This is a genomic window from Pseudomonas sp. CC6-YY-74, assembly GCF_002025205.1.
GTDB classification, from domain to species: Bacteria; Pseudomonadota; Gammaproteobacteria; order Pseudomonadales; family Pseudomonadaceae; genus Aquipseudomonas; species Aquipseudomonas paeninsulae.
The window spans coordinates 4,292,510-4,407,852 of record NZ_CP019947.1 but is presented as its reverse complement, the minus strand read 5'-3'; the positions used below and the strand labels follow the sequence as shown (position 1 = coordinate 4,407,852).

The 115,343-nt window shown below is 62.8% G+C and carries 77 protein-coding genes, 3 tRNA genes, 3 rRNA genes and 7 pseudogenes (1 of these 90 cut by a window edge); 46 read left to right on the top strand and 44 right to left on the bottom strand.

Annotated elements, in window-relative coordinates:
- Window positions 1-225: 225 nt before the first annotated feature.
- The 4 genes from B2D37_RS19950 to B2D37_RS19935 form a co-directional block, all read right to left on the bottom strand.
- Window positions 226-1,320, bottom strand: coding sequence for an extracellular solute-binding protein (locus B2D37_RS19950; RefSeq protein ID WP_079204341.1), 1,095 nt, complete (start codon window positions 1,318-1,320; stop codon window positions 226-228).
- A 162-nt stretch (window positions 1,321-1,482) separates the two neighbouring features.
- On the bottom strand, window positions 1,483-2,856 hold the full coding sequence (locus B2D37_RS19945; RefSeq protein ID WP_079204340.1) for an aspartate aminotransferase family protein: 1,374 nt from the start codon (window positions 2,854-2,856) through the stop codon (window positions 1,483-1,485).
- Between the two features lie 64 nt (window positions 2,857-2,920).
- The gene (locus B2D37_RS19940) at window positions 2,921-4,279 is read right to left on the bottom strand and encodes a glutamine synthetase family protein (protein WP_079204339.1); all 1,359 of its coding nucleotides are present in this window, start codon (window positions 4,277-4,279) and stop codon (window positions 2,921-2,923) included.
- A 43-nt stretch (window positions 4,280-4,322) separates the two neighbouring features.
- The gene (locus B2D37_RS19935) at window positions 4,323-5,075 is read right to left on the bottom strand and encodes a gamma-glutamyl-gamma-aminobutyrate hydrolase family protein (RefSeq protein WP_079204338.1); all 753 of its coding nucleotides are present in this window, start codon (window positions 5,073-5,075) and stop codon (window positions 4,323-4,325) included.
- Window positions 5,076-5,352: 277 nt separating this feature from the next.
- Here B2D37_RS19935 and B2D37_RS19930 point away from each other — a divergent pair, with 277 nt between their 5' ends.
- The 6 genes from B2D37_RS19930 (at window position 5,353) to mgtE (ending at window position 12,886) form a co-directional block, all read left to right on the top strand.
- The gene (locus B2D37_RS19930; protein WP_079204337.1) at window positions 5,353-6,729 is read left to right on the top strand and encodes a glutamine synthetase family protein; all 1,377 of its coding nucleotides are present in this window, start codon (window positions 5,353-5,355) and stop codon (window positions 6,727-6,729) included.
- A gap of 183 nt (window positions 6,730-6,912) precedes the next feature.
- Window positions 6,913-8,007, top strand: coding sequence for an extracellular solute-binding protein (locus tag B2D37_RS19925; protein WP_079204336.1), 1,095 nt, complete (start codon window positions 6,913-6,915; stop codon window positions 8,005-8,007).
- A gap of 160 nt (window positions 8,008-8,167) precedes the next feature.
- Window positions 8,168-8,806, top strand: coding sequence for a TetR/AcrR family transcriptional regulator (locus B2D37_RS19920; RefSeq protein WP_079205050.1), 639 nt, complete (start codon window positions 8,168-8,170; stop codon window positions 8,804-8,806).
- A 186-nt stretch (window positions 8,807-8,992) separates the two neighbouring features.
- Entirely contained in the window at window positions 8,993-9,874 is an 882-nt protein-coding gene (aguB, locus tag B2D37_RS19915; RefSeq protein ID WP_079204335.1) for an N-carbamoylputrescine amidase, read from the top strand.
- A 158-nt stretch (window positions 9,875-10,032) separates the two neighbouring features.
- Window positions 10,033-11,139, top strand: coding sequence for an agmatine deiminase (gene aguA / locus B2D37_RS19910; RefSeq protein WP_079204334.1), 1,107 nt, complete (start codon window positions 10,033-10,035; stop codon window positions 11,137-11,139).
- Between the two features lie 223 nt (window positions 11,140-11,362).
- Window positions 11,363-12,886, top strand: a complete 1,524-nt coding sequence (gene mgtE, locus B2D37_RS19905) for a magnesium transporter (RefSeq protein ID WP_079204333.1) — start codon at window positions 11,363-11,365, stop codon at window positions 12,884-12,886.
- Between the two features lie 222 nt (window positions 12,887-13,108).
- Here mgtE and B2D37_RS19900 read toward each other — a convergent pair whose 3' ends face one another.
- From B2D37_RS19900 to desA, 9 genes are all read right to left on the bottom strand, one after another.
- On the bottom strand, window positions 13,109-14,845 hold the full coding sequence (locus B2D37_RS19900) for a SulP family inorganic anion transporter (protein ID WP_079204332.1): 1,737 nt from the start codon (window positions 14,843-14,845) through the stop codon (window positions 13,109-13,111).
- Between the two features lie 93 nt (window positions 14,846-14,938).
- Window positions 14,939-15,802, bottom strand: a complete 864-nt coding sequence (locus B2D37_RS19895; protein WP_079204331.1) for an MBL fold metallo-hydrolase — start codon at window positions 15,800-15,802, stop codon at window positions 14,939-14,941.
- 82 nt (window positions 15,803-15,884) lie between these two features.
- Window positions 15,885-16,073 (bottom strand): DUF2892 domain-containing protein, encoded by a 189-nt coding sequence (locus tag B2D37_RS19890; protein WP_079204330.1) that lies wholly within the window; start codon window positions 16,071-16,073, stop codon window positions 15,885-15,887.
- Between the two features lie 14 nt (window positions 16,074-16,087).
- Complete coding sequence (locus B2D37_RS19885; RefSeq protein ID WP_079204329.1) at window positions 16,088-16,507, bottom strand: DUF6691 family protein; 420 nt, start codon at window positions 16,505-16,507, stop codon at window positions 16,088-16,090.
- Window positions 16,508-16,509: 2 nt separating this feature from the next.
- Window positions 16,510-16,971 carry a YeeE/YedE family protein gene (locus tag B2D37_RS19880; protein WP_079204328.1) on the bottom strand — a complete coding sequence of 154 codons (462 nt, stop codon included), beginning with the start codon at window positions 16,969-16,971 and terminating at the stop codon, window positions 16,510-16,512.
- Window positions 16,968-17,294: a helix-turn-helix transcriptional regulator gene (locus B2D37_RS19875; protein WP_079204327.1), complete on the bottom strand. Its 327-nt coding sequence runs from the start codon at window positions 17,292-17,294 to the stop codon at window positions 16,968-16,970. Before B2D37_RS19875 ends, B2D37_RS19880 begins: the two co-directional genes overlap by 4 nt.
- Before the next feature lie 362 nt (window positions 17,295-17,656).
- A complete protein-coding gene (locus B2D37_RS19870; protein ID WP_079204326.1) occupies window positions 17,657-18,913 on the bottom strand; it encodes an OprD family porin in 1,257 nt (418 codons plus the stop codon).
- A gap of 475 nt (window positions 18,914-19,388) precedes the next feature.
- Complete coding sequence (locus tag B2D37_RS19865) at window positions 19,389-20,360, bottom strand: sensor domain-containing diguanylate cyclase (protein WP_079204325.1); 972 nt, start codon at window positions 20,358-20,360, stop codon at window positions 19,389-19,391.
- A 112-nt stretch (window positions 20,361-20,472) separates the two neighbouring features.
- Complete coding sequence (gene desA, locus B2D37_RS19860; protein ID WP_079204324.1) at window positions 20,473-21,660, bottom strand: delta-9 fatty acid desaturase DesA; 1,188 nt, start codon at window positions 21,658-21,660, stop codon at window positions 20,473-20,475.
- Between the two features lie 167 nt (window positions 21,661-21,827).
- Here desA and B2D37_RS19855 point away from each other — a divergent pair, with 167 nt between their 5' ends.
- From B2D37_RS19855 to B2D37_RS19805, 11 genes are all read left to right on the top strand, one after another.
- Window positions 21,828-24,101 (top strand): bifunctional diguanylate cyclase/phosphodiesterase, encoded by a 2,274-nt coding sequence (locus tag B2D37_RS19855; protein ID WP_079204323.1) that lies wholly within the window; start codon window positions 21,828-21,830, stop codon window positions 24,099-24,101.
- 46 nt (window positions 24,102-24,147) lie between these two features.
- Window positions 24,148-25,281, top strand: coding sequence for an HDOD domain-containing protein (locus tag B2D37_RS19850; RefSeq protein ID WP_079204322.1), 1,134 nt, complete (start codon window positions 24,148-24,150; stop codon window positions 25,279-25,281).
- Window positions 25,282-25,310: 29 nt separating this feature from the next.
- A complete protein-coding gene (locus B2D37_RS19845) occupies window positions 25,311-30,131 on the top strand; it encodes a PAS domain S-box protein (protein ID WP_218190339.1) in 4,821 nt (1,606 codons plus the stop codon).
- Window positions 30,128-32,071, top strand: coding sequence for an ATP-binding protein (locus B2D37_RS19840; RefSeq protein ID WP_256573102.1), 1,944 nt, complete (start codon window positions 30,128-30,130; stop codon window positions 32,069-32,071). The genes B2D37_RS19845 and B2D37_RS19840 overlap by 4 nt, the downstream gene beginning before the upstream one ends.
- A 97-nt stretch (window positions 32,072-32,168) precedes the next feature.
- Window positions 32,169-32,363: a hypothetical protein gene (locus B2D37_RS19835; protein WP_079204320.1), complete on the top strand. Its 195-nt coding sequence runs from the start codon at window positions 32,169-32,171 to the stop codon at window positions 32,361-32,363.
- A gap of 96 nt (window positions 32,364-32,459) precedes the next feature.
- Complete coding sequence (locus tag B2D37_RS19830; protein ID WP_079204319.1) at window positions 32,460-35,612, top strand: response regulator; 3,153 nt, start codon at window positions 32,460-32,462, stop codon at window positions 35,610-35,612.
- Window positions 35,605-35,991, top strand: coding sequence for a response regulator (locus B2D37_RS19825; RefSeq protein ID WP_079204318.1), 387 nt, complete (start codon window positions 35,605-35,607; stop codon window positions 35,989-35,991). The genes B2D37_RS19830 and B2D37_RS19825 overlap by 8 nt, the downstream gene beginning before the upstream one ends.
- Window positions 35,984-37,639, top strand: a complete 1,656-nt coding sequence (locus tag B2D37_RS19820) for a diguanylate cyclase (protein WP_079204317.1) — start codon at window positions 35,984-35,986, stop codon at window positions 37,637-37,639. The genes B2D37_RS19825 and B2D37_RS19820 overlap by 8 nt, the downstream gene beginning before the upstream one ends.
- Window positions 37,640-37,833: 194 nt before the next feature.
- Window positions 37,834-39,123, top strand: a complete 1,290-nt coding sequence (locus B2D37_RS19815; protein ID WP_079204316.1) for an FAD-binding oxidoreductase — start codon at window positions 37,834-37,836, stop codon at window positions 39,121-39,123.
- Window positions 39,124-39,218: 95 nt separating this feature from the next.
- Complete coding sequence (locus tag B2D37_RS19810) at window positions 39,219-39,776, top strand: helix-turn-helix domain-containing protein (protein WP_079204315.1); 558 nt, start codon at window positions 39,219-39,221, stop codon at window positions 39,774-39,776.
- A gap of 58 nt (window positions 39,777-39,834) precedes the next feature.
- Window positions 39,835-41,187 carry a glutamine synthetase family protein gene (locus B2D37_RS19805; protein WP_079204314.1) on the top strand — a complete coding sequence of 451 codons (1,353 nt, stop codon included), beginning with the start codon at window positions 39,835-39,837 and terminating at the stop codon, window positions 41,185-41,187.
- Window positions 41,188-41,191: 4 nt separating this feature from the next.
- Here the strand turns inward: B2D37_RS19805 and B2D37_RS19800 are convergent, their stop codons facing one another.
- Complete coding sequence (locus B2D37_RS19800) at window positions 41,192-41,533, bottom strand: rhodanese-like domain-containing protein (RefSeq protein ID WP_079204313.1); 342 nt, start codon at window positions 41,531-41,533, stop codon at window positions 41,192-41,194.
- Between the two features lie 18 nt (window positions 41,534-41,551).
- Window positions 41,552-42,901 carry a chromate efflux transporter gene (gene chrA / locus B2D37_RS19795; RefSeq protein ID WP_079204312.1) on the bottom strand — a complete coding sequence of 450 codons (1,350 nt, stop codon included), beginning with the start codon at window positions 42,899-42,901 and terminating at the stop codon, window positions 41,552-41,554.
- Between the two features lie 247 nt (window positions 42,902-43,148).
- Between chrA and B2D37_RS19790 the strand changes: the two genes are divergently transcribed.
- The 4 genes from B2D37_RS19790 (at window position 43,149) to modC (ending at window position 46,594) form a co-directional block, all read left to right on the top strand.
- Entirely contained in the window at window positions 43,149-43,775 is a 627-nt protein-coding gene (locus tag B2D37_RS19790) for a bifunctional 2-polyprenyl-6-hydroxyphenol methylase/3-demethylubiquinol 3-O-methyltransferase UbiG (RefSeq protein ID WP_079204311.1), read from the top strand.
- Window positions 43,776-44,003: 228 nt separating this feature from the next.
- Window positions 44,004-44,762 carry a molybdate ABC transporter substrate-binding protein gene (gene modA, locus B2D37_RS19785; protein WP_079204310.1) on the top strand — a complete coding sequence of 253 codons (759 nt, stop codon included), beginning with the start codon at window positions 44,004-44,006 and terminating at the stop codon, window positions 44,760-44,762.
- A gap of 12 nt (window positions 44,763-44,774) precedes the next feature.
- A complete protein-coding gene (gene modB / locus B2D37_RS19780) occupies window positions 44,775-45,452 on the top strand; it encodes a molybdate ABC transporter permease subunit (RefSeq protein ID WP_079204309.1) in 678 nt (225 codons plus the stop codon).
- A complete protein-coding gene (gene modC / locus B2D37_RS19775; protein ID WP_079204308.1) occupies window positions 45,452-46,594 on the top strand; it encodes a molybdenum ABC transporter ATP-binding protein in 1,143 nt (380 codons plus the stop codon). Before modB ends, modC begins: the two co-directional genes overlap by 1 nt.
- 267 nt (window positions 46,595-46,861) lie before the next feature.
- Here the strand turns inward: modC and B2D37_RS24260 are convergent.
- Both B2D37_RS24260 and B2D37_RS19770 read right to left on the bottom strand, forming a co-directional pair.
- Window positions 46,862-46,951, bottom strand: a pseudogene (locus B2D37_RS24260) (sigma 54-interacting transcriptional regulator); the annotation flags it as partial.
- Window positions 46,952-47,002: 51 nt separating this feature from the next.
- The gene (locus B2D37_RS19770; RefSeq protein WP_079204307.1) at window positions 47,003-47,584 is read right to left on the bottom strand and encodes an alpha/beta hydrolase; all 582 of its coding nucleotides are present in this window, start codon (window positions 47,582-47,584) and stop codon (window positions 47,003-47,005) included.
- A 261-nt stretch (window positions 47,585-47,845) separates the two neighbouring features.
- Here B2D37_RS19770 and oscA point away from each other — a divergent pair, with 261 nt between their 5' ends.
- The 6 genes from oscA (at window position 47,846) to B2D37_RS19740 (ending at window position 53,010) form a co-directional block, all read left to right on the top strand.
- A complete protein-coding gene (gene oscA / locus B2D37_RS19765; RefSeq protein ID WP_079204306.1) occupies window positions 47,846-48,037 on the top strand; it encodes a sulfur starvation response protein OscA in 192 nt (63 codons plus the stop codon).
- 162 nt (window positions 48,038-48,199) lie between these two features.
- Window positions 48,200-49,210, top strand: a complete 1,011-nt coding sequence (locus tag B2D37_RS19760; RefSeq protein WP_079204305.1) for a sulfate ABC transporter substrate-binding protein — start codon at window positions 48,200-48,202, stop codon at window positions 49,208-49,210.
- A gap of 161 nt (window positions 49,211-49,371) precedes the next feature.
- Window positions 49,372-50,190, top strand: coding sequence for a sulfate ABC transporter permease subunit CysT (gene cysT, locus B2D37_RS19755; RefSeq protein ID WP_079204304.1), 819 nt, complete (start codon window positions 49,372-49,374; stop codon window positions 50,188-50,190).
- 10 nt (window positions 50,191-50,200) lie between these two features.
- On the top strand, window positions 50,201-51,073 hold the full coding sequence (gene cysW / locus B2D37_RS19750) for a sulfate ABC transporter permease subunit CysW (RefSeq protein ID WP_079204303.1): 873 nt from the start codon (window positions 50,201-50,203) through the stop codon (window positions 51,071-51,073).
- A 3-nt stretch (window positions 51,074-51,076) separates the two neighbouring features.
- Window positions 51,077-52,048, top strand: a complete 972-nt coding sequence (locus B2D37_RS19745; RefSeq protein ID WP_079204302.1) for a sulfate/molybdate ABC transporter ATP-binding protein — start codon at window positions 51,077-51,079, stop codon at window positions 52,046-52,048.
- 230 nt (window positions 52,049-52,278) lie between these two features.
- Complete coding sequence (locus B2D37_RS19740; protein ID WP_079204301.1) at window positions 52,279-53,010, top strand: hypothetical protein; 732 nt, start codon at window positions 52,279-52,281, stop codon at window positions 53,008-53,010.
- 186 nt (window positions 53,011-53,196) lie between these two features.
- On the opposite strand, the gene B2D37_RS19735 is transcribed toward B2D37_RS19740, so the two are convergent.
- The 5 genes from B2D37_RS19735 to B2D37_RS19715 all read right to left on the bottom strand — a co-directional run bounded on the left by B2D37_RS19735 (window position 53,197) and on the right by B2D37_RS19715 (window position 59,711).
- On the bottom strand, window positions 53,197-54,498 hold the full coding sequence (locus B2D37_RS19735; RefSeq protein WP_371915462.1) for an NAD(P)/FAD-dependent oxidoreductase: 1,302 nt from the start codon (window positions 54,496-54,498) through the stop codon (window positions 53,197-53,199).
- A 212-nt stretch (window positions 54,499-54,710) separates the two neighbouring features.
- Window positions 54,711-56,075, bottom strand: coding sequence for a glutamine synthetase family protein (locus tag B2D37_RS19730; protein ID WP_079204299.1), 1,365 nt, complete (start codon window positions 56,073-56,075; stop codon window positions 54,711-54,713).
- Window positions 56,076-56,581: 506 nt separating this feature from the next.
- The gene (locus B2D37_RS19725; RefSeq protein ID WP_371915461.1) at window positions 56,582-58,111 is read right to left on the bottom strand and encodes a methyl-accepting chemotaxis protein; all 1,530 of its coding nucleotides are present in this window, start codon (window positions 58,109-58,111) and stop codon (window positions 56,582-56,584) included.
- A gap of 248 nt (window positions 58,112-58,359) precedes the next feature.
- Complete coding sequence (locus B2D37_RS19720) at window positions 58,360-59,436, bottom strand: FAD-dependent oxidoreductase (protein ID WP_079204297.1); 1,077 nt, start codon at window positions 59,434-59,436, stop codon at window positions 58,360-58,362.
- Window positions 59,433-59,711, bottom strand: a complete 279-nt coding sequence (locus tag B2D37_RS19715; RefSeq protein ID WP_079204296.1) for a helix-turn-helix domain-containing protein — start codon at window positions 59,709-59,711, stop codon at window positions 59,433-59,435. The genes B2D37_RS19720 and B2D37_RS19715 overlap by 4 nt, the downstream gene beginning before the upstream one ends.
- A gap of 403 nt (window positions 59,712-60,114) precedes the next feature.
- On the opposite strand from B2D37_RS19715, the pseudogene B2D37_RS19710 reads away from it, so the two are divergent.
- Window positions 60,115-60,249, top strand: a pseudogene (locus B2D37_RS19710) (rubredoxin); the annotation flags it as partial.
- 39 nt (window positions 60,250-60,288) lie between these two features.
- On the opposite strand, the gene B2D37_RS19705 reads toward B2D37_RS19710, so the two are convergent.
- The 6 genes from B2D37_RS19705 to arsS are packed head-to-tail and all read right to left on the bottom strand — an operon-like array spanning window position 60,289 to window position 67,041.
- Window positions 60,289-61,002, bottom strand: coding sequence for a DUF3047 domain-containing protein (locus tag B2D37_RS19705; protein WP_177345250.1), 714 nt, complete (start codon window positions 61,000-61,002; stop codon window positions 60,289-60,291).
- On the bottom strand, window positions 61,002-63,143 hold the full coding sequence (locus B2D37_RS19700) for an FAD-dependent oxidoreductase (protein ID WP_079204294.1): 2,142 nt from the start codon (window positions 63,141-63,143) through the stop codon (window positions 61,002-61,004). The genes B2D37_RS19705 and B2D37_RS19700 overlap by 1 nt, the downstream gene beginning before the upstream one ends.
- On the bottom strand, window positions 63,140-64,111 hold the full coding sequence (locus tag B2D37_RS19695) for a hypothetical protein (RefSeq protein WP_079204293.1): 972 nt from the start codon (window positions 64,109-64,111) through the stop codon (window positions 63,140-63,142). Before B2D37_RS19695 ends, B2D37_RS19700 begins: the two co-directional genes overlap by 4 nt.
- Window positions 64,112-64,113: 2 nt before the next feature.
- Window positions 64,114-64,632 (bottom strand): redoxin domain-containing protein, encoded by a 519-nt coding sequence (locus tag B2D37_RS19690; RefSeq protein ID WP_079204292.1) that lies wholly within the window; start codon window positions 64,630-64,632, stop codon window positions 64,114-64,116.
- A gap of 9 nt (window positions 64,633-64,641) precedes the next feature.
- On the bottom strand, window positions 64,642-66,027 hold the full coding sequence (locus B2D37_RS19685; RefSeq protein WP_079204291.1) for a sodium:solute symporter: 1,386 nt from the start codon (window positions 66,025-66,027) through the stop codon (window positions 64,642-64,644).
- Between the two features lie 36 nt (window positions 66,028-66,063).
- On the bottom strand, window positions 66,064-67,041 hold the full coding sequence (gene arsS / locus B2D37_RS19680; protein ID WP_218190399.1) for an arsenosugar biosynthesis radical SAM (seleno)protein ArsS: 978 nt from the start codon (window positions 67,039-67,041) through the stop codon (window positions 66,064-66,066).
- 231 nt (window positions 67,042-67,272) lie between these two features.
- Between arsS and B2D37_RS19675 the strand changes: the two genes are divergently transcribed.
- Window positions 67,273-67,689 carry a hypothetical protein gene (locus B2D37_RS19675; RefSeq protein WP_079204289.1) on the top strand — a complete coding sequence of 139 codons (417 nt, stop codon included), beginning with the start codon at window positions 67,273-67,275 and terminating at the stop codon, window positions 67,687-67,689.
- Window positions 67,690-67,822: 133 nt separating this feature from the next.
- Here the strand turns inward: B2D37_RS19675 and gabT are convergent, their stop codons facing one another.
- Together gabT and gabD are read right to left on the bottom strand one after the other, a co-directional pair.
- Window positions 67,823-69,103: a 4-aminobutyrate--2-oxoglutarate transaminase gene (gene gabT / locus B2D37_RS19670; RefSeq protein ID WP_079204288.1), complete on the bottom strand. Its 1,281-nt coding sequence runs from the start codon at window positions 69,101-69,103 to the stop codon at window positions 67,823-67,825.
- Between the two features lie 262 nt (window positions 69,104-69,365).
- On the bottom strand, window positions 69,366-70,814 hold the full coding sequence (gabD, locus tag B2D37_RS19665) for an NADP-dependent succinate-semialdehyde dehydrogenase (RefSeq protein WP_079204287.1): 1,449 nt from the start codon (window positions 70,812-70,814) through the stop codon (window positions 69,366-69,368).
- A gap of 372 nt (window positions 70,815-71,186) precedes the next feature.
- On the opposite strand from gabD, the gene B2D37_RS19660 reads away from it, so the two are divergent.
- From B2D37_RS19660 to B2D37_RS19640, 5 genes and pseudogenes are all read left to right on the top strand, one after another.
- Window positions 71,187-71,263: transfer RNA gene (locus B2D37_RS19660), tRNA-Arg, on the top strand.
- A 392-nt stretch (window positions 71,264-71,655) separates the two neighbouring features.
- Window positions 71,656-72,007 (top strand): annotated as a pseudogene (locus B2D37_RS23865) (IS3 family transposase); the annotation flags it as partial.
- A 197-nt stretch (window positions 72,008-72,204) separates the two neighbouring features.
- The gene (locus B2D37_RS19650; protein WP_079204285.1) at window positions 72,205-73,926 is read left to right on the top strand and encodes a type I secretion system permease/ATPase; all 1,722 of its coding nucleotides are present in this window, start codon (window positions 72,205-72,207) and stop codon (window positions 73,924-73,926) included.
- Window positions 73,919-75,288, top strand: a pseudogene (locus B2D37_RS19645) (HlyD family type I secretion periplasmic adaptor subunit). The gene B2D37_RS19650 and the pseudogene B2D37_RS19645 overlap by 8 nt, the downstream one beginning before the upstream one ends.
- 2 nt (window positions 75,289-75,290) lie before the next feature.
- Window positions 75,291-76,452: pseudogene (locus B2D37_RS19640) on the top strand (TolC family protein).
- 255 nt (window positions 76,453-76,707) lie between these two features.
- Here B2D37_RS19640 and B2D37_RS19635 read toward each other — a convergent pair.
- Window positions 76,708-82,322: pseudogene (locus B2D37_RS19635) on the bottom strand (putative Ig domain-containing protein).
- A gap of 232 nt (window positions 82,323-82,554) precedes the next feature.
- On the opposite strand from B2D37_RS19635, the pseudogene B2D37_RS19630 reads away from it, so the two are divergent.
- Window positions 82,555-82,850: pseudogene (locus B2D37_RS19630) on the top strand (transposase); the annotation flags it as partial.
- A gap of 417 nt (window positions 82,851-83,267) precedes the next feature.
- On the top strand, window positions 83,268-84,641 hold the full coding sequence (locus B2D37_RS19625) for an IS1182 family transposase (protein WP_079204284.1): 1,374 nt from the start codon (window positions 83,268-83,270) through the stop codon (window positions 84,639-84,641).
- A 183-nt stretch (window positions 84,642-84,824) separates the two neighbouring features.
- Here B2D37_RS19625 and B2D37_RS19620 read toward each other — a convergent pair whose 3' ends face one another.
- From B2D37_RS19620 to gbcA, 7 genes are all read right to left on the bottom strand, one after another.
- Window positions 84,825-88,931, bottom strand: a complete 4,107-nt coding sequence (locus tag B2D37_RS19620) for a DEAD/DEAH box helicase (protein WP_079204283.1) — start codon at window positions 88,929-88,931, stop codon at window positions 84,825-84,827.
- 148 nt (window positions 88,932-89,079) lie between these two features.
- Window positions 89,080-89,195: ribosomal RNA gene (rrf, locus tag B2D37_RS19615) — 5S ribosomal RNA — on the bottom strand.
- A 152-nt stretch (window positions 89,196-89,347) separates the two neighbouring features.
- Window positions 89,348-92,238: ribosomal RNA gene (locus B2D37_RS19610) — 23S ribosomal RNA — on the bottom strand.
- Between the two features lie 248 nt (window positions 92,239-92,486).
- Window positions 92,487-92,562: transfer RNA gene (locus B2D37_RS19605), tRNA-Ala, on the bottom strand.
- Between the two features lie 37 nt (window positions 92,563-92,599).
- A tRNA-Ile gene (locus B2D37_RS19600) sits at window positions 92,600-92,676 on the bottom strand.
- A gap of 84 nt (window positions 92,677-92,760) precedes the next feature.
- Window positions 92,761-94,297, bottom strand: a 16S ribosomal RNA gene (locus tag B2D37_RS19595).
- Together the 16S, 23S and 5S rRNA genes with 2 tRNA genes alongside form the textbook arrangement of a ribosomal RNA operon.
- Before the next feature lie 896 nt (window positions 94,298-95,193).
- Window positions 95,194-96,483 carry a glycine-betaine demethylase subunit GbcA gene (gene gbcA, locus B2D37_RS19585; RefSeq protein ID WP_079204282.1) on the bottom strand — a complete coding sequence of 430 codons (1,290 nt, stop codon included), beginning with the start codon at window positions 96,481-96,483 and terminating at the stop codon, window positions 95,194-95,196.
- Window positions 96,484-96,848: 365 nt separating this feature from the next.
- Between gbcA and gbcB the strand changes: the two genes are divergently transcribed.
- Complete coding sequence (gbcB, locus tag B2D37_RS19580) at window positions 96,849-97,949, top strand: glycine-betaine demethylase subunit GbcB (RefSeq protein ID WP_079204281.1); 1,101 nt, start codon at window positions 96,849-96,851, stop codon at window positions 97,947-97,949.
- A gap of 105 nt (window positions 97,950-98,054) precedes the next feature.
- On the opposite strand, the gene B2D37_RS19575 is transcribed toward gbcB, so the two are convergent.
- From B2D37_RS19575 to B2D37_RS19555, 5 genes are all read right to left on the bottom strand, one after another.
- Window positions 98,055-98,654, bottom strand: coding sequence for a pyridoxal 5'-phosphate synthase (locus tag B2D37_RS19575; protein ID WP_079204280.1), 600 nt, complete (start codon window positions 98,652-98,654; stop codon window positions 98,055-98,057).
- Window positions 98,655-98,725: 71 nt separating this feature from the next.
- Window positions 98,726-99,070, bottom strand: a complete 345-nt coding sequence (locus tag B2D37_RS19570; RefSeq protein ID WP_218190338.1) for a cytochrome c — start codon at window positions 99,068-99,070, stop codon at window positions 98,726-98,728.
- Complete coding sequence (locus B2D37_RS19565; RefSeq protein WP_079204278.1) at window positions 99,057-100,244, bottom strand: sulfite oxidase; 1,188 nt, start codon at window positions 100,242-100,244, stop codon at window positions 99,057-99,059. Before B2D37_RS19565 ends, B2D37_RS19570 begins: the two co-directional genes overlap by 14 nt.
- Window positions 100,245-100,539: 295 nt before the next feature.
- Window positions 100,540-100,944, bottom strand: a complete 405-nt coding sequence (locus B2D37_RS19560) for a hypothetical protein (protein WP_154067128.1) — start codon at window positions 100,942-100,944, stop codon at window positions 100,540-100,542.
- A gap of 426 nt (window positions 100,945-101,370) precedes the next feature.
- Window positions 101,371-102,414, bottom strand: coding sequence for a low specificity L-threonine aldolase (locus B2D37_RS19555; protein ID WP_079204276.1), 1,044 nt, complete (start codon window positions 102,412-102,414; stop codon window positions 101,371-101,373).
- 230 nt (window positions 102,415-102,644) lie between these two features.
- Here B2D37_RS19555 and B2D37_RS19550 point away from each other — a divergent pair, with 230 nt between their 5' ends.
- From B2D37_RS19550 to fdhA, 9 genes are all read left to right on the top strand, one after another.
- A complete protein-coding gene (locus B2D37_RS19550; protein ID WP_079204275.1) occupies window positions 102,645-102,944 on the top strand; it encodes a hypothetical protein in 300 nt (99 codons plus the stop codon).
- Between the two features lie 107 nt (window positions 102,945-103,051).
- Window positions 103,052-103,795, top strand: coding sequence for a TraX family protein (locus tag B2D37_RS19545; protein WP_079204274.1), 744 nt, complete (start codon window positions 103,052-103,054; stop codon window positions 103,793-103,795).
- Window positions 103,796-104,001: 206 nt separating this feature from the next.
- Window positions 104,002-105,255 carry a serine hydroxymethyltransferase gene (gene glyA / locus B2D37_RS19540; protein WP_079204273.1) on the top strand — a complete coding sequence of 418 codons (1,254 nt, stop codon included), beginning with the start codon at window positions 104,002-104,004 and terminating at the stop codon, window positions 105,253-105,255.
- A gap of 94 nt (window positions 105,256-105,349) precedes the next feature.
- Complete coding sequence (locus B2D37_RS19535) at window positions 105,350-106,600, top strand: sarcosine oxidase subunit beta family protein (RefSeq protein ID WP_079204272.1); 1,251 nt, start codon at window positions 105,350-105,352, stop codon at window positions 106,598-106,600.
- A 15-nt stretch (window positions 106,601-106,615) separates the two neighbouring features.
- On the top strand, window positions 106,616-106,945 hold the full coding sequence (locus B2D37_RS19530) for a sarcosine oxidase subunit delta (RefSeq protein ID WP_025163301.1): 330 nt from the start codon (window positions 106,616-106,618) through the stop codon (window positions 106,943-106,945).
- Window positions 106,942-109,959 (top strand): sarcosine oxidase subunit alpha, encoded by a 3,018-nt coding sequence (locus tag B2D37_RS19525; RefSeq protein WP_079202631.1) that lies wholly within the window; start codon window positions 106,942-106,944, stop codon window positions 109,957-109,959. The genes B2D37_RS19530 and B2D37_RS19525 overlap by 4 nt, the downstream gene beginning before the upstream one ends.
- Before the next feature lie 86 nt (window positions 109,960-110,045).
- A complete protein-coding gene (locus tag B2D37_RS19520; protein WP_079204271.1) occupies window positions 110,046-110,675 on the top strand; it encodes a sarcosine oxidase subunit gamma in 630 nt (209 codons plus the stop codon).
- 119 nt (window positions 110,676-110,794) lie between these two features.
- Entirely contained in the window at window positions 110,795-111,658 is an 864-nt protein-coding gene (purU, locus tag B2D37_RS19515; protein ID WP_079204270.1) for a formyltetrahydrofolate deformylase, read from the top strand.
- A 133-nt stretch (window positions 111,659-111,791) separates the two neighbouring features.
- Window positions 111,792-112,991 carry a formaldehyde dehydrogenase, glutathione-independent gene (fdhA, locus tag B2D37_RS19510; protein ID WP_079204269.1) on the top strand — a complete coding sequence of 400 codons (1,200 nt, stop codon included), beginning with the start codon at window positions 111,792-111,794 and terminating at the stop codon, window positions 112,989-112,991.
- Between the two features lie 897 nt (window positions 112,992-113,888).
- On the opposite strand, the gene B2D37_RS19505 is transcribed toward fdhA, so the two are convergent.
- On the bottom strand, window positions 113,889-115,343 hold the 3' portion of the coding sequence (locus tag B2D37_RS19505) for a CoA transferase (RefSeq protein ID WP_079204268.1). Its footprint extends 1,071 nt past the window's final position; the window shows 1,455 of its 2,526 coding nt (coding positions 1,072-2,526); its start codon lies beyond the right edge, outside the window — the gene reads right to left on this strand; its stop codon occupies window positions 113,889-113,891.

Sequence of the window (115,343 nt, the reverse complement as noted above, 5' to 3'; positions counted from 1 at the left end):
CCAGCTCTCTATCGGAAAAGTCTTTTTCTGCTCAGCGTGCCGCTACCGGCCACCCCGGGCGGCACGGCAGGCCCGCGCTCCGCAGCCATAGGGCAGATGGTCGTGACTCGCGAAGAGGCACGCACGCGGAGGCGGCCAGAAAAGGTGTGAAACGCATGCAAGCTTCCTTCTTATTGTTAGGGTTTCTGGCGGGCCTCCCGCCAGAAACTGGGTGCTACCTATGGCTTAACGCCCCGATTTCACCTTGGTCCAGCTACGCGTCATCGCGCGCTGCACTTTCGGGCTCAGTAGGCTGAAGGCATACAGCTTCTTCATCACGTCTTCGGATGGGTAAATACCCGGGTTGTTGCGAATGTCCTCCGACACCAACGGTTTGGCGGCGCTGTTGGCGTTGGGGTAGGCCACGTAGTCGGAGATCGGTGCGATCACTTCCGGGGTGAGGATGTAGTTGAGGAAGGTATAGGCCTCCTCGGAGTTCTTGGCATCGGCCGGAATGGCCATCATGTCGAAGAAGGTGGCGGCGCCTTCTTTCGGAATCGCATAGGCCACCGGTACGCCGTTCTTCGCTTCCTCGGCGCGGGCCTGGGCCTGGAACACGTCGCCGGACCAGCCAACCGCCACGCAGATGTTGCCGTTGGCCAAATCGGAGATGTACTTGGAGGAATGGAAGTAGGTGATGTACGGACGGACTGTCAGCAGCAATTCTTCAGCCGCCTTCACATCTGCCGGGCTTTTCGCGATCGGATCCTTGCCCAGGTAGTGCAGCGCGGCGGCGTAAATTTCCTCCGGCGCATCGAGCATGGAAACGCCACACGCCTTGAGCTTCTCCATGTTCTCCGGTTTGAACACCGCGTCCCAGGAGTCGATCTTGTCGACACCCAGTGCAGCCTTGACCTTGGCCGGGTTGTAGCCAATGCCGGTGGTGCCCCACAGGTAGGGGAAGGCGTACTGGTTACCCGGATCAGACTTTTGCAGAGCGTTTAGCAGGTCCGGGTTGAGGTTTTTCCAGTTCGGCAACTTGGCCCTGTCGAGCTTCTGGAACACGCCAGCCTTGATCTGCTTGGCGAGGAACTGGTTGGACGGCACCACCACGTCGTAGCCCGAGCGGCCGGAAAGCAGCTTGGCTTCCAGGGTTTCGTTGCTGTCGAAGACGTCGTAGACCACCTTGATGCCGGTTTCCTTCTCGAAGTTGGCGATGGTGTCTTCGGCGATGTAATCCGACCAGTTGTAGACGTGCAGTACTTTGTCCTCGGCCTGCGCGGCACCCGCCACCGCCCCGGCGAGGGACAACGCGAGAAGGGTTTTGCCGAATATATTCATGCGTACAGCTCCTGTTGTTGTAAAAATTTTCCGGAACATGCGCAGCCTGGCGGCACCACCTTCCGGTGAGCCAAACCAACGCACTGGCCCAGTCTGGCAAGGTCGCGACCCGCTTTACAACGTTCAGCGTAGCCCGCTGAACGTGATAAAGAGCGACGTGTTTCAGCCAGCAAGTTGCGCGGCGGTCAAGTCGAGACACTGACGCGCCTTGTCTACCAGTTCGTCGATCTCGGCCTTGCTGATGACCAGCGGTGGCGACATGATCATGGTGTCACCCACGGCGCGCATGATCAGACCGTTGTCGAAGCAGTGACCACGACAAATCATCCCGGCACCCGCCTCGCTCGGATAGCGCTCACGGGTGGCCTTGTTCTTCACAAGTTCGATCGCCCCGAGCATGCCGACACCGCGCACTTCACCCACCAACGGATGGTCGGCCAGTTCACGTAGACGCTGTTGCAAATAGGGTGCCGTTTCGGCCTTGACCCGCTCGATGATGTTCTCTTCGCGCAGGATGCGGATATTTTCCAGCGCCACCGCCGCCGCCACCGGATGCCCGGAGTAGGTGAAACCGTGGTTGAAGTCGCCGCCCTGGTTGAGCACTTCGACGATTTCGTCGCGCACGATCAGGCCGCCCATGGGGATGTAACCGGAGGTCAGGCCCTTGGCGATGGTCATCATGTCCGGCTTGAGGCCGTAGAAGTCGCTGCCGAACCATTCGCCGGTGCGACCGAACCCGCAGATCACCTCGTCGGCGACGAACAGAATGTCGTACTTGGCGAGAATCTCGCGGATGCGCGGCCAGTAGCTGTCCGGCGGGATGATCACCCCGCCAGCGCCCTGGATTGGTTCGGCGATAAAGGCGCCGACATTGTCCTCGCCGACTTCGAGAATCTTTTTCTCCAGCTGCTCGGCAGCCCAGATACCGAACTGGTCCGGGCTCATGTCGCCGCCTTCGCCGAACCAGTAGGGTTGAGCAATGTGCTCGATGCCCGGAATCGGCAGATCACCTTGCTCGTGCATGAACTTCATGCCGCCGAGGCTGGCGCCGGCCACGGTCGAGCCGTGATAACCGTTGATGCGGCTGATGATGACCTTCTTCGCCGGCTGGCCCTTGATCGCCCAGTAATGGCGCACCATGCGCAGCATGGTGTCGTTGCCTTCGGAACCGGAGCCGGTGAAGAACACATGGTTCATGCCGGCGGGGGCGATCTCGGCGAGGGTCTTGGCCAACTCCAGCACGGGCGGGTGAGCGGTCTGGAAGAACAGGTTATAGAAGGGCAGTTCTTTCATCTGCTTGCTGGCGGCATCGGCCAGCTCGTCACGGCCATAACCGATGGCCACGCACCAGAGACCGGCCATGCCGTCGAGGATCTTGTTGCCTTCGCTGTCCCATAGGTAGACGCCATCGGCCTTGGTGATGATGCGCGGGCCGCTCTCCGCCAGCTGCTTGAAGTCGCTGAACGGCGCCAGGTGGTGGTCACGGCTCATGGCCTGCCACTCAAGAGTTTGCGGGTTGCTTGCTTGCTTCGTCATATCCACCTCAAAAATGTATGCCATCAGCGGGTGCCGCGGGCCTCGCGCCCTGGCCCCCGTTCGCTCAAACCGAGAGCAGCAGGAACTCGCGCTCCCAGGAACTGATCACTCGCTTGAAGTTTTCGTGCTCGGCACGCTTGACCGCCACGTAACCACGGATGAATTTTTCGCCCAGGTATTCTGCCGCCGCCTTGCAGGCCTCCATCCGCTCCAGTGCGTGCTCGATGGTGATCGGCAGGCGCAGATTGCGCCGCTCGTAACCCCGGCCCTGGACCGGCGCACCCGGTTCAAGCTGTTCCACCATGCCCATGTAACCGCACAGCAGCGAGGCGGCCAGCACCAGATAGGGGTTGGCATCGGCGCCGGGCAGACGGTTTTCCACTCGCCGGTTCTGCGGCGTGGCTTCCGGTACGCGCAGGCCGACCGTGCGGTTCTCTTCGCCCCACTCGACGTTCACCGGCGCCGAGGTATCCGGCAGGAAGCGGCGGAAGGAATTGACGTTGGGGGCGAACAGCGGCAGCAGTTCGGGGATGTATTTCTGCAAGCCGCCAATGTGCTGCATAAACAGTTCGCTCATGCTGCCATCGGCATTGGAAAACAGGTTTTGCCCGGTTTTGATATCCACCACACTCTGGTGAATATGCATGGCGCTGCCCGGCTGGTCGGTGATCGGCTTGGCCATGAAGGTCGCCGCCACGTCATGCTTGAGCGCCGCCTCGCGCATGGTGCGCTTGAACACGGTGATCTGGTCGGCCAGGTGCAAGGCCTCGCCATGGCGGAAGTTGATTTCCATCTGCGCCGGGCCGTCTTCGTGGATCAGGGTATCGAGATCCAGCCCCTGGATTTCACACCAGTCATAAACATCTTCAAACAGCGGGTCGAATTCGTTGGCCGCATCGATGGAGAACGACTGGCGACCGACTTCCGGACGACCGGAGCGGCCCATCGGCGCTTCCAGCGGGAAGTCCGGGTCGCTGCAACGCTTGGTCAGGTAGAACTCCATCTCCGGCGCAACGATGGGCTTCCAGCCTTGGTCGGCATAAAGCTTGAGCACGTTCTTGAGAATGTTGCGCGGCGACAACTCGATCGGATTGCCCTGCTTGTCGAACGTATCGTGGATCACCATGGCGGTCGGCTCGATGGCCCACGGCACCAGAAACACGGCATCGGCATCGGGACGGCAGAACATGTCGATGTCCGCTTCGTCGAGCAGGTCGTAATAGATGTCGTCCTCGACGTAGTCGCCGGTGACGGTCTGCAGCAGCACACTCTCTGGGAGGCGCATGCCCTTCTCGTCGAGGAACTTGTTGGTCGGCGAAATCTTGCCCCGGGCAATGCCGGTGAGATCGCTGATCATGCATTCAACTTCGGTGATTTTGCGTTCTTTAAGCCAGCTCGAAAGCTGGTCCAATTTGCTGCTCATAGAGACCTCGGGGTTGGTTAGAGCCGACTTATATATAGTCGGCTCAGCACAGTCCCGCCCTCTTCCTGCAAGCCTCACCAAAGGCCTGGAAGATGGCGAGATAATTCGGGTTGGATTGCACCTGCCACTCGGGATGCCATTGCACCCCCAGGGCGAAGCTTGGCGCACCTTCGACGGAGAAGGACTCGATCAACCCGTCAGGCGCCAGTGCTTCGACTCGAAGGCCCGGCGCCAGACGCTCAACACCCTGACCATGAATGGAGTTGACGGCAATTTCGCTCGGCAAGCCAAGCCCCGCGAGAATGCCACCCGGCTGCACCCGCAACAGGTGGCGTGGGGTATATTGCACATCGAGGGGCTCATCTGGCAGCTCGCGGTGATCGAGCATGCCTGCCACTTCATGCACCTTTTGCTGCAGGGTGCCGCCGAAGGCCACGTTCATCTCCTGAAAGCCGCGACAGATGCCGAGCACGGGGACGCCTGCCTCGATGGCCTTGCGGATCAGTGGCAACGTGGTGCGGTCGCGTTCGGGATCGTGCGCAGTACCGGCCTCGCTGACCGAGCCGCTATAATGATGCGGCTCGATATTCGACGGTGAGCCGGTGAACAGCAGACCGTGCAGATTTTCCAGCAGGGTTGGCTGATCAATCAGTTCGCCCAGCGCCGGAATAATCAGCGGCAAGCCGCCAGCTCCGATCGCGATGGCACGAACGTATTTGTCACCTGTTATATGGTGAAGATGCAGACCCACCTGCTTGGAGCAGGCGGTAACGCCGATCAACGGCAGGCGCGACATGAGACACCCGTTTTATTGCTGTTAGTGGGTTGAAACGGAGCTTAGCCTTGTTCATTTTTTTACACAATAGCCATGTAAAAAATTGTACACACCCCAATGAGCACCGCGCCAGCCATGGCTCCGCGGGAGGTGGCACTGCCCTGAAACGCCCTAAAAACGGCCTCAATGCGCTTTTTTAGCGCAAAACAAACCACCCTTGACAGGGCTCTAGGTTTAAGATTGACTCAGCTCATCGCAGTTCAATGATTGATATTTTTAACAATAAAGGTGTTGCATCATGTCGGTACCCCCGCGTGCCGTTCAGCTTAACGAAGCGAACGCGTTCCTTAAGAAACATCCTGAGGTCCTGTTCGTCGACCTTCTCATTGCAGATATGAATGGAGTGGTGCGCGGCAAGCGCATCGAGCGTGCGAGCCTGCACAAGGTTTACGAACGCGGCATCAACCTCCCGGCGTCTTTGTTCGCTCTGGATATCAATGGCTCGACAGTGGAAAGCACTGGCCTGGGCCTGGATATCGGCGATGCCGACCGTGTCTGCTACCCCATCCCCAACACCCTGTGCAATGAACCCTGGCAGAAGCGCCCTACCGCGCAACTGTTAATGACCATGCACGAAATGGAAGGCGAGCCGTTCTTTGCCGACCCACGGGAAGTGTTGCGTCAGGTGGTTGCGAAGTTCGACGAACTGGGCCTCACTATTTGTGCCGCTTTCGAACTTGAGTTCTACCTGATCGATCAGGCTAATGTGAACGGTCGACCGCAGCCGCCGCTCTCGCCGCTGTCAGGCAAGCGGCCGCACTCGACCCAGGTCTACCTGATCGACGACCTCGACGAGTACGCCGAATGCCTGCAAGACATTCTTGAAGGCGCGAAAGAGCAAGGCATCCCGGCCGACGCCATCGTCAAGGAAAGTGCCCCGGCGCAGTTCGAGGTCAACCTGCACCACGTCGCCGACCCGATCAAGGCCTGCGACTATGCGCTGCTGCTCAAGCGCCTGGTGAAGAACATTGCCTACGACCATGAGATGGACACCACCTTCATGGCCAAGCCGTACCCGAACCAGGCGGGCAACGGTTTGCATGTGCACATCTCGATTCTCGATAAGGACGGCAAGAATATTTTTGCCTGCGAAGATCCCGAACAGAACGATGCACTGCGTCACGCCATTGGCGGCGTGCTGGAAACCATGCCGGCTTCGATGGCCTTCCTCTGCCCGAACGTCAACTCGTACCGCCGTTTCGGCGCTCAGTACTACGTGCCCAACTCGCCATGCTGGGGTATCGATAACCGCACCGTCGCCCTGCGGGTGCCGAATGACACCGCCGATGCCGTGCGCATCGAACACCGGGTCGCGGGCGCGGATGCCAACCCCTACCTGCTACTGGCGGCAGTGCTGGCGGGTGTACACCACGGCCTGACCAACAAGGTCGAGCCAACGGCACCGGTGGAAGGCAACTCCTACGAGCAGAACGAGCAAAGCCTGCCGAACAACCTGCGTGATGCCCTGCGCGAGCTGGACGACAGCGAGATCCTGGCGCGTTATATCGACCCGAAATACATCGATATCTTCGTCGCCTGCAAGGAAAGCGAGCTGGCCGAGTTCGAGAACTCGATCTCCGACCTCGAGTACAACTGGTACCTGCACACCGTGTAAGCACTACCCGACGCCGGCCTTGAGCCGGCGTCGTTTTATCCAGCTGCAACTGCCAACGACCTTATCAGCCGCGCGCGCAAGCCTGCGGCGGGATAGTGCTGCGCAGAATTCAGCTGAGGACGCTCGCCGCACTCATCCAACGGCCGCGCCGGCTGGCGTGGACGCACCGTCAAGGAGAAACCCATGCTGCGCCTCTGCACTGCGCTACTGCTCGCCCTGCTGCCGATACTGGCCCACTCCGCGCCAGCGGACCCGCGGGAGAAGGCCGAGGACAGCCTGCGCGTATACAACTGGAACGACTACATCGCCCCGCAAGTGCTGAAAGACTTCGAGGCCAAAACCGCTATCCGCGTCGAATACCACACCTTCAGCAGTGCCGAGGAAATGCATGCGGCGCTCAATGGGAGCGAGGCCATCGACATCATCGTGCCCTCGCACAATGACCTGCCACGCCTGATCAAGGGCGACCAACTGCAACCCCTGGATTTCAGCCTGCTGGCCAACCGTAAACACCTGGACAAACAACTGCTGAGCAAGCTCGCGGCGGTCGACCCGGGTAACCGTTACGCGGTCCCTTACTTGTGGGGCGCGGTTGGCCTGGCCATCAACACCCCGCAGGCCGAAGCCGCGTTCGGTGGCCCGCTACCCGATAGCTGGAGCCTGTTGTTCGACGCCGAACAGAGCACGCGTCTGGCCAGTTGTGGCATCAGCGTGCTGGATGCGCCGGACGAAACCCTGTCGTTGCTGCTCAACTATCAAGGTCGCAGCCTGACTCGCAGCGCACCGAGCCGCATCGAGCGCGCCAGCCGTGTGCTCGACGGCCTGCGCCCCAACCTGCGCTACGTCGACAGCGAGCGTTATATCGATGACCTCAACAATGGCCGCCTGTGCGTAGCCATGGCCTGGGTCGGCGACGCCCTGGCTGCCGCCGATGCCGGCCAGCCGGTGCGTTTTCTGGTCCCGGATGAGGGTTCGGTACTGTTCATCGACAACCTGGTGATCCCGCGCAACGCCCGCCGCGCCGACCTTGCCCATCGTTTCATCGACTACCTGATGCAGCCCGAGGTCGCTGCGCTGATCACCACGGAAACCCTCTACCCCAGTGGCAACGCCGATTCCAAGGCGTTCCTCGACGTGGCGCTGCGCACCCAGCCCGGCCTCTACCCGAATGCCGAGACCAAGCGCCGCCTGCATGCCCAGGAGGCGTTACCAAAAAAGCACAGGCAGGCCCGCGATCGGGTGTGGCCGCGCTTTCGCGACGGCGCCCCGTCGCTGTAGGGCCGGCCGGCGCATCGCTGCAGCCCTCCGCGGGAAGTGCTGGGCTTGAAGCGGAACGCCGCCCGGTCCAGCCTACGCGGCGGCCATAGGCGACGCAGCCGACTTGCCTGCACCCCACCGGCTGGCGTCCAATAGCACGTCCCTTGCCGAGATGATCGCCATGCAGCGTAGCGCCACCGCCCGCAAACCCCGCGCCAGCAGCCAGGCACGAATTACCGTGATCCTCGCCGCCGCCCGCGCGCTGCTCGCCGAGCAGGGCGCGGCCAACCTGTCGATCTACAGCGTGGCCGAGCGCGCGGCCATTCCCGCGTCCTCGGTCTACCACTTCTTCGCCAGTGTGCCGGCGCTGCTCGAAGGCCTGACCGCCGACATCCACGCCGCCTTTCGCGCCAGCCTGCAGGCGCCCATCGCGCATGCCGAACTGCGCGACTGGCGCGATCTGTCACGCATCGTCGAGCAGCGCATGCTGGCGATCTACGCCGCCGACCCCGCGGCGCGGCAACTGATCCTCGCCCAGCACGGTCTGAGCGAGGTGACTCAGGCCGACCGCCAGCACGACATCGAACTGGGCCGGTTGATGCACGTGCTGTTCGAACGGCACTTCGCCCTGCCGGCACTGCCGGACGATGTCGATGTGTTCGCCCTGGCCATGGAACTGGGCGACCGCGTCTATGCCCGCTCGGTACAACTACACGCCAGCATTACCCCGCGCCTGGCCGAAGAAGGCATGCGCGTGTTCGACGCCTACCTGGGCCTGTACCTGCCGCCTTATCTGCCGAAACGCGGGGCAGCGTTGTAGTCGAAGCCAATTAACCGATATTTATCTGCATAAAAAACGAGATAAATCCAAAAAAACACAAAATACACTTTTAAAACGGATTTTTATCGATTATAAAGTCACCCAACCGCCCACCGACACGGCATCGTCATCGGTCGTCTGCTAGCGTGTAACGACCACCGTTCATTGCCCCTACGAGGTGTTTCCATGTCCCGCATCGTCACCGTCGCCGCGACCCAGATGGCTTGTTCCTGGGATCGCGCCGCCAACATCGCCAACGCCGAGAAACTGGTGCGCCAAGCGGCGGCCAAGGGCGCACAGATCATCCTGATTCAGGAATTGTTCGAAACCCCGTACTTCTGCCAGAAGCCCAACCCGGACTACCTGCAGCTGGCGACCACGGTGGCAGCCAACGAGGCCATCGCGCACTTCCAGAAGGTCGCCAAGGAACTGCAGGTGGTGCTGCCGATCAGCTTCTTCGAGCTGGCCGGACGCGCGCGTTTCAATAGCATCGTGATCATCGATGCCGACGGCAGCAACCTGGGGATTTATCGCAAGAGCCACATCCCGGATGGCCCTGGCTACCACGAGAAGTACTACTTCAACCCGGGCGACACCGGTTTCAAGGTGTGGAACACCCGCTACGCCAAGATCGGCGTGGGCATCTGCTGGGACCAGTGGTTCCCCGAGTGCGCGCGCAGCATGGCCCTGCTCGGCGCCGAGATTCTGTTCTACCCGACCGCTATCGGCACCGAGCCGCATGACCCGACCATCACCTCGCGCGAGCATTGGCAGCGCGTGCAGCAGGGCCATGCCGGCGCCAACCTGATGCCGCTGGTGGCGAGCAACCGCATTGGCCGCGAAGACCAGGGCGATTACCACATCAACTTCTATGGCTCCTCGTTCATCGCCGACCAGTTCGGCGCCAAGGTCGAAGAGCTGAACCAGACCGAAGAAGGCGTGCTGGTGCACAACTTCGACCTCGATCAGCTGGAGCATACACGCAGCGCCTGGGGCAGCTTCCGCGACCGCCGGCCGAACCTCTATGGGTCGATCAATACCCTGGACGGCGAAATGCCGTCGGCATAATTTGCTGCCGCGTAGGATGGGTTGAGCCGCGCAGCGTCGATACCCATTGATGGGTATCGCTACGCTCACCCCATCCTACGGCCTGTGCGTAGCCCGGATGCAATCCGGGAGTCCTCTGGAACGATCACCCCGGATTGCATCCGGGCTACAGGTGAATCATGACCATCCTCAATAGCACCCCGCGCGCCGACGGCTTCCGCATGCCGGCCGAGTGGGAAGCCCACAGCCAGACCTGGATGGTCTGGCCCGAGCGTTCGGACAACTGGCGCCTCGGCGGCAAGCCGGCGCAGAGCGCCTTTACCGCGGTGGCCAAGGCCATCGCCGAGTTCGAGCCGGTGACCGTCTGCGTCTCGGCGGGGCAATACGAAAACGCCCGCGCCCGCCTCGACCACGGCAACATTCGCGTGCTGGAAGTCAGCAGCGACGATGCCTGGGTGCGCGACACCGGGCCGACCTTCGTCACCGACCAGCAGGGTGACGTGCGCGGCGTCGACTGGAGCTTCAATGCCTGGGGCGGTTTCGATGGCGGCCTGTACGCGCCATGGCAGCGCGACGACCAGGTGGCCAGCAAGATCCTCGAGATCGAGCGCTGCGCGCGCTATCGCACCGAGGGCTTCGTCCTCGAGGGCGGCTCGATCCACGTCGACGGCGAAGGCACCCTGATCACCACCGAGGAATGCCTGCTCAACCGCAACCGCAACCCGCACCTGGATCGCGCACAGATCGAAGCGGTGCTGCGCGAACACCTGAGCATCGACACGGTGATCTGGCTGCCGGACGGCTTGTTCAACGATGAGACCGACGGCCACGTCGACAACTTCTGCTGCTACGTGCGCCCCGGCGAAGTGCTGCTGGCCTGGACCGACGACGCCAGCGACCCCAACTACCCGCGCTGCCAGGCCGCCATGCGCGTGCTGGAACAGGCGCGCGATGCCAAGGGCCGCCAACTGATCGTGCACAAGATGCCGATCCCCGGCCCGCTGCATGCCACAGCCGCAGAGTGCGCCGGAGTCGATCTGGTCGCCGGCAGCCAGGAGCGCAGCCCCGCCGTGCGCCTGGCCGGCTCCTACGTCAATTTCCTGATCGTCAACGGCGGCATCGTCGCGCCCAGCTTCGACGACAGCCAGGACGAGCAAGCCCGCGCCATCCTCGAACGGCTGTTCCCCGAGCACCGGGTGGTGCTGGTGCCGGGCCGCGAGATCCTCCTCGGCGGCGGCAACATCCACTGCATCACCCAGCAGCAGCCGGCGCCGCAACGCGCTTGAGCGAATCCGGGCAGGCGCGGGCTCCCCGCCCTCGCCTGCCCGGCCACCAGCCGAGGATTTGCCATCCGACAGCCCTGGCTCCGGTGTTACTCTGGCGGCCATGAATCCGAACAAGCCGGCTCCACATCTCAGTGACGAGAACCACACGCTGACTGACAGCGAACATATAATTCAGGCCCTCTGCGCCGGAAGAAACAAACGTGCGCGGAAGTATCTCAGCCGCATGCATCCGGCCAAGATCGCCGCCATGCTTGAGAGGCTTGGCGCCGAGCAGCGCATGGCGCTGTGGCAACAGATCGATCCCGCACTCGAAGGGCGCATCCTGCCCCACCTGAGTATCGAGTTGATCAGCCAGCTGGTCGGCGACTCGACGGACACGACTCACCCCAGGCCAGAACAGGAACACGCCCACGGCAGCGCCAACCACCTGGAGGCCGTGCGCGATGCGCTGAACCAGAAGAAGCTCAAACGGGTCGGCAAGATTCTGCAGCGCATGCACCCGGCCAAGATCGCCGGGCTACTCGAGTCGCTGCCGCCGGTAGAACGCCGTAGCGTATGGAGCATGGTCGACACCGACCGGGCCGGTAAAGTCCTGACCTTCCTGCACGATGAAATACTCGTCGCCCTGGCACTCGAGCTTGACCTTGAGGACCTGATCGCCTCGGCCGAGTACCTCGAACTCGATGACCGGGTCGACCTGATCCAAACCTTGCCTGGTGAGTTGGGCAATAAACTGTTGTACGCCAGCAGCGTCAGCCAGCGTAAGCAGCTTGAGGCGATGCTGTCCTATCCCGAGGACTCCGCCGGCGGTTTGATGAACGCCGACGCCATCCAGATCCGCGCCGATGTCCAAGTCAGCACGGTGCTGCGCTATCTGCGTCTGCTGGAAAAGCTGCCACCACAGACCGACATGCTGATGGTGGTCGACCGCAAAGGCCATTACCAGGGTGGCCTGCGCCTGAGCAGCCTGGTCACCGCTGATCTGGAGCGCCCGGTAGCCGAGTTGATGAACCGCGATATCGGCGGCATCGCGGTGACCCGCAAAGGTAACGAAGTTGCCCAGCTGTTCCAGGACTTGGACCTGCTGTCCGCGCCGGTGGTCGACGAGCACAACCGGGTGCTCGGCCGGATCACCGTCGACGACGTGGTCGATCTGATTCGCGAAGATTCGGACCGTGCCTTGATGCAAATGGCAGGTCTCGATGACGAAGCCGACATGTTCGCACCGGTGCTGGTCAGTTCACGCCGGCGTGCAGTGTGGCTGGGCATCAACCTGGTCACCGCTTTCAGCGCCGCCTGGGTGATCGGCCTGTTTCAGGCGACCCTGGAGCAACTGGTGGCACTCGCCGTACTGATGCCCATAGTGGCGAGCATGGGCGGTATCGCCGGCAGCCAGACCCTGACTCTGGTGATCCGTGGCCTGGCTCTTGGCCAGCTGCAGAAAGGCAATATTCGCATCCTGCTCAATCGCGAGCTGGGCATCTCCATCCTCAACGGCCTGCTCTGGTCGGTGGTGATCGCCCTGCTCGCGGTGCTGTGGTTCGACGACTGGGGCATAGGCGCCGTGCTCGGCGTCGCCATCCTGGTCAACCTGTTGTGCGCGGCACTGGCCGGCTGGGGCATCCCGCTGATTCTCGAGCGCATGGGCATCGACCCGGCGCTGGCCGGCAGCGTGATTCTGACCACGGTGACCGATGTCATCGGCTTTTTCGCCTTCCTCGGCCTGGCCACGCTGTTTTTGCTGTAACTGACTGAGCGCAGCGCTTGCGCAACGTCACCGCAGGCGCTTTTGCTGGCGGGCTGTCGCTGCGCTCCGAGGCCGCCCTACCCGCAGGCAGTGCACCGTGATTTATCGCCGCGGCACTGATCTTGGCGGTTTGTCGCTGCGCTCCGAACGGAGCGCCGCCCGAGCCGCCCGACGAATTTGCAGCAGTTATAGCAGGCGAGCGTTTTCCACAAGCGCTCAGCGCTACCCTCGCGTCCGGGCGCGCCGTGTGCTCAGCGGATCGAGTGCGCACAGTGCCTGGTACTGGCTGACGAACACCTGCCCACCGAAGCGCTCGAGGAAATCCGAGCGGCGTAGCTGATCCATCACCGGCCCCTTCACTTCCGACAGGTGCAGCTGCACTCCAGCCGCATGCAGGCGCTCGACGCTGGCGTCCAGGCTTTCCAGGGCGCTGGCATCGATCAGGTTGACCCCCGGGCACATCAGCACCAGATGGCGTACTTGCGGACGCGCCGCGATCAGCTCGCCGATGCGCTCTTCGAGAAAGCGGGCGTTGGGAAAATACAGGCTCTCATCGACCCGCAACGACAGTACGCTGGCACTCTGCACCACGTCGAAACGCTCGATATTGCGAAAGTGCTCGCTGCCCGGCAGCTGACCAACCACCGCCACATGCGGGCGGCTGGTGCGCCAGAGGAACAGCAGCAGCGACAAGCCGACGCCCATCAGGATGCCCGTCTCCACGCCGAGCAGCAGCACCCCGCCGAGAGTCGCCGCATGCGCCGCGCCGTCCTGGCGGGAATAGCGCCAGGTGCGGATCAGCGCCTTGAAGTCGACCAGGCTGAGCACCGCGACGATGATGGTCGCGGCCAGCACCGCCTGCGGCAGGTTGTACAGCAGCGGGGTCAGCAGCAGCACGCTGAGGGCGATACCGCCAGCGGTCAGCACGCCGGCCATGGGTGTCTGCGCCCCGGCATCGAAGTTGACCACCGAGCGGGAAAAGCCGCCGGTGACCGGGAAGCCACCGCTGAAGGCCGCCGCCAGGTTGGCGCCGCCCAGGCCGAGCAGCTCGTTGTCCGGATCGATGCGCTGACGCCGCTTGGCCGCCAGGGTCTGCGCCACCGATACCGACTCGACGAAGCCGACCAGGCTGATCAACAGCGCCGCCGGCAACAACTGCAGGGCCAGGTTGTAGTCCAGGGTCGGCAGGGTTAGCCCCGCCAAGCCCTGCGGCACTGCGCCGACGACCTTGACTCCGGCCTGCTCCAACTGCAACAGGCCGACCACCAGGATCGATACGATGATTGCCAGCACCGGACCAGTCTTGGCCAGGTTACCGGCCAGGTTCGCCTCCAGGCCCAGGCGCATCAGGAGAGGCTTGAGGTGGCCGCGCACCCACCAGAGAAACAGCAGGCTGCAGACACCGATCAACAGGGTCGCCCCGTGCACCGCCGACAGGTTGTGCAGCAGCGCTGGCAGCAGCTGCTGGAGGGTCTCGCCGGCGGCGGAAATACCGAGGATATGCTTGAGCTGGCCGACCGCGATGAGAATCCCAGAGGCGCTGATAAAGCCGGAAATCACCGGATGACTAAGGAAGTTGGCGACGAAGCCCAGGCGCAGCAGGGCCATGCCGGCGAGCAACAGTCCGGACAGCAGCGCCAGCAGCATGGCCGCACCGACATACTCGGCGCCGCCGGCGGGGAATAGCGGCCCCAGGGCGGCAGCGGTCATCAGCGACACCACCGCCACCGGGCCGACCGCCAGGGTGCGGCTGGAACCGAACAGGGCATAGGCCAGCAGCGGCAGGATGCTGGCATACAACCCGGTCACCGGCGGCAGGCCGGCGAGCATGGCGTAGGCCAGGCTCTGCGGAATCAGCATCAGGGTGACGATCAGCGCCGCCAGGCCATCCTGCGCGGCGGTGGCGCGGTTGTAACGCCGCCCCCAGTCGAGGCAGGGCAGCCAGCGGCGCAGGCTCATTGCGCTGGCGCCCGATCGATACAGCCTGCGCTCGGCGCATGCATGGCCAAGGGATCGTGCGACAGGCCAGTTGGCAAGACCATCAGCATCGCCTCACAGTACATCAAGAGGGATTTTCAGGTAGCGGGTGCCATTGTCCTCAGGCGGCGGTAGCTGCCCGGCCCGCATGTTCACCTGCACCGCCGGCAGAATCAGGGCCGGCATGCCCAGGGTCGCGTCACGCGCGCGGCGCATGGCGACGAACTCATCCTCGCTGACCCCCTCGTGTACATGCACATTGTGCGCACGCTGCTCGGCCAGCGTGGATTCGTTGAGGAACTCCTCGCGCCCCGCCGCCTTGTAGTCATGGCACATGAACAGGCGGGTCTGCCCCGGCAAGTCGAACAGCTTGCGAATCGAGCGGAACAGCACCCGGGCGTCGCCACCGGGGAAGTCGCAGCGAGCGGTGCCGTAATCGGGCATGAACAGGGTATCGCCGACGAAAGCCGCATCGCCGACCACATAGGTCAGGCAGGCGGGAGTATGCCCGGGCGTATGGATGACCCGCGCGGCGAGGTTGCCAATCTGGAAGCACTCCCCGTCGCTGAACAGGCGGTCGAACTGACGGCCATCGGTGGCGAACTCGCTGCCGGCATTGAACAGCTTGCCGAAGGTGTTCTGCACCGCGGTGATCTGCTCGCCGATGGCCAGTTGACCGCCCAGCTCACGTTTGAGGTAGAGCGCGGCAGACAGGTGGTCGGCATGCACATGGGTTTCCAGCAACCAGTCGACGCTCAGCCCCTGTTTGCGTACATAGGCAATCAGGCGGTCGGCATTCTCGAACGAGGTGCGCCCGGCCGCCGGGTCATAGTCGAGCACCGAGTCGACGATGGCGCAGCGCCGGGTCGCAGGATCGCTGACCACATAGCTGTAGGTGCAGCTGGCAGGATCAAAAAAAGCTTCGATGTGTGCTTGCATACTAACGGCCCTCCTTCGCATACCTCAGGGGTGTTGAGTTGGGCGCCGCAAGCGCCCGGCATGACCGCATCGGCCAACAGCCTCAGGAGCGTTTGCAGGTCTTGATACCCAGCAACGAATACGCCGGGCATGTACGCAGCAAGCCGGTAGCCAGTGGCACGACGCCGATCCAGCCCCACAGGCCGATAGCGCCACTCACGCTCAGGCCGATCAGTATCAAGCCGGCGGCGATGCGCAGGCTGCGGTCGATGGTGCCAACATTGGCTTGCATGATGAACTCCAGAGTTACAGGCTGCGCCGGCGTTCCAGCGCGGTGAACAGCAACATCCCGGCCAGCATGGCCGGAACGAAAACGATGATCTGCCAATGGCCGCTGAACAAAATGGCCAGCGCCGGCCCCGGACAGATTCCGGCAATCCCCCAACCGATGCCGAACAGCAGACTGCCGCCGATCAGGCGCGGATCCAGCTCGCGCTTGGACGGTATTTGCATCGGCGCGCCCAGCAACGATTGCGCACGCCCCTTGGCCCAGGCCAGCGGCCCCGCGGCGACCGCGATGGCGCCAATCATCACCAGCGCCAACGATGGATCCCAGGCACCGGCCAGATCGAGGAAGCCCAGTACCTTGGCCGGATTGGCCATGCCGGCCAGCAGCAGGCCAATCCCGAACAGCACACCGGCCAGCAACGCACTCAGCTTGCGCATGTTCAGCCTCCCAACAGATGACGTAGGACAAATACCGTGGCGAAGCCGGCGACCATGAAACCGAACGTCGCCACCAGCGAACGCGGCGATAGCCGGGAAACGCCACAGACGCCATGGCCACTGGTACAGCCGGAGCCGTAGCGGGTGCCCACACCGACCAGCAGGCCGGCCACCAACAAGCTTAGCCAACCACTCTGAAACTCGATCGTCGGCAGCACGCTGAACAGGCCCCAGAGCAGCGGCGCCAGCAGCAGGCCGAGGAGGAACATGGCCTTTTCCGCCCGCCCCTCGCCGCCCTCCAGCACCGAGCCCAGCAAACCGCTGATACCCGCGATGCGGCCGTTGCACAGGACAAACAAACTGGCCGCCAGGCCGATCAACGCACCGCCCGCGAGAGAGCTCCAGGGCGTGAAACTCAACCAGTCGATAGTGAGCCCACCTACAGCGGTGCCATCGATACTCATGCGGTTTCTCCTGCGCAGAACAACTGATACAGCGTATTGATCACCGCCAAGGCGGCCGGGCTGCTGATCCGGTAGTGGATCTGCTTACCTTCGCGACGGGTTTCCACCAACCCGTCACGCCGCAATACCGCCAACTGCTGCGACAGCGTCGGTTGCTGGATACCGAGTAGGCTTTCCAGCTCGCTAACATTGCGCTCGCCTTGCGATAGCTGGCAAAGCAGCAGCAGGCGATCGGAGTTGGCCAGAGCCTTGAGCAACTGCCCGGCCGCAGCGGCGTTGGCGCGCAACTGCGGGATATCGAGTGTCTGTTCGGGAGCGTTCATGGGCGGCCTCAATTAAACTAAAAACAATATGTTCTTTTATATATTATTCTGCAAGCAGAAATCCGGAGCAGCTCTGTCCTGGCGAGATCTGGCTGGTGATGGCACCCGCATTAAAACGCCGCGGATTGCCCCCCCTCTCGTAGGATGCGCTTGAGCGCAGCGATACCCATCGCCGATCAATCGCCGCTACGTAGCCGGATTAACCCGGGCGCAATCCGGGACCCACGGTATTCAACGTTAACGAACGGCTACACCTCCATGAAAAAGCCCGGAACAGAGTCCGGGCTTCTTGGTGTTTCACCGCTGAACAGGATGCAACTGCTCAGCTGTGCTCGGCAGCCCCGCTAATCACGGGGCAGCGGTCAGAACAACGGCAGGGTGTAGCTGACGATCAGGCGGTTTTCGTCGAGGTCATTGGTGAAGTTGGAACGCACCATCGCATTGCGCCAGCGCACGCCCAGATTCTTCAGCGCGCCTTCCTGGAAGACGTACATCAGCTCGGTGTCGCGCTCCCATTCCTTGCCATCACCGGCAGCGCCCAGGTCGACATTGTCGCCGGTCAGGTAGCGGGTCATGAAGGTCAGGCCGGGGATGCCGACGCTGCCAAAGTTGAAGTCGTAGCGCGCCTGCCAGGACGTCTCGTCCTTGTTGGCGAAGTCACTGATCTGCACATAGTTGACCAGGAACGGGTCGGTGCTGGTGGCCAGGTAGGCGAAACCGGTGTCGCCGCTCATCTTCTGGTAGCCGAGGCCGACGCTGTGCCCTGCCAGGCCATAGATGAGCATCGCCCCCAGCGCCTTGTTGTCGACGTTGCTGCGGCCATCATCGGTGGAGCGCGCGTAACGCAGATCGGCCTTCAGGCTCTGAGCTTCGCCCAGCGGCAGCACATGCACCAGGTTGAAAGAGTTCTGCTTGTACAGGTCTTCCAGGTTCGAGTAGTAGTACGCGGCCGTCAGGTCCTTGGTGACCTTGTAGTTGCCGCCGAGGAACTGGAAAGAATCAGTAGTCTTGTCGCCGGTAACAGTGATGCCGCGCCGACCGCCAGTGGTCATCGACAGGTCTTCGAAATCGCTCGAGTTACGATTATTGACCTCGGTGATATAACCGCCATCCAGGGTCAGGCCTTCGATTTCCTGGGACAGCAACTGGCCACCCTTGAATACCTGCGGGGTCAGGCGGCTGTCGCTGGAGGCGATGGCCATGTTCTTGAACTGCATGCTGCCGACACGCAGGGTGGTCTTGGACAGCTTGACCTTGCCAGCCACTGCCAGGTCGGAGGAATAGTCCTGGGAACCGCCCGAGCGGTCGGGTACCAGCAGGTCGCTGCCAGCGGTGCCGCCGCCGGAGTCCAGCTTGAAGCCGAGCATGCCGATGGTGTCGATACCGAAACCTACGGTGCCCTCGGTATAGCCGGAGTCCATGCGCAGAATGAAGCCTTGGGCCCACTCTTCGCGCTTGCTCTGGCTGGCCCCGTCCTGACGGAAGTCACGATTGAAATAGAAGTTGCGCGCTTCCAGGCTGGCCTTGCTGTCCTTGATGAATTCAGCGTTGGCGACTTGGCTCAGGGACAAGCCCAGGGTGCCGGCAGCAATGGCCAGCGCCAGGGAGGTCTTTCTCATTATGATTTTCTCCAGTGTTTTAAGGGTGACACTTCGGCACGGGCGCAGGCTTCGACCACGAAGAGGCAGGCACGCACCGTATTGGTTGATTCACCCCAGCGGGCCTCGCCAGATGGACAGCCGAACAGGCGCCAGAGCAAGCGGGTCAACGCTGGGGCGAACAAAAATCAGGGGGGCGCGGTGCCGCGCAGAGCAAATGTCAAAGGAGCAGGCGGATCGTCAGCCAAACGGAAGAATGTCATCGGCGGTCTCTTCATTTTTATTGTGTGCCGGCCCTGCAGGCCGATCGGTGCGTCGAAGAGCCTAAGGCAGTTACTGTGCCAGTCTCCCACCTCAGAGCGGCAACACCTCTAGCGCGGTACTTTGGCTGGAGCACGCGGACTCCATTGCAGAGTCGCAGGAAGAACAAATAGGCGGATTATCGCCGACCACAAGCGCGCAAACGGCGGATTTTCGCCAAGCGCGCCATGCCCCATCAGTCGAGCACGATCTGATTCTTGCCTTGGCGCTTGGCCTGATACATCGCCGCATCGGCGCGCGCAAAGAGCATATCCAGGCTCGAGTCGTCCCCACGCAAGCTGGTCAACCCCTGGCTCACCGTGATGCCAAACGCCGTCTGCTGGTGACTGAAGCGCAAACGCTGCACCTCTCGCTGCAAGCGCTCGGCGACCTGCTCGGCCAGCGCTGACTCGCAGCCCGCAAACAACGCCGCGAACTCTTCACCGCCGATGCGGCCGAACAGATCACCACTGCGCACCACCAACGCGCCGCAACTGGCCAGGCGCTGCAATACCTGGTCGCCCATCTGATGACCGTAGCGGTCGTTGATCTGCTTGAAGTCGTCGATGTCGAGCAACAGGAAGGCCAATGGACTGCCAAACTGGCGGGCGTGCTCGAACTCACGCTGGGCACACTCGAAGAAGTGCCGACGGTTGCAGCTCTGGGTCAGCACATCGGTGGTCGCCAGGCGATGCAGTTCGCCTTCCAGTTGCTTCTTGTCGGTGATGTCTTCGGCCATGCCGACGATGATCTGCGCCTGCCCAGCCGCACTCGAGCGACTGATAAAGCATTTGTCGCTGAGCCAGCGCAACTGCCCGTCGGCCCGAATGATGCGGTACTCGCGGACTTCCTCCGCCCCGGTTTCCAGGACCTTGGCCAGGCTCTCGGCGGCGTATGCCAGGTCGTCCGGGTAGATGCTGTTGCGCCATTCGCCGTAATCGGCCAACAACAACGCGGCAGAGCGGCCAAAAACCCGCTCGTAGGCCGGGCTGACGTAGATCACCCGCTGCGCCTGCCAGTCGAACGCCCAGAGCACCGCGTTGACGCTACCGAGCAGGGTGCTGAAGAGCCGCTCGCGCTCACGCAGGCGCGTGACTTCGGCACGACTGTGCAGCAGCGCCAGGGTCAAGTCTTCCAATTGCTGCGTTGAGTTGCTGCGTTCGTCCATAACAACCGCCAGCCTGGTGAGTGTTGGAGCTATCAGCGCAGCATAGTGGGTGGCGGTCGCGGAAAACAAAAAGCCCGCCGAACGGCGGGCTTTGCCAGTCAATCAGGCGCAGTCAGGCGACCGCGACCGGGCGCAGCGAGTAGGTCTTCAGCTGCTCGGCAAACACACGCAGCGACTGGATACCGCTGGCCTCGGCTTCATGGATCCACTGCTTGATCGCTTCGAGCATGTCATTCCCATTGGTGCTGGTTTTGAGCCATATTTGCTGCAGCGCCAGGCGCTTCTCGTAGATCACCTTGAGCGCCTGACTCTGCGCCAGCATGGCGTCGATACGCGCCTGCTGCTGGTCGTGCAACAGGCTCGGCTCGCGGCCCAGTAGGCGCTTGGCGCGGTGGAAGTGATGGCGCACCGAGGCGTCGGCCTTGGCCAGCTCCTGCTTGACCAGCGGACCGATCACCAGCTTGCGGTACTGCGCCATGATCTGGAAACGGTTGTTGAGGATCGCCATGGCGGTGTCCATGTCCAGGTGGCGTTTGCCCTCGATGCGATGGGCGATCGGCGCCACGCGCTGCACCTTGGCCAGCCCGAACAAGCTGAACAGCTGGATCCAGGCCCAGCCCATGTCGAACTCCCACTTGCGCACCGACAGCTTGGCCGAGTTGGGATAGGTATGGTGATTGTTGTGCAGTTCTTCACCGCCGATCAGGATGCCCCAGGGCAGCAAGTTGGTGGCGGCGTCGCGGCATTCGAAGTTGCGATAGCCGACGGCATGACCGAGACCGTTGACCACCCCGGCCGCCCAGACGGGAATCCACATCATCTGGATCGCCCAGACGCTGATGCCGATCACGCCGAACAGCGCCAGGTCGATGAGCGCCATCAGGATCACGCCGCCAAAGGTATAGCGCGAATAGAGGTTGCGCTCGACCCAGTCGTCCGGGCAGTTCTTGCCGTAGATGCGCAGGGTTTCCGGGTTCTTCGCCTCTTGCTGATAGAGCTCGGCGCCGGTGCGCAAGACCGTACCCAGGCCCTTGATCACCGGGCTGTGCGGATCGTCGACGGTTTCGCACTTGGCGTGGTGCTTACGGTGGATGGCGGTCCATTCGCGGGTGTTCTGCCCGGTGGTCAACCACAGCCAGAAACGAAAGAAGTGTTTCAGCGCTGGATGCAGTTCCAGGGCGCGATGGGCCGAATAACGGTGTAAGTACACCGTGACGCCGACAATGGTGATGTGCGTCATCACCAGAACGACCGCGATCAACTGCCAGACCGACAGGTCAAGAAAACCGTTGTACCACATGAGCCGGGTGCCTCTTGAAAGGAAACATGGCGTGACCGAGAGACTCAGGCCACAGTGCATTATCCCTGACACGGATCAGAAAACCAGTTGGTCTTTTAGATAACAATGCCGCGCCGCTACCTGCACTACTATCACAGTGCCCACCTAAAAGAGCCGATCGACACCTTATGAACCTACCCCAAGGAGCGGTTCGCCTGACCCTGACCTACCTGCTGGCTGCCGGCCTGTGGGTCCTCTTCAGTGATGCCCTCCTGGCCAGCCTGGAACTGTCTGCCGAACGTGCCAAACAGCTGCAACTGCTCAAGGGGCTGGGCTTCGTCCTGCTCAGCAGCGTCCTGCTGTATCTGATCCTGTGCTCCCACCTGCGCCTGCAGGAACGCCTGCGCAGAACCCTGCGCGCCAGCGAAGAGCGCCTAAACCTGGCCCTGGAGTCAGCCAAGGAAGGCTTGTGGGACTGGGACCTGCGCAGCAACGGGGTATTTTTCTCGCCGACCTATGCCTCCCTGCTCGGCCTGCAACCCGCCGCACTGGGCAACACCCGGGTGCGCTGGTTGCAGCAACTGCACCCCGACGACCTCGCCCAGCATGAGCAAACCATCGCCACTATCCTGGACAACGCCAGCCAGGAGGCCTTCGAGGTGACCTTGCGCATGCGCCACCAGAATGGCGACTACCGCTGGATCCAGTCACGCGGGCAGTTGCAGCTCGACGCTCAGGGCCGACCGGAGCGCTTTATCGGCACCGCCAGCGATATCAGCCAACGCCGCGCCAATGAACACAGCCTGCGCCAGGCCGCCGCCGTATTCGACGCGACCCAGGACGGGGTGCTGGTCACCGACAGCGACCAGCAAATCGTCCACGTCAACCCGGCCTTTACCCGGATCACCGGCTACAGCCCCGAGGAAATCATCGGTCGTCAACCCAGCTTCCTGAGCTCGGGCCGGCATGACCAGGCGTTCTACCAACGCCTGTGGCAGGCGCTGGCTGGCCGGGGCAATTGGAGCGGAGAAATCTGGAACCGGCGCAAGAACGGCGAAATCTACCCACAGTGGCAGCGCATCCGCGCCATTCACGACGAGCAAGGCGAGCTTAGCCACTACGTCGCGGTGTTCTCCGACATCAGCGCGTTGAAGCGCTCGCAGGGCGAACTGGACCACCTGGCCCACCATGACCCGCTGAGCGGCCTGCCCAACCGCCTGCTGTTCACCGAGCGGGTCGAAAACGCCATCAAACGCGCCAAATCTGCACAGCAAGGCGCGGTCCTGCTGATCGACCTCGATCACTTCAAACACATCAATGAAAGCCTGGGCCACAACATCGGCGACCTGTTGCTCAAGGCGGTCGGCGAGCGGCTGGCCGCACAACTGGGCGAAGGCATGACCCTGGCGCGCCTGGGCGGTGACGAGTTCGGCCTGCTCTGCGAGCACTGCCTGGATGCCTCCCAGGCTGCCAGCCTGGCCCAGCAACTGCTGAACAGCCTGGGCGCGCCTTTCAGCCTCGACAAACATGAGTTCTACATCAGCGCCAGCATCGGCATCAGCCTGTTTCCCGGCGATGCCGAAAACCTCGAGCAGGTCCTGCGCAATGCCGACTCGGCGCTGTCCAAGGCCAAGAGCAGCGGGCGCGAAGGCTACGCCTTCTACACCCAGGAGCTGACCGAGTTCGCCCGCCACCGCGTCGAGCTGGTCAGCGCCCTGCACCACGCGCTGGATAACCAGGAACTGCGCGTCTACTACCAACCTTTGCATGACCTGGCCAGCGGCGAGCTGATCGGCGCCGAGGCGCTGGTACGCTGGCAGCATCCGCAACGCGGCCTGGTAGCCCCCGGGGAGTTCATCCCGGTCGCCGAAGACAGCGGCCTGATCGGCGCCATCGACGCCTGGGTACTGCAACAAGCCTGCCGACAGATGGTCCGCTGGCAACATCAAGCCCAGGCGCCGCGGTTCGTCGCCGTCAACGTCTCCAGCCGGCTGTTCAGCCGCGGCGGGCTGGATCTGCAGGTGGCCCAGGTGCTGGCCGACACCGGCCTGGACCCCGCCTGCCTGGAGCTGGAAGTCACCGAAAGTACGGTGATGGACAACCCGGATGCGGCCTTGGCGTTGCTCGAGCGCCTGCGCGCTCTGGGGATCCGCCTGGCCATCGACGACTTCGGCACCGGTTACAGCTCCCTGGCCCGGCTCAAGCGCCTGCCCGTGCACAAACTCAAGCTCGACATAAGTTTCGTCCGTGGCCTGCCCCACGACAGCGACGATGCCGCGATTACCCGCGCGGTGGTCGCCTTGGGCCACAGCCTGGACCTCAAGGTTCTGGCCGAGGGTATCGAACGGCCGGAGCAGATGGAGTTCCTCCGCCAGATCGGCTGCGACTATGGTCAAGGCTATCTGTTCGGCCGCCCACAACCGGTCGAACCCGACCCGGAACCAGCCGTAGCGGCGCCCTGATCAATCAAGCATCATGGCCAGCAGAACCAGGGAAGAACTGAGACCTATGCGGGTAATGATTCTCGAAGACGATCACTGGATCGCCGACCTGCTCAAACAGATCGTTTTGAGCCTGCGCCCGAGCGCTGAGATCGTCTGCCTGGGCAGCGTGGCCGAGGCACTGGCGGACTGGCAACAACAGCCCAGCGATCTGGTGATCAGCGGCTGGGACCTGCCGGATGGCGAAGGCACTCGGCTGCTCAAACAGGTGCGCCAGCACAATCACGAAGTGCCACTGGTGATGATCACCAGTCGCACCGACCGCAGCAGCGTGGTGAAAGTCCGCGCACTGGGCATCAGCGCCTTCATCGGCAAGCCCTTCCAGGCCTCGCGCGTAGCCGCCAGCCTGGACGAGTTGCTGCCTGTGGCTGCGGCAGAGCATCACGCGGCCCGCGCCGTCGGCGACGAAGACTTCCTGACTTACCTGCAACAACTGCCGACCGACGAGCTGGATATGCCCCTGAGCAAGGGCATCCGCGATCGCCTCCTGCAAAGTTTCAAGGGCGAGCAACTGAACCTGCGCGAGCTGGCCGAAGACTGGCGCCACGACCCGGCCCTGAATGCCCGACTGCTGACCGTGGCCAACAGCAGCGCCTACCACGGCGCCGGCCGCCCCTGCATCAGCCCGCTAGAAGCGCTGCAGAAACTCGGTGCGGCGACCAGCCTCAACCTGGCCATGGCCCTGGCCTTGCGCCAATCCAGCGCCCTGGATAACCCGCTGTTGCGCAGGCTTGCCGAGGGCCATCTGGATGCCTGCGAACGCCTGGCGGAAACCAGCATCGCCCTGGCCCGCTTGTGCAACCTGGATCCGGCGCCGTTTCATTGCGCGGCACTGCTGCACCGCATGGGCGAGCTCGGCGTGCTCTACCTGGCTCAGGCCTGGGAAAATCGCGGCCATAGCCTCAGCGAGGAGCCGCTATTGCTGGCCCTGGGCCAATTCAGTGCACCCTTCGCCATTGCCATGAAAGTACGCTGGCAGCTGCCCATGGCCCTGCGCGAACTGATTGGCGCCTGCTATGGCCTGCCCAACATCAGTGTCAAGCGCGAGGTAGTACTCATGCGTCTGGCCGCCTGTGAACAGGATCCCGCTGCCGACAGCAAGGATCAGGCCCGCCTGCGTCGCCTCGCCGGGCTGGCCTGAATGCAGCCAGTTCGCTCAGGATGTTGCGCATGAACACCAGCAAAGTATCCGCCGCGATCCGCTGGATAGTCGGCCTTGGCAGCCTCGCCCTGGCGCTGTTCTTTGCCGCTCTGGGCTGGCTCGCCCTGAACGATCGGGAAACTTTCTGGCAACTGCAGATGACCAAGCAGGCCGATTTTCAGCGCCAGGCCCTGCACAGCACCCAGCGGCGCCAGCGCGATCAGGCGCAGCTGCTGGCCGAGAGCATTGCCGCCGACTCCTGGGTCATCGAACTGGTGCGCCAGGCCTATGCCCTGCACAACGGCAACGACCCGGACCAGGCCACTGCGAAGGCCATCCGCAACCCGCTCTACACCCGCCTGGCTCCGCGCTGGCGCCACCTGCAGGCCAGTCACCCATTCAAGCTCTACATTCATCTCGCGCCCACGGCAGAAGTGCTACTGCGCGTGCATCAACCCACGCAGTTTGGTGACCAGCCCAACGGCCATCCTTCGATGCTCAGCGACGCCTTGCATGACCAGCAAAACAAGGCCGGCCTGGATCTTGGCGGCGACAGCCTGGTGATGCGTGCGGTAACCCTGCTGCAGGTGGAAGGCACACGCAAAGCCCTAACCGTCGGCGCCGTGGAAGTCACCCAGAGCCTGCACAGCGATTTGCAGCAGCTGGATCAGGAACTGGATTCCGGCATCGCCTTGCTGGTCAAGCGCGCCGCGCAACCGCCAGCGCGCAGCGCTGAAGGGCTGCCTAGCCTGGCCGAGGACGCCGCCGAATGGACCCTTGAAGGCTTCTCGCGCGGCCAGGTGCAGCGCTGGCAAACCCAACAGTTGTTGCCCGCACCTGCCGCCGGCAACACGCTCAAATTGCTCGAAGACCAGGGTCGCACCTACCTGCTCAATCAAGTGCTACTGCCCGACTATTTGTCAGCCGTCACACCCAGTCAAAGCACCTCGGCCATCGCCCTGACCTGGCGCGATATCAGCGCACAGCTCGCGCGCCACCAGAGCGACCAGCACTGGCTGATCGGCAAATGGCTGCTGGCCTGGTTCGGCGCAGAAGCCCTGCTTCTGTTGCTGCTGCTGAGCACCCGTCACGCCAGCCAGGTATTGACCCGCCGCCACCGCGACGAGCTGCAGCACAAGCACCGGCAAAGCGAGCAGTCGCGTCAGTTGCTGGCGGTGATCGCCCAGGCCCAGGCGGCCTATATCACCGCACAAAACCAGCACGAATCCTTCAATGCGCTGCTTGAGCGCATCCTCGAACTGACCGCCAGCCAGTTCGGCTTCATCGGCGAAGTGCTTGAGGATGAACAGGGCGCGCCCTACCTGCACACCTACAGCATCAGCAATATTGCCTGGGACAGCGCCAGTGCCGCGTTCTATGCCGAACGCTCGGCGCAGGGCATGGAGTTGCGCAATCTCGACACGTTGTTCGGCCAGGTGATGCGCAGCGGCGAGGCGCTGATCAGCAATCAGCCTGCGCAGCATCCGCATAGCGGCGGTTTACCGGCCGGGCATCCGCCGCTGCTGGCATTTGCCGGCCTGCCCATTCATGCCCATGGTCAGCTGGTGGGTATGCTCGGCCTGGCCAACTGCGCCGATGGTTATCAGGACGCCCTGGCCGAGCAGCTGCAACCCTTGCTCGCCACCCTGGGTCAGTTGATCGAGGCGCTGCGCCGCGACGTGCAACGCGAACAGGCGCAGCAGCATCTGCAGCGCCAGCAAGCGGCCCTGCGCGCACTCAACGAGATTGCCGCCCTGCCCACCCTGAGCAGTCAAGAGCAACTGCGCCAGGCTCTGCAACTGGGCGCCAGCTTCTACCAGGTGCCACTGGCGATCATCAGCCAGATCGAGGCCGATGATTACCAGGTGCGGGTTCAGGTATCACCAGCGGGCGCCCTGAGTGACGGCCAGCACTTTCCCCTGGGCGACACCTACTGCAGCCTCACCCTGCACAGCGATGCAGTGCTGGCCATCGACTGCATGGGCCAATCGGCTCACGCCACTCACCCCTGCTACCCGCTGTTTGCCCTGGAAACCTATATCGGCACCGCCATCTGGGTCGCGGGCCAGCGTTTCGGCACCCTGTGCTTCGCCTCACCCGAGGTGCGCAGCCAGCCATTCGATGAGGCCGACCGCGAGTTCCTTCGCCTGTTCGCTCGCTGGGTCGGCGCCACCCTCGACCGCCAGCAGCAGGAGCAGACCCGGCAGTCCCTGCTGGAGCGCCTGGATCAGGCCCAGCAGATCGCCCGCCTGGGCCACTGGCAAGCCAATCTGCTGACTGGCGAGCTGGACTGGTCGGACACCATCTTCGCCATCTTCGGTTACGACCCTCAGGGTTTTACCCCGAACACCGAGGCGTTCAAGCGCGCTGTGCACCCCGAGGATCGGGCCCTGGTCGAGGCCAGCGAACAACGGGCGCTGGCAGGCGGCTTACACGACGTGGTGCATCGCATCCTGCGCCCCGATGGCGAGATCCGCTGGGTGCATGAACTGGCCCGCCTGCAGCCCGACGAACAGGGCCGCATGACCCGCCTGGCCGGCACCGTGCAGGACGTCAGCGAGCTCAAGCAGCGCGAAGCCCAGGTGCAAGAAGCCCGCGCCTTCCTCCAGGCCGTGCTCGATTCGGCTACCGGGGTCTCCATCATCGCCACCGATGCCAGCGGGGTGATCAGTCTGTTCAATCCTGGCGCCGAACTGCTCCTCGGCTACCGGGCCGCAGAGGTGGTTGGCCAGCACTCACCGATGCTGTTTCACCAGCCCGAAGAGGTGCGTGCCCGCGGCCGCGAACTGAGCCACGAGCTTGGCCGCGAGATCCAGGGTTTCGAGGTGTTCGTCGCCAATATCCAGGGCGGCCATGCGAAAACCCAGCAGTGGACCTATATCCGCAAAGACGGCGAACAACGCATCGTCAACCTGACGATCAACGCCATCCGCAACGAGCAAGACAGTATTCACGGCTACCTGGGCATTGCCACCGATCTCAGTGCCTTGCAGCAGGCCACCCGCGCCCTGCAAAAGAGCGAAAGTCGCTTCCGCGGTATGGTCGCCAACCTGCCCGGGGTGGTCTACCGCTGCCGCCACGATGGCGACTGGACCATGCGCTTCATGGGCGATGAAATCGAGCAACTGAGCGGCTACCCAGTCAGCGACTTTATCGACAACCGGGTACGCAGCTATGCCAGCGTGGTTCACCCGCACGACCGCGCCAGCACCTACGACATCCAGGCGCAAATCTTGCGTCAGGACGTCTTCGAGCTGACCTATCGCTTGCAGCACGCCGATGGTCACAGCGTCTGGGTACGGGAAAAGGGCCGCGGCGAATACGACAATCAGGGCAACCTGCTGTGGCTGAACGGATTCATCTGGGACATCAGCGAACGCAAGCAGATCGAGGACGAACTCAAGCTCAGCCAGCAACTGTTCAGCAGTGCCTTCAACACCGCGCCCCAGGGCATGGCCCTGGTCAGTCCCGAGGGGCGCTGGCTGGAAGTCAACGACGAGCTCTGCCGCATGCTCGGCTACAGTCGCGCGCAATTGCTGGCCAGCGACTTCCAGCAGATCACCCACCCCGACGACCTGACCACCGACCAGGAGAATGTCGCGGCGCTGCTGGCCGGACGGAGCAATGGCTACCAGATGGAAAAGCGTTACCTGGATCGCCAGGGCCGGACCATCTGGGTACTGCTCAGCGTCTCGCTGGTGCGCGATGACGATGGCCGACCGGTGCACTTCATCTCACAGATCCAGGACTTCAGCGAGCGGGTCGCCGCCGAGCGCGCCGTCCGCGAACGCGAGCACTACCTGCACACCCTGCTCGACAACGTCTTGGACGCCATCATCACCATCGATGAACAGGGCAATATCGATACCTTCAACCGCGCCGCGGAACAGCTGTTCGGCTACAGCCTGGCCCAGGTGGCAGGCCGCAACGTCAGCCTGCTGATGCCCGAACCGGAGCGCTCGGCCCACGATAGTTACCTGGCGCGTTACCAGCAAACCGGCGAGACCCGGCTGATCGGCACGGTGCGCGAGTTTAAGGGCCTGCGCCGCAATGGCGAGCAGTTCGCCATGGAGCTGGCCGTGTCGCAGATCAGCCACCAGGGCCAGCGGCGCTTCATCGCGGTGATCCGCGATATCAGCGAACGCAAGCGCATCGAACAGATGAAAAGCGAGTTCGTCTCCACCGTCAGCCACGAACTGCGCACCCCGCTGACCGCCATCGCCGGTTCCCTCGCCCTGATCAACGGCGGCGTGCTCGGCGCGGTGCCGGCGGCCATGCAGCAGATGCTGACGATTGCCCAGGACAACAGCCAGCACCTCAGCCAGCTGATCAACGACCTGCTGGACATGGACAAACTGGTGGCCGGCAAGATGCCGATCGAGCTGAATGAGCAGCCCCTGCAGCCATTGCTCGCACAGGCCATCGCGCAGAACCAGCCGTATGCCAGCCAGTATCGGGTGCAGCTGCAGCTGCTCGACGCCCTGCCGGCCACCCAGGTACGGGTCGACAGCCAGCGCCTGGCCCAGGTACTGGCCAACCTGCTGTCCAATGCGGCCAAGTTCTCGCCCGCCGGACAGCCTGTCGAGGTTGCCGTGCAACAGCGGGGTGACCAGGTGCGGGTCAGCGTGCGCGACCACGGCCAAGGTATTCCCGAGGCATTCAAGACGAGCATCTTCGCCAAGTTCTCCCAGGCCGATGCCAGCAACACCCGGCAGAAAGGCGGCACCGGCCTGGGTCTGGCGATCAGCAAGGAGCTGATCGAACGCATGGGCGGGCAGATCGGCTTCGACTCGCTCGCAGGCCAGGGCGCGACCTTCTGGTTCGAACTCCCCGATGCGAGGCTGGCATGAGCAGTGCTATCCAACAAACGGCCCGCTCGCAGCGCCGCCAAACGCTGAACTGGGCTATCAGCCTGGGCCTGCTGCTGGTGCTGGTGCTGGGCGTCGAACTGTTACTGCAGCAATATGCCTTGCGTCAGCTGCAAGCCAACCAGCAAGCGCTCGCCGCCCATACCGGCGAGGTGCGTGTGGTGCTGCTCGCCGAGCTGAATGCCACCTTGCACCTCGCCAGTGGCCTGGCCGCCTATATCCCGGCCAAGCAGGGCCAGATAGACCCACAGGAACTCAAACCCTGGCTGGAGGGGCTGCTCCAGCAAGGTCGACACATTCGCAATATCGGCCTGGCGCCAGACAATCGCATCACCTTGGTCTACCCGCTGGCCGGCAACGAAGCCGCGCTCGGCCTTTATTATCCCGATCAGGCCGAGCAATGGCCCGCGGTGCAGCGCATCATCGCCAGTCGCACCGCCAATCTCGACGGCCCACTGCCACTGGTTCAGGGCGGGACAGGCCTGATCTATCGAGTGCCGGTATTTCTCGATGACCAGCGCTACTGGGGCATGATCAGCACGGTCATCGACTTCGACCAGCTGTATGCCCAGGTTGCGGAGGTTGCCCGCCAGCACGGCATTGCGATCAGCCTCCAGCCACTTGCCAGCCTGGCGCAGACCGCCACCGCGCCTGACACCGCCCACGTCAAGCTACCGATTGTGCTTGCCGGCGCCAACTGGCAACTTGAGGCCCACTACCTGATCGCGCCCAAACCTCTGCCTGCCTGGCTACGCCTGCTGGGCTGGAGTCTGGCGCTGATCTGCACCGCTCTGGTCAGCCTGGCGCTGCACGGCCAGCACCGCCAGGCCAGCCTGCTGCTGGCGCTCAGTCAGAGCCAGCAACAGTTTCTCGATGCCTTTGACATGGCGCCGATGGGCTTGGCCCTGCTCGATCAGCAGGGCTGTCTGCTGGCCGCCAACCAGGCCCTTTGCCAGCTGCTGCAACGCAGCCCCGCCACGCTGCTCCACCAGCATCTACGGCAATTCAGCCAGGCGTCCTGTCACCCGCAGTTGAACGCCGAATTGGCGGCAACAACGCCAGGGCACAACCGCAGCTGGCAACAAAACCTACTCGATGCCCGGGGCGAGTCCGTCGCCGTGATGCTCAGTGCCGCGGTCCTGAGTGGCGGCCTGGAGACTGGCGCAACCCGCATTCTGCATATCCAGGACATTCGCGAGAGCAAACGCCTGCTGCGCCTGCAAAACGAATTCATCTCCACCGTCAGCCATGAGCTGCGCACCCCGCTGACCGCCATCATCGGCCCGCTGGAGCTGATCAATGCCGGCGCCCTGGGCGAGGTGCCGGAGGCTTTGCAGCCCATGCTGCAGATCGCCCAGCACAATAGTCAGCGCCTGGTCAGGCTGATCAACGACCTGCTGGACATCGGCAAGTTGGCGGCTGGCAAGATGCAGTTCGATATCCAACCGCTGGCCCTGCAGCCACTGATCGAGCAGGCCCTGCACAGCAACCAGGCGTATGCCGAGAACTATGGGGTCCATCTGCGTCAGCTCGCCAGCTGCGCGGACCGGGTCAGGGTCGACGCTCACCGCCTGCAGCAGGTGCTGGCCAACCTGTTGTCCAACGCCGCCAAATTTTCCCCGCGCGGCGGCGCCGTCGATCTTTATACCGAACGCCGCGGCCAGCATCTGCGCCTCAATGTGCGTGATCGCGGCCCGGGGGTTCCGGCAGCGTTTCAGCAGCAGATTTTTCAAAAATTCGCCCAAGCCGACGCTTCCGACACCCGCCAGAAGGGCGGCACCGGCCTCGGCTTGGCGATCAGCAAAGAGCTGATCGAGCGCATGGGCGGGCGCATCGGCTTCAATTCGCCGCCGGGCCAAGGCGCCACTTTCTGGCTCGAGCTGCCACTGGCCGAATCGGCCACAACGGATCTACCGGCATGAGCCGCGTCCTACTGGAACGCCCGCGCAAGCGCTTATCGGCATGCCGGGACACCACGCACCACGTCGAACCACTGCGCCAGCGCGCTAAGGACCAGCCATGCACATCACCCTGAACCTGGCGAGCGCCGCCTTCTGCGATGAGGGCCGCAAACTGCTGGAGGACACACAGGGCATTGCCTGGCTGGAAAAACCGTTCGCAGAGGCACAGTTGCTGGCGAGCCTGGAGCAATCCCTCGCGGCCGCAGCCCAGCCTCACAGCCAGGAGGCCAGCGACCATGACTCGATGCAATAGGCCGTACCGGCCACGCTCGGCGTTGCGCCAAGCCCCGTCCCGAGCGCGGCGCCGGCCCTCCGTGCCAGCGCACTATCCCTGTGCAAGGACCTGCAGATGAACCGAACCCCCAATGGACCACCCTTGCCCTTCGACGAGGCCGCGCGGCTCGCCGAACTCCAGCGATACCAGTTGCTCGACACGCCCGCCGAGGAGGCCTTCGACGACCTCTCCCAGCTCGCCGCACAACTCTGCGACGCGCCCATCGCCCTGGTCTCGCTGCTCGACGAGCAACGCCAGTGGTTCAAGAGCAAGGTCGGCCTGGACGTCTGCGAGACGCCCCGCGAGCAGGCTTTCTGCGCCCATGCGATCCTCGCCCAGCAGTTGTTCGAAATACCCGATGCCCGGCAAGACCCGCGCTTCGCTGAGAATCCGCTGGTCACCGAGGCGCCGCATATCCGCTTCTACGCCGGCATCCCGCTGACCACCAGTAGCGGACACAACCTCGGCACCCTCTGCGTGATCGACCGCCAGCCGCGTCAGTTGACCACGCCGCAGCGCGACGGCCTGCGCCGCCTCGGTCGCCAGGTCGTGCGCCTATGCGAGCTGCGCCTGAACCTGCGCCGGCACGCCGAACAGACGGCGCTGCAGCGCGCCATCCTCGCCAGCGCCGGCAGCGCGATCATTGCCACCACGGCCACGGGCGAGATCAGCAGCGTCAACCCGGCCGCCGAACACTTGTTCGGCTATGCCCAGCAGTACCTGCTCGGCCGACCCTTTGCCACCACCCTGCTCGACCCCAAGCAACTGGCGGGCCACGCCGAGGCGCTCGGCCAGGAATGCGCGCAGGCCATCGGCGCGGACTTCTCTGTGCTGGCCGCATATGCCGCGCGCGGCCAGGACATGCCGCGCGAATGGACCTTATTACGCCAGGACGGCAGCCAGCTGCCAGCCTTGCTGACAGTCTCCGCGGTACGCGATGAGGGCGGCGGCCTGCTCGGTTTCGTCGCCATCGCCCAAGACCTGAGCCAGCGCGAACAGGCCCTGCAGCGCCTGCGGCAGATCGCCGCGCAGTTACCCGGCATGGTGTTCCAGGCGCTGCTGACCGAGCGGGGCACGGTGCGTTTTCCCTACGCCAGCGAGGGCATCGCGGACATCTATGGGCTGAGCCCAGCCGATGTCCGCGAGCATAGCAAGGCGGTGTTCGCGGTCATCCATGAGGACGATCGCGCCAGCGTTGCCGACGCCATCCGCGACTCGGCCAGAGCGCTGAGCCAGTGGCACCAGGAATACCGCGTGCGCCATCCCAGCAAGGGCCTGATCTGGGTCGAAGGCAAAGCCACTCCCCAGCACCAGGCCGATGGCTCGGTGATCTGGCATGGGGTGATCAGCGACATCAGCGCGCGCAAGCACCAGCAGCAGGAACTGGAACAGCAGCAGGAGATGAACCGGCGCCTGCTCGAGGCGCTCGCCGAAGGGGTGATCGCCTGCGATGCCCAGGGCCAATTAACCCTGTTCAATGATACCGCCCGGCAATGGCATGGCACCGATGTCAGCCTGCTCGCGCCCGAGCAATGGGGCGACTACTACGACCTGTTCGAGGCCGACGGCCAGACTCCGCTGGCCAGCGCCAAGATCCCCCTGCTACGGGCGCTGCAGGGCGAGCGGGTGCGCGACGCGGAAATCAGCATAGTCGCCAAGGGCCAGGCGCCGCGCTTCGTCACCTCCAACGCCGACCCGCTGTATGCCCCCGATGGCCGCCAGCTCGGCGCCGTCGTGGTGATGCACGACATCACCGAGCGCAAGCGCAGCGAGCGCATGCAGCGCGAGTTCGTCTCCACGGTCAGCCATGAGCTGCGCACACCGCTGACCTCGATCTCCGGTTCGCTCGGCCTGATCCAGGGCGGTGCGCTCGGTGAGCTGCCGGAGAACATGCGCCAGATGCTCGATATCGCCCATCACAACAGCCTGCGCCTGAGTCATTTAATCAACGACCTGCTGGACATGGACAAGCTGGTGGCCGGAAAGATGAACTTCGAACTGCGCAGTCTGCAACTGGACCTCCAGCTCGACGAGAGCCTGGCGAGCAACCAGGCCTATGCCGACCTGCATGGCGTGCAGCTGGTGCAGGCGCGGGGGCCGGCACTTCAGGTGCGGGCCGATGCCATGCGCGTGCAGCAGGTGCTGGCCAACTTCCTCTCCAATGCCATCAAGTTTTCCCCGCACGGCGCCCAGGTGTGCCTGAGCAGTGAGCTGCGCGAGCAACGCCTGCGGGTCAGCGTCAGCGACCAGGGCCCCGGTATTCCGACGGAATTCCGCGAGCGGATGTTCCAGAAGTTCTCCCAGGCCGACGCCACCGACAGCCGGCAGAAAGGCGGCACCGGGCTGGGCCTGGCGATCAGCAAGGAGCTGATCGAACGCATGGGTGGGCGCATCGGCTTCGACTCGATCGAGGGCCAGGGGGCGACCTTCTGGTTCGAACTGCCGCTGCTGGAGGCCACGAACCTGGCGAGCGACGCCGAAGAGGCTGAGCGACCCTGCTTGCTGGTGATCGAAGATGAAGCCGATATCGCCCAGCTGCTGCGCCAGCTCCTGAGCCACGCCGGCTACCGGGTGATGTTGGCCGCCAGCCTGGAGCAGGCCCGGGCACTGCTGGCCGAGCACCGTTTCGCCGCCGTCACCCTGGATTTGCGCCTGCCGGACGGCAATGGCCTGCAGTTGATCCGCGAGTTGCGCAACGATCCGGCCACCGAGGCGCTGCCGGTGCTGGTGATCTCCGCCGCCTGCGACGAGGGCCGCCTGAGTCTGAACGGCAGTTTCCAGGCCATCGACTGGCTGGACAAGCCGATCGACCGCCACAGCCTGCTGGCCCGCCTGCGCCAGGCCCTGCACGGGCTACCGGAAAAACCCCGGGTGCTGCATATCGAGGACGATGCCGACTTGCGTCAGGTGATTGCCGAACAGGGCCGCACGCTGGCCGATTTCGTCTCCGCCAGCAGCCTCACCGAGGCCCGCCAACTGCTTAGCCAAGGCAGCTACGACCTGATTTTGCTGGACCTCAGCCTGCCCGACGGCAACGGCCTGGAACTGCTCGAAGAACTCCACCAGCACCATCCTGGAGTGCCCGTGGTGGTACTCTCCGCCCAGGATCTGCCGGCCGAACGCCTCGGCCAGGTCGAGGCCACCCTGGCCAAATCGCGCACCAGTGCGCAACACTTCCTGCACTTGCTCGCCCGCCTACTACCCGCCATGGAGAATCGGCATGCCTGAACTGACCCGCATCCTGCACGTGGAAGACGACCCGTCGATCCAGGCCGTGGCCAAAGTCGCGCTGGAGGCCGTCGGCGGCTTTCGGGTACTCAGTTGCTCGTCTGGCCAGGAAGCGCTGGACCAGATCCAGGGGTTTGCGCCGGATTTCATCCTGCTGGATGTGATGATGCCCGGCATGGATGGACCGCAAACCCTGATCAAACTCAGCGCACTGGTGGACATCGGGCTGATCCCGGTGGCCTTCATGACGGCCAAGGTGCAGCCGGCAGAGATCGAGCACTACCGCAGCCTGGGTGCCCTCGACGTGATCATCAAGCCCTTCGACCCGATGCAACTGGCCGCCCAGGTCCGGCAAATTTGGAGCCGTGCACATGGCTGAACAACCCCGCCCGACCAGCGAACTGCAGTGCCAGCTGCAACTGCTCAGCGAAAAATTCGCCGAGCGCCTGGCCCAGGAACTGCCCGAACTGGCCAGCAAGGCCAAACTGCTGCAAGCCGCCGACCACGAGGCGCAACTGCAGCAACTGCGCAGCCTGCGCGATCAGCTGCACAAGCTGGCGGGTGCGGCCGGTACCTTCGGCTTCGCCAGCATCGGCCAACGTGCCCGTGAGCTCGAACAACAGGCCATGCACTGGCTGGAAAGCCTGCGTCTGAAGGGTCAGGACCTGCAGGAATTCATCCACCAGTTGCAGCAGTTCGCCGCGCAAAGCGTGCAGAGCGAGGCGGCGGCGAAAAGCGTCGCACGGCCGAAAACGCCGCTGAAAGCCGAGACGGACGTGCACTGTATCTACATCCTCGAGGACGAGGTCAGCATCGGCGAGAACATGCGCCTGACCCTGGGCAATTTCGGCTACCACGCCGAGCACTTCAGCCGTATCGACGATTTGGACGCGGCGCTGCAACGGCGCCTGCCGGATGCGCTGATCATCGATGTCAACCTGGGCGATTCCGCGCAAACCGGCCTGGTGTATGCCGCCGCCCTGCAACAGCGCCTGGAGCAACCACTGCCGCTGCTGGTGATTACCACCGAGGACGACTTCGCCACCCACCTGGAGGCGGTACGGGTCGGCGCCATGGGTTACTTCACCAAACCGGTGGACATTCCCCAGCTGGAAAACCGTCTGGACCGCTGTTTCGCCCAACAGCAGGGCGAGCCCTACCGGGTGCTGATCGTGGATGACGACCACGACCTGGCCAGCCGCTACAGCCTGATCCTGCGCGGCGCCAACATGCTGGTGGAAGTGCTCGAAACCCCGGCGGGCATCTTCGAAGCCATGAGCCGTTTCAATCCGGAAGTGGTGCTGCTCGACGTCAACATGCCGAACTGCACCGGTCCGGAACTGGCGCAGATCATCCGCTTCAACGACGACTGGCTGCGGGTACCGATCATCTACCTGTCGGCAGAGACCGATATCACCCGGCAAATGAATGCCTTGATCAAAGCCGGCGACGACTTCATCACCAAACCCATCGGCGACAACGCCCTGGTCACCACCGTGTTCTCCCGGGCCCAGCGCGCCCGCCTGCTGAGCATCGCCCTGTCACGCGACAGCCTGACCGGCCTGCTCAAGCATGCCGACATCAAGGAGCAAGTCGGCATTGAGCTGGAACGCGCGCAACGCAGCGGCAAACCGGCCAGCGTGGCGATGCTCGATATCGACTTCTTCAAGAAGGTCAACGACAGCTACGGCCACGTCGCCGGTGACAACGTGATTCGCGCCCTGGCCAACCTGCTGCGCCAGCGCCTGCGCCGGGTCGATAGCCTGGGCCGCTATGGCGGCGAAGAATTTCTCGTGGTGCTGCCCGATTGCACGGCCGATCAGGCTCTGCAGGTTCTCGATGAAATTCGCCAACGCTTTGCCGATCTGCAATTTATCGCTGGCGACAGCGAATTCTCGGTCACCCTGAGCGCCGGCATCGCCTCGACCGAGCAAGCAGCAGACGATGCCGGTGAACTGCTGGAGCGGGCCGACCGCGCCCTTTATGTGGCCAAGCACGGCGGCCGCAACCAGGTCAGTCAATCCTGACCGAGCACCGCTGATAGCAGCGCGCAGCGCCTGGGCCGGCGCTGCTAAATGCCCTTTGGCCTGGTCAATTGCACGCATCGGCTAGCCGTGAGTGGCGGGTAGCCGACCCGTACGCGGGGTAACCGCTTGGCCTTATGAATTAATTAGTGTATTTTTTCATGAAATTTAATTATTTTAATTTCATGAGGCGCACCATGTTCAAACAGTCCGCCCAGCATGTCGCCAGTTACTACGCCCGCACCTTTCCCGGCCCGCTTGCGTTGCGGCCAATCCTGCAGGAGCGCCTGAGCTGCGACGTGCTGATCATCGGCGCCGGCTTCAGCGGGCTGCACACGGCGTTGCGCCTGGCCCGGGCCGGCAAGCGGGTGATTCTGCTGGAAGCCAGCCGGGTGGCCTGGGCCGCTTCCGGGCGCAATGGTGGCCAGGCATTGCTCGGCTGGTCCTGCGATATGCCGCCGCTGGAGCAGGCTCTTGGCCAGGAACGCACCCGCCGCCTGTGGGACAGCATGCGCTGGGCCGCCGCGGAGCTGCGCGAACTGCCACAACGGCATGGCTTCGACGTCGATTACCGGGTCGGCAGCCTGTGGGCCGCCGTGCAACAGCGGCGCATCGCGCAACTGCGCGAAGCCCAGCACGCAGCAGTGGAGAAGTGGGGCTACCCACACCTGCGTTTTATCGAGGGCGAGGAACTGCCCGAGTGGATCGCCAGCCCGCGCTACCTGGCCGCACTCTATGACCCCGAGGCCGCCCACCTCAATCCGCTGAAACTGGCCCAGGGTCTGGCCAGCGCCATCGAGCAGGCCGGCGGGCAGATCTTCGAACAGAGCCAGGTGCTGGATTACCACCCAACCAGCGCCGGCTTTGTCGCACGCACCGAGCAGGGCGAAGTAGCCAGCGATGTGCTGGTGCTGGCCTGCAACGCCTATATCGATGGGCTGGATCGCCAGCTGGCCAATCGGTTGCTGCCAGTCGGTTCCTATCAGGTCGCCACCGCGCCGCTCGATCCCGAACTGGCACGCTCGCTGCTGCCACGCAACAGCTGCGTGATCGACAACCAGTTCGTCCCCGATTATTTTCGCCTGACCCCGGACCACCGCCTGCTGTTCGGTGGCGGCTGCACCTACCTGGGCGGTATCCCCAAGGACGTCGCCGGCGCCACCCGGCCCTACCTGGAGCGGGTATTCCCGCAACTGCGTGGGGTCGAACTGGAGTTCGCCTGGGGCGGGCATATCGACGTCAGCATGAAACGCACCCCGGATATCGGCCGCCAGGGCCAGCGCTACTGGCTGCAGGGTTTCTCCGGCCACGGCGTGCTGCCGACCCTGGCCGGCGCCCGCGCGGTGAGCGATGCGATCCTCGGCGACGACGAACTGCTAGCGCTGTACCAGGCCATTAACAACCCACGCTTCCCCGGCGGCGCTCTGCTCGCCGCGCCGCTGGAGGCGGTGGGTAAAGCCTGGTACCGGCTACGCGACATCGTCTGAATTCGTAGGCCGGAACACCACCAAGGGTTTCCGGCCTAAAGCCGGTGGATGCAACAAGCGCCATTCACCCGACCACAGCCTCACAGGAACTCAACATGGACATGCAAGATGAAGTCGAAGGTCTGGCGATCCTGATTCGCGACCTGCGCAAGCACAAGAACCTCACTCTCGGCGAGCTGGCCGAGCGCATCGACCGTTCGGTGGGTTTCCTCTCCCAGGTCGAGCGCGGTCTGTCGCGCCCCACCGTGGCTGACCTCACCGCGATCAGCGAAACCCTGGGGGTGCCGACCACCTATTTCTACAGCCTGAGCAAGCCGCGCGCGCTGCGCTGGGTGACCCGCCCCGACGAGCGGCGCACCCTGTATTACGCCGGCGGCATCACCGACGTGCTGGTGTCGCCGAGCATGTCGGCCGGCTTCTCCATGCTCGAAAGCCACCTCGCGCCAGGCGCCAGCAGTGGCGCAGGGCACCTGGACGACAGCTCCGAGCAGGGTGGTTTCGTCCTCGAAGGCGAGTTGAGCATCTGGCTCGGCGACGACCCGCAAGCCGTGACGCTCGGCCCCAACGACAGCTTCCAGCTACCGCCGCATAGCCAGTTTCGCTACGCCAACCTTACCGACCAACCCACTCGAGTGCTCTGGGTCTTCCGCTAGTCAGCCGCTCCTACAACGGCGCAGCGAAATAGCACCATTGCCCGCAGGATCATTACGTATGACAACAACAAATAGCTTCCCCGATCTGCTCAGCGAAGTGCGCGCCTTCCGCACCCAGCACCCCGACGTGCGTTACGTCGACCTGATCAGCCTGGACATTCCCGGGCACTTCTATGGCAAGCGTTACCCCGTCGAGATGCTGGAAAAGGTCGCCGCCGGTAGCCCGCTGAAGATCCCGCAGAACTGCGTGTTGCTTGGCGCCCAGGGCGGTCTGCACCCGATCGGCGACTACTGCTTCAACGACGGCGACCCGGATGCGCCGCGCCGGCTGATCCCCGGTACGCTCAAGCCGGTACGCTGGGAGAAGCAGCCGCTGGGGCAGATGCTGATCAGCTCCGATGGCACCGCGGCGCCCATCGAATTCGAGCCGCGCGAGGTGCTGGCGCAAGTGCTTGGGCGCCTGGCCAAGCGTGGCATCCGCCCGGTAGTAGCCTTCGAGCTGGAGTTCTACCTGTTCGACCGCGCGCTCAAGGATGGCCTGCCGCAGTTCCCACGCGACCCGCTGTGCGGCGATGCCGACGACCAGCCGAACATGCACATCGAACGCCTGTCGCGCTTCTCCGACGTGCTGCATGAGATCGTCGAAGCGGCCAATGAGCAGGGCGTGGACGCCAACGTGATCACCGCCGAACTCGGTCCCGGCCAGTTCGAGATCAACTTCGGCCACTGCGACGACGGCCTGCGCGCCGCCGACTGGGCCGCCCTGTTCTGCCGCAGCACCCGTGGCGTGGCGCTCAAGCACGGCCATCGCGCCAGTTTCATGAGCAAGCCCTACCTGCAGGCGCCGGGCAGCGGTATGCATGTGCATGTCAGCCTGTACGACGCCGCCGGCAACAACCTGCTGGCGGCAGACGAACAACGCCCGCTACGGCATGCCGTGGCCGGTTGCCTGGAGCTGCTGCCGCACTGCATGCCGATCTTCGCCGCCAACCACAACGCCTACCGCCGCTATGGCGCCATGGTCAACGCCGCCAGCCGCGCCAGCTGGGGTTATGAAGACCGCGATGCGTGCATCCGTATTCCCGAGTCAGACGGTAAGAACTTGCGTATCGAACACCGCCTGGCTGGCGCCGATGCCAATCCCTACCTGGTGCTGGCGGCGATCCTCAGTGGCATGGAGCACGGCCTGGATGCCCAGCGCGAACCTATCGCCCCGCTCAACGAGAATCGCCAGAGCGGCATCGACTTCCCCCAGGACATGCTCAGCGCCGTGGCGGCGATGCAGAGCCATCCGCAGGTCAACCAGGGCCTGGGCAGCGAGTTCGTCATGGTCTACTGCGAGAACAAGCGCCAGGATCATCTGGCCTTCATGCATGAACTGAGTGCACGGGAGTACCGCTGGTTTCTCTGATGCGCTAGCCAGCAGCCGGCTGAATTGGCAGGTTCTGGGTGGGCTGGCCGGCGGCGTGCCAGCCCGCATAGCCATCGATCAGGTAGCGCGCATCCAGCCCCATGACTTGCAGCATGGCGGCAATGCCCTGACTGATTTCATGACCCTTGGCGCAGAACAGGATGACCGGGCGATCCCGCGGAATCTGCTCTTTCCAGCTCAGCACGGCCTCCGGCTCGAACCACTGCGCACCGGCAATGGTCGCGGCATCCGCCAGCCGTGCAGGTGCGCGCCGCACATCCAGCAAGGTGAATTGCCGACCGGCCGCTTGCCACTCCGTCAGTTCGCAAAGCGAAATTCGGTTCATCGCGTGCCTCCTCTCAGCTCAGTTCAGCAACATATGCACCAGCAAGCCCACCAGCGCGCAGGCACCGATCACCTCGATCACCCCGCGCTTGTACGTGAACAGCGCCAGCGCCGCCGCCAGGGCAATCAGCGCCGAGGGCCAGTCGAAGCTAGCGCCGAAGCCCTCAGGCCAGAGTACGTGGTAACCGAAGAACAGCGCCAGGTTGAGGATCACCCCGACCACGGCGGCGGTGATGCCGGTCAGCGGCGCGGTGAACTTCAGCTCGCCGTGGGTCGACTCCACCAGCGGCCCGCCGGCGAGAATGAACAGGAACGACGGCAGGAAGGTGAACCAGGTGACCAGGGTCGCCGCCAGGGCGCCGGCGATAAACACCTGCTCGGGGCCGAACACCTGCTGCACATAGGCGCCGACGAAGGCGACGAAGGCGACCACCATGATCAGCGGCCCCGGCGTGGTTTCGCCCAGCGCCAGGCCGTCGATCATCTGCGTCGGCGTCAGCCAGCCGTAATGACCGATGGCGCCCTGGTAGACGTAGGGCAGCACCGCATAGGCGCCGCCGAAGGTGAGCAACGCGGCCTTGGTGAAGAACCAGCCCATCTGGGTCAGGGTACCGTCCCAGCCGTACAGCCAGGTCAGCAGGCCCATTGGCAGCAACCAGAGCACGCCACCGGCGGCCACGATCAGGACCAGCCGCGAGGCGCGAAAGCGCGCATGGGCCGGTGTCGGGGTGTGGTCATCGATCAGCGCCGGGCCGAAGGATTTATCCGTAGTCGCATGGCCGCCGCCAATGCTGAATTTGTCCGGCAACAGGCGCCCGCCGACATAACCGAGCAGCGCCGCGCCGAGCACGATCAGCGGGAACGGCACATGGAGGACAAAAATGGCGACAAAGGACGCCGCGGCGATGCCCCACAGCCAGTTGTTCTTCAGCGCCCGCGAGCCGATGCGCCAGGCCGCCTGCATGACGATGGCGGTTACCGCCGGCTTGATCCCGTAGAAGATCCCCGCCACCAGCGGCACATCGCCGAAGGCGATATACAGCCAGGACAGGCCAATCAGGATAAACAGCGACGGCAGCACGAACAGCACCCCGGCGATCACCCCGCCCCAGGTGCGGTGCATCAGCCAGCCGATATAGGTGGCCAGCTGCTGCGCCTCAGGCCCGGGCAGCAGCATGCAGTAGTTCAGCGCATGCAGAAACCGCCGCTCCGACAGCCAGCGGCGCTTCTCGACCAACTCCTGGTGCATGATCGCAATCTGCCCGGCCGGGCCACCGAAGCTGATCAGGCCGAGCTTGAGCCAGAACAGCAAGGCCTCGACCAGGCTGACGGCTTGCGGGGTGTCATGCTCGGCTGGCGGCGTAGGCATCGGCGGTGCATCCACTCGGGTTAAACGGCTGCAGCACTATAACGCGCAGCGCTGGCGGACTGATATTGCACAGCACCACAGCACCAACAGCTAGCTGATTTACCCGGCCAGAGCCGTACCGATGCGCGCCCTCAAGCGGTGTTGCCTGCTCGCGACCCTCATCAACCGGCGTTTGCGGCACACGCCGAGCCCGCAAACCGGCAGATAGGTTTTAATAGCGCTCTGCTCTTGTCCAAGGTTTACCCCAATGCCCCTGACTGCCGACGAACTTGCCCGGATCAGCGCCCTCACCCTGCAGCATTATCAGCAGGGCGCCGAAGCGTTCCGCGAGGGCACCCGCGATCACGATGTCAGCCAGAACATCGCCGCCCTGCTCGGCCATATTCAGGCCGAGGCGCCCTACCGGATCCTCGATTTCGGCTGCGGCCCGGGTCGCGATCTGCGCACCTTCAGCGCCCTCGGTCACACGGCCATCGGCCTGGACGGCTGCCCGCGCTTCGTCGAGATGGCCCGCGCCGACAGCGGCTGTGAGGTCTGGCTACAGGACTTTCTCGCCCTCGACCTACCCGCCGCGCAGTTCGACGGCATCTTCGCCAACGCCGTGCTGTTCCATATCCCCAGCCAGGCGCTGCCACGGGTGCTGGGTCAGCTGTACGCCGCGCTGAAACCGGGCGCAGTGCTGCTCAGCTCCAACCCGCGCGGGGACAACCAGGAAGGCTGGAACGGCGACCGCTACGGCGCCTACTACGACCTGGGCAACTGGCGAATCTTGCTCGGCGCCGCCGGTTTCGTCGAGTTGCAACACTACTACCGCCCGCCCGGTTTGCCGCGCGCCCAGCAGCCCTGGCTGGCCAGCGTCTGGCGTCGCGGCTGAATCGCGCCTAGGTTCGGTGCTCACGTCAGGTCTCTCACCGGCGAGTTCGAGCGCCTTCGCTCAAGCCAGCGCCGCGGCCGAACAGTCGCGGCGCGGGCAACGACACAGCAACGCTTGCTGCTCCTCCGACCTACTTGCGCCTAGCGCTATATTTCTCTGTATATAGCGCTAGGCGCACGCTAAAGTGCCCAGGCGTTGCCCGCAAACCCAGGTTCCAAGAGCCATCTGATGACTAATCGTGCCGCCCAAATATGCCTGGCGCTGTTCGCCGGCCTGACCTTCAGCGCCAGCGCGCTGGCCGAGGAAGTGCAGGTGGCCGTGGCCGCCAACTTCACCGCGCCGATCCAGGCGATTGCCCCCGCGTTTGCCAAAGCGACCGGCCACACATTGGTTGCGGCATTTGGGGCCACCGGCCAGCTGTATGCGCAGATTCAAAATGGCGCGCCTTTCGAGGTGTTCCTCGCCGCCGACGCCAGCACGCCGGCCAAGCTGGAAAGCGCAGGACTTGGGGTTGCCGGCTCGCGCTTCACCTATGCGATTGGCAGCCTGGTGCTGTGGTCGGCCAAGGCAGATTACATCGACGGCAGCGCCGCGGTGCTCAAGGCCAACCAGTTCAAGCACCTGGCCATTGCCAACCCGAAAGCCGCGCCTTACGGCCTGGCCGCGAGCCAGGTACTGGATAAACTCGGCTTGAGCGCAGCGCTGCAGAGCAAGTTGGTCGAGGGCCAGAGCATTACCCAGACGCTGCAGTTCGTATCGACCGGCAATGCCGAATTGGGCTTCGTCGCCCTGTCGCAGGTGTACCAGGACGGCCAGCTCGGCAGCGGCTCGGCCTGGGCAGTGCCTGATGAGCTGTACGAGCCGATCAAGCAGGACGCGTTGCTGCTCAAGCAGGGCGAACATAACCCCGCGGCCAGCGCCCTGATCGAGTACCTGAAAGGCCCGCAAGCCGCGGCCATCATCACGTCCTTCGGCTATAAACTCTAAGGGTTCGCCGCGATGCCCCTCACCCAAGCCGACCTCAACGCCGTCCTGCTGAGCCTGCAGCTGGCCTCGCTGACCACCGTGCTGCTGTTGCTGATCGGCACACCCATCGCCTGGTGGCTGGCGCAGACCGACTCCTGGCTGAAGAAGCCACTCGGCGCCATCGTCGCCCTGCCGCTGGTGCTGCCGCCGACGGTGATCGGTTTCTACCTGCTGGTGAGCATGGGCCCGCACGGCGCGATCGGCCAGCTGACCCAGAGCCTCGGCCTCGGCACCCTGACCTTCACCTTCACCGGGCTGGTGATCGGCTCGGTGTTCTATTCGCTGCCCTTCGTCGTGCAACCGCTGCAGAACGCCTTCGAGGCCATCGGCCGCGCACCGCTGGAGGCGGCGGCGACGCTGCGCGCCAATCCCTGGGATACCTTCTTCACGGTGGTCCTGCCACTGGCCAAGCCCGGTTTCATGACCGCGGCCATCCTCGGCTTCGCCCACACCGTGGGCGAGTTCGGCGTGGTGCTGATGATCGGCGGCAATATCCCCGGCAAGACCCAGGTGGCCTCGGTGCAGATCTACAACCATGTGGAAGCCATGGAGTACGCCCAGGCCCACTGGCTGGCCGGCGGCATGCTGGCGTTCTCCTTCATCGTATTGCTGGCGCTCTACTCGGGCCGCCGCGGCAGGCAGGGCTGGTAATGATCGACACACTGTTCAGCGGCAAGCCGCTGGCGCCGACCCAGGCTGCGCAGAACCTGATCCGCGCCCGCTTCAAGATCGAGCGTCCCGGCTTTGTCCTGGATGTCGACCTGAGCCTGCCCGGCCGCGGCATCAGCGCGCTGTTCGGCCACTCGGGTTCGGGCAAAACCAGTTGCCTGCGCTGCTTCGCCGGCCTGGATCAGGCGCCCGACGGTTACCTGCAGGTCAATGGCGAGCTGTGGCAGGACAGCGCCCGCGGCCAGTTCATCGCGCCGCACCAGCGCGCGCTGGGTTATGTGTTCCAGGACGCCAACCTGTTCGCCCACCTGTCGGTACGGCGCAACCTGGAGTTCGGCCTTAAGCGCATCCCCGCCCACAGTCGACGGGTGCCGCTGGAACAGGCGGTCGAGCTGCTCGGCATCGGTCATCTGCTGCAGCGCATGCCGGATAACCTCTCCGGCGGCGAACGCCAGCGGGTGGCCATCGCCCGCGCCCTGCTGACCAGTCCACGCCTGCTGCTGCTGGATGAACCACTGGCCTCGCTCGACCTCAAGCGCAAGCTGGAGGTGCTGCCCTACCTGGAACGCCTGCACGAAGAACTGGACATCCCGATCCTCTACGTCAGTCATTCCCCCGACGAAGTGGCGCGCCTGGCCGATCACCTGGTGGTGCTCGAAGAAGGCCGGGTGCAGGCCAGCGGGCCGCTGAAGGAAACCCTGCTGAGGAGCGATCTGCCCTTCCTGTTCGAGGAGGATGCCGAGGCCGTGGTCGATGGCACCGTCAGCCACTACGAGGCGGACTATCGACTGCTGAGCATCCGCCTGAGTGGCACCGACGCCGTGTTGCAGTTGACCCATGCGCCCCTCGCCACGGGCAAGCCGGTGCGGGTCAAGGTCAAGGCGCGGGATGTCAGCCTGAGCCTGCATAAGGCCCAGGACACCAGCCTGCTCAACCTGCTGCCGGCCCGGGTCGAACACTGGCTAACGCTGGCGAATCAGGCGCAGATACTGGTCAGCCTGCGGGTCGGCGATGAGCAGATGATCGCCCGCATCACCCGCTACTCCTTCGACAAACTGGGCATCCATGCGCAGCAGGCGCTGTGGGTGCAGGTCAAATCCGTCTCGCTGCTGGCATCCGACTGAGCGTAGCGCAGCACCTTGGCAAGACGCTGGCCGGCGCGTGGCAACACCTGCTGCAAGGCAGCCAGTTGCGACGCATGGTCTGCAGATCCGCGTCGAACTGCGCCAGCGGTTCCAGCCGATCCGCTGGATTGAGATGCTGCGGCAGGATCTGCGCACCGCTGCTAACCCGCAGCGCGCAGTGGCTGACATTTTCCAACGCGCGGGTGTTGCCGGGTCACAGCAGCCCCAGGTGCTGGGTATAGACGCCGAGGAAGTATTCCACCAAGGGCTGGCACGGTGGATATGCCGGGCGAGCAGCTCCTTGCCGGTGCCGGCTTCGCCCTCGCTCAACAGCGGCAAGGGCTGGCTGGCGATCTGGCATGCAGAGGATGGCCAGCAACCTGGCTCCTGGGAATGGCGAGCTGAGGTTCAGGCGCGCTGTCGGGCATGCTGCTCGATGCGGCTCTGCAAACGATACAAATAAACAAAGCCCTGCGCCCAATAGCGATGCCCGGACGTCACATTGATATGCCCGGCGCCACTCAGAATCACCGCCTCGCTGCCCCAGTCAGCGGCCAGCTCGAGAGCGCGCGCGGCGCTGGCGGCGGCGTCGTTGTCGGAGCCGATCAGTTGACTGGGAAATGGCAATAACTGCCGCTCGATTGGCGCGAAGTTCTGCAACGCCGGCGGGCAGTTGCTGCGCTGGACATCCGCCGGCGCCACCAGCAGGGCACCACGCACCCGCCGCAACAACTCGGCCGGTGCACGCGCAGCCCAGTGCGCCACGGTGATGCAACCCAGGCTATGGGCCACCAGGATGGTCGGGCGCGGATCACTGGCGATGCTGCGGGCCAACTCGGCCACCCAGTCGCCAAGACGCGGCGCCATCCAGTCGGCCTGCTCCACCCGCGCGCTGTCCGGCAGGCGGCGCTGCCAGTGACTTTGCCAATGCTCATCGGACGAACCTTGCCAGCCCGGCACTATCAGGTAACGGATCGCTTCGCTGCGCATCGTACGCGCCCCCCACAGGTTGCAATGCTGTGCAGTGTAGGCAGTCCGGTCTACGCATAAAAAGAATAAAAAGATATCTACTTATTCCAAAATATATTCACGAAGAAACGTCAGCCCACCGCCCACACTTATATCTAAAAGGAATAATAATAATATTAAATAGTATTATTAAGAATAACGCAGCTTGCCTAGTATCCGCTCCACACCCCCTGCAGACGGCCTGTCACAGACCGTCACGGGGACCGGCCGAGGAGCACAGACATGACCGCAACCCTTCGTAGTCTTGACGGCCAGGACGAAGCGAGCATCTTGCGCGAAATCCACAACGCCCTACACGGCCTGACGTGTGGCTCGGTGGAAATCACCGGGCGCAACGGCCTGGTGGTGCGGAGCGAACGCAAGGAACAGCTTCTCCTGCAGCAGCCAACCGGCCAGAACGCCTGCAGCGCATAACCCGAACAATCCGCCCAGCACCACCGAAGGGCGTGGCAATGAGAAGAGCCGAGACCATGAACACGCACCGCTACTGCAGCGGTCACCCGCGAATGCGGAGCTGACCGCCCAAACACCCGAATACACCAGCCAACAAAATTTTGAATCTTTTGGAGCTGCACCATGCCCATTCGCCGCTTTGCCCTCGCTGCCCTTGCCAGTGCACTGGTTATTACTGGGGCCGCCGGCCCGCTCGCCGCCGCCGAAACCCTGCTCAACGTCTCCTATGATCCAACCCGAGAGCTGTACAGCGAATTCAACGCCGCCTTCAACCAGCACTGGCAAGCTCAGGGCAACCAAGCCGTGACCATCCAGCAATCCCATGGTGGCTCGGGCAAACAGGCCCGTGCGGTGATCGACGGCCTACGTGCCGACGTGGTGACCCTGGCGCTGTCCGGGGACATCGATGAACTGCACAAACTCGGCAAGCTGATCCCGCAAGACTGGCAAACACGCCTGCCGTATGCCAGCACGCCCTACACCTCGACCATCGTGTTCCTGGTGCGCAAAGGTAACCCCAAGGGGCTGAAAGACTGGGACGATCTGGTCAAGCCGGGCGTGGAAGTGATCACCCCCAACCCGAAAACCTCCGGTGGTGCGCGCTGGAACTTCCTCGCCGCCTGGGCCTACGCCCAGCAGCAATACGGCAGCGAAGCCAAGGCTCAAGAATTCGTCGCCAACCTCTACAAGAACGTCCCGGTACTCGACACCGGCGCCCGGGGTTCGACCATCACCTTCGTCAACAACAACATTGGCGACGTGCTGCTGGCCTGGGAAAACGAAGCCTTCCTGGCGCTCAAGGAAGAGGGCGGCGACAACTTCGAGATCGTCGCACCGTCGCTGTCGATCCTGGCCGAACCACCGGTCGCGGTGGTCGACAAGAACGTCGAGCGCAAGGGCACGCGCAAAGTCGCCGAGGCCTACCTCAACTACCTGTACAGCGACGAAGGCCAGCGCCTGGCGGCCAAGCATTTTTACCGCCCACGTAACCAGACCATTGCCGCCGAGTACAGCCAGCAGTTCCCGGCGCTGAAGCTGGTGACCGTGGACAAGGACTTCAACGGCTGGAACACCGCACAACCGAAGTTCTTCAACGACGGTGGGGTGTTCGACCAGATCTACCAGGCGCAGTGAAACAACCGCTCGCGGACAGGCGGACTCGTAGACCGGGCATCCGCCCACCGGCAGAAACCACCGACCGTTTGGTGGGTTAAAGCCCAGCCAGCGCCCCTGCCAACCGACCCGGAGGACAAGCCTGTGGCGTGTCTACTCCATGTGCTAACCGAGAACCTGCCATGTCCCGCCCAACTTCCCCCGTCATACCCGGCTTCGGGCTGACGCTGGGTTACACCCTGGTGTACCTCAGTCTGTTGGTACTGATCCCCCTGGGAGCCATGTTCGTCCACGCGGCCCAGCTCACCTGGAGTGAGTTCTGGGCCATCATTTCCGCGCCGCGGGTGCTGGCGGCACTCAAGCTGAGCTTCGCCACCGCCTTCGCCGCCGCCATCATCAACGGCATTATCGGCACCCTGCTGGCCTGGACGCTGGTGCGCTACACCTTTCCTGGGCGCAAGGTGATCGAGGCGATGATCGACCTGCCTTTCGCCCTGCCCACCGCCGTCGCCGGGATCGCCCTGACTGCGCTCTATGCCCCGAGCGGCCTGATCGGCCAGTTCGCCACCGACCTGGGCCTGAAGATCGCCTACACCCCGATCGGTATCACCCTGGCGCTGACCTTCGTCACCCTGCCATTCGTGGTGCGCACCCTACAACCGGTGTTGGCCGATATTCCCCGTGAGGTCGAAGAAGCCGCGGCCTGCCTGGGCGCCAAGCCCTGGCAGGTGGTTCGCCATGTGCTGCTGCCGGCGCTGCTGCCGGCCTGGCTCACCGGCTTTTCCCTGGCCTTTGCCCGTGGCGTCGGCGAGTACGGCTCGGTGATATTCATCGCCGGCAATATGCCGATGAAAACCGAGATCCTGCCGCTGCTGATCATGGTCAAGCTCGACCAGTACGACTACACCGGCGCCACCGCCATCGGCGTGCTGATGCTGGTGGTGTCCTTCATCCTGCTGCTGCTGATCAACCTGCTGCAGCGCCAGATCGGCAAATCCTGAGGAGCGCGCCATGTCGTCTATCACCCTGACAGCGGCGGCCTCGGCCAATGCCGCGCGGCGCGGCAACGTGCGAGGGCGTCACCTATTGATCCTCGCTGCCTGGCTGGCGTTCGTGCTGTTTCTCCTGCTGCCGTTTTTGGTCGTGCTCAGCGAAGCGCTGAAACAGGGCCTGGGGACCTTCTTCGGCGCGATCTTCGAGGCCGACGCCATCTCCGCGCTGAAGCTGACCCTGCTCGCGGTGGGCATTTCGGTGCCGCTCAATCTGCTGTTTGGCGTCTGCGCCGCCTGGTGCGTGAGCAAGTACCAGTTTCGTGGCAAGAGCTTGCTGGTGACCCTGATCGACCTGCCGTTCTCGGTGTCGCCGGTGATTGCCGGCCTGGTCTATGTGCTGCTGTTCGGCGCCCAGGGCTTCTTCGGCGAATGGCTGCAGGAGCGCGATATCCAGATCATCTTCGCCCTGCCGGCCATCGTCCTGGCGACCATTTTCGTCACCGTACCCTTTGTCGCCCGCGAGTTGATCCCGCTGATGCAGGAACAGGGCACCCAGGAAGAGGAAGCCGCGCGCCTGCTGGGTGCCAATGGCTGGCAGATGTTCTGGCACGTGACCCTGCCCAATATCAAATGGGGCCTGATCTACGGCGTGGTGCTGTGTACCGCGCGGGCCATGGGCGAGTTCGGCGCGGTGTCGGTCGTCTCCGGGCATATCCGTGGCTACACCAACACCCTGCCGCTGCACATCGAAATTCTCTACAACGAGTACAACCACGTCGCTGCCTTCAGCGTCGCCAGCCTGTTGCTGATCCTGGCGCTGTTCATCCTGCTGCTCAAGCAGTGGAGCGAGTCACGCATCAAGCGCCTACGTCATAGCGACGCGGAGGAATAAGCCATGAGTATCGAAATCAGCAACGTCAGCAAGAGCTTCAATGCGTTCAAGGCGCTGAACGAGATCAACCTGAATATCCAGAGTGGCGAACTGGTCGCCCTGCTCGGCCCCTCCGGCTGCGGCAAGACCACCCTGCTGCGGATCATTGCCGGCCTGGAAACCCCGGACAGCGGCAGCGTCCAGTTCCACGGCGAAGACGTGTCGCGGCAGGACGTGCGTGATCGCAAGGTCGGTTTCGTGTTTCAGCACTATGCGCTGTTCCGCCATATGAGCGTGTTCGACAACGTCGCCTTTGGCCTGCGCATGAAACCCAAGGGCGAGCGGCCCAATGAAAACCAGATCCAGAAGAAGGTCCACGACCTGCTCGACCTGGTGCAACTCGACTGGCTCGCCGACCGCTACCCGGAGCAGTTGTCCGGCGGCCAGCGCCAGCGCATCGCCCTGGCCCGCGCCTTGGCGGTGGAGCCAAAAGTGCTGCTGCTCGACGAGCCCTTCGGCGCGCTGGATGCCAAGGTGCGCAAGGAGTTGCGCCGCTGGCTGGCGCGCTTGCACGAGGAAGTGCACCTGACCAGCGTGTTCGTTACCCACGACCAGGAAGAAGCCATGGAAGTGGCCGACCGCATCGTGGTGATGAACAAGGGTGTCATCGAACAGATCGGCGCGCCGGGCGAGGTCTACGAACAACCGGCCAGCGACTTCGTCTACCACTTCCTCGGTGACGCCAACCGCCTGTACGTCGGCGACGACCATCATGTGCTGTTCCGCCCGCATGAGATCCACCTGTCGCGTCAGGCCGAGGAAGGCCACCGGGCCGGCGAAGTGCGTGATATCCGTCCGCTCGGCGGCATCACCCGGGTAACCCTCAAGGTCGCCGGGCAGAACGAGCCGATCGAAGCCGAAGTGGCCAAGGATCACCTCAGCCTGGTCAACCTGAGCCGTGGTGAAACCCTGTACTTCAAGCCCAAGGCGGGGTAGCCAACCTCTTGGGATGGGTGGGCCAGCGCCGACGACGAGCGCCGCAGGCCCACCCGCTCCAACTCGATAAACACCGCAACGCCTGACAAGCAATTCTTGACGGCAAATTTCCGACGAAATCACTCTTTCGAGGCATGTTTGCAAGCCGAAGGCGCAGTACCCTCTTGCGGTTGATAGATATGTCCCTCTGTCTCCGCATTGCTCAAAAAAATAACAAGGAGCACCCCGGAATGCGCAACACGCCGTTATTTCGTCATATTTTTCTCTGCCTGCTCGGCCCCCTCGCCTATCTCGCACCGCTGGCTTTCGCCGAGGCGGCCAGCCAGCAGGAACAGGTCCAGGTTCAGGCCAGCCGGGCGACCAGCAGCCTGATGCTGTTACGCGGCGAAGGTTTCCAAAAGAAACACCTGAACACCCTCGAAACCGACCTGCAAGCACTGGCCGGCGCGGTGCAAAGCCTGCCGCAAGGCAGCGATGCCCTGCGCAACGCACACCAGGAACTGGTGCTGCAGATTCGTCGTGGCGTGGCCTTTGGCCCGAACGAAGCAGACATGCCCTGGCGCTACCCGGAAGAGCTGAGCAAGGCGCTGCTGGGCGCACTGCACGAAGCCCGTCAGCTGTCGCCTGAGGGCGACAGCGAGCTGGCCGCCAAGCTCGAATACCTCGCCGTGCAGTACCTGAGCCGCTCCTATCTGGGCAACTTCGAAATCGCCCGTGAGCAGACCGATACCTACCTCGGCCAGGACGAGCGCAAGCTGGTGCCCTCCATCGTTGGCGAACTGGCCACGCTGGATGCCTCCGACCTGAGCAAGCTGAAGGCCCGCTGGGAATACCTGAAAGCCGCGCTAAACGATCTGAACAGCCAGAGCAGCGCCCTGCAAAGCGTCTCCGGCCGAGCCTTTGCGCCCATGACAGTGTATCGCCATACCCGCGCGCTGAGCGCGCAGTGGATGGCGATGTAGTCGATCGACTGCAGCGCCAGCAACGCGCCCGCCCACAGGCAAAGCCACAGCAGCGCGACCATCAAAACCGAAACGCAGACCGAGGCGCAGGTTCTGCCGCGCCTGCGCCAGGCGGCCGCCCCATTGGGTGGCCGGGCAGGCGGCGGACAAGCGCCGCGTTGGCCAGCCTATCCAAACACCAAGCGATCAGCGCAGCGTCTCCAACATCCGGTAGTACCACATGCCGGCGGCCAGCATCGGGTTGCCGAACAGATCGCCGAGCGGCACCTTGATCTGTTTGCAGGCGGCGAAAGTATCGAACTGGCCGAGGGTGCCGGTCAGGGCGTTGGCCATGATCTCACCCATGATGTGGCTGGTGGCGATGCCGTGGCCGGAGTAGCCCTGGCAGTACCAGACGTTGTCCGAGAGCTTGCCGAGCTGGGGGATGCGGTTGATCACGATGCCCATGGCGCAGCTCCACTGGAAGTCGATCGCCACCCCCTTGAGCTGTGGAAAGGTGCGCTCGATGCCCGGGCGCAGTTCGGCGGCGATGTCTCGCGAGTCGCGCCCCGAGTAGTTGCAGCCACCACCAAACAGCAGGCGCTGGTCGGCGGTCAGGCGGTAGTAGTCGAGGACGAAACGACAGTCGTAGACGGCCAGGTCCTGGGGGTTGAGTTGCTCGGCCAGCTCGCCCAGCGGCGCGGTGGTGACGATGCCGCCCATGGCCGGAAAGATCATGCCCTTGAGCTGTTTCGCCTCCAGCTTGTGGTACACATCGCCGGCCAGCAGCACCTGCTTGGCGTTGACCCGCCCCCCGGCGGTGACCACCGCCGGGTTGGCGCCATGGACGATCTGCAGCACCTCGGAATGTTCGAAGATCAGCGCACCGAGGCTCGTCGCTGCCTTGGCTTCACCGATACACAGGTTCAGTGGGTGCAGGTGCATGTTGCGGGTGTTCTTCAGCGCGCCACAGTAGAGGTCGCTGGCCAGATGGTTCTGCACGCCGGCGCGATCGAGCAGGGTCACGTCGCTGGCCATGCCATGGCGCACAGCTTCAGCATGCGCGACCTCCAACTCCTGCAGATGCACCGGTTTCATCGCCGCGTGCAGGTGGCCGTGCTTGAGATCGCACTGGATAGCGTACTTCTCCACCCGGTGCTTGATGATGGCGTGCCCGCGCCAGCGCAGGTGCCAGATGAAGTCATCGACCTCCTCGCCGAGCTTGTTGCGCATCTGCTTGCGCATGGCCGAGTCGCCCGACAGGCTGCCGGTGACCTGGCCGCCATTGCGCCCGGTGGCGCCCCAGCCAATCTTGTTGGCCTCGACGATGGCCACCTTGAGGCCGCGCTCGGCCAGTTCGACGGCGCTGGCGACCCCGGTAAAACCACCACCGATGATCACCACATCGACATGCACCTCGCCCCTGAGCGGCGGGTAGTCGGTTTCCTGGTTGAGGCTGGCGCTGTAGTAGGACGGGCAGCGCTCGGCTGCGGGGATCACGGCATTGATAGCGGCGGTCATGGGCAATGTTCCTTGTCTGCAGGGTGGCAACCGCGCAGCGTTTCCTTCCCACCCCGAAATTCGGTGAGTCTCAGGCCTGGTCCGGAGGCGATCCGGTAAAAGTCCGCACGGCTGCCTGCTCGATTGCTTCGCGGCTAAAGCCCGCCCACAGATGACGGATCGTGGGAGGGGCTTTAGCCGAGAAGCTTGAAGGGATCGGATCAGGCGTTGCTCAGGTACCAGCGCCAGTCCTGCTCACCGACCTCGGCCATGAACTGACGGTACTCGGCGCGCTTGATTGCCAGGTACACGCCGAGAAACTCGTGGCCCAACGCTTCACGTGCCCAGGTTGACTGCTCCAGGGCCTGGATCGAAATCAGCCAGTCGGTGGGCAGCAACTCCTTGGCCTGGGCATAGCCGTTGCCCTCGATCGGTGCGCCCGGATCGAGCTGCTCGCGGATGCCCCGATGGATACCAGCGAGAATTGCCGCCGCTGCCAGGTAAGGATTGGCATCGGCGCCACAGATGCGGTGCTCGATATGCCGGGTAATGGCCGGCCCGCCAGGCACGCGCAGGCTCACGGTGCGGTTGTCCACGCCCCAGCTCAAAGCCAGCGGCGCGTAGCTGTTGGCCTGGAAGCGCCGGTAGGAGTTGGCGTTAGGGCAGAACAGCAACAACGAGTCGAGCAGGGTCGCCAGCATGCCCGCGACCGCCTGGCCCAGCAACGGGGTGCCGGCAGGCTGCTCGCTGGCGAACAGGTTACGACCCTGCTCGTCGGCCAGGCTGACATGCATGTGCATGCCGGTGCCGGCCAGGTGATCGAACGGCTTGGCCATGAAGCAGGCCTGCATCCCGTGCTTATGCGCAACGCCCTTGACCAAGCGCTTGTAGCGTACCGCCTGGTCCATGGCCTCGAGTGCGTCGCCGTGTTCCAGGGTTATCTCCACCTGACCCGGCGCGTATTCGGAAATCGCCGTGCGTGCCGGGATGCCCTGCAGTTTACAGGCGGCGTAGAGGTCTTTGAGAAACGGTTCGATCTGCTCCAGCTCGCGCAGGCCATAGACCTGGGTGCTGCGCGGACGGCCGCCGTCACGGTCGAGCGCCGGCTGCGGACGCCCCTGGCTGTCGCGCTGCTGGTCGAGCAGGTAGAACTCCAGCTCGCAGGCCATCACCGGGTGGTAGCCCTCGGCCTTGAGTCCATCGATCACCCGCGTCAGCAGGTGCCGTGGGTCGGCGACGGTGGCCGGCATGCCTTCGCTGGGGTGCATGCTGACCTGCACCGCGGCGGTGGGGATCTGCCGCCAGGGCATGCGGGTCAGGCTGCCGGCCAGCGGGTAGGCGCGGCAGTCTATGTCGCCAACCTCCCAGACCAGGCCAGTGTCCTCGACGTCGTCGCCGTTGATGCTCAGGCCGAGGATGGTGCTCGGCAGCGGCCGGCCAGTGGCATACACGGCAAGCAGCTCGTCGCGGTGCAGCAATTTGCCACGCGGCACGCCATTGGCGTCGAGGATGAATAGCTCGAACAGTTCGATATCGGGGTTTTGTGCCAGGAATTCCTGGGCATCTTGCACGGAGGCGAATGGCATGAGGCTCTCGTTAGCGCCAAAGGGCGCACGTCCGGTCGATGGCGGCCGGACACAATCATCGGAAGGGCTGCACACGGGTGCAGCCGACTTATTCAGACTAGAACGACAGCGCTATCCGGTGGGCGGGCATGACGGCAATGCCATAACGCCCAGAACGCGAGGATTTCAGGCAGCAACGGATTGAGCCGATCGGCGCCGAAGAACAGTCGTTCCCGTCGAGACGGAAAGAACAGGGGCCGAAACAGACAACTCAGGGGGAACTCATGACTGAAGAGGCTCGCACAGAGCCAAGTGACAGTTAAATCCGACTTTTCACATGTTCAGTTATGGCAGCGCTAAACATTCGACTCGGCTGCAGGTTAGCGGCCTGCACGCAAAGCGCCTGTGGCCAGGCGGTTGCTCTGATGCAAGGGCCGCGCCCGTGGCTGACGGTTTGCGGCATGTCCCATCGCCATGTGCGTCACCCGCCCTCGCGGCGATGCAGGCCGCAGGAAGGCGTTAGGCGCCTATGGCTCCGGCTTGTAACCCAGGCGCAAGCCGCCCCAATGGCGGCCCTGCACCTGAATCGGCACGGACAGGTCGTGCATCAGCTCGCCGGTGTCGCGCATGTAGGTCTGCAGCAGCAGGGGTTTCTGGTGACTGCCGCAACGGATGCCGGTACGGTCGTTGAACAGGCGCTTGCTGCGGCTCTTCGCCGTATCGCGTACGCGGTCGCCACTGGGCGGGTGGTTGAAGGCATTGTTGTGGGTCGGCACGTAGCCTTCCGGGGTGCTGACGATGGCAAACACCAGACCTTCGTGGCGCGCCAGCAGCGGTTCCTGCAGCGCCGGCAAGACCTGATCGGCGTAGCGGTCGAAGCGGGTCTGGTACTTGGCCGGGAAGCTGCCCGAAACCGGCTGATAGTGACGGTCGAAGAGGTCGTCGAGGCCAACCCGGCCGCCCTGGATGTCGGCCTCGAACTGGGCGGCGATGCTCGCGGCTCCTTCGCAGGCAAGGTCATAGATGCGCTGGTGATAATCGTCCAGCCCCACCGCGGCGAGCTGCTCGCTGACGGTCTCGGCCTGGCCGACCAGGCGCCCGGCGGCATCTCCCAGCTGACGGGTCTGCGCCTCGCTGGCATGCACGTCGCCGCGCAATTGCTCGACGGCGACGAACAGGCTGGCCAGACGCTCATGATTGCTCGCGGCGCCAGCGCTGATCTGCGCCACCTGGTTTTCCACATCCACGGCCAGCTCGGCGATACCGTGCAACTGCCCGCCAGTCTCCTCGACCTGCTGCGCGGTCTGATCCAGCTCACTGGCCTGTTCCTGAATATGCGCCACTACCGCCGTGCTCTGCTGGCGGATATCGCTGACCATCTGGCCGACTTCCTCGGTGGCCGTGGCGGTGCGCGCGGCAAGGTTGCGCACCTCATCGGCGACCACCGCGAAACCACGGCCCTGCTCGCCGGCGCGCGCCGCTTCGATGGCGGCATTGAGCGCCAGCAGGTTGGTCTGGCTGGCAATCGACTGGATCACCTGAGTAACCTTCTCGATCTGTTCGGTGCGGCTGCTCAGGCCGTCGATCAACTCGCGGCTGGCCGCCGTCTGCGCGCTCAAGCGCTGCATCCGGGCAATCGCCTGGAGCAACGCCTGCTGGCCGTCGGCACTGCTCTGACGCACGGTATGCGCTGCCTTCAGGGTCTGTTCGGCACGCCGGGCACTGTCCTGTTCGGTGTGGGTGATCGCGTCGGCACCCTGGCTGATCTGCTCGACCGCGAGCAACTGCGACTTCAGCTTATCGGCCAGTTGCTGCACCGCATGCGCCACCTGGGCGGCGGACAAGGCGTTATGGCAGGTGTGTTGCGACAGGTTCTGGCTCAGCTTGGCGAAATCCGTGCTCGCCGCGCTGCTTGCCGACGCCGCGGCGGCGCCACGCCGCCAGGGGCCGAACCAGGGCCACAGGGCCAGCAGCAGGAACAAGCCAATGCTCAGGTAGCCAGGCAGCTGGAATTGCTGGTAGGTGATGATCACGGCGACCAGCCCGAGTATGTGCATGACGCAGGCGGCGGGAGAGCGGGTAACGGCAGTGCTCATGACGGACCTCATCGTTTTTATTCTGGCGAAACCGGGGGCCTACTGCTTTCTTACTTGCGCAGCTGCCGCTCAAGTGCCTGAGCCGTACGCGCACTGCGGGACTATCTGCAGCAGGCGGCCGGCAGCCGGTCTCGGCAACCACCCGCGCAGCGGAGGTTGATTCGATCACGCATAGCCACGCCAGACCATGACACTTTGGTCGCACACGGCTAACCGGAAAGGCGATGGCGCTGGATAAACCCGCGGTCGAGGTAATCCTTCCAGCGCCCGAACAGTTGCCCATCGGCGCTGTAACCACGCCAACTGAGCAAGGCGCCGCCATCGCCAGTGGCAAGCAGCGCCAGACTCTGCCGTTGCGCACGATAGTCGCGCAGCGGCAAGCCACGCAGCGCCGCGTTGAGGTTGGCCGCCAGGACAGGCGCCTGACGCACCGAATACACGCCGCTCTTGCGCGCACCAGGCAGGCTGGCGCAGTCGCCGACGGCAAAAATGTGCGGATGGGAATGACTTTGCAGGGTCGCGGCGATCTGCACGAAGCCGTCTGCATCGCAGTCCAGGCCGCTCTGCGCCAGCCAGGGCAAGGCCTGTGCGCCACTGGCCAGGAGCAGGCGCGGGCCACGCCAGACCGGCGCCATCCCGCTGGTCAGGCAGTCGCCGTCGATGCGGCTGATCGGGCAGTCTTCGCGCACCCGCACGCGGCGCTGGCGCAAATGGCCGAGGGCGCGCATGCGCAGGCCCGCCGAGTGTCCGGCGAGCAATGGCCCGCGGCAGAACAGGGCCAGCTGCGGCACCTGATCGGCCAAGGCCAGGGCCAACTCGACCCCGGCCGCGCCACCGCCGAGAATTGCCAGCGGCTGCGGATCCGCCTGCCAGTTCTGCCAGCCGCTGAGAAAGTCGGCGAAGGGTTTGACCGCCAGCACCTGCATGCCAGCACCCTGTTGCGGCGGGCAGGCAACTTGACCACCGACATTCAACGACAGCCAATCGGCATTCAGGCTGCGGCCATCGGCCAGTTGCACCTGTTGCTGCACGGCAGTCAGTGTTTCGGCTGCGCCGACAATCAGCTCGACCTTGGCCGCCCGGCACAGTGGCGCCAGTTCGATCTGGCAATCGGCCGCGACGTGCCGCCCGGCCAGCAAGCCCGGCAGCATGCCCGAGTACCAGGCCTCATGCCCGGCGCTGAGCAGAGCAATGCGCCCTGGCGGCCGCTCGACCCGCGCCCAACGGCGCAGCACGCCGAGGTGGGCATGGCCGGCACCGATCAGGATTAAATCGTAGTGGCTCATGGCTGTTTGAGTCCGTCGCGGTAATGGCTGGGCGCCTGTCCGGCCCAGCGCGTGAAGGCCCGACTGAAGCTGCTGGTGTCGGCGAAACCGAGTAGGCAGGCACGCTCGCCGATCGAGCCGCGCGGGTCGCGCACATGCTGCAAGGCCAGGCTCTGACGGGTCGCGGCGAGCAGGCGGGGTTTCAGCCCGACCTCACTGCACAGCGCGGCCAGCGCATCGCCCTGCTTGCGCAGGCCGCGGGTCCAGCTGGCCAGGGTGGTGGGTTCATCAGTCATGCAGATTGGCGTGTCCGGTCAACAGGTTGGCGTTCAGGGTCCGGCGGCTGGCCGACTGTCGCGGCACAGTAGCAGCATGTTCAAGCATAGGCTGTAGGCATGTCCCTTTCTCCCACAAGTGTTGCCCAGATAAATGAGCAACAACGATCGGCGCATATTCGCCAACTGGTGATGGCGCCAGCGCTGCCGCCCGCCCAAGCATCAGGATGTCCTCGGCGCTGTATCTCGGCGGCCCAGGGGCAGCCGGCGGCGCAGACCCAGACCGCCTGAACGCGGGCGCGGTTACAGCGGCTCGCCGAGTACCGTGACTACCTGGCGAATCTGAATCGCCTGACGCTGCTGGCGCTGCGGCGCTGGTCGACTTCGACCTCAACCAGCGCTCCCTGAACAACGCGGTAACGGCATGAAGACCTGGACCTGCATCGTCTGCGGACGGGCCTATGACGAAAGCGCCGGCTGGCCGGACCAGGGCAGCGCCGCCAGCACGCCCTGGAGCGAGGTGCCGGACGACTGGCGGTGCCCGGATGGCGCGGTGAGCGAGAGCGCTTTCGACCTGCAGGACGCTAACCAGCGGCGCTCAGGGAGCCTCGACACGCAATTGCGCCTCGGCAAAAAAGCTCTCGACGCGCTCGCCGGTGTTGTCGCTGTCGGCGGCGAAGACCACCCCGAGAATGCGCTGCGGCGCGCTGCCGAAGGCGGCGATGGCGTCGGCGCGCAGATCGCGAGTCTCCGTCAGCCACTGCCCGAGCGGCGCTTCTGGACCACGCAGTGCGAGCATTTCGACCTGTTCGGTGTAGGCGCTGCGCGCATGGGTACCGGGAGCCACGCGGTTGTCCCAGACGTAGCTGAGGGTCGCCGCCGGCAAACTGGAGTCGTAGAAGGTGCGCGCCAGACGCAGCTTCTGCCGGGTCAGGAACGGCAGGCTGGCCAGCGGGTAATCCAGCAACACATAGACCCTGGCGGCATAGTCGTCACCCTCGCGGGTGGCAAAGCGTGCCTGGTCCAGGCGTTGCTCGCTGCGCCATTGCCAGCTCAGTTGCCAGGGCTGGTCGCCGGGCAGATCGAGCGGATGCAGCAAGCCGCCGGCTGCCGCGTCGGCCTGGATGCGCAAGACGGCGCGCCCGTCCTGCTCGACCAGGCTGCGCGCCGAAGGCTTGAGTTTAGGGATATCCGCCAGGCGCCAGGGCGCCGACCACTCGTCTTGCGGCGGGCCGGCGGTCCAGGGCGTCAGCGCGTTCTGCGCCTGGGCCAGGGGGGCCAGCAGCGCCAGGCCGAGCAGCAGTGCGCGCATCAGTTTCGTCTCCAGGCATGGAAACGCTCGACCCAGCGCAATAGCCGTTGCGGTGCATGGGCGCGCTTCCATTCGCCGGCTGCGTACTTGTTGGCCTCGGCCATGGTCGGGTAACTGTGGATGATGCCGATAATCTTGTTCAGGCCGAGGTTGTGCTTCATCGCCAGCACGTATTCGGCGAGCAGTTCGCCGGCATGCTCACCGGCGATGCACACACCGAGAATCTTGTCCTTGCCTGGCACGGTGAGCACCTTCACATAGCCATGGGCGGCCTCGTCGGCAATCGCCCGGTCGAGGTCGTCGATGCCGTAGCGGGTCACTTCATAGGCAATGTTCTGCGCCTTGGCTTCGCCTTCGCTGAGGCCGACCCGCGCCACTTCCGGGTCGGTGAAGGTGCAGTAGGGAATCACCCGGTAGTCCGCCTTGAAGCGCTTGAAGCCACTGAACAGCGCATTGACCGCGGCGTACCAGGCCTGGTGCGCGGCGACATGGGTGAACTGATAAGGCCCGGTGACATCACCCACCGCATAGATGTTGGGCAGGCGCGTGGCCAGGTATTCGTCGGTTTCCAGGGTACCGTTGGGGCGCACCACCAGGCCCAGCTCCTCGACCCCGTAGCCGCTGACATTGGCCACCCGGCCGAGGGCCAGCAGCAGGCAGTCGAAGGCGATGGTCACCTCCTCGCCGGTGTCGAGACGGCGGGCAATCATGCGCTGCTCGCCATCGACCAGTTCGAAGCGCTCGGCACGGTGCTGCAGGCGTACATCCACGCCGTCGGCCTGCAGGCTGGCGAGGACCAGTTCGCTGGCATCGGCATCCTCGCGCGGCATCAGGCGCTCGGCCAATTCGACCTGAATCACCTGGCTGCCGAGGCGTTGAAAGGCCTGGGCCAGCTCGCAGCCAATCGGCCCGCCGCCCAGCACCAGCAGCCAGCGCGGCTGCTCACGCAGGTTCCAGATGGTATCCGAGGTGTAGCCCTGCACCAGCTCGACACCGGGGATTTTCGGCACCAGCGGGCGCGCGCCGGCAGCGATAATGATGCTGCGGCTACTCAGGGTCTGGCCGCCCACCTCCACGGTCCAGGGCGAGGTGAGCTTGGCTTCGCCCTGGATCACCTCTACGCCTAACCCGCTGTAGCGCTCGACCGAATCGTGCGGTGCGATGTCGGCAATCACCCGCTGAATGCGCTGCATCACCGCGGGAAAATCCACGCTGCCGCGCACGCCGCTGAAGCCCAGCGCCTCGCCCTGCTTCAGCTCATGGGCCAGCCTGGCCGAACGCAGCAGCGCCTTGGACGGCACGCAGCCGGTGTTCAGGCAGTCGCCGCCCATCTGGTGCTTTTCGATCAGGCTGACCTTGGCCTTCACCGCCGCAGCGATGTAGGCACTGACCAGGCCACCGGCACCGGCGCCAATCACCAGCAGATTACGGTCGAAGGAATCGGGCTTGAGCCAGCCGGCATACACCCGCCGGGCCTGCACCAGGCCGAGCAGCTTGCGCGCAATCAGGGGGAACAGGCCGAGCAGGATGAAGGCACCGAGCAGCCCCGGCGAGAGAATTCCGCCTAGCGACTCCAGCTGACCCAGCTCGCGACCGGCGTTCACATAGACCAGCGTGCCCGGCAGCATGCCCAGCTGGCTGACCCACCAGTAGGTGCGCGCGGGCAGCCGGGTCAGGCCCATGGCCAGGTTGATCAGGAAGAATGGGAACACCGGCACCAGGCGCAGGGCGAACAGGTAGAAGGCGCCTTCGCGCTCGACCCCGGCATCGATCCCGGCCAGGCGTTGACCAAAGCGCTCACGCACCCAGTCGCGCAGCAGAAAGCGACTGCTGAGCATGGCCAGGGTCGCGCCCATCGTGGAGGCGAAGGACACCAGTACCAAGCCTTCGAGCAAACCAAACAGCGCCCCGCCGAGCAGGGTCATCAACGCCGCGCCGGGCAGCGACAAGGCCGTGACGGCGACATAGGCGAGGAAGAACAGTCCGGCCGCCTGCCAGGGATTGCTCGCGACCTGGGCGTTAAGCGCCGCCTGCTGCGCCTTGAGCGTATCCAGGTTGAGGTACTGGCCAAGGTCGAAGACAAAGAAGCTGCCGAGCAACGCCAGGATCAGGCCCATCAAGGCCAGTTTGCGACTATTCATAGATCCAGCGCCTCCAGTGCGCAGAGGCTTTGGCACAGGCTGAAGCCGGCCAGCAGAGCCTGCTGCGGTTGCTCCGCGCAGGCCCCAAGAATTCGGGAGCGATAAGACCGCGCCGCCGGGCTGCCGGCTGGCCACTGGCGGTCGAAGTCGGCAAGAAATGCGTCGTGAGCGTAGTTCAACGGCAGTGCCTCGATAAACAGACCATCGCGCTGGCAGCGATACAGCGCTGCCGGGTGTGGCGTGGTGGCGATACGGCTGACCAACCCATAGCGGCCGCCAGCAAAGTTCGGCAATCCGGCCGCGCCGTTATTGATCAACGCCGCCTGGGGTAAGTTCAACGCCACGGCCGTGCAGGTGTGACTGGTAGCCAGCACCCGGAGCCGATTGCTCGCCAGCCACTGACCCAGTTGCTGCTGACGCTCAGGCTCGGCCAGCGCTTCGCGGGCGCAATTCCAGCCGGCCAGGGACTGTTCGTCACCGTGACTGATCGCCACCCGCTGGCCGCCGACGCTGACCAGCGCAGTCGCCGGGCGGGCGGCCAGTCGCGCGGCCATGCCCGGCAAGTGGCGCACTGTCTGGTTCAGCTCGGCCTGGATGGCATTGGAACGCTGCACCAGCGCGTCGTCTACCGTGAGCGGGTAGGCGCAGCCGCAACCGGCGCCGCTGTCATGCGCACGCCCGAGTTCGGTTTCGACATTGCCGCGCAAGGCCAGGTGCCCGCTCAAGCCCTGCTCGATGGCCTGGAAAATAACCGGGTCGCGGTCGAACCAGTGGGCATCGCCGTTGAACACCGCCCGCGCACCCGGCTCGTCGGCCAGCAGGGCTTCGAACGCAACCAGCGCTTGCCGATTGCCATACAAACCACCGATCACATACAGGCTGTCGCAGTCGAACAGCGCCGGGCCAGCGAAGGCACCTGTCTCCAGGCGGTAGTCCAGCGGGCAATCACGGCCGGAACGCAGGTTCATTCTCAGGCCTCTCCGCGCGCCGGGTAACCGTTCGCGATGATGTAGTCCACCGCGCCGAGGATCTCGTCGAAATGCGGACGGGCGAACGGCATGCTGTTGATCGACGACATGTACAACGTGCCATCCGGGCGCACCAGGAACACGCCCGGCTCGGAGAAGTGCTCCGGCTCTTCGGAGCCGGGCTTGGCCGCCGAGACGAACAAGCCCCAGCGCCGCGCTTCATCGAGACTCAGGCCATAGCCGAGGCGGACCTTGTCGATCGCCCAGTTGGCCTGGGTCTTCTGTGCGCGCTCAAGGCTGTCGCAGGACAGGGCAATCACCTCGACGCCCTGGTCGGCGAAGCGCTCGACCTGGCCATTGAGTTCCTGCAAGGATTTGCGGCAGATCGGACAATGCAGGCCGCGATAGAACACCAGCAAGGTGAAGTTCTTCGGTTTATCTTGATTCAGTGTCCACTGCCCTTCGGGCATCAGCGCAGCGCTCAGGGCCGGAACAACGTGGCGAGGAAGCAGATGAGTCATGACAATCTCCTAGCGGGTTGCAGGTGAAGGGGTAAGCCCCGGCAGCAGGTAGCCGAGGATGCACAACAGCAGACCATATAGGTTAGTCCCCAAAAGCAGGGCGTACTTGCCATCACCGATTGCCCAGCTGGACGGTATCCAGCCGACGGCCAGCGCCACGCCCAATAGCAGGCCGCACCAGAAGCTCAGGTGAAAGCCCAGCCGGGTCGGCCGCACCAGGCCATGCAGGATGAACACCGGCGCCAGGCCGATGACCATGGTGCCGCTGATGGTAGTGGCCTTGAGGATGTCGGTGCCGGCAATCATCGGCAGGTTGCCGAACAAGGCAAACAGCACCATCACCGCCATGCCCACGCCTATGGCCTTCTGCCCCAGGTCACGGCCGGCCAGCTTCGGCAATTCGCGGCCGGCCAGTTTGGCCAGGCTGGAGAAGGTCGAGTCCAGGGTCGAACCGGCGGCCGAGACCATCACCACCGTCATCACCATCAGCGCGCCGATACCCAGGGTCTTGGCCAGGGCCGCCGGCACGTTGTCCGAAGCGGCCAGGCCAGTCAGTTGGGCGTGCACGCCGATCAGGCTGAAGGCCAGAATGGCGAAAAAACCCAGCACCCCGGCGATCACAAAGGAGCGGCGCATGGTTTTCTCTTCACTGATAAAGCCGCGGTCGGTCAGCACCGGGTCGTGAAAACCGTAGCTGAAGGCTTGCAGGCCGGCGACCAGGAGCAGATCGACACCGGCATTCAGCCCCCAGTGACTGGTGCTGACCAGCTCGGCAGGCGAATGTTGCGGCAGCACCAGGCCGAGCACCCAGATCAGCGCGACGATAAAGATCGCCGCCTGCGCCGCGTCGGTAAGGATCGAACTGCGCAGCCCGCCGCGCAGGCTATAGGCCAGGGTCACGGCGGTAAACAGCAGCGCGGCGCCGATGAATTCAAGGCTGCCGGAGTCACCGTAATAACCACCGACCACCGCGGTGTTGCTCCACACCTCGTTGAACAGGCGGATCAGGATGGCCGCGGAAAACGCCAGGGCAGCGCCACGGCCGTAGTGGCTGCTGAGAAAACTCACCAGCCCGGTGGCGGCGAAGCGGCGGCGCAGGCGGTAGATGACGAAGCCGGTAAGCGGGATCGACAGCCAGTACATGGCGTAAGCCAGGCCGCCGACCAGGCCGTAACTGGCGCCCAGGTTGGCGGCGTTGGTCACCGACTTGGCGAAGATCCAGCTGATGAAGATGCTCGAAGTCAGCAACCAGGGCGCGGCACTACGGCCCTGGCTATCCTCGCCATTGAAGAAGCCGCCGAGGGTCACGGCGCGGGGCGCCAGCGCCAGCATCAATACGCCGTAGGCCAGCAGAAAACCCCAGAAAAACAGCCCGGTGATACTGGTGGGTTGCATAGATCAATCCTTATTGAGCAGAACACTGCCGGGGTGTCAGACGTCCTGGGAATCCAGGGCACCGCTGCAACTGGAGCCCTGCCCGGCGGTGCAGGCAAAACAGTGATCGCGGGTGACGATGGGGTTGCCATCCAGGTTGGCGCCAAGCAGGTCGCGCAGGTGCGGACGTTGACGGCCGATCAAGCGGCCCTGCAGCTCAAGTGGCAAATCGAGCATCTGGTTGAAGTCGCAGTCGTACAGGTAACCCTGCCAGTCGACGCTGACCAGGCTGCGGCACATCAGCGCTTCGATATTTTCCGGGCGGTAGCTGTCGCGCAGTAACTGCATGTAAGTATTGAACTGGCCCTTGCTGACCAGGGTGCTGCCGAAACGTGCGATCGGCTGGTTGGTGATGCACAGCAAGTGGTTGAACTGAATGCCGAAGTCTTCGGCCAGGTGAAGTTTGTAATCGGCCTCCAGCGCGGCTTGCGGCGGCGGCAGGCTCGCACCTTGCGGGTTGTACACCAGATTGAGCAGCAAGCCGCTGCCGGGCTGGCCATAGCCCAGGGCATTAAGCTGTTGCAGGCCCTTGATGCTGGCATCGAACACGCCATCGCCGCGCTGCTTGTCGACGTTATCGCGCGAGTAGCAGGGCAAGGAGGCGCTAACCTCAACGCCCTGTTCGGCGAGAAAGACGGCCAGGTCTTCATAGCCCGGCTCGCTGAGAATGGTCAGGTTGCAGCGGTCGATCACCCGCAGCCCCTCGCGTCGCGCATGCTGGACAATCTCGCGGAAGCGCGGATGCATCTCCGGCGCGCCGCCGGTCAGATCCAGGGTGTGCACCGGATGGGCATCGATCACCTGATGCAGCAGCGCCAGGCTGTCGTCGGTCATCGCCTCGCTGCGGGTCGGCCCGGCGTTGACGTGGCAATGCAGGCAACGCTGGTTGCAGCGATAAGTCAGGTTGATCTGCAAGGCTTCCAAGTGGCCGCGGCGCAGCGCCGGAAAAGCCAGTTGGTCGAGCAGAGGCAGCATGGCGTGCACAGCGAGTCTCCTTGGGTGAATGCCGGTGGCGTGGTTCTGCTTGATTAGAGTGCAGAGCGAAGCCGGCGTTACAAGGCGCCGCGCCGGATGGCCCACTATAGTAACCGGCGCGCCCCCTGCCAGCCGTGCTTATGCACGGACATTTGCTAGGCTGCCGAGACTGGCCACTGCGGCAGCGTGACACCTATAGTCGCGTTCCACTACTCACAGGAGAAGACGTCCATGCAACGCTGGGTATTCGCCTTTATCGCCGGTTTTCTCGCGGTGATCTGTTTTCATCAACCGCTGCTCGGCCTGCTGCACGCCTACGGCGTGGTGCCCTTCGCGCCCTTCTCCATTGCGGCCACCGCGCCGCTGCAGGTGCCCGCCTGGCTGTCGGCGTGCTTCTGGGGTGGTCTCTGGGGAGTACTGATGGTCGCCGCATTGCGCTGGCAGGAGGGTAAGCCGGTGCCCTGGCTCAAGGGCCTGTTGTTCGGCGGCATCGCCCTGACCACGGTGGCGCTGCTGGTGGTGTTCCCGCTCAAGGGGATGGGCTTTGATCCGGCGCAATTGCCGGGGCGCTTTCTGATCGGTTTCCTGCTCAATGGCGCCTGGGGGGTCGGCACCCTGATCTTCATCCGCACCTTCCAGGGCCGTTAACGGCGCGGCACCGCCTCCGCGGGCAGGCGCACAATCACACCAGCCCGCTAGCCCGTTAGCCCGTTAGCCCGTTAGCCCGACGAAAAAATCCCAAAAAAAGACCCGCCAAAGCGAGTCTTTTTTCCAGCGTCGTTTACGCCAGTTCGTCGAAGCACTCTTCGATGATCGCCAGGCCCTTGTCCAGTAGGGCGTCTTCGGCGGTCAGCGGCACCAGCACCCGCAGCACGTTGCCGTAGGTGCCGCAGGACAGCAGGATCAAGCCCTTGTCGCGCGCCTTGGCGACAATCTGACCGGTCAGCGTGGCATTCGGTTTATGCAGATCGCCGTCCTCGCACAGCTCCATGGCGATCATCGCGCCCAGAGCGCGCACCTCGCCAATGCTCTTGTGCTTGGCGGCGATGGCTTCAAGACCGCTGACCAGGCGCTCGCCGACTGCCTGGCAGCGCTCCAGCAGCTGCTCTTCCTCGAACACCTGCATCACCGCCAGCGCCGCGGCGCAGGCAATCGGGCTACCGGCGTAGGTGCCGCCCAGGCCACCCGGAGCGATGGCATCCATGTACTCGGCCTTGCCGCACACGCCCGCCACCGGGAAGCCACCGGCGATGGATTTGGCGAAGGTGGTCAGGTCGGCGGCCACGCCCATCTGTTCCATGGCGAAGAAGGTGCCAGTACGCCCGGCGCCGGTCTGCACTTCGTCGGCGATCAGCAGGATGCCGTGCTGATCGCAGAGGCCGCGCAAACGCTGCATGAAGGCTTTTGGCGCAATATAGAAACCGCCCTCACCCTGCACCGGCTCGATGATGATCGCGGCGATATCGCGCGGCTCGGCGTCGTTCTTGAACACCCGCTCGATGCTGGCGATGGCGTCGTCGACGCTGACCCCGTGCAGCTCGCAGGGGTACTGGGCGCGGAACACACCGCCGGGCATCAGGCCCATGCCGGCCGAGTAAGGCGCAACCTTGCCGGTCAGCGAGAGGGTCATCATGGTGCGACCGTGGTAAGCGCCGGTGAAGGCGATCACCCCGGCACGGCCGGTGGCGGCGCGGGCGATCTTCACCGCGTTCTCCACCGCTTCGGAGCCGGTGGTGACCAGCAGGGTCTTCTTGGCGAAGTCGCCCGGCACCTTGGCGTTGATCTTCTCGCACAGCTCGACGTAGGGCTCGTAGGCCAGCACCTGGAAGCAAGTGTGGGTCAGCTTGGTCAGCTGCTGCTGCACCGCGGCGATGACTTTCGGGTGCAGGTGGCCGGTGTTGAGCACCGCGATGCCGCCGGCGAAGTCGATGAACTCGCGGCCCTCGACGTCGATGACCGTGGCGTTTTCTGCGCGGTCGGCGAAGATCGGGTGGATCTGGCCCACGCCACGGGGGACGGCGGCGGTGCGGCGTTGCATCAGGGATTCGTTGGTCTTGCTCATAATGTCCTCATTCGCCGCTCATCGGTCGGCGTGGTTCAAGGATGAAATGACCGGGTAAGCGCGGCAGCAGCATACGATGATCGACTGCTACAGCCCTCCCGGCCACGGGGGAATAATTCGTTTGCCTGACCGATACACCACTCTCACGGAGCGTAGCGAGCGAAGGTCAGGCGGGGCCGGGAAAAAGCACAGTTGGCTTTTGCCAATGAGCATTTTTCCCGGCCTGGCCAACGCAGCATCAGCGAAGCGCAGTAGCGACCGACTAGATGCCCAGGCAGAGGTATTTGATTTCCAGATAGTCCTCAATGCCGTACTTCGAGCCTTCGCGGCCGAGGCCAGACGCCTTGATGCCACCGAACGGTGCCACTTCATTGGAGATCAACCCGGTATTGACGCCGACCATGCCGTATTCCAGGGCTTCGGCCACGCGGAACACGCGACTCATGTCGCGGGCATAGAAGTAGGAGGCCAGACCGAATTCGGTGTCGTTGGCCATGGCGATCACCTCGGCCTCGTCCTTGAAGCGGAACAGCGGCGCCAGTGGGCCGAAGGTCTCTTCCCTGGCCACTGCGGCGTTGCTCGGCACGTCGGTGAGGATGGTCGGTTCGAAGAAGCTGCCACCCAGGGCGTGCGGCTTGCCACCGGTGAGCAGCTTGGCCCCCTTGCTGATGGCGTCGGCGATGTGTTCCTGGACCTTGGCTACGGCCTTGTCGTCAATCAGCGGGCCGGTGGTGGTGCCTTCGTCCAGACCGTTACCGATCTGCAACTTGGCCACCGCGACTTTCAGCTTCTCGGCGAAGGCGTCATATACGCCGTCCTGGATATACAGGCGGTTGGCACAGACGCAGGTCTGGCCGTTGTTGCGGTATTTGGAGATCAGCGCGCCTTCGACCGCCTTATCCAGGTCGGCATCGTCGAAGACGATAAAGGGTGCGTTACCGCCCAGCTCCAGGGACACCTTCTTGATGTCCTTGGCGCATTCAGCCATCAGCTGGCGACCGATCTCGGTCGAGCCGGTGAAGCTCAGCTTGCGCACGATCGGGTTGCTGGTCAGCTCGCCACCGATGTCGCCGGCGCTGCCGGTGACCACACTCAAGACGCCTTTCGGAATACCGGCGCGCTCGGCCAGGACCACCAGGGCCAAGGCGGAGAACGGCGTCTGCGAAGCCGGCTTGATCACCATGGTGCAACCGGCGGCCAGGGCCGGGCCAGCTTTACGGGTGATCATCGCCGCAGGGAAGTTCCATGGGGTGATGGCCGCGGTCACGCCGATCGGCTGCTTGAGCACGATCAGGCGCTTGTCCGGCTGATGGCCCGGAATCACGTCGCCATAGATGCGCTTGGCTTCTTCGGCGAACCACTCGATAAAAGATGCGGCGTAGACGATTTCGCCCTTGGCTTCGGCCAGCGGCTTGCCCTGTTCCAGGGTCATCAGGCGGCCGAGGTCGTCCTGGTTCTCGATCAGCAGTTCGAACCAGCGGCGCAGCTTGTTCGAACGCTCCTTGGCGGTCAGTGCGCTCCAGGCCGGCAAGGCACGGTTGGCGGCTTCGATGGCACGGCGGGTTTCCGCGGCGCCCATCTTCGGCACGCTACCGATGACTTCGTTGGTGGCCGGGTTGGTGACCTTGATGGTCTGGCCGCTGTCGGCGTCCAGCCAGGTGCCGTCGATATACGCCTGTTGGCGGAACAGCTGGGTGTCTTTCAATTGCATGACCTTCTCCTTCTCATCGCGACACCCAGGCGTCGGACGGTTGTTGTTGGCACGACGGGCAGGCGGCCATATAAAGATGTTTGGACGGGCACGATGCTGTGCTCTATCAATTTTCGCCAATCGGTCTGCCTAAGATTGATCCGGACTGCACAGAGTTCCGAACGGTTTCAGCAAGATCGTTTGAAATCTCAAACGAATCCTAGGGTCATGAGGGGTAAAGGGCAATAGTCTGTTCGAAAAAATTAACGACCCATCCGATCAAGGGCTGTTCTGGCGATCACTCACGACTAACCCGCTGCGGTTGTGCGCAATCACACACAATGCCACCAGCATGGACGCCCGCGCGCGAGATGCGTATGATTGCGCCGCGCTGCACCAGTAGCTCAGCTGGATAGAGTACTGCCCTCCGAAGGCAGTGGTCGTGGGTTCGAATCCCGCCTGGTGCACCATATAAAACAAGGCCTTAGGTGAAAACCTAGGGCCTTTTGTTTTGGGCTGTGCCAATTCTGTGCCTAAACCGTGCCTTAACCCGAAGCACTTCCCAAACCCCTCGCCGAAAAATGACCACTACCCTTCATATAAGGAAGGAAACCTCCATCACTGGTCATACTCGTTCAGCTTGTGTCGTCATTGGCGCCAGCATCCCACTCACGCCCGCTGTTAGCTGGTCGTGACGCTGGAGGCAAAACGAATCTGCCGCCGAGACAGAGCGCCACCAAAGCTCGACAGCTTGAGAGCTAAAGCTGAATGGAAAATGTCCGGCGCCCAGAGAACGAAAATCCTTTTCCCCTGCAACTAGCTGGTCAAAAACTCGCCCCTTTTTTTTGCTGCCGAAGGTAGCGTCCAGGACCTTGAGCGTGAATTACGCCACAAAGACAAGGCGCTGGCCGAAAAGGCCGCGTTGCTGGCGCTGCGAAACTAGCTCAACAACTACTAGGAACCGACAACGAGGACAACTGCCGTCTTTGCTGGAACGGCAGTTACTCGTGGCGTGGTTGGCCGAAGCCATTGCAGCAGGAACCAGAAAAGTCAGGGTTTATCAGGAGGTCGGTCTGTCGCGCAGAACCTTGCAGCGCTGGATCGAAGCAGACGTTATCGAGGCTAATGCCCGAACGACGACCGTGCGATCAGTGCTGCGCAATGCGTTGAGCGAGGTCGAGCGACAAGCGACCGTGACGCTGCGCAACATTCCGCCCGTCACCCAGGTGAAAACCCAGCCCGTAGACCTGCACTAACCCGTGGTTGTGTTGTCAGTGATTGGCGCCTGCAGCGACAAGGACCGTCTCTGATAGCGGCACGTCAGCCTACATTTAGTGTTTTCTCCCCTTAGGGCAAAACGCTCGCGATGGATTGCGTCTTGGACCGACTACTCCTTTGCGAGCGACATTCTATGGGTTTACTTCTCGATCCGCGTCATGACATTGATGCCGCTTTATTAAGCTATCGCCGGGTGTTCTGGTCGCTGGCGCTGTTCAGTGGAGTGATCAACCTGCTGGTGCTGGTGCCGTCGCTCTACATGATGCAGGTGTACGACCGGGTCCTTACCAGCCGCAACGAAACCACCTTGTTCATGCTCACCTTGATCGCCCTGGGACTATTCATGTTCAGCGCCCTGATCGAGTGGGTACGCGGCCTGGTGATGATTCGCATGGGCGCGGGGCTGGACGAGGCCTTGGGCGAGCGCGTGTTCGACGCCGCCTTCGCCCGCAGCCTGCGCGAGCACAATGCCAACCCGGCGCAAGTGCTCAGCGACCTGGCCACGTTGCGGCAATTGATCACGGGCCAGGGCCTCATCGCCTTGCTCGATGCGCCGTGGTTGCCGATTTTTATGCTGGTGGCGTTCATCATTCACCCCTGGTTCGGGGTGCTGACGCTGGTGCTCGCCCTGGTGCTGATAGGGTTGGCGTTATGGGGTGAGCTGGCGACCCGGGCGCGCCTGGGGGAAGCCAATCGCCTGGGCGTGCAATCGGCGGTCTATGTAAACAGCACGTTACACAATGCCGAAGTCATCCAGGCCCTGGGCATGCGCGGCCCCTTGCGCCAACGCTGGAGCCTGCTGCAACAACGCATCATTGCCGCCCAGGCCCACGCCAGCGACCGCAGCGCCCGTATCACGTCGACAACCCGTTTTGTGCGTATCTCCGGCCAATCGCTGGCTCTGGGCCTGGGGGCGCTGCTGGTGCTCGAAGGCCAGTTGTCGGCGGGCATGATGATCGCTATGTCGCTGCTGCTGGGGCGCGCCTTGGCGCCGGTGGAAATCGCCATTGGTTCGTGGAAGCAATTCAACGCCGGACGCCAGAGTCACCAGCGCCTTAGCCAGCTCCTTAGCCAGCACCCGCGTGAGCACCTGCGCATGCCATTGCCGCCGCCCACCGGCGCGGTACGCCTGGAGCAATTGTATGTCGGCCCGCCCGGTGCCTCGCAACCGATCTTGCGCGGGATCAATTTCAGCCTGGCCAAAGGCGAAGTGCTCGCCGTTGTCGGCCCTAGCGCCAGTGGTAAATCGACCTTGGCCAGAGCGTTGGTCGGGATATGGCCGGCCATGGGCGGATCGGTGCGTCTGGACGATGCCGAGATCAGCCAATGGTCCCACGACGCCTTGGGCCCGCACCTCGGATACCTGCCGCAGGACATTGAGCTATTCGATGGCAGCGTTGCCGACAACATCGCCCGGCTCGGCGAGCAGGACGCCGACAAGATCATCGCCGCGAGCCGTCACGCGGGCATCCACGAGATGATCCTGAGGTTCCCCAAGGGTTACGACACACCGCTGGGGCCCGGCGGGCTAGGCTTGTCCGGTGGACAGAAGCAACGCCTCGGCCTGGCCCGTGCGCTTTATGGGCGGCCATCGCTGATCGTGCTCGACGAGCCCAACTCCAACCTCGACGAAGCGGGCGAGCTGGCGTTGGTGCAGGCCATCAATGCACTCAAGGCCTGCGGCAGTACCGTGGTGCTGATTACCCATCGGCCCAACGTGCTGGCGGTGGTCGACCACATCCTGGTGCTCAAGGACGGTACCCAACAAGCATTCAGCCCGCGGGACCGAGCGCTCAAGGCATTGATGCCAGGGCCCAGACCGGCCGCCGTCAGGGAGGCTGGCGAAGATGCGTGATTTGACTCCTGATGCGCAAACGCACAGCGAACAGGGATTGAGCGTGCTCAGCGCCAATACGTTGCCCAACGCCAGTACCGACGCCGGCGGTGCCGCGCGTTATGGCGTGGGTTTCCTGGTCCTGTCATTGGGCAGTTTTCTGCTCTGGGCTTTCCTGGCACCGCTTGACCAGGGTGTCGTGGGCAGCGGCACCGTGGTGGTAGCGGGTGAGCGCAAGGCCGTGCAGTCATTGGCGGAGGGGTGGTGGAGACGCTGCTGGTCAGCGATGGTGATCATGTCTCCCAGGGGCAGTTGCTGGTGCAGTTCAATACCGTGCAGGCGCAATCGCAGCTGGACGTGACCCTGGGCAAGTTGCTCAACGATCACAGCATCGAAGCGCGGTTGATTGCCGAGCGCCTGGGCACCGCCGAGATCCAGTGGCCCGCTGAACTGCTGAAGCGCGCCGACGAGCCACGGGTAAAGGCTGCCATGGCGTTGCAGAGCCAGTTGTTTCTGACCCGCCGCGCGGAGCTGGGCAGCCGCTTGCAGATCATCGAGCACGAAGTGGCGGCGTTGCAGCAGCAATTGCGCGGCTACGAGGGCGTCAAGCGTAACTACGACGCACAAATGCGCTTCCAGCAACAGGAGCTGGAAGGTCTGCGGGAACTGGCCCGTGAAGGCTACGTTCCGCGTAACAGACTCTTCGAGGCCGAGCGCAACGCAGCTCAGTTGGCGGGGCAGATTGCCTCCGGCGTAGGCGATGTCGGCAGGACCCACCAGGCGATCAACGAGAGCAGACTCAAGGCCTTGCAGGCGCAACAGGAATTTCGCCGCGATGCCGAAACCCAGCTCAGCGAGGTCTCTGCCGAGGCGTCAGGTTATGCCGATCAGATTCGTGCCTTGCAGTTTGAAGTCGACAACGGTGCGATCCGTGCGCCGGTGGGCGGGCAGGTCATGGACTTGAGCATCCATACGGTCGGGGGCGTCGCTCAGGCCGGACAAACCCTGATGCAGGTGGTGCCGCTGGATGCACCGATGGCGATCACCGCGCGTTTTGAACCGTTGATGGCCAATAAACTGCGCCCGGGGCTGCCGGTGCATGTGCATTTCACCGCGCTGCAACGGGTGGATACGCCGACAGTCACAGGCACGGTGAGTACGGTATCGGCGGACCAGTTGATCGATGAACAGACACACCTTCCGTACTTCTCCGCCAAGGTCGAGATTGCTGCCGACACTGTGGCTTCGCTGCAGACTGCTGGTCTCCTGGTTCGCCCCGGCATGCTCGCCGATGTCACGGTGGTGACGGGTGAACGCACCTTGATGAATTACCTGATGAAACCTTTGCGCGAACGCTTGCTTGCGGCCTTCAAGGAGGAATGAACATGAGTGACCGTTGGCGCTATAGCTCCCGCGTGCTGCTAAGCCTGTAATCCCGCATGGGCCGCAAGGGAGGCCTGAGCTTGACCGCCGCCTACGATGCCTCGCGCCTCAACGACCCGACGGTACACTCGGCCGCTCACGCCTTTGATGCTTCTCGGCATGAAGAGGCGATCGGGCGCGGCGGCCTCTATCCGCAGATATCACTGACCTCGCGCTATGGTAAAGGCGGGCGCACCGATGGCGGCGGCGACAGCGGCTACGTCAACAGACGTCGCCCGGGCCGAGAGCGAGACCAAGTTGATCGCCCAGCAAAAGGCTGCCATCAGCGGGTTGGTCACCCAGAGCAAAAAGCTCTATCAGGGCGGCCAGGGCGCGATCACCGATGTCGATGAAGCCCAGCCGCGGCTCGATCTGGTGGCGGCCCAGGAGGCCGAAGCCCAGGCCCGTCGCGCGGCTGCGTTGCGGGCTTTGTCCGGCCGCGCCAGCGTGCCCATCGATGATATCCAGCCGATGCGCGAAGAGCTTGCCGCCGGCAGCCCGATCCCGCCGGAGCAGGATCTGACTTACTGGACGGCGATTGCCCGCGAGGCCAGCCCTGAGCTCGCGGCCCGGCTGGCGGCGGTGAAAGTGGCCGAGGCGCAGGCCGACAGCCAGCGCGCCGGGCATTATCCGACCTTGTCACTGACCACTCAGCTGACCCGGCGGGAAACCCGCCAGTATCAGGAACTAGACCCGCGCCAGGACACTTATTACGTGGGAGTGCAGCTGGATATTCCGTTGTATCGCGGCGGCTCGGTGCGCGCCTCGGTGGCCAAGGCCGAAGCGCAACTGGCCGGCGCGCAGTCCGACTACGACGTGCAGCGTCAACAATTGGCCGAAGATATCGAAACCGATTACCTGGGCGTCGCGGCCGGGTTCGCCAAGGGCAAGGCGATGCAGCGAGCGGTGGAGTCCAGTCAGCGGGCGCTGGTATCGACGGAAAAAGGCTTCCAGGGTGGCGTGCGTTCCACGGTGGACATTCTTGACGCACAGCAGCGGGTGTTCCAGGCGCGTCGAGACCTGCTCAACACCAAGCTGGACATGCTGCAAAGCTATGTGAGCCTCCACACCCATACCGGCCAGATGAATCGCGCGATCCTGGAGCAGGTGCAAAGCCTGTTTTAAATGGCCTCTGGTTCTGACCAAAACTCAAAGTTGCAACATATCCCCGTGGCGAGGGAGCTCGCTCGCGCGGGGTCGCGTAGCGGCCCCAAAACCTGTCGAATACGCGCATCAGGCAAACCGCATTCACCGGTTCACGACTGCTTCGCTGCCGAGCGGTAACAAGCTCCCTCGCCACGAATTCGATCATGGGCCAAATGCAGACCCTGTGGGAGCGAGCTTGCCCGCCCCCACAGGGTCTGCCGGTCAAAACGGGTTTCAGACCGTGAAGTCGCTGGCATGCATCTCCCTGACGCCCACCAGCTCGATTTCGAACTCGGCGGTGGTGTCGGCATTGACACTGCCGTAGAGAATTCCATCGGCAAAGCGCAGTTGGCCGGTGGCGTTAGTGGTGTCAAAGGCATTGCTGCCGATGAAGGTGAAGGTGTCGACATCGGCGGTCAGCGGGTTGGCGTCCAGCCCGGTGAAGTCCAGTTGATCTCCCTCGATGTTCTTGAAACTGTAGATCACATCGCGCAACGCGCCGACGCTCATGTCCGCCAGCGCACCGATGGCGTAGGTGTCCGCGCCAGTGCCACCGGTCAGACTGTCGGTTCCTTCGCCGCCGATCAATCGGTCATCGCCTGAGCCACCCACCAGCGTGTCGTTGCCCGCGCCGCCGCTCAGGACGTTGGCGCCGCTGCTGCCCGTCAGGCTGTCGGCGTAGGCACTGCCGGTCAGGTTCTCGAAATACTTCAAGGTATCGAGCCCGGAGCCAACCGTGTTCTGTTGCGCGGACGTCGAGAGGGTGGCGGTGACCCCGGCCAGTGCACGTTCAAAGGACACGGTGTCATTGCCATCGCGCCCGTCCAACACGTTGTCACCGGCCCCAGCGAACAGCGTGTTGTCCAGCGCATTGCCCGTGCCATTGGCGGCGCCGGGTGTATCGATATAAAGGTTCTCGACGTTATCGGTGAGGGTGTAGGCGGCCAGGCTGCTGTGCACGCTGTCGATCCCTCCAGGCGCCGCATTGCTGTTGGTCTCGATCACGGTGTCGTCGGCGTTGTCGACATAGTAGGTGTCGTTGCCATCGCCGCCGCTCATGTTGTCGGCCTCTGCGGCACCATCGAGCACGTTATTGGCGGCATTGCCGGTGATGACGTTGCGCAGCTCATTGCCGGTGCCGTCGATGTCCGACACTCCGGTGAGCACCAGGTGCTCGAGATTGGCGCCCAGCGTCCAGCTGACCGAGGCCTGCACCGTATCGATCTGCGAAGTCGAGGTGTTGGTTTCCACCACGCTGTCGAACGCGTTATCGACCACATAGATGTCATTGCCATCGCCACCGGTCATGCTGTCGGCGCCCAGGTCGCCATCCAGCGTGTCGTTGCCCGAGCTACCCACCAAGGTATCCGCCTGGTCGGTACCGGAAATAATCCCGCCCTGATTCTGAGCGTTGTCGAAAATGTCCTGCACGCTGTTGTTGTCGTTGGGGTTGCCTTGGAAGCCCAGATCGTCGGCGATGTAATCGGCCAGGCGCTGGCCGACAATTTCCGCCGATTCCTCGTGCAAGTGCCAGACGTCGTCGGGATACACCAGCGGATCGACCTCGTAGCGCAAGGGCAGGTCGGTGTAGTCCACCGCCAGCTTCACATCGGCGCGCTCGGCGGCGATGGCCTCCTGGGTGGCGCGGACATAGCCGACACCCTCGACAATACCGGCAATCTTTTCTTCCGAATAACCACGGGCCCGCGCGGCGTCTTGCGCGTAGTGTCCGGTCTCCATCATGTACACGTTGAAACTGCCGAACTGGGCGTGCAGGTAATCAAACACGGCCAGCGTCGCGGTTTTGTAGGCAGCCGCTGCAGCGTCTTTGTCGGAGGAGCGGGCGATCTCCTGGGCCGCTTCCTCGCCCTGGCCCCAAACGATGCCCATGGTGACGTTATCGATGGACTGGAGCTCGCCAAGCTGATCCTGCAACAACACCACGGCGCGCAACAGCGCAGGCCCGGGTTGATTGGTGTCGGTCAGCCACCAACTGATCTTGAGCTCCTCGGCGCCCAGGGTCGACAGGCCGTTGACCGTGCTGCCACCTACTGCGATGTCGATGCCGTTGCCGTCGGCATCGGTGAACTGGCTACGTACGTCATAGGTGGTGTACTTGTTCAGGTCATTGACCAGCATCGACGTGCCGGACTGATCGTCGTCCTCACTCATGCGCAGCAGGCGCGCATTGGATTGGCCAAGGGTCGGCAAATAGAGGATGTCCTGCTGGGCGCGCTCTCCGAACACGAAGTCATCGGCGGTCAGGGTGTTGAGGTAGTTACCGCTGAGGCCGATTTCGAAGCGATTGCCATTGGCGTCGACTTCGCTGGACTTGATGTAGGTCTTGTCACCCGCCGAGTTCAGGGCCATGTACAACGTGCCGTTGCTGCCATTGCCGAGGCCGAGAAAGCCCAGGCCCGAAACATCGATCTTGTCGACACCTGCGGTAAAGTCATAGATCGTGTCCGTGGCTGTTACGCCACCGCTCTCGTAGTCGCGATAGCTGTCGAGCACGTCGGTGTAGCGGAAGGTGTCGGCACCGTCGCCACCGTACAGCGAGTCGCGTCCGGCGCCACCGTCGATGATATCCATGCCGGCACCGGCCTTGATCGTGTCGTTGCCACCCAAGCCGAGGATCAGGTCCGCGCCCGCCGTGCCGTTGAGGGACTCGGCGTTGCTGGTCCCGGTGATGGTATTGGCGGGGGCATCGGCCACTGCCAACGCAAAACTGTCGCTTACCGACGCACCGGAGGGATCGGTGGCCTTGACCAATACGTTGTAGTTGCCTGCCGCGGTGCTGGTCGGCGTGCCGGTGAAGGTTAGGTTGGTGGCATCGAAACTCAGCCACGTGGGCAGGACGCTGCCATCGGTCAGGGTTGCGGTCCAGGTCAGTACATCCTGGTTAGCGTCGCTGAAGCTTTCGGAGGTAACGGTATAGGTGAACGGCGAGCTTTCGGTGGCGTTCTGGTCGAGGAGCGGAATGACCACGACCGGCGCCACGTTGCTGGGGGGTTCTGGTCGGCGAACACAAAATGGCTGGCCGTCAGGCTGTTGGTCAGGTCTCCGGCCAGCGCCACTTCGAAGCGATTGCCGTTGGCGTCGGCATCGTAGTCCTTGATATAGGTGCGGTTGGTCGAGGCGCTGTAGGCCACCAGCAGCGTGCCACCCTGGCCATTACCCATGCCAGTGTAGCCGAGCGCCGACACATCGATCTTGTCGGCGGCCACATCGAAATCGAGGATCTGGTCACTGGCGCTGGTGGAGTTGGTGCGGTAGCTGTCGAGCGTTGAGGTGTAGCGGAATACGTCAGCACCCGCGCCACCGGTGAGTTTGTCCACGCCGGCGCCACCGACCAGGATGTCGTTGCCGGCGCCGCCATTAAGAGTGTCGTTACCGGCACCACCGAACAGTTGTTCGTTGGCCTCAGTGCCGGTCAACGTGTCATTGTTCGGCGTGCCATTGATTACAACCGGCCCAGCGGGCACGTCCTGCACGGCTAAGGTGAAGCTGTCACTGACGGTCGCGTTGCTGCCGTCGGTCGCGGTGACCTGGATGGCATAAGTGCCCGACGCCGTGTCGCTTGGTGTGCCGCTGAACGTGCGAGTGGCGGCATCGAAGACCAGCCAGCCGGGCAGAGCGCTGCCATTGGCGAGCGTGGCGGTATAGCTGAGACTGTCGTTGTCCGGGTCGTTGAAGCTGGTGGCCGGCACCACGTAGCTGAACGAGGTGTTTTCGGTCGCGTTCTGATCGAGCAGCGGCGTGGCCAGCACCGGTGCCTGGTTGGTCGGCGACGAAGTGGCGAAGACAAAATTAGCGCTGGTCAGCTTGTCGAGGTAGTTGCCGTCCAGCGCCACTTCGAAGCGGTTGCCATTGGCGTCGGTGGTCAGGGACTTGATGTAGGTCTTGGTCCCGGCGCTGTTGAGCACCACGTACACGGTGTCGGTTTTACCGTCGCCCAGCCCGGTGATGCCCATGGCGGAGAGGTCGATCTTGTCGGCGGTGATATCGAAGTCGGTGATCAGGTCGCCAAGGTTGACGCCGCCGGTGTTGTAGTTGCGGTAGCTGTCCAGGCGGCTGGAGAACACGAAGGTGTCCGCCCCGGTACCGCCGGTGAGGGTGTCCGCCCCGGCCCCACCGTCGAGCGTGTCGTCGCCCGCGCCGCCACGGAGGCTGTCGTTGCCCGCCAGACCGAGCAGGGTGTCGGCCGACTCGCTACCCAGCAACGAGTCACTGTCGCTGGTGCCTGTGACCACCCGATTGAAGATGAAGTTGCTGGCGGTCAGGGTGTTGGTCAGGTTGCCCGAGAGAACCAGCTCGAAGCGATTGCCGCTGGCGTCGGCATCGTAGTCCTTGATGTAAGTGCGGTCGCTGCTGGCGCTGTAGTTGATCTGCAAGGTGCCGCCACGGCCGTTGCCCAGGCCGGTGAAGCCCAGATCCGCGAGGTCGATCTTGTCCTGGGTGACGTCGAAATCTGTGATGGTGTCAACGAAGCTGGTGGTGGCGTTGCGGTAACTGTCGGACTGGCTGGCGAAGCGGAACGTATCGGCGCCGATGCCGCCGGTGAGTTTGTCGAGGCCAGCACCACCCACCAGAATGTCGCTGCCGGCCCCGCCATTGATGGTGTCGTTGCCGGCCCCGCCATAGAAAATCTCGCTGGCGCTGCTGCCCAGCAGAGTGTCATTGCCGGCAGTGCCTTGTACGGTGGTCATCGACACCGTGGCGCTGACATAGCTGCCGTCACCATAGACCAGCGTGCCGCCCTTGCTAGTGTGACTGATGGTGTTGGCGATGAGGGCGTTGCGATCGGTGCCGTCTTCGTTACGCTCGGCGACGCCGTAGGTTGACAGGTCGCTGCCGCTGATGATGTTGCCCTGGATGAGGTTATCGCTGCCGTTGAAATATCGGCCGGACACGCCCTGGGTGTCGTCGTAGGACTGGATGATGATCTCCGCTACAGTGCCGCCCAGGGAGTTGTTGTAGAGGGTGTTATCGATGACTTCGACGTTGCTGCTGCCGTAGATACGTATCCCGGCACTGCCGTTGTCGTGAATGTCGACACTGCTGACAGTCACGTCGGTGGACATTTTGATCAGTACCCCTTCGCCTCCGTTGCCATACACCTCGCCACCGGTGATGGTGATGTTGCTGGGCGAGGGAATATCCTCGCTGCCTCGCTGCACCACGATGCCATTGCCGCCGTTGTTGTACGCAACGTTATTGGTGAGCGTGAAGTCGTGGGTGCTGGTGACGACGTTGAAGCCGTGGCGGTCATTGTCATAGGCGACGTTGTTTTCAAAGGTGCTGTCACTGAGGAAGTCGGCGACGAAGCCGTCCAGGCCGTTGCCGTGGGACACGCTGTTCTTGATGACCATGTTTACGGTCTGCTCGTGGGGATCGAAGCCGTACCCGGAGCTATTCTTGATCTCGACGCTGTCGAGGGTGACGTTGGAGTCGTAGCCTTCGCCGCCGGGAATGTAACCGTTGAACCAACCGTCGATCTTGCCCGTGGTGTTGTCGCGATTGCCGTCGATGGTGAGGTGGCTGACACCGAAGTCGTGGGTTTCCTCACCGTAGGCCGAGCGGATGATACCCGTGATCTTGGTGTCGGAGCCGTCAGCCACCTTGACGGTGGTTTCGCCCATGCCGTCGCCGTACAGGTAGACGTTGCTCTTGAGCTTCAGGCAGCCGTCGGAGGGTTCCTCACCTGCCGAAACGATATAAGTCCCGGTCGGCATGTACACCTGCCCGCCACCTGCGGCGGCGGCCGCATCAATTGCACTTTGTATCGCCGCCGTGTCGTCAGTGATGCCATCTCCTTTGGCGCCAAAATTATGTACATTGAAAATCATAAACTTATCTCCATGGGCTAAAACCTCGGTAGATGCCAATATTCCATCGACGGCACCGTGATATGACCCGGCAGAGCGTAAAAGTTGTGTCCGCATATCGATGAAGTGTCAAAAAACCGAACTAGCCGATCAACGGCTGTGAGGCGCTTAGAAAAAATAACGTTCTGTTGACGCTTAATCGGGTAGCGAGCGATGCCCCCGTGAGAGCGGGCTTGCCTGCGATGAAGACGGTGGTTCAGCCATCGCCAAAGCCCACGATTACAGCCTCAACAGCTGGACGGCGTTGGCGCGCTATCTCGAAGATGGTGCGGTGCCAATTGACAACAACTGGATCGAAAACCAAATCCGGCCGCGGGTTCCTGAACGCTCGAACTGGCTGTTCGCCGGTTCTCTGCACAGCGAGAAACGCGCAGCTACGATCATGAGGTTGATCCGTATGCCTATTTGGAGGATTTTCTGACGCGACTGCCTGTGCAGCGAGCGAGTGAAATTGCGCAACTACTGCCGCACAGGTGGCAACCGGCGTAATTAAGCAAGGAGGGATCGCCGGACGCTTACGATAATCCGCAGTAACTCTCGAAAAGATCAGTAATAGAGTTGGGCATCGAGCGCTCTACCTCTCTCTGCCTAAATCGCTGCGTGTGGCTAGGGGTCAAAATCGACTTCACCAATTTCGCTTTTTGTGCCGAAACTAGCCAAGCTTAAGTGTCAGTAGGTGCTGTAAATTGCAGATAGTAAAAATTGTACCCAGCAGAATGTGGCTTAGAGCAATTTATAGTTACTTCAGATTAGCCGGGACTCCTGTACCGCATTGCCCTCCGAAGGAGTGGTCGTGGGTTCGAATCCCGCCTGGTGCACCATATAAACGAAAAGGCCCTAGCAGCCTGTCGGACTTAATCGCTGTATTCCAGGATAATCCCGGCACCGCCCAGCCGATGCTCCCGTATGAACCGCTTTCGTCCGATCGACCGCAAGACTGACTACCTGCTCCCGCCATCGCTGGATGACTGGCTGCCAGAAGATCACCTGGCTCGCTTCATTCTCGAAGCCATCGAACGGCTCGACCTGAGCGCGCTCACTCGCGCCTATGGCGGACGCGGCAGCGCCGCCTACCACCCAGAGGTGCTGCTCAGCCTGCTGGTCTATGGCTATGCCAGCGGCACCTTTTCCAGCCGTAAGATTGAGCGCGCCACTTACGACTCGCTCGCCTTTCGCTACCTCGCAGCCGGCAGCCACCCCGATCACGACACCCTGGCCAGCTTCCGCCGGCGCTTCCTCGACGAGTTGGCCGACATCTTCCTCCAGGTGCTGGAGCTGGCGGGGGAAATGAAGCTGCTCAAGCTCGGCACCATCAGCCTCGACGGCACCAAGTTGCATGCCAACGCCTCACGCCACAGCGCACTTTCCTATGGCCATATCCAGGCACTCGAACGCCAGCTCAAGACCGAAGTGCAGGAACTCCTGGCGTTGGCTGAAAGCGCCGACCAGACAGAACTCCCCGATGGCATCGACCTGCCGGACGAGATTAAACGCCGGCAAGATCGCTTGGTCGCCATGGACGCCGCCAAGGCCAAGATCAAGGCGCGCGCCCGCGTGCGCTTCGAGCAGGATCAGGCCGTCTACCAGGAAAAACTCGCCAAGCGTGCGGCACGCACGGCAGAAACTGGCAAGAAGCCCGGCGGTAAGCCGCCAAAAGCACCGGTGGAAGGGCCTACGGCGCACGACCAAATCAACCTCACCGACGAAGACTCACGCATCATGCGGATGGCCGGCGGCGGCTTCGAACAGTGCTACAACGCCCAGGCGGCGGTGGATACCGACACGCTGTTGGTGGTGGCGCAGGGCCTCACCCAGTCGGGCAACGACAAGCAAGAAATCGTCCCCATGTTGGCCGTGCTCAAGGCGCTGCCGGCCTCGTTGGGCCAGGTGCAGGCGCTGCTCGGGGACTGTGGCTACAGCAGCGAAAGCAACATCGCCGCCTGCGAAGCGGCCGAAATCGAGCCCTACCTGGCGGTGGCACGCGAAGATCATCACCCGGACTGGCGGGCGCGCGTCGAGGAGCCGGCACCGCTCGACGCTGACGCTACAGTGCAACAACGCATGGCGCACAAGCTCAAGAGTCAGCCGGGGCGCAGCCTCTATGCCCTGCGCAAACAGACGGTGGAGCCGGTGTTCGGCATCATCAAATCGGTCTTAGGTTTTCGTCAGCTTCTGCTGCGGGGCAAGGACAAGGTGAGCGGCGAATGGCGCCTGGTTTGTCTGGCCTGGAATTTGAAACGCATGGCTGTTTTGCGCCACAAATCCGTCCACTGCGGGTAAGAATGGACTCAATCCGTTCGATCCCAGGAAGCCCGGCGCAAAAATGCCTGGAAATACCTAAATAGTGAGGCAAATTGCTGCGCCTCACTATTGATGCCCCTCTCATGAATTCAAGTCCGACAGGCTCCTAGGTGAAAACCTGGGGCCTTTTCGTTTATATGGTGCTGCTATCCGCTCGCCTGACTACATTTGGTCGCCCTTGAGCAGACTCAGCAGCGCATCGGCATCCAGCTTGCCGCTGACCTCGCCGCCGCCCAACAAACTGTCGGCGAGGTCGCGCTTTTGCCCGTGCAGGGCGACGATCTGCTCCTCAATGGTGTGCTCGGTGACCAGCCGGTAGATGGTCACCGGGCGCTGCTGGCCCATACGGTGAGCGCGGTCGCTGGCTTGATCCTCTACCGCAGGGTTCCACCAGGGATCGAGGTGGATCACATAGTCGGCAGCGGTCAGGTTGAGGCCGGTACCGCCGGCTTTCAGGCTGATCAGGAAAATCTCGCCGATACCGGCCTGAAAAGCAGCTATGCGTGTCTGACGCTCTTTCGGCGGTGTCGAGCCATCCAGGTACTGATAGCTGATGCCCTGCTCATCGAGCCAGCCACGAATGATGCTCAGGTGGTCGACGAACTGGCTGAACACCAGCGCCTTGTGGCGGTTATCCAGCAGCTCCTCGACGATTTCGGCAAAGGCGGCCAGCTTGCTGCCACTCAGACCGCAACCCGGCATGACCAGGCGCGGATGACAACAGAAGCGCCGCAGACGGGTGATCTCCGCCAGCACTTGCAGCGACTTGCCCGGCGCCGTGGTACCCAGCGTATCTATAGCCTGCTGGCGCAGCGCCTCGTACAGCTGCCTCTCCTCGCTGGACAACGGCACCTTGTAGGTGATCTCGGTGCGCGGCGGCAGCTCGTCAAGCACCTGGCTTTTCAGTCGACGCAGAATGAATGGCTGGATCAGGGCCTTCAACGCCTTGCGCGCGCCCTGCTCGCCACGCTCGATCGGCGTGGAAAAGCGCTGGGCGAAACGTTCCTGGCTGCCGAGCAGGCCCGGGTTGATAAAGCGGAACAGGTTCCACAGCTCACCCAGATGGTTTTCCACCGGGGTGCCACTGGCGATCAGCTTGAAGTCGGCCTGCAACGTCATCGCCGCTTGCGAGCGTTTGCTCTGGGAATTCTTGATCGCCTGGGCCTCATCCAGCACCACGCTGGTCCAGTGCTGGCTGGCGAACGCCTGGTTGTCCTGCTGCAACAAACCATAGCTGACGATCACCAGGTCCCGCGGTCCCAGCCCGTCGAGGTGACGGTTCTGTTGATAGATGTGCAGCCTGAGCGTGGGTGCAAAGCGCGCAGTCTCCGCCTGCCAGTTGAGCGCCACCGAGGTCGGCGCCACCACCAGCTGCGGCCCCGCAGAAGCCCGGTGCAACAGCAGAGCGAGGGTCTGCACGGTTTTACCCAAGCCCATGTCATCGGCCAGGCAGGCGCCGACCCCCCACTGGGCCAGGCGCGCCAGCCAGTCGAAACCTTCGCGCTGGTAATCGCGCAGCTCGGCCTGCAGGGTGTTCGGCACCTGCGGCTGGTAGTGCTTGAGCGATTCGAGCTTGTCCAGGTGCGCTTGCCAGCCGGCATCGGCCTGAAACTCGCCGGCTTCTTGCGCCAACCCGGCCAACAGCGGCGTGGTCAACAGATTCAGACGCAGACCGTCATCGCCGACCTGATCGGCCAGGTGGGCCAACTCGTCCAGACGCTTGCGCAGACTGTCGCTCAGGGCCAGCCAATCCTGTTCGCCAAGCTTGAGGAAGCGCCCGGTGCTGGACTTGAGCAACTCCAGAAGCTGGCGCAGGTGCAGCACGCGGCCATCGTCCAGCTGCACTTCACCGCTGAGCACGAACCAGTCGCCCTGCTGCTTGAGCCCGAGCTTGAGCTGGCTCATTCCCGGGCGCGCCTTGATCCGCATGCGCTCGCCTTCCGGCCAGACGCATTGCAGCCAGTCGCCCTCCAGCGTCTGCAACTCACTCAATACTTGCAGGGCATCCTGTGGTTCGGCCAGTTGCCACTCCTGACCATCGGTATCGGCCAGCGCCAGCGCCGGGCAGGCCTGCAACACGCGTTGTAACGCGGCGGTTTCTGCCGGCAGGTCACGACTGGCCTGCAGCGCTCTACCGTCGAGTTCACCGAGTACGTTTTCCAATCCATGGCCGGGTTTGAACCAGCTGCTGCTGGCCAGCGGTCGCACCAGCAATTGCAGGCGCAAGCCTGCCTCCAGCGGCAACAGGTGGGCATACAAGGTACTGTCGGCGGCGACGCTGTCGAGATGGCCAGCCAACTCGGGCAGGTCCGAGTGGATCGGCAGTAGCGGTGCTATCGCACCGATGGCCTCGACCAGTTGCGCCTTGGCGGCCTGCGGCACACTCAGGCCGTCACCGACTATATCGGCGATCTGGCGTAGCTCGCGGCTGATCGGGTAAACCAGCAGGCGCGTCGGCGTCTCCTTGCGCAGCAGCACGTCAGGGTTGCCTTGCACACCATTTGGCTCGAGCTTGAGGTGAATCTGCGTGCCTTGCGACTTGAGCTGCAGACTCACTTGGCCGAGCAGCAGATCGATCCGCACATCCGGCGCATCGGCCCAGAACAAGGCCGGATGCCCGACCAATCGGGGCAAGGCGTGCTCGGCAGACAGCTCATGGCGCGCCCCGCCATAGTAGTAATCAGTGCCCGGCTGAATCATGCGAATCGTCTGCCGGTCCTGCTCCAGGAGGAAGTCCAGACTGTCGGCATCCTCGAACAGGCGTTTAAGGGCCACGGCGCGCCCTTTGCTCCACTGTCCCTTGGCGCTGAGCTTCTGCTCACGTGGCTCGACACTCAGCTGATGAGGACTGAAGGTGACGAACCAGGCCAATCGCGCCGACTTCTGGATCTGCGTAAGACCCGAATCGGTCTTGCCCGGCTTGAGCAGGGACAGTGCGGTCAAGGCATGCTGCCAGGCTTCCTGGCGCTGATAGAGGCTGACTAGCGGTACCAGAGCGGCCTTCTGATGCCAGTCCGGCTGGCGCCGCGGCTGGGCAAACTGCTGCGCCAGCAGGGCATCCAGCTCCTCGCCAAGCCAGTGGTAGCCCGCCGCCGCAAGGTTGTCGCGAAAGCCACTGAGCTGCTCCTGCCAAACCGGCTCGCGCACAACCTCGGCATCCGCCCAGTACAACCCCAGGGCCAGCAGCAGGCCATCGAAACCATTGAACGACAACGGCCCGTTAAACTCAGGATCAAGCCGCCGCACACTCGCTTGCTGCTGTTCGACCAGCATCTGCAGAGCCGGGTATGCCCGCCCGTAGTACTCTTTCAGACCCAGGCTGACCGCCTTCTTGAGCTCCGGGTACAGCTGTTTGTCAGCACAGGCCAACAACAGCAGGCAATAAAAGCCATTGAGTATCGGCGGCAGGTCAACTTTGCGCTTCTTGCTTTGCCGCTTGATCGCCAGCATCCACTCCTGCATGGCCAGCAAGGCTTGCGGATACTGGCCACGCAACACCTGAAGGATGAACTGCTGCATGAACGCCAGACCACCCTGCCCCAGCGCTTCAAATTGCAGCCAGTCGCCACGCCACAAGGCCTGCAACATCAGCTGCAACGACAACTCCACACTGGCCGAGGAATCCGCGACCAAGGCCAACCCCTGCCGATAAGCCTCATCTGCCGGCTGCAATTGCCAGTTCACCTGGCCCAGATAATCCTCCAGCAACAGGCTTTTGACCTCATGCTTGAGTGTGGCAAACACCTGCCTGCCCGGCTCGTCAGCCAGCAGTTGCTGGCAAGGCGACTCGCCCGTCAGGGTATGGCGCAGCGAACTCGATTGCAGCAAAGCCAGCCCCTGCCGCACGTCACCTGCCTGCCCACCCAGGATGGCCAGCCACAGGTTCAGCCGCTGAGTTGCCTGGCTAGGTATATCCCAGGCGCTGCGCGGCGTTGCGATGCTGCTGCGCAGCGCCAGCAACCAGCTGTCTTTGCTGACGTCGCTATTGAGCTGCTGCAGCACCAGATTGCGCCGCTCCGGCGGCAAGCAATAGGGCTGGCCGCCACCGCCGAGGCTGACCCAGTCGAGGCGGTGCAGCATCGTCAGTATCTCGCTAAGCGCCGGGCCGTCCATCGCCCGGGTTGAGGAGCTGCGTACCCCCATCTCGCGCAACTGCTCGAGCAAAGCGGTTTTATGCTTGCCTGGGAAAGACAGAGCCAGCACATAGAGCACCGCCTTGTAGGCATCCGGCAGGGCGGCAAGCCCGAAAGGGGTCACAGGGGCGGACATTGGCAAACTCCAGCCTCAGAAGGAAAAATAGAACGCGAGATATTAACAAACCATAGGGTTGAGCGAGCGCAAGGCTACCGTGATTGGTTTTTTTCGTGCAAAGACAAACCCCCCACCCGTTTTCACGGATGGGGGGTTTGGAATACAAGCTTGACGATGACCTACTCTCACATGGGGAAACCCCACACTACCATCGGCGATGCATCGTTTCACTACTGAGTTCGGGATGGGATCAGGTGGTTCCAATGCTCTATGGTCGTCAAGCAATTCGGGTGGAACATCGTGCTTCTTTTATCGAGAAGGACGCGGCTCCAAATTGGGTATGTGATAAAGGGTAGTGCGTGGTCTTGCAAACTTTCGGTGTGTTGTCGACTTCGATCGTCTAGCACACAAACAGCAAATTGTTTGGGTGTTATATGGTCAAGCCTCACGGGCAATTAGTATTGGTTAGCTCAACGCCTCACAGCGCTTACACACCCAACCTATCAACGTCGTAGTCTTCGACGGCCCTTTAGGGAACTCAAGGTTCCAGTGAGATCTCATCTCGAGGCAAGTTTCCCGCTTAGATGCTTTCAGCGGTTATCTTTCCCGAACGTAGCTACCCGGCAATGCCACTGGCGTGACAACCGGAACACCAGAGGTTCGTCCACTCCGGTCCTCTCGTACTAGGAGCAGCCCCTCTCAAATCTCAAACGTCCACGGCAGATAGGGACCGAACTGTCTCACGACGTTCTAAACCCAGCTCGCGTACCACTTTAAATGGCGAACAGCCATACCCTTGGGACCGGCTTCAGCCCCAGGATGTGATGAGCCGACATCGAGGTGCCAAACACCGCCGTCGATATGAACTCTTGGGCGGTATCAGCCTGTTATCCCCGGAGTACCTTTTATCCGTTGAGCGATGGCCCTTCCATACAGAACCACCGGATCACTAAGACCTACTTTCGTACCTGCTCGACGTGTCTGTCTCGCAGTCAAGCGCGCTTTTGCCTTTATACTCTACGACCGATTTCCGACCGGTCTGAGCGCACCTTCGTACTCCTCCGTTACTCTTTAGGAGGAGACCGCCCCAGTCAAACTACCCACCATACACTGTCCTCGATCCGGATAACGGACCAGAGTTAGAACCTCAAGGTTGCCAGGGTGGTATTTCAAGGTTGGCTCCACGCGAACTAGCGTCCACGCTTCAAAGCCTCCCACCTATCCTACACAAGCAAGCTCAAAGTCCAGTGCAAAGCTATAGTAAAGGTTCACGGGGTCTTTCCGTCTAGCCGCGGATACACTGCATCTTCACAGCGATTTCAATTTCACTGAGTCTCGGGTGGAGACAGCGCCGCCATCGTTACGCCATTCGTGCAGGTCGGAACTTACCCGACAAGGAATTTCGCTACCTTAGGACCGTTATAGTTACGGCCGCCGTTTACCGGGGCTTCGATCAAGAGCTTCGCGTTAGCTAACCCCATCAATTAACCTTCCGGCACCGGGCAGGCGTCACACCCTATACGTCCACTTTCGTGTTTGCAGAGTGCTGTGTTTTTAATAAACAGTCGCAGCGGCCTGGTATCTTCGACCGGCGTGGGCTTACGCAGTAAATGCTTCACCCTCACCGGCGCACCTTCTCCCGAAGTTACGGTGCCATTTTGCCTAGTTCCTTCACCCGAGTTCTCTCAAGCGCCTTGGTATTCTCTACCTAACCACCTGTGTCGGTTTGGGGTACGGTTCCTAGTTACCTGAAGCTTAGAAGCTTTTCCTGGAAGCATGGCATCAACCACTTCGTCGTCTAAAAGACAACTCGTCATCAGTTCTCGGCCTTGATCTCCCGGATTTACCTAAGAAATCAGCCTACCACCTTAAACACGGACAACCAACGCCGTGCTGGCCTAGCCTTCTCCGTCCCTCCATCGCAGTAACTAGAAGTACGGGAATATTAACCCGTTTTCCATCGACTACGCATTTCTGCCTCGCCTTAGGGGCCGACTAACCCTGCGTCGATTAACGTTGCGCAGGAAACCTTGGTCTTTCGGCGTGGGTGTTTTTCACACCCATTATCGTTACTCATGTCAGCATTCGCACTTCTGATACCTCCAGCAAGCTTCTCAACTCACCTTCACAGGCTTACAGAACGCTCCTCTACCGCTCATCCTAAGATGAACCCGTAGCTTCGGTGTATGGTTTGAGCCCCGTTAAATCTTCCGCGCAGGCCGACTCGACTAGTGAGCTATTACGCTTTCTTTAAAGGGTGGCTGCTTCTAAGCCAACCTCCTAGCTGTCTAAGCCTTCCCACATCGTTTCCCACTTAACCATAACTTTGGGACCTTAGCTGACGGTCTGGGTTGTTTCCCTTTTCACGACGGACGTTAGCACCCGCCGTGTGTCTCCCGTGCTGACACTTGTTGGTATTCGGAGTTTGCATCGGGTTGGTAAATCGGGATGATCCCCTAGCCGAAACAGTGCTCTACCCCCAACAGTGATACACGAGGCGCTACCTAAATAGCTTTCGAGGAGAACCAGCTATCTCCGAGCTTGATTAGCCTTTCACTCCGATCCACAGGTCATCCGCTAACTTTTCAACGGTAGTCGGTTCGGTCCTCCAGTTAGTGTTACCCAACCTTCAACCTGCCCATGGATAGATCGCCCGGTTTCGGGTCTATTCCCAGCGACTAGACGCCCTATTAAGACTCGCTTTCGCTACGCCTCCCCTATTCGGTTAAGCTTGCCACTGAAAATAAGTCGCTGACCCATTATACAAAAGGTACGCAGTCACCCAACAAAGTAGGCTCCCACTGCTTGTACGCATACGGTTTCAGGATCTATTTCACTCCCCTCTCCGGGGTTCTTTTCGCCTTTCCCTCACGGTACTAGTTCACTATCGGTCAGTCAGTAGTATTTAGCCTTGGAGGATGGTCCCCCCATATTCAGACAAAGTTTCTCGTGCTCCGTCCTACTCGATTTCATGACTAAGAGATTTTCGCGTACAGGGCTATCACCCACTATGGCCGTACTTTCCAGAACGTTCCGCTAATCTCAAAGCCACTTAAGGGCTAGTCCCCGTTCGCTCGCCACTACTAAGGGAATCTCGGTTGATTTCTATTCCTCAGGGTACTTAGATGTTTCAGTTCCCCTGGTTCGCCTCACACACCTATGTATTCAGTGTGTGATAACCATCTTATGATGGCTGGGTTCCCCCATTCAGACATCTCCGGATCAAAGGTTGTTTGCCACCTCCCCGAAGCTTTTCGCAGGCTACCACGTCTTTCATCGCCTCTGACTGCCAAGGCATCCACCGTATGCGCTTCTTCACTTGACCATATAACCCCAAGCAATCTGGTTACTGTCTATAACGTGAAGACGACATTCGCCGAAAATTTGCAATTGAGAACACGCAAATTTTACCTTGACCAAATTAACTGCCAGTGAAAGCAGTCAATCAGTCACTTCTATCACATACCCAAATTTTTAAAGAACGATTTTTCTTACCGGTCAAAGACCAGAAATCAACATTCAGCTACCGTCGGCAGGAATGTTCAGTTCTGAACTCTCTACAACGTCATAAAGTGGTGGAGCCAAACGGGATCGAACCGTTGACCTCCTGCGTGCAAGGCAGGCGCTCTCCCAGCTGAGCTATGGCCCCAGGTAATCGCAAGGCCTCACCCCACTCAATTGACAATTGGTGGGTCTGGGCAGATTCGAACTGCCGACCTCACCCTTATCAGGGGTGCGCTCTAACCAACTGAGCTACAGACCCAATAACGGGCTTCTAACCTAATCGTCTTTTTCAATGAATCAAGCAATTCGTGTGGGAACTTATGAAGAAGCTGAAGTCTTCGATTAAGGAGGTGATCCAGCCGCAGGTTCCCCTACGGCTACCTTGTTACGACTTCACCCCAGTCATGAATCACACCGTGGTAACCGTCCCCCCGAAGGTTAGACTAGCTACTTCTGGTGCAACCCACTCCCATGGTGTGACGGGCGGTGTGTACAAGGCCCGGGAACGTATTCACCGTGACATTCTGATTCACGATTACTAGCGATTCCGACTTCACGCAGTCGAGTTGCAGACTGCGATCCGGACTACGATCGGTTTTATGGGATTAGCTCCACCTCGCGGCTTGGCGACCCTTTGTACCGACCATTGTAGCACGTGTGTAGCCCAGGCCGTAAGGGCCATGATGACTTGACGTCATCCCCACCTTCCTCCGGTTTGTCACCGGCAGTCTCCTTAGAGTGCCCACCATTACGTGCTGGTAACTAAGGACAAGGGTTGCGCTCGTTACGGGACTTAACCCAACATCTCACGACACGAGCTGACGACAGCCATGCAGCACCTGTCTTACAGTTCCCGAAGGCACCAATCCATCTCTGGAAAGTTCTGTAGATGTCAAGGCCTGGTAAGGTTCTTCGCGTTGCTTCGAATTAAACCACATGCTCCACCGCTTGTGCGGGCCCCCGTCAATTCATTTGAGTTTTAACCTTGCGGCCGTACTCCCCAGGCGGTCAACTTAATGCGTTAGCTGCGCCACTAAGTCCTCAAGGAACCCAACGGCTAGTTGACATCGTTTACGGCGTGGACTACCAGGGTATCTAATCCTGTTTGCTCCCCACGCTTTCGCACCTCAGTGTCAGTATCAGTCCAGGTGGTCGCCTTCGCCACTGGTGTTCCTTCCTATATCTACGCATTTCACCGCTACACAGGAAATTCCACCACCCTCTACTGTACTCTAGTTGGCCAGTTTTGGATGCAGTTCCCAGGTTGAGCCCGGGGCTTTCACACCCAACTTAACAAACCACCTACGCGCGCTTTACGCCCAGTAATTCCGATTAACGCTTGCACCCTCTGTATTACCGCGGCTGCTGGCACAGAGTTAGCCGGTGCTTATTCTGTCGGTAACGTCAAAACAGCAACGTATTAAGTTACTGCCCTTCCTCCCAACTTAAAGTGCTTTACAATCCGAAGACCTTCTTCACACACGCGGCATGGCTGGATCAGGCTTTCGCCCATTGTCCAATATTCCCCACTGCTGCCTCCCGTAGGAGTCTGGACCGTGTCTCAGTTCCAGTGTGACTGATCATCCTCTCAGACCAGTTACGGATCGTTGCCTTGGTGAGCCGTTACCTCACCAACTAGCTAATCCGACCTAGGCTCATCTAATGGCGCGAGGCCCGAAGGTCCCCCGCTTTCTCCCGTAGGACGTATGCGGTATTAGCGTCCGTTTCCGAACGTTATCCCCCACCACTAGGCAGATTCCTAGGTATTACTCACCCGTCCGCCGCTCTCAAGAAGTGCAAGCACTTCTCTACCGCTCGACTTGCATGTGTTAGGCCTGCCGCCAGCGTTCAATCTGAGCCATGATCAAACTCTTCAGTTTTAATACTGCTTGGGTTTTGTGAAAACCCTAAACTTGGCTCAGCATTTCCAAATATACTCTCGAACTTCGAGTGCCTACTTGTGATGCTGATAATCTTGCGACTAACAGTCTTACTCCACAAGCACCCACACGAATTGCTTGATTCAGTTGTTAAAGAGCGGTGGCTGAGTCTTTCGTCTCAACCGAGGCGCGCATTCTACAGCAGCCTCATTTACTGTCAAGCGATTCAGAAAATTTCTTTTCAACTTCAACCACTTGCGCTTCCGATCAACTCTAAGGCTTCTCATCAGCGGGAGGCGAATTCTACAGCGTTTCAAACCGCTGTCAACCACCTCTTTTACCGCTTTCGATCACCTCGACCGACCCACCCGCAGAACCAAACTTCAACCCTGCAGAAGCGGCGCATTCTACACAGCTTTCGCTGTTTAGCAACTTCTCTTTTTAAGCCAACTTCTTGTTTTACAAGAGGTTTACCGAGAGGCCTGCGCCAGAAGAGGTGCGGATTATAGGCCCAACAGAAACTACGTCAAGCCTTTATTGGCAGTTATTTGCCACCTCCCGTCGATCGCACTGCAACCCTGTCTGCCTGTTGCCGATTAACGCCGTTGCGGCCATGACGCTTACAAGATCCGGGTCAACCAAACCGCGCGCCTCTATATATAGAAGCCAGACAATACTTGGGCCACCAATTGGAGGAATGGCTATCTCTGCGAGAACTGGGGATATCTACCCGCGCTCTGCCTGGCCAGTGCGCTGCGCTGCAGATCGCTGGATGCGCCAACTGGCGAAACCACTATATAAGGTCAGCAGAATAACCAGCCCCAGACCAATCGACATCAGACAGCCCCTCTTCCGCAGAAACGCGCGGCCCGCACAAGGCGGGCCGGCAGTAACAGTCAGTCGTTGACCTGGCGCAGATAGGCTGCAGGTTCAGCTCCGAGGTTGTTGAGCAGCCGCTCGCTGTACCAGTCGATGAAGTTGACCACGCCGAACTCGTAGGTCTTCGAGTACGGGCCTGGCTGGTACGCGGTGGAGTTGATACCTCGCTGATTTTCTTCGGCCAGGCGGCGGTCCTGGTTGTTGGTCGCATCCCAGACCTGGCGCAGGCGCTCGACGTCGTAGTCGACGCCCTCCACTGCATCCTTGTGCACCAGCCATTTGGTGGTGACCATGGTTTCCTGGGCACTGATCGGCCATACGGTGAAGACGATCAGGTGATCGCCCATGCAGTGGTTCCACGCGTGCGGCAGATGGAGGATACGCATTGAACCGAGCTCGGGGTTCTGGATCCGCCCCATCAGCTTCTTGCTACCGCGCTTGCCGTCCATGGTCATGGATTCGGTGCCTTTGAGCAGTGGCATGCGCACGATGCGGTTACGCATGCCGAAGCTGGCGTGGGCGTAAGGAATCTTCTCGGCGTCCCACTTGGCAGCGGACTCGGCGACGTGGTCCTTGAAGGCCTGGTCGGCGCGCGGGTCGGTGACGTCGTCCCACTCCAACAGGCTCTTCAGCAGTTCCGGATGCGCGCCACTGCAGTGGTAGCACTCACGATTGTTCTCCAACACCAGCTTCCAGTTGGCCTTTTCCACCAAGGTGGACTGTACCGCCACCTTGGTGTTCTCCATGTCGTAAGGCTCCATGTAATGAGCCAGGGTCGCGAGGAAGTCGTCGATCGCTGGAGGACTTTCGGCCAGGGAGATGAAGATGTAGCCGCCAGCCGTCTTGCACTGCACCGGCTTGAGGCCATATTCCTTCATATCGAAGTCGGCGCCCATCTCGGTGCCAGCGAACAGCAGGCGACCATCCAGCTCATAGGTCCACTGGTGGTAGTGGCAGACCAACTTGGCCACTTTGCCCTTGTCGCTGGTGCACAGGCGCGAGCCCCGATGGCGGCAGACGTTGTGAAAAGCATGTACCACGCCTTCGGCGCCACGGATGACGATGATCGGGTTGGCGCCGATCTGCAGGGTGATGTAGTTGCCCTTGGCTGGAATCTCGCAAGTCATGCCGGCGATCAGCCATTCCTTGTGGAAGATCTCCTGCATGTCGATCTGAAACAGGCGCTCGTCGCTGTAAAACGGTTGTGGCAACGAAAAGGTGCGCTCGCGGCTTTGCAGCATCTCGGCGGTGGCCTTGCGTGCCGGTTCCAGGGGGTCGCCCAGACTCAGGGTGGAAGTGACGTCCATCGGTAACTCCTCAATGGCGACTCGCCGTGCGAGCGCCGCAAAAAGTGGCTGTTTCGGTTGCTACGCAAGGCGGCGTGACTGACCCTTCGTAAGTCGCCTGCCGAGTGGCGACTCAATACGCGGAACAATGGTCGTGCGCTCTTTTCCGTTTGCTTCGGCTGGGGCGGAGTGTGGCGATGGATGCAGCGTAAACCTTATCCATAGACGACATAGCCACATCCGTTTCCGACGCGACAAACCACGCCCCTCGCGGCAGGTCGCGATAAGCATGTAAATGTCGCTCATGGATAAATGAGTCCGCAGGCCGTTGCGCACAATCCATCACAATAGGCCAACATCAGGCCGCTGCGCGCGAGATACCGACCATGTCGAACGATTTCCTCAACACCGTCACCACCCAGACCTGGAACAACGGCCGCCATCTAGTGCGCTGCGTCAAGGTGATCCAGGAAACCTGGGACGTTCGCACCTTCTGCTTCATGGCCGAACAGCCGGTGCTGTACTTCTTCAAACCGGGGCAGTTCGTCACCCTCGAGCTGGAGATCGACGGCCAGCCGGTCATGCGCTCGTACACCATCTCCAGCTCACCGGCGGTGCCCTACAGCTTCTCCGTGACGATCAAGCGGGTGCCGGGCGGCAAGGTGTCCAACTGGTTGCACGAAAACCTTACGGAAGGCGACGAACTGCCGGTGCACGGTCCGGTCGGACTGTTCAACGCCATGGATTTTCCGGCGGACAAGGTCCTCTACCTCAGTGGCGGCGTTGGTATCACTCCGGTGATGTCCATGGCCCGTTGGTTCTATGACACCAACGCCAACGTCGACATGATCTTCGTGCATAGCGCACGTTCGCCCAAGGATGTGATCTACCACCGCGAGCTGGAAAACATGGCGGCGCGGATCAACAACTTCAGCCTGCACATCATCTGCGAGAAGCACGGCTTAGGCGAGGCCTGGGCCGGTTACCGGGGTTACCTCAACCAGGCCATGATGCACATGATGGCGCCGGACTTCATGGAGCGGGAGATCTTCTGCTGCGGGCCAACGCCCTATATGAATGCGGTCAAGCGCCTGCTCGAAGCCAATGGCTTCGACATGGCGCGTTATCACGAGGAATCCTTCGGCGCGACGCCGGCAGATGTCCGCGAAGAGGCCAAGGAGTGGGCCGCCGAAGCGGCCGACGCCGATCCGGTACCGCTGGCCGAGCAGCATCAGGTGGAGTTCATCAGTACTGGCAAGAGCATTCGCATCGATCCGGGCGAGACCGTGCACGCGGCCGCGGCCAAGCTCGGCCTGCACATTCCCAAGGCCTGCGGCATGGGTATCTGCGGCACCTGCAAGGTGATGAAGACCGCCGGCGAGGTGAGCATGGAGCACAACGGCGGGATCACCGACGAGGACGTCGCCGAAGGCTTTATCCTGTCCTGCTGCAGCGTGCCCCAGGGCGATGTGACTATCGACTATTGATTGACGCGACCTTCAGCTCTCCGCTGCCGCTAAACCGGCAGCGGGTTGAGTAAGCGTTTATCCGCATCAGCACCCGTCACCGTCGATCACGCCCCCCTGAGTCTCTCAGGGGGTAAGCACCGCCTCAGACCACACTCCATCCGCATCTTGCTGGTACCTGACACGCTCACGCATGCGCGGCCAGCCAGACGGCCAGAACTCAATCCGCTCAGGCTGAAGGCGGAAGGCGCACCAGTTCGGACTGCGTGGCACCGGCTCGAAACCCAGGGCCTGCTCAAGCTGGCGCACCTGTCGACGCGATTCGCCTTTTTCTGGCGCAGGAGCGCCCTGAGGAAGTACCCAGGCTGCCAATTGGGTCTCGCGGGCCCGCTTGCACCAGTAGTTGTCCGACGTTTCAACGGATTGCCGGATGACATCGCCTTCGAGCGTCACCTGCTCCTGCAGCTCGCGCCAGAAGAAACACAGCGACGCGCGCGGGTTGTCGATCAGTTGCTGACCCTTGCCACTCTCGGTATTGACGAAGAACAGCAACCCAGCCTCCTCGACGGCGGCGATGTAGACCATGCGCACGGAGGGGTGAGCATAACGATCCGCCGTCGCCAGCGCGGCGGCATGGGCCTCGTCCACGCCCTGCGCGGTGGCCTGCTCGATCAACCGCTGCAGCTGATCCAAGGCCTCTCGATAAATCGCTTCGCTGCTCTTCATACTCAGTCATCATCCTTTGCCGACGCCGACCCTTGGCAATTCTTGCAGGGGTCGCACACCCAGTATAGGACTCACTGCCCTGCCACCTGCGCCACATACTGGGCCACAGCCTCGATCTGCTCGGCGCTGAGCAATGCCGCAAAAGCCGGCATCACCCCGACGCCGCCGCGTACCGCAGCCATGACCCGCTCGGGATTTGGCTTGAGCTCATCCAAGTTAGGGCCAATGGCGCCACTGGCGCCGGCGTCCTGCAGGGTGTGGCAGATCGTGCAGGAGGGTTGCGCCTGCTCGGTGAACACCTTGCGGCCCAGTTGGTAACGGGCGTCATCGGTCGCCGCTTCACCAGCTTTGACCGTGCCGAACAGGCTGCTCAGGGCAAGGCCCAGCGCCAGTCCCGAGGCTTTAGACAATCGCAATGCTGACTCCATGATCCCTCCAGCCGTTATGGCCATAGCCGCGTTCATTGACCAGTTCATCCTGGGGTTGGACGTTACCCTCGACATCGGTCGCCCGGCTCACCAGGTTGTAGTTACCGGGTTTGAGGTCGAGGATCAGCACGAAGGGGCGCCAGGCGTATGGGCCCAGGCTCGGGCCTACGAAGGGGGCCGCTTGCCAGCTCTTGCCGCCATCCAGCGACACCTCGACGCTCTTCACTTCCTTGGCCCCGCCGAAGGCCACGCCCTGAATGCGCACTCGTCCGGCCTTGGCCTGTTCAAGTGGCTGGGTGATCCAGGACTTGACGTTCATCTCCCACATCGACGGCTGATCCGGTGCGCCGCCCTGACCAACCGGGCGGATGCGGTAGCCCGAAGCCTGGATCTTGGCGTCGGTCTGCTCGGCGGTGAAGGCCACCTGTTTGACGTACTTGACGTTATTCACCCCGTAGTAACCCGGCACCACCAGGCGCAACGGGCCACCATGGGCCAGCGGTAGCGGTTCGCCGTTCAGTTCCCAGGCGAGGATGGCCTGCTCCAGTGCGCGCAGGGGCACCGAGCGCTCGACCACCAGACTCTTCGGGTCGAGGCCGGCGGGTAGCTCTTCGCCGCCGGTGCTGGTGATGTAGGGGAGGTCGCCGAGGCTGCCCCCCAGAGCCTCGACCACGGTTTTCAGCGGCACGCCGCTCCACAAGACGCAGCCGGCTGCGCCGGTCGCCCATTGAGTGCCGCTGGTTTCGTGGTCGAAGAACGCCCGGCCGTTACCCGAGCACTGCAGCACAGTGGCGACGGTAGCGACTCCGAGGGTCTTGAGTTCGCCGAGGCTGATGCTGCGTGGGTTTTTCACGCCCTTGAAGGCGACCGTCCAGGCATCGCGGTCGGCGACGATGGACGGCGGTGGTGGCGGTAGATTGTTGCGGATAAACAGCTGCTCGTTGGACGTCACTATGCTGGTGCCGATGGCGTCACGCTTGGTTTCCAGGGTGTTGGCGCTGTGCACGATCAGGGCTTCGGGGGTTTTCCAGTTGACGTAGTCCGGCAGCGGCATCTCGGCGGCCAGGCTAAGCGGGCTGAGGCCGAGCAGGCTGGCCGAGGCGAGCGCCACGGCGCTGCCCAGCAGCACCTGACGGCGGCGTGGATCAAAGTTGTCGCTCATGTCATTTCTCCCTTATTAGCGAGTCGCGCTGCACGGGCTTGACCCCTGCTTCGCGCAAACTTAGGTCGTGAAGGGCGCGGCGAACAGCTGCGCAGCCCAGGTGAGCGGGAGCAATGCGGGTTCCCGCTCGGGGTACAAGGGTACGACTCCGTACTATCCAGCTGCCTTGCGCGGTTTGGATAGAGCCAAACTCGCCCGGCGTACTGCTCCAGGATGAGTGTTAAGCACAGTCACTCAGGGATTGAGCGCTTCGCGCCGCCACTGGCCGTCCGCGTCTTTGTGCTAGCCGGTTCGCTCACGCATCCGCTGCCAACCGGTGGCCAGAATTCAATGCGAACGGACTGGATGCGGAAGGCGCACCAATCGGGGTTTCTCGGCACCGGCTCGAAACCCAGGTCATGCTCGAACTGCCGCACCACCCGGCGCAGCACCGGTTGTTCGGCGCCGGGGGACCTTGTTCGGATGCCCAGACCGCGAGTTGCGCCACCCGGGGGTGTTTGTGCCAGTAAAAATCCGAAGCTTCGGCAGACGGCAGGAATACATCGCCTTCGATGATCGCCAGCTCCTGCAGCACCGGCCAGAACAGGCACAGCGCCGCGCGTGGGTCGTTGATCAGCCGCAGCAATGGCTCCAGGGCCTGTAGGTAAAGTGTTTTGCTGCAAGTGCTCGGTGACCATCTGTTGTTGGCAGTGATCTGCACGTCCAGTGTCTGGCACCGAGGCCAATACCTGTCGCAAACGCATGGCTACCAGCTGCTCTGCCGAGGGAGTTAACCCTAAGACTAGTAGATGCTGACGTGGCGGAGGGGCGCGCGGGTCATCGTTCGACCACTTGCGGTGTCGCGTGCGCTAGCGCCTCGACCTGCGTGGTTAGTCCAGTTAGTCAATTTCGGCATCTGAGGCCCCCGAGACTGCGCGGCCTCTGCTCACCATAGCCAGCTATGGCTCGTCGTGGCGCCTGGCCTCAGGACCCGAGTCATCCGAACTTGAATTAACCAACTAACCGTACCAACCACAGGCGGTGATATTGAATGAAAGTCAGATCGCTGCGGCTGCGTTCATCGCCTGGCGACCTGGCGACTGGCCCCGATCCGCCGTCCTGGACAGGCCGGCGGATCGGGTGAAGCCTAGCCCGCAGCCATGGCCATGCGGATATCGGCCGCCAGCTTGCGCACCCGCTCTTCTTCGGTATCCCAGGAGCACATGAAGCGCGCGCCACCGGCACCGATAAAGGTGTAGAAACGCCAGCCTTTGGCGCGCAGAGCGGCGATGGCCGGTTCTGACAGTTGCAGGAACACGCCGTTGGCCTCCACCGGGAACATCAGGCTCACCCCCGGCACGTCGCTGACCAGTTCGGCGAGCAGGCGCGCGCACTGGTTGGCATGCCGCGCGTACTTCAGCCAGGCGGCGCCCTGCAGCAGGCCGACCCAGGGCGCCGACAGATAGCGCATCTTCGACGCGAGTTGGCCGGCCTGCTTGCAGCGGTAGTCGAAGTCTTCAGCCAGGGCCTTGTTGAAGAACAGGATCGCCTCGCCCACCGCCATGCCATTCTTGGTGCCACCGAAGCACAGCACGTCGACCCCGGCCTTCCAGGTCAGCTCGGCCGGCGTGCAGTCGAGAAAGGCGCAGGCGTTGGAGAAGCGCGCGCCGTCCATGTGCAGATTGAGGCCCAACTCGCGGCAGGTGGCGCTAATCGCGCGGACCTCTTCGGGGCGATAGACCGTACCGACCTCGGTGGCCTGGGTCAGGGTTACCACCCGCGGTTTCGGGAAGTGAATATCCTGGCGCTTGAGGGCGATTTCGCGGATTGCTGGCGGCGTCAGCTTGCCGTTCTCGGTCTGCGCCAGCAGCAGCTTGGATCCGTTGGAGAAGAACTCCGGGGCACCGCATTCGTCGGTTTCGACGTGGGCGGTCTCCGAGCAGATCACGCTGTGGTAGCTCTGGCACAGCGCCGCCAGGGCCAGCGAGTTGGCCGCGGTGCCATTGAAGGCGAAGAACACTTCGCAGTCGGTTTCGAACAGTTCGCGAAAATGATCGGCGGCCCGTGCCGTCCACTGATCGTCGCCGTACGCGCGGTCATGGCCGTGATTGGCCTCGGCCATGGCGGCCCAGGCTTCCGGACAGATGCCGGAATAATTGTCGCTGGCGAACTGTTGCGATGAGTCGGACATTGCTCGTTCCTTCCTATTAGGTCGTCGGCGCATGCCGCTACTTTACCCTCGCAGCCTGTCGCCGGTAGCACGCTGTGGCGACATCTTGTTCATTCCAGGCGCTGTCCGGCCCGCCGAATGGTTGCCAGGCAACTGCAGGCAAAAGAAAAGGAACTCACGCAAGCACACGGCCTCACAACTAGGGTCCCGGCAGCGCTTGCCGAAGTGATTGACCCGAACAGGAATCCACCATGAACTACCGTCATCTGATTGCGTTTGTCATTCCCCTGGCTTTTGCCCTGCCTGCGACTGCTGCCGGCTGGCCTGAGGGAGCCAAAACCGAGTTCGTCAACGAGTGCGTGACCGGCGCCCAATCCAGCCACAGCCAGGCACAGCTGCAGGCCTTCTGCGAATGCGCGGCCGACAAGGTCAGCAACGAGTTCAGCGCAGCAGAGCTGGAGGCGATGCGTAACCAGTCACAACCCGACCCGGCGCTGCAGCAGCGCCTGGTGACCGCCTCCAGCAGCTGCAACACCAAGCTGCAGGGCTGATCACCGCGCCAGCGCTACCTGGCGATCCGCTGGTGTGATAACGAGAGGGGCAGCGACAGCGATCCTGGGTTAACGTCGAGCATGCCCGATGACCTGTGAGCGCCGCCATGCCAACCTCCTCCTCCGTCCTGGCCAGCCGGCCGCGTGATGCCGCGCTGGACCTGCTCAAGTGGCTGGCGCTGCTGAGCATGCTGATCGATCACCTGCGGCATGTCTGGCCGCCGCTGTACGCCCTCTATATTCCCGGCCGCCTGGCCTTCCCGCTGTTCTGCCTGGCCATCGCCGCCAACCTGGTGCGCCCGACGGCGCGCCCGCGCCCACCGGTAGCGCTGCGCTACCTCGGCCTGCTGCTGCTGTTTGCGCTGCTTTCCGAGTGGCCATATCGCCTGCTGGTGCAAGCGCCGCAATCGCTCAACGTGCTGCCAACCCTGGTTCTCGGCCTGCTGATTGCCAGTGGCGTACAGCAGCCCCACGGCCAGGCGCGCTGGCTGGCCCTGGGCGCCCTGCTGGTCGCCGTTGCCGCCCATTCCTGGCTGATGTTCGGCCTCGCCGGGGCCTTGCTGCCGGCAGCCTTTGTCTACGCCCTGAGTCGACCCCATCCGGCCTGGATCTGGCCACTGTTGCTGAGCCTGCTCGCCAATTACTGGCCGCCCTTCTATGTCGAGGCGGCGCGCGGCGAGCCCTTTGCCTGGGCGGTGATTGTCAGCTGCGCCCTGGCCCCGCTGTTCGGTCTCTGGCTACTGCGCCAGCCGCTGCACATCAGCGTACCGCCGGTCCGACGCTGGGCCTATCTGTTCTATCCCGGGCACTTTCTCGTGCTCGCCGCCCTGCGCGAATACTGGCTACGCTGACGGCCGCACCCGCTCTAGCCTGGCCGCCGCCAAGTATTGGCATTACCGACAGCGACCTGTCGCAAACGCGCATGTCGCAAACGCAACCTCCCGTGGCGTGCATAGGCATCTGGCGGTTCAGGGCGAGTCATACCATCGGCTGCACAAGGGCTCAGCCCCGATTCCGACACAGATGCGCTACAACGTGGCGCCGCAGGAGATCAGCGATGTTCAGCAAAGACGACCAAATCAAGGGCTACGACGACGAACTGCTGGCGGCGATGGACGCCGAAGAAGCCCGTCAGGAGCATCACATCGAGCTGATCGCCTCGGAAAACTACACCAGCCAGCGCGTGATGCAGGCCCAGGGCAGCGGCCTGACCAACAAGTACGCCGAAGGCTATCCGGGCAAGCGTTACTACGGTGGCTGCGAGCATGTCGATGTGGTCGAGCAACTGGCCATCGATCGCGCCAAGCAACTGTTCGGCGCCGACTTCGCCAACGTCCAGCCGCACTCCGGCTCCTCGGCCAACAGCGCCGTGTACCTGGCCTTGTTACAGGCCGGAGACTGCATCCTGGGCATGAGCCTGGCCCACGGCGGTCACCTGACCCACGGTTCCAAGGTCAGCTCCTCCGGCAAGCTGTACAACGCCGTGCAGTACGGCATCGACACCACCACCGGCCTGATCGATTACGACGAAGTCGAGCGCCTGGCCGTCGAGTGCCAGCCGAAGATGATCGTGGCCGGCTTCTCCGCCTACTCCAAGACCCTGGATTTCCCGCGCTTTCGCGCCATCGCCGACAAGGTCGGTGCCCTGCTGTTCGTCGACATGGCCCACGTTGCCGGTCTGGTTGCCGCTGGCCTGTACCCCAATCCGCTGCCTTACGCCGACGTGGTTACCACCACCACCCACAAGACCCTGCGCGGTCCGCGTGGCGGCCTGATCCTGGCCAAGAGCAATCCCGAGATCGAGAAGAAGCTCAACTCGGCAGTATTCCCCGGCGCCCAGGGCGGCCCGTTGATGCATGTGATCGCCGGCAAGGCGGTGTGCTTCAAGGAAGCGCTGGAGCCTGGCTTCAAGGACTATCAGGCGCAGGTGATCAAGAACGCCAAGGCGATGGCCAAGGTCTTCATCGACCGTGGTTTCGACGTGGTCTCCGGCGGTACCGATAACCACCTGTTCCTGGTCAGCCTGATCCGTCAGGGCCTGACCGGTAAAGACGCCGACGCCGCCCTCGGCCGTGCCGGCATCACCGTGAACAAGAACTCCGTACCGAATGACCCGCAGTCGCCGTTCGTCACCTCGGGCCTGCGCATCGGCACCCCGGCCATCACCACCCGCGGCTTCAAGGAACAACAGAGCACCGAGCTGGCTGGCTGGATCTGCGACATCCTCGATCACCTCGGCGATGCCGACGTCGAGGCCCAGGTAGCTACTCTGGCAGCAGGGCTGTGCGCCGACTACCCCGTCTATCGTTGATCGTGTCAGCAGGATCGTAGGGTGGCTTCCGCCCCCTACGTCGACTGAACAGGCCATCCATGGTTAAGTTTTTACGTATCAGGAGTACCCACTGATGCAACGTTATTCCGGCTTCGGCCTGCTCAAGCACTCCTTCAGCCACCACGAAAACTGGCAGCGCATGTGGCGCACGCCGACGCCCAAGCCGGTCTACGACGTGATCATCGTCGGCGGCGGCGGCCATGGTCTGGCCACGGCCTACTACCTGGCCAAAGAATTCGGCGTGAAGAACGTCGCGGTGATCGAGAAGGGCTGGCTGGGCGGCGGTAACACCGCGCGCAACACCACCATCGTGCGTTCCAACTACCTGTGGGACGAATCGGCGCACCTCTACGAGCACGCCATGAAGTTGTGGGAAGGCCTGTCGCAGGACATCAACTACAACGTGATGTTCTCCCAGCGCGGCGTGTTCAACCTCGGTCACAGCCTGCAAGACATGCGCGACATCGAGCGCCGGGTCGGCGCTAACCGCCTCAACGGTATCGATGGCGAGGTGCTCAATGCCAAGCAGGTCGAGGAACTGATTCCGTATATGGATTGCAGCAAGAACACCCGTTACCCGGTGATGGGTGCGTCCCTGCAGCGGCGCGGCGGCGTGGCCCGTCACGATGCCGTGGCCTGGGGCTATGCGCGCGCCGCCGATGCCCTGGGCGTCGACCTGATCCAGCAGACCGAAGTGACCGGTTTTCGCAAGGAAAACGGCGTGTGCATCGGTGTGGAAACCAACAAGGGCTTCATCGGCGGCAAGCGCGTCGGTGTGGTCACCGCCGGTAACTCCGGGCACATGGCCAAGCAGGCCGGTTTCCGCCTGCCGATCGAGTCGCACCCGCTGCAGGCGCTGGTGTCCGAGCCGATCAAGCCGATCATCGACAGCGTGATCATGTCCAACGCGGTACACGGTTATATCAGCCAGTCGGACAAGGGTGACCTGGTCATCGGTGCCGGTATCGACGGTTACGTCGGTTACGGCCAGCGCGGCTCCTACCCGACCATCGAGCACACCCTGCAGGCCATCGTCGAGCTGTTCCCGGTGCTCTCGCGGGTACGCATGAACCGGCAGTGGGGCGGCATCGTCGACACCACGCCGGACGCCTGCCCGATCATCAGCAAGACCCCGGTGCCGAACCTGTTCTTCAACTGCGGTTGGGGGACCGGTGGCTTCAAGGCCACTCCGGGTTCCGGTCACGTATTCGCCGCCAGCCTGGCCAAAGGCGAGATGCACGCACTGGCCAAACCCTTCGCCATGGACCGTTTCTACAACGGCGCCTTGATCGACGAGCACGGCGCTGCCGGCGTCGCCCACTAACAGGAGAAATCCGACATGCTGAACATCTTCTGTCCCCATTGTGGCGAGCTGCGCTCCGAAGAGGAATTCCACTCGGCCGGCCAGGCGCACATCCCGCGCCCGCTGGACCCGAATGCCTGCACCGATGCGGAGTGGGGCGAGTACCTGTTCTTCCGCGACAACCCGCGCGGCATTCACCACGAGCTATGGATTCACGCGGCCGGTTGCCGGCAGTACTTCAATGCCACGCGCGACACCATCAGCTACGAAATTTTCGAAACCTACAAGATTGGCGAAAAGCCGAGCGTGACCGCTAAGCCGAACAGTGCGAAGCAGCCCAGCCGTGCGGCAGGAGAAAAGGCATGAGTCAGATCAATCGCCTGAGCAAAGGTGGCCGGATCAACCGCAACCAGCCTTTGACCTTCACCTTCAACGGTGAGAGCTATCAGGGTTTCAGCGGCGACACCTTGGCCGCCGCGTTGCTGGCCAACGGCGTCGACGTCGTCGGTCGTAGCTTCAAGTACTCGCGTCCGCGCGGCATCGTCGCCGCCGGCGCCGAAGAGCCCAACGCGGTGCTGCAGATCGGCGCCAGCGAAGCCACCCAGATCCCCAACGTGCGCGCCACCCAGCAGGCCCTGTACAGCGGCCTGGTGGCCAACAGCGTGAACGGCTGGCCGAGCGTCAACAATGACCTGATGGGCATTCTCGGCAAGGTCGGTGGGCAGATGATGCCGCCGGGGTTCTATTACAAGACCTTCATGTACCCGCAGAACCTCTGGCTGACCTACGAGAAGTACATCCGTAAGGCGGCTGGCCTGGGTCGCGCGCCGAAGGAAAACGATCCGGACAGCTACGACTACCTGAACCAGCACTGCGACGTGCTGGTGGTCGGTGGCGGCGCCGCCGGTCTGGCCGCCGCATTGGCTGCCGGGCGTAGCGGTGCACGGGTGATCCTCGCCGACGAGCAGGAAGAGTTCGGCGGTCATCTGCTCGACAGCCGCGAAAGCCTCGACGGCAAACCGGCCGCCGATTGGGTGGCCAAGGCCCTCGCCGAACTGCAGAAGATGCCGGAAGTCACCCTGTTGCCGCGCTCGACCGTGCACGGCTATCACGATCACAACTTCCTCACCATCCACGAACGGCGCACCGATCACCTCGGTGATGCCGCGCCGATGGGCGAGGTGCGGCAGCGCCTGCACCGGGTGCGTGCCAAGCGCGTAGTCCTGGCCGCCGGCGCCCACGAGCGTCCGCTGGTGTATGGCAACAACGACGTGCCCGGCAATATGCTGGCCGGCGCGGTGTCCACCTACGTGCGCCGTTACGGCGTGGCCCCGGGTAAGCAGCTGGTGCTGTCGACCACCAACGATTACGCCTACCGCGTAGCGCTGGACTGTCTGGAAGCCGGGTTCAAGGTGGTCGCCATCGCCGATGCCCGTGCCAACCCAAAGGGTGCCTGGGTCGAAGAAGCACGGGCCAAGGGCCTGCGCGTCCTGACCGGCAGTGCGGTGATCGAAGTGCGTGGCAGCAAGCGCGTCAGCGCGGCGCGCGTCGCGGCGATCGATCCGCAGGCACATAAAGTCACCAGCCCCGGCGAATGGTTGGAGTGCGACCTGGTCGCCAGCTCCGGCGGTTACAGCCCGGTGGTGCACCTGGCCTCGCACCTGGGCGGCAAGCCGACCTGGCGTGAAGACATCCTCGGTTTCGTGCCGGGTGAAGGTTTCCAGGCGCGCGTCTGCGCCGGTGCCATGAACGGCGTGTTCGCCCTCGGCGAAGTGCTCGCCGACGGCTTCGAAGCCGGCGCCAAGGCGTCTGCCGACGCGGGCTTTACCCCGGTCTCGGGCGAGTTGCCGAAAGTTTTCGGCCGTCACGAAGAGCCGAGCATCGCGCTGTTTCAGGTGCCGCACGAGAAGTCGACCGCACGGGCGCCGAAGCAGTTCGTCGACCAGCAGAACGACGTCACCGCGGCCGGTATCGAACTGGCCACCCGCGAGGGCTTCGAGTCGGTCGAGCACCTCAAGCGCTACACCGCGCTGGGCTTCGGTACCGATCAGGGCAAGCTGGGCAACATCAACGGTCTGGCGATTGCCGCGCGGTCGATGGGCATCAGCATCCCGCAGATGGGCACCACCATGTTCCGCCCGAACTACACCCCGGTGACCTTCGGCGCCGTGGCCGGGCGTAACTGCGGTGCGTTGTTCGACCCGGTGCGTTACACCGCGCTGCACAGCTGGCACCTGAAAAATGGCGCCGAGTTCGAGGACGTCGGTCAGTGGAAGCGCCCCTGGTACTTCCCCAAGGCCGGTGAAGACATGCACGCCGCCGTCGGCCGCGAGTGCAAGGCGGTACGCGACAGCGTCGGCCTGCTCGATGCCTCGACCCTGGGCAAGATCGACATCCAGGGCCCGGATGCGCGCGAGTTCCTCAACCGCGTGTACACCAACGCCTGGACCAAGCTGGACGTGGGCAAGGCCCGTTACGGCCTGATGTGCAAGGAAGACGGCATGGTCTTCGACGACGGCGTGACCGCCTGTATGGCCGATAACCACTTCGTCATGACCACCACCACCGGCGGCGCCGCGCGCGTCATGCAGTGGCTGGAAATCTACCAGCAGACCGAGTGGCCGGACCTCAAGGTGTACTTCACCTCGGTCACCGACCACTGGGCGACCATGACCCTGTCCGGCCCCAACAGCCGCAAGCTGCTGGCCGAAGTCAGCGACATCGACCTGGACAAGGACGCCTTCCCGTTCATGACCTGGAAGGAAGGCCAGGTTGGCGGCGTGCCGGCGCGGGTGTTCCGCATCTCCTTTACCGGTGAGCTGTCGTTTGAGGTCAACGTGCAGGCCGACTACGCCATGGGCGTGCTGGAAAAGATCGTCGCGGCGGGCAAGAAGTACAACCTGACCCCGTACGGCACCGAGACCATGCACGTGCTGCGGGCCGAGAAGGGCTTCATCATCGTCGGTCAGGAGACCGATGGCTCGGTGACCCCGGACGACCTCAACATGGGCTGGTGTGTCGGTCGCACCAAACCTTTCTCCTGGATCGGCTGGCGCGGGATGAACCGCGAAGACTGCACCAAGGCAGACCGCAAGCAGCTGGTCGGCCTCAAGCCGGTCAACACCAGCGCGGTGCTGCCGGAAGGCGCACAGCTGGTGTTCGACGCCAAGCAGGCGATTCCGATGAGCATGGTCGGCCACGTGACCTCCAGCTACTACAGCACCAGCATGGGCTACAGCTTTGCCCTGGCCCTGGTCAAAGGCGGCTTGAAGCGCATGGGCGAGAAGGTTTTCGCCCCGCTGGCAGATGGCAGCCTGATCGAGGCCGAGATAGTCCCGTCGGTGTTCTTCGACCCGAAAGGCGAGCAGCAGAACGTCTGAGACCACGACCACTCGCCAGGCCCCAGCAGGCTGGAGCCTGGCGAGCAACGAATTAGCGCTGACGTACCTACGACAGGCGGAACAACATGAGCACAGTAAACGTTTACAAGCAGCGCCCCGATGCGGCGCACGCCGAGTCCCCGCTGTTTCACGCCGGCCTGCATGAGCTGGCAGGCAAGGGCAAGAGCACCGCGGGCATCAGCCTGCGCGAGAGAAAACTGCTGGGTCACCTGACCCTGCGCGGCGATGGCCATGACCCGGCCTTTGCCGGCGCCGTGCACAAGGCCACCGGCCTGGAACTGCCCGGCGCACTGGGCCTGGTGGTCAAGGGTGAGGCCTCGTTGCAATGGCTGGGCCCGGACGAGTGGCTGCTGATCGTACCGAGCGGCGAAGAGTACGCCGCCGAAAAGAGCCTGCGCGAAGCGCTGGCCGGCCAACACCTGCAGGTGGTCAACGTCAGCGGTGGGCAGACTATTCTCGAACTGACGGGGCCGAAAGTCCGCGAGATGCTGATGAAGTCGTCGATCTATGACGTGCATCCCCGCAACTTCCCGGTCGGCAAAGCGGTCGGCACCACCGTCGCCAAGACCCAGCTGGTGATTCGCCGCAGCGGCGAAGAGACCTGGGAGCTGCTGGTGCGCCGCAGTTTCTCCGATTACATCTGGCTGTGGCTGCAAGACGCCTGCGCCGAATTCGGCCTGGCGATCAAGGCCTGACAGCAGTAGCAATCCTGTGGGAGGGGCCGGGCGGCGATCCGCTTTAGCCGCGACTGTTTTCGCGGCTAAAGCCCCTCCCACAGACGCCCGCACTGGCAACGATTACCGGGAGCTTGACCATGAGCCGCACCCCCGATACCTGGATTCTCACCGCCCACTGCCCGAGCGTGCTCGGCACCGTGGACGCGGTGACGCGCTTCCTGTTCGAGCAGAACTGCTACGTCACCGAGCACCATTCGTTCGATGACCGGCTGTCCTCGCGCTTCTTCATCCGCGTCGAGTTCCGCGTAGCCGAGGGCTTCGACGAGCAGGCCTTTCGCGCCGGCCTCGATGAGCGCCTGGCGCCCTTCGACATGCACACCGAACTGACCCCGCCGGGCTACCGGGCCAAGGTGGTGCTGATGGTGAGCAAGGCCGACCATTGCCTGAACGACCTGCTCTACCGCCAGCGCATCGGCCATCTGGCCATGGACGTGGTGGCGGTGGTGTCCAACCATCCCGACCTGGAACCGCTGGCAAGCTGGCACGAGATTCCCTATTACCACTTCCCCCTCGACCCCAACGACAAGCCGGCGCAAGAGCGCAAGGTGCTGCAGGTGATCGAGGACAGCGGCGCCGAACTGGTGGTGCTCGCCCGCTACATGCAGGTGCTCTCACCCGAACTGTGCCGCAAGCTGGACGGCCGGGCGATCAATATCCACCACTCGCTGCTGCCCGGCTTCAAGGGCGCCAAGCCCTATCACCAGGCGTACCAGAAGGGCGTCAAGCTGGTCGGCGCCACCGCCCATTACATCAACAATGACCTCGACGAGGGGCCGATCATCGCCCAGGGCGTGGAGGCGGTGGACCATGCCCACTACCCCGAAGACCTGGTCGCCAAGGGCCGCGACATCGAGTGCCAGACCCTGGCTAAGGCGATCGCCTACCACCTCGAGCGGCGGGTGTTCCTCAACGCCAACCGCACCGTGGTGCTGCACGCTTAACCGTACCACCGCGCCGGTGAGGGCAGTCCCGCACTGCCCCTATCGCGCCAGCAACACGTCGAAAAGCTCCAATGCAAGGCCGCGTGGCCGTTGGCCGCGCCTTTGTATCCACAACAACAAAGGAGAACATCCAATGTCCGGTAATCGTGGCGTCGTCTATCTCGGCGCAGGCAAGGTCGAAGTACAAAAGATCGACTATCCAAAAATGCAGGATCCACGCGGCAAGAAAATCGAGCATGCGGTGATCCTGCGGGTGGTCTCCACCAACATCTGCGGCTCCGACCAGCACATGGTGCGCGGCCGTACCACCGCACAAACCGGCCTGGTCCTGGGCCACGAAATTACCGGCGAAGTGATCGAGAAAGGTCGCGACGTCGAGAACCTGCAGATCGGCGATCTGGTCTCGGTGCCGTTCAACGTCGCCTGCGGCCGCTGCCGTAGCTGCAAGGAACAGCACACCGGCGTCTGCCTGTCGGTCAACCCGGCACGTCCCGGCGGCGCCTACGGCTACGTCGACATGGGCGACTGGACCGGTGGCCAGGCCGAATACGCCCTGGTGCCCTACGCGGACTTCAACCTGCTCAAGCTGCCGGACCGCGACAAGGCGATGGAGAAGATCCGCGACCTGACGTGCCTGTCCGACATTCTGCCGACTGGCTACCACGGCGCGGTCACCGCCGGCGTCGGCCCAGGTAGCACGGTATATATCGCCGGTGCCGGTCCGGTCGGCCTGGCCGCTGCCGCCTCCGCGCGCCTGCTCGGCGCTGCCGTGGTCATCGTCGGCGACGTCAACCCGGTGCGTCTGGTGCATGCCAAGGCCCAAGGCTTCGAGATCGCCGATCTGACACTGGACACCCCGCTGCACGAACAGATTGCCGCCCTGCTGGGCGAGCCTGAAGTCGATTGCGCCATCGACGCGGTGGGCTTCGAGGCTCGCGGTCATGGTCACGATGGGGTGCAGCACGAGGCTCCGGCCACCGTGCTCAACTCGTTGATGGGTGTGGTTCGGGTTGCCGGCAAGATCGGTATTCCCGGCCTGTACGTCACCGAAGATCCGGGCGCAGTCGATGCCGCGGCGAAGAAGGGTGCACTGAGCATCCGCTTCGGCCTCGGCTGGGCCAAGTCGCACAGCTTCCACACCGGTCAGACCCCGGTAATGAAGTACAACCGTCAGCTGATGCAGGCGATCATGTGGGACCGCATCAACATCGCCGACGTGGTCGGTGTCGAGGTGATCAGCCTGGATCAGGCGCCCAATGGCTACCACGAGTTCGACGCCGGCGTGCCGAAGAAATTCGTTATCGACCCGCACAAGCTGTTCAGCGCCGCTTAAGTTAAATGCCTAACCTGGGCCGCCCCCGCGTGTGGGCGGCACCAGTCTTGCGGGAGCCTTGTGGCTCCCTTTTTTATGCCGCTGCGCTGGGCATCCGCCGGGCAACCGCGCAGAGCCAGGCCAGCCATCTGCTCGCCGCCTCGGCGTGTTCCGCCACCGACCGCTAGCTGCCGCCCAGGTGTTACCGCCGCCCTACCGGGGTAACGAAAACGGGTAGTACGGCAACACAGTCAGCAACAAAACAGCGTGGATTTCATTGCGTATATTTTTAATCAATTGATTTATATGACTATTTTAAAACTGGCACGAGCCATGCAATCTATTACCGCACAAAAACAAGAATCCAAGTACAACGATACGTCTCGACGCTGACACAATAAAAACAACCGTACAGGCGAGCAGCAAACAGATTTTTTTGGAGCGGTTGTGTTGTTCGGGGTCGACCCCGTGACCAGGCCAATAACAATAAAACTACCTCAAGGTAGCTGATTGGTAGGTTGGATCACTTAGTGACGATGGCAGTACCAGGGTCCAAAAAAATACGTTTGCCTTGATCCCTGATGGGGTCAAACAGCGATTTGTAATGATAAAAACAACAACAGATCGTTCAACAACAAAAACAAAGCACGCAACGACACTTTGAAGGGGAGCTTAGGCTCCCCTTCGTGCTTTGTGCTGCCCTCCTCGCCCGAACCCTGCGACTTTCATTCAGCCCCCACGCGCTGCCGCACCAGCCCGGATCATGCTCGCGGAGCCCCTGCCGGCCACTTGCAGCTGCTCCTGCTGGCTACTCGTTACCCCCCAGCATATCTACGTTTGCATTTATTCCTCGCGGGACCTAGGCGCGTAGTTGCGCCCGGCACCAGGCATCATCAGCCTCTTAGGGCGTTGGCCTAATCACATTGGCAGGTACCGCTCAGCCCACTGATCCGCCGCCACACCCTGTACGATCATCTGCTCGATGTCCCGGGTGGTACAGCCCAACTGCTCAAGCATTACCCGGGTGTGGCTACCGTACTTTGGCATGGCGCTCGGCAGCTTGACGCGAGCTCGACTCAGACGAATCGAGTTGGGTGCAATCAACGTCACTCGGTGGCCGCTGGGATGGTCTGGATAGTCAATGAAGGCCACTGATTTCGGTCCATTCAGGTCGATACCGGTTGACGAGCGCATCAGTGAAGACTCGCGCAACTGACTCATCCTTGCCAACGGTTGGCAGCCGATATCGACTTCGCTCAGGCGTGCCTGCCAGTGGCTGATTGGCTGCGATCTGAACAACGCTTCAAGCCGCGGCTCTGCCTCATGGCTATCGGCAAGCTGAAGATCCGCCAGATCCAGCGCAAGGCACAGGCTCTGCAACTGCGTTGCTTGATCGAGTGCCAGAAAGAACCAGCCATCCTGCGCCTGGTAACAGCGATAGAAGGCATTAGCCCCCTTAACTTCCCGCCCACTGGGCTCATTGAAAGGCGCCCGGCCCGGGTAGTCATACATGAATGGCAGCTGAATCAACTGCCCCGCAGCCACCAGCGAACTGCGCGCCAGCGAGCCTCCATGGCCATGCGCACGCTTAACCAGGGCGACGCCGATGGCCTGCGCGGCGCAGTAGCCGCCGAGCACATCAATCGTACCGAAGTGTGCATGCTCCTCGGGTGTCTGCATGCCGCCACCGAAGCGGGCCATGATGCCGGTGGTGGCTTGAACCAAATCGTCATAACCCGGCTGGTCACTGCGCGGCCCCCGCTTTGGCCCGCCGTAGGCATCGAACTGACAGAGGATCAGCTCGGGATTTATCCGCTGCAGTCGCTCGACCGACAGGCCCAGCCGCGCCAACTGAGCATCGCTGCCGTTAATCGTGATGACGTCGACCTGCATCAATAACTTGTCCAGCACGGCTTGGCCCTGCTGGCTTTGCAGATCCAGCAAGACACTCTGCTTGCCCTGATTGGCCTGCATGCCGAACACCGACGTGTTCCAAGGATCCAGCGCCGGTTTTGCCGGATCGATACTGATAACTTCGGCGCCAAAGCGGGCCAAGGTACAGGCGATGGTAGGCCCGGCAATCACATTGGTCAGGTCGAGAATCTTAATACCATCAAGCCAGCCTCTAGCTGCCGGTGCCTCGCCTGCTGTTGGCTGGGGAACGCCCCGTTCACGCCAACTGGCCAATAGCTGCAGCACGCCAGCTCGATCAGTGCTGGGTGACTGCGCCGGCTGTTTTTCGGTAACGGCCGTATCACCTTGCAACCAACAGATATTGCCCAGCTGGCGCATGGTTCCGAAACGCGGGTCTTCAACCTCCAGCACACTTGCCGACTGCAAGGCATGCTCGCTGGCCAGCCATTCGCTGGTTAG

Coding starts and splice junctions, on each gene's coding strand:
- B2D37_RS19950 (WP_079204341.1), bottom strand. CDS start 1,320: ATGAATATATTCGGCAAAACCCTTCTCGCGTTGTCCCTCGCCGGGGCG.
- B2D37_RS19945 (WP_079204340.1), bottom strand. CDS start 2,856: ATGACGAAGCAAGCAAGCAACCCGCAAACTCTTGAGTGGCAGGCCATG.
- B2D37_RS19940 (WP_079204339.1), bottom strand. CDS start 4,279: ATGAGCAGCAAATTGGACCAGCTTTCGAGCTGGCTTAAAGAACGCAAA.
- B2D37_RS19935 (WP_079204338.1), bottom strand. CDS start 5,075: ATGTCGCGCCTGCCGTTGATCGGCGTTACCGCCTGCTCCAAGCAGGTG.
- B2D37_RS19930 (WP_079204337.1), top strand. CDS start 5,353: ATGTCGGTACCCCCGCGTGCCGTTCAGCTTAACGAAGCGAACGCGTTC.
- B2D37_RS19925 (WP_079204336.1), top strand. CDS start 6,913: ATGCTGCGCCTCTGCACTGCGCTACTGCTCGCCCTGCTGCCGATACTG.
- B2D37_RS19920 (WP_079205050.1), top strand. CDS start 8,168: ATGCAGCGTAGCGCCACCGCCCGCAAACCCCGCGCCAGCAGCCAGGCA.
- aguB (WP_079204335.1), top strand. CDS start 8,993: ATGTCCCGCATCGTCACCGTCGCCGCGACCCAGATGGCTTGTTCCTGG.
- aguA (WP_079204334.1), top strand. CDS start 10,033: ATGACCATCCTCAATAGCACCCCGCGCGCCGACGGCTTCCGCATGCCG.
- mgtE (WP_079204333.1), top strand. CDS start 11,363: ATGCATCCGGCCAAGATCGCCGCCATGCTTGAGAGGCTTGGCGCCGAG.
- B2D37_RS19900 (WP_079204332.1), bottom strand. CDS start 14,845: ATGAGCCTGCGCCGCTGGCTGCCCTGCCTCGACTGGGGGCGGCGTTAC.
- B2D37_RS19895 (WP_079204331.1), bottom strand. CDS start 15,802: ATGCAAGCACACATCGAAGCTTTTTTTGATCCTGCCAGCTGCACCTAC.
- B2D37_RS19890 (WP_079204330.1), bottom strand. CDS start 16,073: ATGCAAGCCAATGTTGGCACCATCGACCGCAGCCTGCGCATCGCCGCC.
- B2D37_RS19885 (WP_079204329.1), bottom strand. CDS start 16,507: ATGCGCAAGCTGAGTGCGTTGCTGGCCGGTGTGCTGTTCGGGATTGGC.
- B2D37_RS19880 (WP_079204328.1), bottom strand. CDS start 16,971: ATGAGTATCGATGGCACCGCTGTAGGTGGGCTCACTATCGACTGGTTG.
- B2D37_RS19875 (WP_079204327.1), bottom strand. CDS start 17,294: ATGAACGCTCCCGAACAGACACTCGATATCCCGCAGTTGCGCGCCAAC.
- B2D37_RS19870 (WP_079204326.1), bottom strand. CDS start 18,913: ATGAGAAAGACCTCCCTGGCGCTGGCCATTGCTGCCGGCACCCTGGGC.
- B2D37_RS19865 (WP_079204325.1), bottom strand. CDS start 20,360: ATGGACGAACGCAGCAACTCAACGCAGCAATTGGAAGACTTGACCCTG.
- desA (WP_079204324.1), bottom strand. CDS start 21,660: ATGTGGTACAACGGTTTTCTTGACCTGTCGGTCTGGCAGTTGATCGCG.
- B2D37_RS19855 (WP_079204323.1), top strand. CDS start 21,828: ATGAACCTACCCCAAGGAGCGGTTCGCCTGACCCTGACCTACCTGCTG.
- B2D37_RS19850 (WP_079204322.1), top strand. CDS start 24,148: ATGCGGGTAATGATTCTCGAAGACGATCACTGGATCGCCGACCTGCTC.
- B2D37_RS19845 (WP_218190339.1), top strand. CDS start 25,311: ATGAACACCAGCAAAGTATCCGCCGCGATCCGCTGGATAGTCGGCCTT.
- B2D37_RS19840 (WP_256573102.1), top strand. CDS start 30,128: ATGAGCAGTGCTATCCAACAAACGGCCCGCTCGCAGCGCCGCCAAACG.
- B2D37_RS19835 (WP_079204320.1), top strand. CDS start 32,169: ATGCACATCACCCTGAACCTGGCGAGCGCCGCCTTCTGCGATGAGGGC.
- B2D37_RS19830 (WP_079204319.1), top strand. CDS start 32,460: ATGAACCGAACCCCCAATGGACCACCCTTGCCCTTCGACGAGGCCGCG.
- B2D37_RS19825 (WP_079204318.1), top strand. CDS start 35,605: ATGCCTGAACTGACCCGCATCCTGCACGTGGAAGACGACCCGTCGATC.
- B2D37_RS19820 (WP_079204317.1), top strand. CDS start 35,984: ATGGCTGAACAACCCCGCCCGACCAGCGAACTGCAGTGCCAGCTGCAA.
- B2D37_RS19815 (WP_079204316.1), top strand. CDS start 37,834: ATGTTCAAACAGTCCGCCCAGCATGTCGCCAGTTACTACGCCCGCACC.
- B2D37_RS19810 (WP_079204315.1), top strand. CDS start 39,219: ATGGACATGCAAGATGAAGTCGAAGGTCTGGCGATCCTGATTCGCGAC.
- B2D37_RS19805 (WP_079204314.1), top strand. CDS start 39,835: ATGACAACAACAAATAGCTTCCCCGATCTGCTCAGCGAAGTGCGCGCC.
- B2D37_RS19800 (WP_079204313.1), bottom strand. CDS start 41,533: ATGAACCGAATTTCGCTTTGCGAACTGACGGAGTGGCAAGCGGCCGGT.
- chrA (WP_079204312.1), bottom strand. CDS start 42,901: ATGCCTACGCCGCCAGCCGAGCATGACACCCCGCAAGCCGTCAGCCTG.
- B2D37_RS19790 (WP_079204311.1), top strand. CDS start 43,149: ATGCCCCTGACTGCCGACGAACTTGCCCGGATCAGCGCCCTCACCCTG.
- modA (WP_079204310.1), top strand. CDS start 44,004: ATGACTAATCGTGCCGCCCAAATATGCCTGGCGCTGTTCGCCGGCCTG.
- modB (WP_079204309.1), top strand. CDS start 44,775: ATGCCCCTCACCCAAGCCGACCTCAACGCCGTCCTGCTGAGCCTGCAG.
- modC (WP_079204308.1), top strand. CDS start 45,452: ATGATCGACACACTGTTCAGCGGCAAGCCGCTGGCGCCGACCCAGGCT.
- B2D37_RS19770 (WP_079204307.1), bottom strand. CDS start 47,584: ATGCGCAGCGAAGCGATCCGTTACCTGATAGTGCCGGGCTGGCAAGGT.
- oscA (WP_079204306.1), top strand. CDS start 47,846: ATGACCGCAACCCTTCGTAGTCTTGACGGCCAGGACGAAGCGAGCATC.
- B2D37_RS19760 (WP_079204305.1), top strand. CDS start 48,200: ATGCCCATTCGCCGCTTTGCCCTCGCTGCCCTTGCCAGTGCACTGGTT.
- cysT (WP_079204304.1), top strand. CDS start 49,372: ATGTCCCGCCCAACTTCCCCCGTCATACCCGGCTTCGGGCTGACGCTG.
- cysW (WP_079204303.1), top strand. CDS start 50,201: ATGTCGTCTATCACCCTGACAGCGGCGGCCTCGGCCAATGCCGCGCGG.
- B2D37_RS19745 (WP_079204302.1), top strand. CDS start 51,077: ATGAGTATCGAAATCAGCAACGTCAGCAAGAGCTTCAATGCGTTCAAG.
- B2D37_RS19740 (WP_079204301.1), top strand. CDS start 52,279: ATGCGCAACACGCCGTTATTTCGTCATATTTTTCTCTGCCTGCTCGGC.
- B2D37_RS19730 (WP_079204299.1), bottom strand. CDS start 56,075: ATGCCATTCGCCTCCGTGCAAGATGCCCAGGAATTCCTGGCACAAAAC.
- B2D37_RS19725 (WP_371915461.1), bottom strand. CDS start 58,111: ATGCACATACTCGGGCTGGTCGCCGTGATCATCACCTACCAGCAATTC.
- B2D37_RS19720 (WP_079204297.1), bottom strand. CDS start 59,436: ATGAGCCACTACGATTTAATCCTGATCGGTGCCGGCCATGCCCACCTC.
- B2D37_RS19715 (WP_079204296.1), bottom strand. CDS start 59,711: ATGACTGATGAACCCACCACCCTGGCCAGCTGGACCCGCGGCCTGCGC.
- B2D37_RS19705 (WP_177345250.1), bottom strand. CDS start 61,002: ATGCGCGCACTGCTGCTCGGCCTGGCGCTGCTGGCCCCCCTGGCCCAG.
- B2D37_RS19700 (WP_079204294.1), bottom strand. CDS start 63,143: ATGAATAGTCGCAAACTGGCCTTGATGGGCCTGATCCTGGCGTTGCTC.
- B2D37_RS19695 (WP_079204293.1), bottom strand. CDS start 64,111: ATGAACCTGCGTTCCGGCCGTGATTGCCCGCTGGACTACCGCCTGGAG.
- B2D37_RS19690 (WP_079204292.1), bottom strand. CDS start 64,632: ATGACTCATCTGCTTCCTCGCCACGTTGTTCCGGCCCTGAGCGCTGCG.
- B2D37_RS19685 (WP_079204291.1), bottom strand. CDS start 66,027: ATGCAACCCACCAGTATCACCGGGCTGTTTTTCTGGGGTTTTCTGCTG.
- arsS (WP_218190399.1), bottom strand. CDS start 67,041: ATGCTGCCTCTGCTCGACCAACTGGCTTTTCCGGCGCTGCGCCGCGGC.
- B2D37_RS19675 (WP_079204289.1), top strand. CDS start 67,273: ATGCAACGCTGGGTATTCGCCTTTATCGCCGGTTTTCTCGCGGTGATC.
- gabT (WP_079204288.1), bottom strand. CDS start 69,103: ATGAGCAAGACCAACGAATCCCTGATGCAACGCCGCACCGCCGCCGTC.
- gabD (WP_079204287.1), bottom strand. CDS start 70,814: ATGCAATTGAAAGACACCCAGCTGTTCCGCCAACAGGCGTATATCGAC.
- B2D37_RS19650 (WP_079204285.1), top strand. CDS start 72,205: ATGGGTTTACTTCTCGATCCGCGTCATGACATTGATGCCGCTTTATTA.
- B2D37_RS19625 (WP_079204284.1), top strand. CDS start 83,268: ATGAACCGCTTTCGTCCGATCGACCGCAAGACTGACTACCTGCTCCCG.
- B2D37_RS19620 (WP_079204283.1), bottom strand. CDS start 88,931: ATGTCCGCCCCTGTGACCCCTTTCGGGCTTGCCGCCCTGCCGGATGCC.
- gbcA (WP_079204282.1), bottom strand. CDS start 96,483: ATGGACGTCACTTCCACCCTGAGTCTGGGCGACCCCCTGGAACCGGCA.
- gbcB (WP_079204281.1), top strand. CDS start 96,849: ATGTCGAACGATTTCCTCAACACCGTCACCACCCAGACCTGGAACAAC.
- B2D37_RS19575 (WP_079204280.1), bottom strand. CDS start 98,654: ATGAAGAGCAGCGAAGCGATTTATCGAGAGGCCTTGGATCAGCTGCAG.
- B2D37_RS19565 (WP_079204278.1), bottom strand. CDS start 100,244: ATGAGCGACAACTTTGATCCACGCCGCCGTCAGGTGCTGCTGGGCAGC.
- B2D37_RS19555 (WP_079204276.1), bottom strand. CDS start 102,414: ATGTCCGACTCATCGCAACAGTTCGCCAGCGACAATTATTCCGGCATC.
- B2D37_RS19550 (WP_079204275.1), top strand. CDS start 102,645: ATGAACTACCGTCATCTGATTGCGTTTGTCATTCCCCTGGCTTTTGCC.
- B2D37_RS19545 (WP_079204274.1), top strand. CDS start 103,052: ATGCCAACCTCCTCCTCCGTCCTGGCCAGCCGGCCGCGTGATGCCGCG.
- glyA (WP_079204273.1), top strand. CDS start 104,002: ATGTTCAGCAAAGACGACCAAATCAAGGGCTACGACGACGAACTGCTG.
- B2D37_RS19535 (WP_079204272.1), top strand. CDS start 105,350: ATGCAACGTTATTCCGGCTTCGGCCTGCTCAAGCACTCCTTCAGCCAC.
- B2D37_RS19530 (WP_025163301.1), top strand. CDS start 106,616: ATGCTGAACATCTTCTGTCCCCATTGTGGCGAGCTGCGCTCCGAAGAG.
- B2D37_RS19525 (WP_079202631.1), top strand. CDS start 106,942: ATGAGTCAGATCAATCGCCTGAGCAAAGGTGGCCGGATCAACCGCAAC.
- B2D37_RS19520 (WP_079204271.1), top strand. CDS start 110,046: ATGAGCACAGTAAACGTTTACAAGCAGCGCCCCGATGCGGCGCACGCC.
- purU (WP_079204270.1), top strand. CDS start 110,795: ATGAGCCGCACCCCCGATACCTGGATTCTCACCGCCCACTGCCCGAGC.
- fdhA (WP_079204269.1), top strand. CDS start 111,792: ATGTCCGGTAATCGTGGCGTCGTCTATCTCGGCGCAGGCAAGGTCGAA.